Consider the following 115343-nt stretch of genomic DNA (forward strand, 5'->3'; position numbering starts at 1 on the left):
CAAGGTCTCCACCAAGGATAATCAGGAGCAATTCTACAGCCGCTATCTCATGGATGCTGAATCGGGTATCTCTTATGATGAACCGCAGCCCAACACTTTCTCATTCAACTCGCCTTATGGTGCCTGTCCGACATGTGATGGATTAGGCTATATTTTTGAAATTGATAAAAATGCGGTTATTCCAGACAAAAAACTCAGTATTCAAAAAGGGGGTTTAGCCCCTTTGGGACCTACCCGGGAGAACTGGACTTCAGAAGTCTTGAAGGCTGTCGCAAAAAAATTGGATTTTACCATTTCAACGCCGCTTGAAAAGCTCAACGAAGAACAGATTGACCAGCTTTTATTTGGCAATAAGGAAGAGCCTATCGTTGTAACAGTATCTTATGGCAGTTATGGCACACGAGAATATCGTGTTGAATTTGAAGGAATCTTTAAGATGCTGGAAGAGTTTTCCGGAAAATCTTCGGATGAAGCCCCTTCTTTAGATGATTTCAGGACGAAAGTCACCTGCCCAACCTGTGCGGGAGCGCGTTTGAAAAAAGAGTCTTTACATTTTAAAATAGCGGATAAAAACATCCATGAGCTCTCCACGATGGATATTACATCGATCAAGGAGTGGTTTGATCAGGTAGAAAGCAAACTTGATGAACGCCAGCTTATTATTGCAACAGAGATTTTAAAGGAAATCCGCGCACGCTTAGGCTTCTTGCTGGACGTAGGCTTAAATTACCTCACCTTGGATCGTACTGCTAAAACACTTTCCGGAGGGGAGGCACAACGGATCCGTCTGGCAACACAGATTGGTTCCCAACTGGTGAATGTACTTTATATTCTGGATGAGCCGAGTATCGGACTTCATCAGCGAGACAATGAACGGTTGATCAATGCCCTCAAAAACCTACGCGATATTGGCAATTCGGTCCTTGTTGTCGAACATGATAAAGACATGATCCTACATGCGGACCATGTTATTGACATGGGTCCTGCAGCAGGGGTTCACGGCGGTACAGTAGTTGCCGAAGGTACCCCAGCAGAAATCCTAAAATCAGACTCTCTGACAGCGGCATACCTCAACGGGACAAAAGAGGTTAAGATTCCGGAGAAACGTCGTGAGGGCAATGGAAAAACATTGTCATTACATGGCGCAACAGGACATAACTTAAAAAATCTGTCTGTCTCTTTTCCATTAGGTAAACTCATTGTTGTTTCGGGGGTTTCGGGTTCGGGCAAATCCAGCTTAATCACGGGAACATTATATCCGATTCTGAATAAACATTTTTTCAGAGCCAAAGCCACTCCGCTTCCTTTCAAAAAAATTGAAGGATTAGAACATATTGATAAAGTCATCGAGATCGACCAAAGTCCTATCGGCCGTACACCACGATCCAATCCGTCCACCTATACAGGCGTATTTTCGGATATCAGAACCTTGTTTGTTCAATTGCCAGAAGCTAAGATCAGGGGCTATAAACCAGGACGCTTTTCCTTCAATGTCAAAGGCGGCCGTTGTGAAACCTGTCAAGGGGCCGGATTGAAAGTCATTGAGATGAATTTCCTTCCCGATGTACAGGTTCCTTGTGAAACATGCCACGGAAAACGCTATAACCGAGAAACTTTAGAAGTACGGTATAAAGGAAAATCCATCTCCGATGTACTTGATATGAGTATCAACGATGCTGTGGATTTCTTTGAGAACGTCCCGAGTATCTATCGAAAGATCAAAACACTGCAGGATGTAGGTTTGGGATACATCACCTTAGGTCAATCCTCCACAACCTTATCGGGAGGTGAGGCTCAACGGGTAAAATTAGCTACGGAACTTTCTAAAAAAGATACTGGAAATACATTTTATATCCTTGACGAACCGACTACAGGACTACACTTTGAAGATGTCAATGTCCTTATGGACGTTATCAATCGCTTGGTCGGACGTGGAAATACCGTTTTGATCATCGAGCACAATCTTGATGTTGTTAAATCGGCAGATTGGGTCATTGATATCGGTCCCGAAGGTGGTAAAGAGGGTGGTCAGGTCCTATTTGAAGGAACACCTGAAAACTTAATTAAAAATAACAAAAGCGAAACGGCACGTTTCTTAAAACTGGAAATGTAATATCAACAAAACAGCAGCTGCGAATTATGCGGTTTCTGTTCGTAGGGTGGCTCGGTTATTGCGAAGGGAATATTTTTCCAGCTCGATATCAGCTGTGTTTTACACAGGTGTTAGACAACGCACACTGACTTTGACGTCAACTGGGAAGCGTCATATTTAATGACTAAATACGTTTACAGGTTCTTTGCGGCTGTAAACAGTTGGTCGTTGCTATTCCATTTTCATTTGTATAAATGAACGCATTACACGCTTTTGTTTTTAAAGAACATGTGGAATGTCCGATTGATTTTCGTCAGTGTTTATACGCTGCAAACATGGATATTTCTTAACTTTGTATTATATGTCGGATATTATTCAATTACTTCCAGATAATGTTGCTAATCAGATTGCGGCGGGAGAAGTGGTGCAGCGACCAGCGTCTGCAATTAAAGAATTGATTGAGAATGCTATTGATGCTGGAGCTGACAAAATAAAACTTATTGTTAAAGATGCAGGCAAGTCGTTGATTCAAGTCATTGACAATGGTTGTGGTATGAGCGTAACTGATGCTCGCCTTTGTTTTGAGCGCCACGCAACATCAAAAATCCGTAAAGCTGAAGACTTATTTGCTATTCGTACAATGGGTTTCCGTGGTGAGGCGATGGCATCCATTGCCGCAATTGCACAGGTCGAACTCAAAACACGCCGTATTGAAGATGAGCTAGGTACAGTCGTTGAAATAGAGGGATCAAAAGTTGTCAACCAATACCCCGAAGCTGTTGCTGCCGGGACAAATATTTTAGTTAAAAATCTTTTTTACAATATTCCTGCACGGAGAAACTTCCTAAAGAGCAACTCGGTAGAAATGCGTCATATCATTGATGAATTTCAACGTATTGCTTTATCGAACCCACAGATTTTCCTAACCTTACATAGCGACGGAAATGAAATCTACCATTTGCCGGCAGAGACACTAAAACAACGTATTGTCCATATTTTCGGAAACAATTACAATCAGCGCCTTGTCCCTGTGGAAGAAGATACATCCATCATCAAGGTAGAGGGCTTTGTGGGGAAACCTGAGTTTGCGAAAAAAACTCGTGGTGAACAGTTTTTCTTTGTCAACAAACGCTTTGTGCGTGATCCATACCTGCACCACGCTGTCATGAACGCCTATGAAGATATTCTGCAGGCAGAAACATTTCCTTTCTATGTCTTATTTATCGACATAGATCCTGCACGCATTGATATCAACGTGCATCCGACCAAGACTGAAATTAAGTATGAGGACGATAAAGCCATTTATGCAATTATCCGTTCAGCCGTAAAAAGATCATTGGGACGGTACAACATCATGCCATCCTTGGATTTTGAACAGGAGACTAGCTTCACCAATCTCATTACAAAAAAGGCACTGGATGAAATTATCGTTCCAACAGTTACCTTTAATCCGGACTTCAACCCCTTTGATACAGACAAATCGAAATCCAATTCGAGCTACAGCCGTTCAGAAAGTTACGCTGAAGGACTTAACAAGAAAACAGGTGGCATACCCAGCAATTGGGATTCTTTGTATCAAATCGTCGAAAAGGAGGAATCTGTTCAGTTACCATTACATGCCGAGCCGGAATTACGTACCGATGGCCCGCAGATCATCCAGGTTGAAGATAAATCATCCTCGAAGCTCTTTTTCCAGTTACATAATAAATATATTGTTTCGCAGATTCACTCCGGATTTATCCTGATCGATCAGCAAGCGGCACATGAACGCATTCTCTTTGAGCAATTTCTCTCACAGCTGGACCAACATAAAGGTCTAAGTCAGCAAAGTTTGTTTCCCCAGACTTTGGATCTGAATGCTGCGGATAATGAGTTAATGAAGGACCTCCTGGAGGACATCAACGGCTTAGGCTTTCAAATTCGTGAATTTGGAAAAAATTCCTATATTATTGACGGAATTCCTGCAGATTTAGGGACGGGATTCGACGAAATAAAGATGATTGAGAAAATATTGGAGGATTACAAAAACAATCAATCTGAGTATAAGCTCGCTAAGCGCGAAAACCTCGCAAAAAGCCTGGCCCGTAATGCGGCCATTAAACCTGGTACCGCATTGGACAATACAGCAATGGCAGAGCTTGTGGACAGACTTTTTGCTTGTCACTCACCCAATATCTCCATCTATGGAAATCCTGTAATTGTAACATTTACATTGCAAGAATTAGCGGAAAAATTTGGTAAAAATTAGAAGATAAGAATATATGTTTCCACAACTGACACCTGTTATCAAGAATTTATTGATCATCAATATCATATTTTATATTGGATCTCAACTTGTACCTGTAGCATATGATTATCTTGCAGTCTATTACCCGGACTCGCCATATTTTAAAATCTGGCAAGTGATCACGCATATGTTTATGCATGACAAAAACAATATTACCCATATCTTCTTCAATATGTTTTCCCTGGTCATGTTCGGTCCTATGATTGAGCAGGTGCTCGGGTCAAAACGTTTTTTAAATTTCTACCTGGTCTCAGGAATTGGCGCTTGGTTCCTTTATACAGCTGTGAATGGCATACAACTTTATAATGCGACGGGTTCTTTCGCTCCGCTACATGGCATGAGCGGGAACGAACTTATTTCCATGGCCAATACCGGGAACAACGAAGCATTAACCTACCTCATTCCAATGTTGGGTGCTTCGGGAGCTATTTATGGCGTACTATTGGCATTTGCCTACCTTTTTCCAAACATACCGCTTCAATTTTTGTTTATTCCTGTACCAGTCAAAGCGAAGTATATGATCGGTGGATTTATCCTCATCGAAATATACATGAGCTTATCTAGACCAGGAGATTCTGTGGCTCACCTGGCTCACGTCGGTGGTGCACTATTTGGCTATCTACTGCTTAAACTGTGGAAGATTAGAAAAGGAATTTATTAATATCGTGCGCAATGAATAACATCGGTTTAAAAGATTTTTGGAGACAAACCTATAAAACTGGCTCGCCCGTACCTTTGGTGATCAGTATCCAGGTTTGTCTATTTGTCCTCATTTATTTTTTAGACCTACTCTTCGAATTAAAAATTGTACCACAAAGCTTTTTGGAACCTACGGTGCGTCTATTAAGTTTACCGAGTAATTTCTCAAGTTTCATTGCACAACCCTGGTCATTGGTTACATCGAATTTCGTTTACGTCAAACTTTGGACCATACTTTTTGATAGTCTCTGGCTTTATTGGGTCGGTCAGATCTTTTTTACCTTCTTAAACACGCGGCAATTTCTGTTTGTCTATATTGCCTCATGGCTGCTCGGCAGCGTGCTCTATATGGGCTTTGGGTCACTTATTCCCATGCCAAGTAACTTACAGCTTATGGGAGGCTCTCTCCCCTTGGCAGCGGTATTAGCCGCGATTGTGACTTTGGTCCCCAAGTATGAGCTACGGCTTCTGCTTCTGGGTAACATCAAGCTAAAATTAGTGGCCATTGTCTATTTTGGATTAGAATTTCTTGCCCTTACGATGACGAATCGACCTGCTGCCATTTCGTATTTTGCTGTTGTCCTTTTTGGAATGGGCTTCACTTATGCGCTAAAATCGGGGATGGACTGGTCTACAATTTTTCAGAAAAAACAACAGAAGCCTGCAAAAATGAAAGTCGTTGTGGGTAACAATATACCGACAAATCGGAAACATCGTTATGACTTACCCAATCAGGATGAAATCGATGCTATCTTAGATAAAATTTCTATTTCTGGCTACGACAGTCTAACGAACCATGAAAAAGAAACGCTCTTTAGGGCAAGCAATAGTGGTGATAAGGTTGATGGATAGAAGGACATTTTTAAGGAGAAAACTGGGCTTTATCAGTAAAACAATGTTCCTGGCAAATATGCTTGCGATCGTTGCTTTACTTATGAGTTATTCGGCGACCTTCATTAATCCCAAATCCTTTTGGCCGATTGCATTTATGGGCTTAGGCTACCTTCCGATCCTCCTTATTAATATTGGATTTATCTTTTATTGGCTACTCCGCAAACGGAAAATTGCGCTTTATTCGCTCATAACGATCCTCATTGGGTGGCCTTTTTTAACTAAGCATTGGAATATTCGCAAAGAGAATGCCCCTGTATCATCGGAGGTACGTACGCTTCGCATCATGACTTTCAATGCTCATCTGTTCAAGAAGGTAAACGATGAGAAAAAGAACTTTAAAGCCGACGTTGTCCGCATTATTGACAGCATCTCTCCTGATGTGATCTGCTTTCAGGAATATATTAGCAAGATTAAGGGAAAACATGTTTTCTCTGAGGAATTCAAAGATAAATTGGGATATGACTATTTTTTCTTTGAACCGAGCTCTAAAAACGATTATGAGGCGTATGGAATGGCTGTTCTTTCGCGTTTCCCGATCTATGATTCAGGAACCATCAGAGACAACGATTACGGAATCAACCGGATTAGTTATGTTGATATCAAAAAACAGGACACCCTGATCCGCATCTACAATATACATCTACGTTCTTTTGCGCTGCAAAATGAAGACAAGGAATTTATCCAAAACCTGTCCAATAATAATGAATCGGATAATTCGAGGACCCGTAAATTGAGCCGCAAACTTAAGAATGCCTTCGAGCTACGCAGCGAACAGGCGCATTCGTTAAAGAAGCACATGAATGAATGTCAATATCCTTATATTGCCGTAGGTGATTTCAACGATACGCCAATGAGCTACTCGGTCAATTTAATCGGAGATGGTTTGTACAATGCGTTTAAGGAGAAAGGTAACGGCTGGGGAGTGACCCATCATGCCCTACTACCGATCTTTCAGATCGACTATATTTTTGCTAGCCAGAAATTTCAGGTAATGAATTATCAGATTGTCAAACAGAAATTATCGGATCATTACCCCGTATGGTCTGATCTTAGGCTTAAACCTTAGGCATCTGATAACCCAATGTTTTAAGTCCTATTTCAATAAATTTATCCCTTCGATTTTTGATTTTATAATAGGCCTCACGACCAAAATAATATCGACCGACCAAGGCTTCGATATCGGATTGAATCAAATCATGTAAGTTTTTTGCTTCTTTGGCGGTGACCGAAATCCGCTTCTGACTGTTGAGATATGAAATAAATAGATCAAATTCTGTTGTCGGTAAGTGGTAACCGCTAATAAAATTCTCTATAGAATATGCGGGCAAATGTTTCGTGAAGCGATCATAAACAAATTCTTCGATCGCATTGGAATGAAATATCTCGCGGTATTTGGCACTGGTTTCGTTGGTGTCAATCGGAATAGTAACATCCGGAAGAATACCACCACCACCAAAAACAAGTTTCCCTTTGCTGGTGGTAAACATTTCTTTTTGGCTGAATTCAGTGTCCATCGTCCATAGATCGAAGCCTGTCATGTATTTCGCAGCATCAAAATTGGCGCGTGTGTATTTTCGCTGAATGCATCTTCCAAGAGGGGTATAGTAGCGAGCTACAGTCAGATTGATTGCAGAGCCATCCGAAAAGTCAAATTGTTCTTGTACTAAACCTTTACCATAGGACCTGCGGCCGACAATCGTTGCCCGATCCAGATCCTGAAGAGCACCACTCAGGATTTCGCTTGCTGATGCCGTACTTTCATTGATTAGCACAATGACCCTGCCGTCACCAAAATCACCAGCTTTCTCCGAATAGAAATCCTGGCGTAGTTCATTGGCACCCTCGGTATACATCAACAATCTTTTTTCTTTAAAAAATTGCCCCGCCAGATCAATCGCCGTATGGACAAATCCACCACCATTGTTACGCAGATCCAAAATAAGATCCTGCGCCCCACTTTTCCGTAAATCTATGAGCGACTGTCTGAATTCGTCTGCTGTCTTATGCCCAAATCTCCGAATTTTCACATAAGCTGTTTTCGGAGCGATCATATAGGATGCATCTAAGCTGGAAACATTTACCTGATCGCGAATGACTTTTATTGGATTGGCCATTACCACTCCATTGCGCTGAATAGCAATCAATACAGCTGTTCCTTTCTTTCCACGGATCAGCCTTTCAATTTCGGACTCGGCTACCTTTCTTCCGACAAGATCCTTATTCCCGATCTTTAAAATGCGGTCGCCGATACGCATACCTGCTTTTTCAGCGGGACCAGCAGCAACCATTCCAACAACAAGTAGCGTATCTTTCAGGCGGAAATACTCCACACCGATACCATCAAATGTTCCTTCAAGCGTTTCCTGCTTTGCAAGCACTTGATTCGGTCTTAAAAAGGTGGAGAAAGGATCTAAACGGGATACGACATGTTCAATGGCTTCGTCTTGAACGGTATCTATACTGACATTATCAACGTAATTCTCAGCAATTAATTGAATGAGATATTGTAATTTATCCGAGTTGCCATTCGAGCGTAGACTCGAAAAGGTTGTTTTTTGGTTGCTTCCCTGCTCCTCGGCATAATTTTGTCCCAACAGCAAGCCAAGAAGCAATACTGCAGCATATGTAGCGGCTACAAAAATATTTCGTTTAATACTTTTCTGCATGGGAAATCTTCATGAATTATCGAAGATGAGACAAACTATTCAACAATTAATTACTTCATCAAAAATAGCAAGTTTATTCGGTTAAACGAGCACCTGAACCCATATTTTTACATTAAAAATAAAAAGTTCCCTTCCTTGTTTTCAGGCGGAAACAGCGTCTTCCCCGATTAGAAGTCCTTATAAAAAATGCAAAAATAACAACAGAACAATCGATAAGGGCACCGAACATTTAATTTCAACAGATGAAGATGATGTCTATAATTTAACTTGCAAATGCGCGTAAATTTATCTTAGTTTGAATTGAAAAAGATTCCACTTTATGCACGAAATCGAACCTTATTACAACTGGCGGGACTATTACATTGCCGCTGAAGATGAACAATCCCCATTTTATGGTACAGTCTACAGCGAATTCGATTTTGACAAGCAGATCTATAATTTTCTTTTGCACCCACAATGGGATGAATTCGGTTCGCTTACCTTATATCTAAAAATACTATTTGTGGACTATGAAAAACAATACTGTATTATCGAGCTGATTGGTGAATGGAATGATGCGATCTACAATGATATTATGTTGCTCAAGCGAGAAATTATCGATGTATTGATCAGTCAAGGCATCAAGTATTTTATTTTAATCGGGGAGAATGTACTGAATTTTCATGCTTCGGACGACTCTTACTATGAGGAATGGTTTCAGGATATCGAAGATGGCTGGATTGCTGGCGTCGGTTTCCGTGAACATGTGATCGAAGAGTTCCAGCAGCAGAATATAGATTATTACATTAATTTCGGAGGCGCTTTGAATGAGCTACCTTGGCGGGCATTAAAACCGAAACAGGTTTTCCACCATGTGAATGATTCCTTAACAAAACGTCTTGGTTTTTAGATCTGCTTATTGGGTTTTATTCTCAATCCTTATTCTTTAATCCTTGCTCTTTACTGTATTATCCTGTAACTTTGTAGTTGATGTATTAGGTGCTTCGCACATATACTTATAATTTTTACGTTTTACTTATACTTACATACTATGTCATTCAGAATTGAAAAAGACACGATGGGTGAAGTTCAAGTCCCTGCAGACAAATACTGGGGTGCACAGACAGAGCGTTCACGCAACAACTTTAAAATCGGACCGGCAGCTTCGATGCCACACGAAATCGTCGCAGGCTTTGCTTATTTGAAAAAAGCAGCTGCTTATGCTAACCACGAGTTGGGGGTATTACCTGTAGAGAAACGTGATGCAATCGCTACCGTATGTGATGAGATCTTAGCGGGCAAATTGGATGACCAATTCCCATTGGTTATCTGGCAAACGGGTTCAGGTACACAATCCAATATGAATGTAAATGAGGTTGTCGCAAACCGTGCACAAGTATTGGCTGGACATAAGATCGGTGAAGGCGAGCCCGTGTTAAAAGCAAATGATGATGTAAATAAATCGCAATCATCTAACGATACTTTCCCTACAGGAATGCATATCGCGGCGTATAAAGCTGTTGCAGAAGTTACAATTCCAGGTGTAGAAAAATTGCGTGACACATTAGCTAAAAAAGCTGAAGAGTTTAAAAATGTCGTAAAAATTGGCCGTACACACTTAATGGATGCTACTCCGTTGACTTTAGGTCAAGAGATTTCAGGTTATGTCGCACAATTGAACCATGGTCTGAAAGCTTTAAGAAATACACTTTCGCATTTATCAGAACTTGCATTGGGAGGTACTGCAGTAGGGACAGGATTAAATACTCCAAAGGGGTATGACGTTGTCGTTGCTAAATATATCGCCGAATTTACAGGCCTACCTTTCGTAACCGCTGAAAACAAATTTGAGGCATTGGCAGCTCATGACGCAATCGTTGAAACACACGGTGCATTAAAGCAATTGGCTGTAGCATTAAATAAAATTGCAAACGATATCCGTATGTTGGCTTCTGGCCCACGTTCAGGTATCGGTGAAATCCTGATCCCGGAGAACGAACCAGGATCATCGATTATGCCAGGTAAAGTTAATCCAACACAATGTGAAGCATTGACAATGGTCGCGGCACAAGTGATGGGTAATGATGTGGCTATTACGATTGGTGGAACGCAAGGTCACTATGAACTAAACGTGTTCAAACCATTAATGGCGGCAAACTTCTTGCAGTCTGCTCGCCTATTAGGTGATGCTTGTGTTTCATTTGAAGAGCACTGTGCAGCTGGTATTGAGCCGAACTACAAACGCATCAAAGAATTGGTTGACAACTCATTGATGCTGGTAACCGCTCTAAACACAAAAATTGGTTATTATAAATCGGCAGAAATCGCGCAGACAGCGCATAAAAATGGCACTACGCTTAAAGAAGAAGCAGTGCGTTTAGGTTATGTGACTCCTGAAGATTTCGATGCTTGGGTAAAACCAGAAGATATGGTTGGAAGTTTAAAATAAGCTGTGACTTTTATTTCAATAAAAAATATACGAACAAAAACATACCTATTGGCGCTTGCCATAGGTATGTTTTTCTTTTTTACAGCCTGCAAATTCAATTCGGATATGCAGAGCGAAGGTGCCCCCTTTTTACAGGGAGAATGGGTCCAAGACAGCATTCCTGGACAGCAGCAGATGATGCAATACACCTTGACCGACTTCAAGTTTACCTGTGACTCTGTTTACGCGACCATGCACGTCAACAATAAAGTACAAACCATACCAGATAGTTGTTACAAAAATGGCTCCTGGACAGAACATGCAAAAGGTATTTATGTTTTGCGCGGAGACTCCATCATTGTCGATGGTATCTATACCAAGGAGAATGGCAAACAGAAGATTTCAGGTTGCTATCTTTCCGGTCAGTATATCCCCCGCTTTAAAGTCGTTTATCATGCTGCAGATTCGGTAGTACTGGAAAGCAGGTTAGATCAACGTCAGATCATCTTAAGAAAGACTAAAAATATTACTTGTGTCCCTCAAAAAAGGTATCAATAATTTTAGTACAATCTATTTACTATCTTCGTACCATTATCGTACAACCTCAACCTTAAAATACAATGAACAAAGGAATTATCGCTTTGGCATTTGGCGGACTTGCCATCGGAATGACCGAATTCACGATGATGGGCATCCTGCCTGACATTGCCAAAGATCTTCATATCGAAATCCCTACCGCTGCCCACCTGATTGCACTCTACGCACTGGGTGTCGTTGTAGGTGCCCCAACATTAGTGCTATTTACAGGAAAATATCCTCCGAAGAAGGTATTACTCTTTTTAATGCTGCTCTTTTTTATCTTCAATGGCCTTTTCAGTATTGCACCGGGACAGTTTTTGATTAGTCTCTCCCGTTTTATGGCCGGACTTCCCCATGGAGCATTTTTTGGTGTTGGGTCTGTCGTGGCAGCAAGACTGGCTCCGAAAGGAAAAGAAGCACAGGCTATATCCATTATGTTTACCGGAATGACTATTGCCAATTTGGCTGGAGTACCACTCGGCACCTATTTAGGCCATCATTATTCATGGCGTTTAACGTATGGTATTATCAGTATATTGGGATTAATCACTTTTGCAGCAATTTATGCATGGATGCCAAAAATTGAGGCCGCCAAAGGAAATAATATCTTTAGTCAGTTAAACTTCTTCAACAAAAAAATTGCCTGGTTATTAATGGCTATTATTGCCATAGGTACCGGTGGACTTTTCGCCTGGATCAGCTACATCGCGCCTTTGGTGACCAATGTGTCGGGCATCGCTGCTGATCGTGTCCCCTTGATTATGATCCTGATCGGTGTTGGTATGTTTTTCGGAAATCTTATCGGCGGAAAACTGGCTGATACAATCTCCCCAACCAAAGCGGCAATCGCGAGTTTCTCCGCTATGGCGATATGCCTTGTGATGGTTTACTTTATATCACCACTGGGCTGGACAGCCTATCCTTTAGCCTTTATTACAGGACTGGTGTCCTTCACTATTGGTTCGCCGACACAACTGATGTTGATCCGCGCCTCAAAAGAAGCAGCAACATTGGCCGCAGCAGGTGGTCAGGCAGCCTTTAACCTCGGGAATACCTTAGGTGCATTTTTAGGTGGAATCCCAATAACCTGGGGTTTAGCTTATAATACACCTTCCCTCGTTGGTGTGGGCATGGCGAGCATTGGAGCACTCCTGACTTTGCTATATTTGAAAGTCTACGACAATAAAACTCAATAAAAACAGCATAATCAAATGGCGCGAACAAGTTATATCAGTATACTACGTATTGTTGCGATATTCCTCGTTATCTTGATTCATTCCTCTTCGGGCTACTTAAACAGCAATGAATTTGAATCATTCGACTGGAGTTATGCCAATTGGCTCAATAGCTTCTCGCGCTTTGCGGTACCCCTGTTTGTCGTTATTTCAGGTGCCCTCCTGTTACAGAAAGACGAAAGTACGGGACAATTTTATCGGAAACGTTTATTGAAAATTGTCCCGCCTTTTCTTTTTTGGAGCATCGTCTATCTTTTCTATTATTTTGTCCGTTATATCGATTTTGACTATATCGGTTTTCCACAAGTTATCAACATTGTGTTAATTCGCTTAAAGTCAGGAACGAATGCGCACCTTTGGTACCTATATATGATACTTGGGCTCTACCTTGCAGTTCCTTTCATACGCAAAATTGTGGGCAACTGCAGTAAGAGAGAGCTTGAGATCTTTTTGGGATTGTGGTTTGCAGCGTTATTTTTTACGAATAAATGGTTCAATAGTTACCTACCTAATTTTGACCTGACCTTTTTCTCGGGTTATGCAGGCTATTTGGTCTTGGGCCATTACTTACGTAATTACCCTATCCCAATGGTAAAATTGTCAAGTTTTACATTTTTTCTGATCTGCTGTTTAATTACAGCATCGGGGACATATTATCTAAGTAGCTCCCGAGGTGAATTTGATCCGACACTTTACAACTATCTTTCCCCCAACATCGCATTGAGTGCAGGCTTTTTATTCGTCTTCGTGCAAGGCCTTAAACTCCCAGAACAACTCAACGCCTTCTGGGAATTTATCGACATCCACAGCTTTGGCATTTACCTTTGCCATATTTTGCTGCTCAATTATATTCATCCTTTGCTTCCTTTATCCACTTTGTGGAAAATCCCGGCAGCAACGGTGCTCACGTTGTTGGCTAGCGCCCTACTGACCTATTTATTACGAAAAGTTCCATACGGTAAATACATCAGTGGTTAATTCCGTTATCGGAGCTTAGTTTTACAATTTCTCGCCTTCGACCTTATTATATACATAAAGATGCGCATTGGGGCCTTCAATCGCATGGCCTTCCTGATCTAGCCCAATCAGCTTGTTTTCACCCACCTTCAGTTTCATATTTGTTTCCTTCCCTGTGAGGTTAACAACGGATCCGTTGTCGTGCCACATGACTTTACCACTATCTTCGACCTTGGTATTTTTATTAATATATTCACTGACGATGGCAAAGGTATTGTCATTTTTTAAGGTGATATTTGTTTTGATGCCTTCACAATCAGCACAGGGAATAGTAGCTTCATAGGTACCGGCCCAATCCAACGAATTCTGAGATGCATGGGCAGTATCTACCGCCACAGTCTCATGTGCAGTGGAATCTGCGGTTGTATGCTGACTATCTTTTGAGGTTTGATTACATGCACTTAGCGAAATCATTGCTAAGCAAGAGAACAATACGGTTAATTTCATATCTGTTGTTTTTGATGTACGATACCATATAGCAAGCAATTTCAGCGCCAAGAAAAATCAGGCACGCCTACTGGATTCCAAAGAAAAAAGGCTTCTTGAGGAAGCCTTTCTATCGTAAATAACTGTATTGCGAACAGTTTAAATAATCTATTTGCTACCGCGTGGCGATAGGCTACACAATCCTATTCAGATTAAAATGGTAGATCGTCATCATCTGATGAACCCGCCAAATCTACAGGGGCAGGCATATCTGCGTAACCTGGAGAAGATGGAGCTGGAGCAGCATTACCTAATTTTGTAACACGCCATGCTACTAATGAATTGAAATAAGTTGTTACGCCATCTTTATTAGTCCAAGGACGACCACGAAGATTAAAAGATACTTCTACCTCTTCACCAATTGCAAGGTTATCAAAAATTGACGTTCTGTCTTGTGTTGCCTCAAAACGGATATACTCAACAAATTGTGGGTTTTCGGCATAAGCTACAATCATATCGCGTTTTTTGAATGATTCTGTCACTTGTTGTGTCGCTCCTATCTCGTGTACTTTTCCTCTAATTTCCATAATCAAAAAAATAAATATTAAAGCGTAAAATTAAGCAATTTTTGAGGAAGAGTTTAATTAACTTTGTACAAAATATGATGGAAGTTTTCAACACCCCCAATAAAGTTATTATAACGTGCAATAAGCGCTTATCACCTTATTTGCAACAGGAAGTTAAAGAGTTAGGTTTTGACATTGTCAGGGCATTCCCTACAGGCGTAGAATTAAAGGTCAGTATAAACGATACGATCAAGCTTAATCTGAACCTACGCACAGCCTCTCAGATTTTGTATTCGTTAAAGGAGTTTACAGCCAATAATCCGACGGAGCTCTATGAAGAATTGAGTAAAATTGCCTGGGAAGAACTTATTCAATTTGACGGATATTTCTCTGTCAGCTCTAATGTTGATAATGAGACAATCAGCACGCCTTTATTTGCAAACGTAAAGGTTAAGGATGCAATTGTGGACCGTATAAAGGAAAAAAAAGGTCTGCGCCCTAATTCAGGTCCGGACAATAATAAAGCGGTTGTCCACTTGTACTGGAAAGATGACCGTGCTGAAATTTTTCTCGATACCTCAGGCGAGACACTGGCAAAACATGGTTACCGTAAGATCCCTGGAAAAGCGCCAATGCTGGAAGCTCTTGCAGCCTCAACAATTATTGCTTCCAAATGGGACGGTAATTCACCTTTTGTAAATCCGATGTGTGGATCCGGAACTTTAGCCATTGAGGCGGCACTGATAGCAACAAACAGAAAACCAGGGTTGCTGCGCATGAACTATTCATTTATGCATTTCATAGGTTATGATGAAACAGTTTTCTTCCAGGAGCGCCGACTACTCAAAGATCAGATCAATAAAAAAGCGGCTCCACAAATTATTGCAAGCGATATTTCGGAGGAGGCAATCAACGTCTCAAAGATGAATGCAAGAACTGCTGGTGTGGAGCAATTAATTTCGTTTGAAGTATGCGATTTTGCCGAAACACACGTTCCTAAAGAAGGTGGTGTCATTTTATTCAATCCTGAATACGGTGAACGTCTGGGCACGCACAGCAAGTTAGAGATTACCTATAAGCGTATGGGGGATTTCATGAAACAGGAGTGCAAAGGTTATAGAGGCTATATATTTACCGGAAATCCAGATCTGGCAAAGAAAATCGGGCTACGTGCGTCCCGACGCATAGAATTTTATAATGGTAAATTAGATTGTAGATTATTAGAATACGAATTATACGAGGGTACTCGCGAAAAAACAAAAGTATTGTATGAATAACATTATTGAGCGCACAGTAGCATTTGTGCAAGATCGATTGAAATTTGCAGAAGCAGGCCACGATTGGTCGCATATTCAACGCGTATGGAACAATACGAAGTTAATTTTAGAAGATGAAGAAGCGGATGTTATGGTCTGCGAATTGGCGGCACTATTACATGACATCGCTGACAGTAAATTCCACGATGGCGATGAAACAATAGGCCCTCGTGTTGCCGGAGAGTTTTTGGCAAGTCTAGAAATTTCGCCTGAAATCATTGACCATGTGAAGAAAATCATCTTCAATATGTCTTTCAAAGCAAGTTTGGGGGAAGTGTCATTCCATTCAAAAGAGATGGAAATCGTGCAAGATGCAGATCGTTTGGATGCTATCGGTGCAATAGGCATTGCCCGTGCGTTTAGCTTTGGTGGCAATAAAGGCCGTGAGATGTATAATCCGAACATTCCTGTTCAAGAATATAAGGATAAGGAAGCGTACAAACATTCGGAAGCTCCTACAATCAATCACTTCTACGAAAAGCTATTATTGTTAAAGAATAAGATGAATACAGAGGCTGCAAAAAAAATAGCAGCACATCGTCATGACTATATGCTCAACTTTCTGGATGAGTTTATGGCTGAATGGAATGGTAAAAAATAAATTACACTTAACAATTCCTAAATATAAAAGTGGTACTTTAGATCTTGTACATCGAGATAAAAAGTACCACTTTTTTTGTTCCATGTAAAATCAGCTTTTAAACAAATTTGTAAGAAACGATCCTGTCACCAAGGTCGATTTTTACTGCTAGTATCGTAATCGGTATTATAAATACATAGAATAGGAATAAATCACCGAGTGAAACGTGCACATTATGCCGTTGAAAACAAACACTCATACATAATTATAGCATGAAAAAACATATTTTTAGCTGTCTGACACTGGCTATGGTAATCTCATCCTCCGCATTATTCGCACAAACGAAAGCCATTGCACATCGTGGCGTATGGAAAAACAGCCATCTTCCGCAAAATTCCATTGCTTCCTTAACAGCGGCCCACGAACTCAAGCTCTTCGGATCCGAGTTTGATGTACATTTGACCAAAGACAATATTCTTGTGGTCAACCATGACAATGATTTCTATGGCATTGATATCGCAACGGCAACCTACAAAGAGCTCTTAGAAAAGAAACATCCTAACGGTGAATCCATTCCCACGTTGGAAGAATATATTAATGCTGGAAAAAAATTAAAGGGTTTACGCCTTATCCTTGAGTTGAAAATCAATAAACTTGGGGTCGAGCGTACGCTTGAAGCGACCACAAAAACGGTTGAAATGGTCAAAAGCTTAAAAGCTGAGAAAATTACGGATTACATTTCCTTCAGCTTTGAAGCTTGTCAAAAGATCCACGAATTGGCTCCTAAGGCTAATATCCAATATCTTACAGGAGATAAATCTCCTTCAGATGTAAAATCTGCTGGGATTAATGGGGTGGATTATCACTTTTCCGTCTTTAAAAAGAATGCGACATGGCTGAAAGATGCGCATCAACTTGGTATGAAAGTGAATGCATGGACCGTAAACACAGAAGAAGAAATGACAAATCTAATCAATCAGAAAATTGATTTTATTACCACTGATGAACCTGAGTTGTTGCTCCGCATATTAAAGAAATAAGGACAAACCGAGTGAACAAAGGACATTTATAGCGATGAAACTAAACACTCGTGTCGTCCGAGGCAGCATGATTGCCTTTATATAAAGAATAAATGATGAACAAATAACCGAGTGAAACGAGTTCATTTAAACACATGAAGATCACTCATAAATAGCATAAATAATTCAAATAAATGAAAAAAAGTCTTTTTCTCGTTATAGCGCTGTGTTTATCCCTCCTATCGTATGGGCAGGAATTTATTGCAGGCAGTTATAATATCCGCCAAAGAAATACCGTCGATGTCGATAACATGTGGAACGACCGGAAAGTCCCGCTTACCAATCTGATCAAATACCATGGTTTTGATATCTTTGGTATCCAAGAAGGTTTTTTTGATCAGGTTCAAGATCTCAAAAAGCTCCTTCCTGGATTTGATTACGTGGGTGTAGGTCGCGACGATGGTGCACAAGAGGGCGAGCACTCGGCGATTTATTACAATACAAATCGCTTTAAAGCGATAAAGAGTGGAACTTTCTGGCTTTCAGCCACAGATACCGAACACCCGAATAAAGGCTGGGATGCAGCACTACCGCGAATCTGTACCTGGGGTATCTTTGAAGACAAGGCCAACAAAAAACGCTTTATCTTTATGAATACACATTTTGACCATATCGGTCGTACTGCACGTACCGAAAGTGCAAAATTGATTCTGACAAAAGCAAAAGAGTTTGCCAAAGACCTACCATTAATTTTAACAGGCGACTTCAACGTCGATGAAAAAGATGATGCTTACTTCACCTTGGCCAATAGCAAAGTGGTCACTGATGTACATGAATTGGCAACATTTAAATATGAGCCCAATTCTTCTTTCAATGGTTGGGGCAAAAGCATTAGACCAACAGGCCGCATAGACCATATTTTTATCACCAAACCTTTCCAAGTAAAAAAATATGGTATCCTGACCGATACATACATGAATAAATTTCCATCGGATCACTTTCCAGTAGCAACGACACTCTCCTGGAAATAATATCTTGTTAATAACAACAACCCTATAACACAAACAGCAGGTTCGCTTAGGATCTGCTGTTTTATTTTGTGGGACAGCTTTTATTTACACCGCATCAGGAATAGGGACTCAGCACGCTGTAGCGTATCTGCTACGATTCCCGACAATAGCTATGTTTCCTGGCAATTGGTTTAAACTTTCACATAAATTAACAGTCGATATGTTTAATTTTGACAGCAAAATAAAAACATGATGAAATTTCCACTATTATATTGTACACTATTTGTCTCCGGATTACTTTATTCCAATGCAAGCGAAGCACAGATTTTTAAGAAAATCAGTGAGACATTGGCAAAAGCAAATCAGGGCCAGACCGACAGTACTAAAACGACGTCGACATCAAAGACGACGACATCAAATACGACTGCAATAGCATCAAAATCGAATACCTTGGCATCTTTGTCCAATAAGGATGCATCGTTGGGGATCAAACAGGCTTTAAGCAACGGCTTAAATCTGAGTATCGAATCTCTAGCCAAGAAGGATGGTTTTTTGGGTGATGCCGCAGTAAAGATTTTGATGCCTGCCGAAGCACAGAAAGTAGAAAAAACACTTCGTGCTGTTGGGATGGGGAAATTGTGCGATCAGTTTATACAGAGCATGAACAGAGCTGCGGAGGGAGCCGTTAAAGAGGCTGCCCCAGTATTTGTAAACGCACTTTCGAAGATGACGATAACCGATGCAACCAATATTCTTTTAGGTAGTAAAGAAGACGCCGCCACAACGTTTTTTAAAACAAATACATCGACCGAATTAACAAACAAGTTTAGTCCTGTTATCAAATCTGCCATGGGTACAAACAATGTGGACCAGTACTGGACCCAATTGACAACAGCTTACAACAACCTTCCTTTAGGCAATAAAGTGGAGACAAATCTTACGGCATACGTTACGCAGAAAGCAATAGATGGTCTATTTATCAAAGTTGCCGACCAGGAGTCAAAAATTAGACACAACATAGGCGGCAGTAGAAATACCAATATCCTGCAGAAGGTATTTGGTTACGCTGATCAAAAGAAATAGAACACGATTTACATGTAAAAAAAGGACCTGTCAACAATTTGATAGGTCCTTTTTTTTATCTGAAATTGTCTGGTCTTATTGGCCAGGAAGAACCTTCAGTTTGCTTTCATTGCTGTTGGTGTCTGCGAAGTCATGAAGGTTTTAATTGATGCAGGACCATCATGATTTCTTTTTTCCTATCCATGGATAAACCAAACAGCTCAAAAGATCTCCAGCACAATTATATCTAGCGACACCTTTTCTTTAGCGGTACATTCTCTTTAGCGAAAATTAGGATTCTATCCGCTCCGATCCCTTTCTGTTATTGCCCATTTGTTACAATAGCGTCAAACGCATGTATGAAGGGTAAATTGTTTGTAAATGCAACCAAATTAAATTGCAAATAAAAAGCAATTTATCTAAGTTTGACCACCCTTATCACATTAGGGCTATTAAAAAATGAGCACATTTGAGATCAACAACATAAGTGATTTTTCGGTATCCGAAAGATTTCAACGCTATGTACAGATTGACACACAATCTGATGCAAATTCACCAACATGTCCTTCTACAGAAGAGCAAAAGAACCTAGGAAAGTTACTTGTAACGGAGTTGCTGGCATTGGGTATTTCAGACGCGGCAATGGATGAAAATGGATATATTTACGCAACTATTCCATCCAATACCACAAAGCAAGTTCCCGTTATCTGTTTCTGTTCTCATATGGATACATCTCCCGACTCTTCTGGAAAAGATGTAAAACCACTGGTTCATGCTAACTATCAGGGCCAAGATCTTGTGCTTCCTGACGACAATAGTATTATCATCAAATATGCCGAACATCCCGATCTAGCCAATCAAATTGGCCATGATATCATTACAGCGAGTGGCACTACTTTACTCGGTGCAGATGACAAAGCAGGTGTAGCCGAAATCATGGATGCTGCCCGTTTATTAATGAAACATCCTGAAATCAAACATGGTGACATCAAAATTCTTTTCACACCGGATGAAGAGATTGGTAGAGGTGTTGATAAAGCAGATTTAAAACGTTTAGCAGCAGATTTCGCTTATACCATGGATGGTGAAAGAGCCGGAACCATCGAAGATGAGACATTTTCAGCAGATGGAGCTACATTAACTATTCATGGCGTATCGGTGCATCCAGGTTTTGCTAAAGGGAAGATGCAAAGCGCCATCAAAATCGCCAGTGCAATAATTGAGGCGCTACCGAAAGATAGGCTTTCACCTGAAAGTACGAATAAAAAAGATGGTTTTGTACATCCTGTTCATATCAGTGGATCTGTGGAAAAAGCAGAAATTCAATTTATTGTACGTGATCACGTTACGGCCAATCTCAAGAAACATGAAGATGAACTGGAAGGTATAGCAAAATCAATCGTGGAGCAATATCCAAACTGTACTTATACTTTTGTTGTAAAAGAACAATACCGTAATATGAAAGAAGTGCTGGATCAGCATCCTGAAATTATGGAAATCGGGATGGAAGCCATCAACCGAGCAGGAATGGTAGCCGAAAGAAGAAGTATCCGTGGTGGAACAGATGGCTCCCGTCTTTCGTTTATGGGGCTACCTTGTCCAAATATTTTTGCCGGAGGGCATGCTTTCCATGGAAAACAAGAGTGGGTAGCTGTACAAGATATGGAAAAAGCCGTCAAAACAATTTTGCATGTTGTATCTTTATGGGAAGAAAAAGCATAAAGGAAAAATAAATTATAATGAAAAACGACGTATTAAAGGCAATACACTACAGAAGATCAGTATTTCAAGCTTCCTTCACTGAAGAAGAAGTCAGTAAAGAAGATATCTTGAGTATCTTGGAAGCGGCCAATGCTGCTCCAACACATAAAAGGACACAACCTTGGCGTTTTGTCATCTTCCGCAAAGAGGGATTGGAACGTTTGGGCACGGAGTTATCACGTATTTACAAATCGGTAACACCAGCAGAGAAGTACACTGAAGCAACAGAAATAACAATGGGCAAAAAAGCAACACAGTCAAACGTTGCGATCGCTATTGTTGTCAATTATACAGGTGAAGTTCCCGAATGGGAAGAATTGGCCTGTACAGCTGCAGCAGTTGAAAACATGTGGTTAGCTGCACACTCGCTAAACATTGGTGGATACTGGGCGACTCCCGGTTTAATCAATCATTTGGGTGGTTTCTTAAATCTCGAAGAAAATCAAAAATGTATTGGTCTATTCTACTTAGGACACCATCAATCTGAGGCACGCGAACCTATCCGCACACCAATTGCAGATAAAATTCGTTGGGAAGAATAAATCTTCTCAACTTTATAATAAACAGCGAGCGGCTTAGAGGTATCTGAGCCGCTCGCTGTTTATAGGTTAATTAATTATGCATGACGGACCATCAAAACCCATTTTTATTAAATATTTCATAATGAGATCTTAACCATTTAACAATCTTGCAGAGATAATTTCGCAACATACTTGTGACAGACGCTAATCAACTAAAAAGTGAAATTATTATGCAAAGAAACATCGTTTGGTTAATGGTATTAACCATTATTACATTTTTCCAAATTCCAACCAACAGTTGGGCTCAGGGTACCGAAGCGACGATTACAGGTCGGATCATAGACAACAATGGGCCTGTAAAAGGAACATCTGTATCGGTAAGGAATGAATCAACAGGATTTAAACAAACGACACTGACCAACCAAAATGGTGTCTATACCTTTCAGCAATTACCTTTGGGTTCGCCATACAGCATCACAATCAACCACGTTGGCTATGCAGAACAAAAAAAGACTGACTATAAATTGAGCTATGGTGACGAACTCAATGTGGATTTCACCTTATCATCAGCTGAAAATAAATTGGATGAAGTTATCGTTCAAGGCACTGCGGCTGACCTAAAAAACAAGATCAAGACATTGGGTGCATCTACCGCCATTACGGCCAATGACCTCAAAAAAATGCCTGTAAATGGACGTAATTTTTCCTCTCTGATTGATTTATCGCCTGTCAGCAGTGGTACAAATCTAGCTGGACAGCGCGCTTCATCGACCAATTTTACGGTAGACGGAATGAATTCACGCAGTACAGTGGCCGGTGGAAATAGCGGCGGAGCTTATTCAATCTCTATGGAAGCCATTCGAGAGTTCAAAGTAGTGACCAATGACTACGATGTCACATTCGGTCGCAGCGGAGGGGGCAGCATTACCACCGTAACCAAATCCGGTACAAATACGTTAACTGGAAGTGCATTTACTTTTGCCCGGGCAGGTTGGCTTTCGAGTAAGTACAACCTCAATGGAACAGCCCGAAAACAAAAATTCTCCACCTATCAATATGGATTCTCACTTGGAGGTCCAATCATAAAAGACAAAGCTCACTTCTTTGTAACTTGGGACCGTCAGATGGACACCCGTCCTCTTCAGATCGCAGACATTCAAACAACGGAGGACATTGCACGTTACAAAGTAACCCAGGCTACATTAGATGAGTTTACCCGCATTGCTGTAGGTAAATATGGTGCAAGTGCCGATCGCCTGTTTGGTTCCTTTGACAAGAAGAAAAAGACCGACGCGGCCTTCGCCCGCATTGATTGGCAATTGAACGATAAAAACTTATTGACTATTCGGAACAACTTTGTCTACGACATGGACAATCAACAAGAGGGAGACAATACAGGCATCAATGCTTTTGAATCCTACACCAACAGAAGGTATATTAACAACAGCCTCATGGCCTCCTTGCGCACGTCGATCAGTTCCAAATTGACCAACGATTTGAAGGTGCAACATTTTTATGAGCGTTCTGAAGCACAGCACAATGTAGCTGGATTTGATCAGTCACACAGTATTCCACGTGCGATCGTTGAATCTGTTCAATCGGTGGACGGCACAAATAAATATACCAATTCAATACAGCTTGGTGGTCAGCGTTATGCACCAGAATGGTTCAACGGAAATATGTTACAACTGGTCAACAACCTCTATTATAACACAGATAAAATCAAATATACCTTCGGTGCAGATGTCATGTATACGAACATGGATTTCCGCTACGGCAGCGAAATGAATGGTCGTTTCTATTTTACTGGTCTACAAAATTTCGATAACCTGACTCCTTATCGCTATGCCCGTGATGTATATATGACTGACAAAGAAAACACCTTTGTCAACAATCTAGCTGTAGGTCTCTATGGACAGATGGAAGCTAAAATCGCTAGGGGTCTTGATGTTGTCGGCGGCCTACGTCTGGACAATACGAAATACCTAAAGAAGGCTACATTCAACCAAACAGTCTATGACGAACTGGGCCTTTCAACCGATAATGGTATCAACACTTTTCAGATACAACCCCGCGTGCAGTTCAACTGGGATATCAATGAAGAAAAGAAAAATATAATCCGTTTTGGCGCTGGTATATTCGGTTCGGCCCTCAACCCCTATTCTATGTTAAACAATATGTTGTTTGATGGCTCACGCATTGCCGGTGTAGATATTACTGACCCTACTTTAATTCCCAAACCAAATTTTGCAGGATATCGCCAAGACCCCGATACAGCTCCAGGGCGCGAACTGCTGGACAACCCGAAGATCGAAAAACTTGTCACCATCAATACCAATAGCAAGGATGTAAAAGTGCCAACTGTATATAAAGCGAATATTTCCATCAATCACTTTTTCACACCTTCGCTACGCATCGGTTTAAGCGCTTACGGAACCTGGGGGCGCAACAATTATATGTATGTAGATCGCAATATGGTGGAGGATCCTTACTTTAGGCTGACCGCCGAAGGTAACCGTGGGGTGTATGTTCCGGCATCAAGCATCAATACGACAAACGGTGCCGCCAACTGGACCAATAGCCGTAAAACAAAACAAATAGGCCGCGTACTGGAAATGAACAGTGAAGGAAAAAACAATTCTTATACGGTTGTGCTGGACGGAACTTATCGTTATTATAAAGACGGGCAGATAACCGTATCTTACACCTGGAACGACACAAAAGACAATACCTCCTACAACGGCAACGTCGCAAATTCCGCTACCCTTTCGCTGATGGTGAAAGATGATCCACGCGACTTGAGTACGATGACGTATTCGGACAATCAATTCCGCCATAAAGTTGTTTTTTATGGTACTATGCCATCGCTATGGGGTGTATCTATGGGTTTACGTTTTAGCGGAATTGCAGGAACGCGCTATTCCCTAGCGGTCAATGGGAATGTCAACGGTGATTTTGTAAATTCCAACGATCTAGCCTTCGTATACGATCCAAATAACAAAAACACCCCCGATTACATCAAAACCGGCATTCAAGCTATTTTAGACGATCCAAAGGCAGAACAGAGCATTAAAAAATACATCAATGGTAACCTCGACCGCATCGCCGAAAGAAACGGCGGCATCAACGGTTTTTACGGCGTATTTGACTTACATTTGGCTAAAAATCTAAAAGTTTACAAGAAACATGGCATTGAAGCTTCGATAGACATTTTCAATGTAGCCAACCTATTGAAAAAAACTTGGGGTGTAGGACACAATCTGGGTAAGCAAAATCTATATGCCATCAAAAGCTTTGATGCAACCAGTCAACAATATATTTATAATATGAGTTCTGGTGTGGGGGTATCCAATTTAAATGGTAATCCTTATCAAGTACAATTAGGCCTGAGATATGCATTTTAAGTAATTCAGACTATATAAAAAAGCAGCGAGCCATTTCCTATTAAAGAAATGGCTCGCTGCTTTTTATCAGATCACTATTATTTTTTTTCGATTCCAAAACAATGCGGCGGTTTAATTACAGTTACTTTTGCCGAGTTCCGTTCCTCTTTGACGGGGAACACAATTTTCAGACGCCCTTTTGTTCCCTGCCATTTTGGCCCAAACTGCAGAAGTCGAACCGCTTCATCAACGAGAGCCTGATCTGGTTGTCCTTCAGCACTGATATGAGTAGGCACTCCATTTTTGTCGATTGTAAAATTGACAATAATTTCGCCTCCTCTTACAGATGTAACGGACTTCTGATTGAGGTACTGTTCAAAAATTTTCCATCCTTCACGCGGCGTTGCATCACCTCCATCCAACAATGGTTCAACAGACACCTTATTTTCAGGCTCGCTCAACTCTACATCCGTTGTACGCTCCGCTTTACCGCTAAAATGTTTAAAATAGAGCAAGGCCAATAAAGTCACAAAAAGTACCCCTGCGGTAGCGCCTATCGCCAAACGCTGCCAAGTGAAATATTGGGCATGTCTTGTCGCAACGGTATCTTCTACACGACGATTGAGACGTTGCTGCAATAGACTCAATTGTCGGGCATCCACACCATTTTGTAATCGATAACCATCGATAGCATCTTGTAAAAAGGGATCTTCCAATGCTTCTCGTTCCAGTTGAAACATGTCCTCCTTAGTCATCAAACCATGGATGTAATTATGAATCCGTGATAATTGATAATTATTTTCCATTTTCTTTCCTTTCCATACAGATTTTTAGATTGCGCTTTCCATTTTGAATAGCACTCTTGACCTTATTCAAGTCATATCCGGTCAAATCTGCAATATCTTTATAACATTTTTGCTCGAGATAGAATAAACGTACACATTCTTGTTGTTCGTGGTTTAAAGTCTGCATACATCCCTCCAGTTTCTCAAAGTCTTTTTCTTCCCATTTGACTTCACTGGTATCATTTAACTTTTGTTCACTTTCGAACAAATTGTCTTCAATATCAACCTGTGTTGTCCGCTTATCTTTACGTAACTGCATCAGGCAATAATTTTTGCTGTAAACGTGTAACCAGCTCTTAAAATTATCGACTTCATATTGCCGAAGCTTCGTGATAAGTTCTTCAAATATCTGCATCACAGCATCCTGACTACGGTCGGGGTCTTGTAAGTATTTAAAGCACACACCATAAAGCAAGGACATATAGGGCGAATATAGTTTCCCCAGCGTAGACAAGTCACCGCTTGTTTTATAGTGTTGTAAAAGCTCTTTTTCGTTCATGCGCAAATCATTCACCTTAATGATGATTTAAGATACAAATTTCCATATATAAAAAAAGGAGCTATTGAAAATTAGCGCAAAACAAAAACCGTCCCCATAACGAAATGGAGACGGTCGATAAAAATATAATATGAATTACGGATTTAATTTCCTTGTTTCCAATTGTATCGCAGTGTAACACCGTAAGTCCGCGGATCGGCAACTACCCCAGCGTACTGTCCATAGCTTCCAGGTGCTGCCAGCAATTGTTCGTAGTAATCTTTATTGGTTAGATTTCTACTCCAAACAAACACCGAAATACCATTCGATCCCCTGAATCCTAGCCGAGCGTTCAATACCGAATAGGCATCAATGTTTAGGTACTGTGATGGTGAGGAACTGGATGAGAATTTAGACCGGTGAAATAGGTCTGCGCCCAAAAAGTAAGATCCATTAATTCCGATCAGCTTCCCACTTTTATTCGCTTCGCCGCCCAAAGACCAGGACCATTTGGAAACACCAGGAAGGACACCACCAGAGACGTCTTTAAAAGCTTGCGCTCCGCCAACCTCTTCTAAGGGAACAGGTGCGTTGGTAAATTTAACATATTTGGCATCAGTATAGGCCAATGCTCCATTCAATCGGAGAAAGTGTCCGATGTTGATATTTCCATCCAATTCAACACCCTTTACACGTACCTTTTCCGCATTGGCCAGATAACCACGGTTTACCCCAGGCTCGGGTGTCTGCACTTGCGTCTGATAGTCTTTGATATCCGTTTGGTAGACGGTCAGATTGAGGAGTGTATTGCGTGTCGGATTCGTCTTCACACCAATTTCCTTATGACGGACAGCCTCCGGTTTTACTTCGGCGAGATCCAGCAGCACTGCTCCATTTGCTGTCGGCAATCCACCGACATTGATACCGACTGGCTTATAGCTAATGGAATAAGTTGCATAAGCATTTATCTTCGGATTGAAGCGATATCTTGCCGAGAGCTGGCCTGAAAAATTATCGGCATCAGCATTGACATCAAAAGTCTGGTTTGTATACACACCATTCTTTAAGGCAAGCAATGCGGGGTCTGATGTCTGCAAGCCGCCATAGGTCTGTCTATCGTAGTTTGCAACCTTTTTATCATAGTTGTAACGCAAACCAGGTAAGATGTGTAATTTTGGCGTAACAGCCCAATCGATCTGCGTATAAGCAGCTAAACTCGTACTCTTGATGCCATAAACAGTCTTGATTCCAAAATTATCGAATAAGCCCGGAGTTTGCCACAAAGCACTGGTAGAGCTTTTTTGAAAACGCCAAAAGGCAGATCCTGTTTCTTCGGTATGTACAGGGTCTGTGCCCAGATCCTGCCAAAGGCCAAATAACCCAACAACCCCGCTGACCTTTTCACTGATTTTCCCAGAGTATCTGAACTCCTGTGACCACTGGTTATGGACGGAATTACCTGCTGAAACGGTGTATACCGGAAGTCCTAAGTAATCACGGTCATTGAGCGGAACCCACGTCCATGTTCGCCAAGCAGAAGTAGAGGTCAGTGTCCCTTCTCCAATCTTGATATCGGCATTCAATGCGACCCCACCCAATTTATTATCGGCTTTGGATTGCGTATCCAGATCTATCTTACGTTCGAAAGCACTTTTATAGGGCAACTCGTAGCCAAGATCTTTAATAATTGCATCAAACTGTCTATAGTCTGCACGCTGTGTTTTTACAACTCCGGCAGCCGCCCAGCCATAACCGTCCGGTTTTTGTGATGACACGTCCCCAGAAAGTACGAGTTTGATATTTTCGGTTGGGGTAAACAGCAATTGCCCTCTAAAGCCCAGGTTGTTGATATCATTGATCTTCCTATTGGTATGTACATTAAACAAGTTTCCATCCCGCTGTGTACCAGAGAAAGAAGCTCTCGCAGCCAAGTTTTTGGCCAATGGTCCTGAGATTGAAGCCTTCGCCTGAATAAACCCCTGGTTTCCATAGCTGACTTCCACATTGGCCTCGGGTGTAAATTGAGGCAGACGTGAGGTGATATTGAAAGCTCCCGCGGTTGTATTTTTTCCAAAGAGGGTACCCTGTGGTCCCCGTAGTACTTCAATCTGATCAATATCAATGAAGTCTAGCCAAGTTGCGGCAGGACGAGCAATATATACGCCATCAAGATAAAACCCAACACCAGGATCAATCCCATCATTGGTGAGGCCATAGGTGGAACCAAGTCCGCGTATGTTAAGTGTTGTATTACGTGCGTTCGATGCATACAACTGAACAGTTGGCACCAGTTCTTTCAACCGGTTAACATTAAAAGCACCTGCATCTTCTAATGCTGCTCCACGAATAATTGATACGGGAATAGGCACGTCCTGCAATTGCTCTTTACGGCGACGTGCGGTGACGACCACTTGATCCAAAGCTTCCAATCGTGGTGTAAGTTCAATCACGGCAGGAGAATGATCTACCACGATGTGACGAGTTTGATAACCGACGATGGATACGATCAATGAAAATGGTAATTTTTGTCCAGTTACAAACTGAAAAACTCCTTTACTGTCTGTTTTTACTTGGTGCGTAACAGCTTCCAGCTGAACCGTTACCCCCTGTAATGGTTCTTTTGTTACGGCGTCAATTACGGTACCTGTTAATGAGGCATTTATAATAGGTTTAGGATTTTCTACTTGCGCATAGCTGTGGTAAGAACCCGTTAAAAGCAAGCTAAAAACGACGCTAATTCGAAAAATAGCATTTTTTTTCATAAATTTATTCAGTTTAATGGTGAATCTAAACAAGTGCCAACGCCAATCGATACTTGCTTCATTGTTAAAACTTTGTGAAAGGGAAGCCTCGGCTTCCCTTTTCTAATATAAGAGAGTGTAAGAGAGAAATTTTAACAACACATTCGTTTTTGGCAACTTTCTAGGCCAACAACAGATCCTTCTACCGAAGCAACCAATAAACTTGTTTTTGAAGAGTAATTTTGTTTCATTCTTTTTATCTTGTTATTTTCTTTTATTTCATGCTGCATAAAGCAAATCCATATATGCACTTATAGTGTGGCAATTTCAAATAACTTTAAATACATGTCTTTCTACAAAATCAATTTCATGGTTAGTTCGATTCATAGTCAAGTCAGTCCTTTTTGCCCACCTTTCTATTTACCTGAAAATCAGATAACGATACAAATATATAAATATTTTTTAAAAGACTACTAATTTGATAGATTTAATAATATTTTTTTTTTAAAACACCATTAACCATTAATTTTAAGGCACTTAAAGAGAATAAAAAGGCTAATCGCATTTCATCCGGTGTGAAAAATCATGAAAGCTACAGTCGTCTTCAAGATGATCTACTGCATGCGGCTGGCTTTGGACTTATGAAGTGAGCTGTAAAAAGCGGTGAATCCGAGAGTGTATGAGGAGCACGGAACAAAAAAGGCCGTCCTTGTTGGACAGCCATTTTTACAATCATATTTAACGATCCGCCCTCAGATCATAACACTTACCTTCTTAGCGGAATAACACCAGCGCAATCAATAAAGTAATAATAACATTAAAAGTCTGGGCAATCAGAAAGGCATATAGCGGTTTCTTGTTGTCTTGGACAAAAAGATCCTTAAAGTTCGTTTCCAAACCTATTGATGTAAATGCTAAGGTAAACCAGAGACCCTGCAGGTTTTTCAAACTTCCTTTGACGGCGTCGATCTTCTCAGGGGAGATAACGAATGAAAATAGCAACGATGCAAACACAAATCCCAGCACAAACTTCGGGAAACGCTCCCATATAATTTTCAATGTCGGTTTATCGCGCTTGGTTTCATCATCAACAGATTTAGCGTAGGTCCAATAAATGCTAATGGCAAAAGCAGCCAGCCCCAACAATACATTTTGGGAAAATTTCACAATGGTACTGATCTTCAACGCTTCTTCACCGACCAAGGAGCCAGAAGCTACTACAGCTCCGGTTGTATCAATACTTCCTCCAAGCCAAGCTCCGGTAACTTCTTGCGACAAGCCCATCCACTCCGCCATATAGGGCATGAAAATCATCATTGGAATTGCTGTAATCAGGACCAACGAAATCACATAGGAAAGTTTTTTGCTATCGCCTTTGATGGCTCCAGATGTTGCTATTGCGGCGGAGACGCCACAAATAGAAACCGCACTCGACAGCATCAGGGACATTTCCTTGTCAATCTTTAGCTTTTTACAGATCCAAAACGCGAAGTACCAAACAGACAGCACAACGGCCAGTGCTTGAATAAGCCCCAAAGATCCCGCTTTGAGAATATCTCCGAAAATCACTGTCGTTCCGAGCAAAATTAAGCCTATCTTGACATACAGTTCCGTACTGAGTGCCTCTTTAAACCAATTGGGCAGTTTAAAGCAATTGCTGATAATTAAACCGATAATCAAACTAAAAATCACAGCTTCGAGATTATATTCTTTCACCGTTGCGTTACCTGCCAAAATCAGGGCAAATACCGTAAGGATAAATACAGTCGGAAATACAACTAATAAATATTTTACAGATTTTCCCAAAAGAAACGCGCCTAATATCGCCGTAACGAATACAAAAATAAACTGCTCAAAAAGCTTCAGTAAATTGGTCGGTTCGAATATCGTTGAGACGAGTTCGGCAGAATTACTCCACGAAAAACTAGGTACCGGCGCAACAATTCCTGAGAGAGCAAGAAATATGGTAGCAATCCCCAAAATGACGACTACCCAGTCTTCTGTAAATGCAAATGATTTTGAAGATGTCATAGAATGGTTAGGGTTTAAAGGTTAAATTTAACATAATTACCGTTACTTTCTAGTATTGTAACACAAAAATGGCCGAAGATTTCTCTCCGGCCATCAACCAAAACCAATAATCTATTATCAATCAAAAACAATATTTATTCTCATCGATCAATTTTTTTGCGATTCGCTGACGTGCATCTTTCACATTAAATGGCTGTGCTTTTGTGAATCTGCGCAAACCAACTAACATCATATTCAGTTCGTCGCCTTCGCCAAAAGAATATAATGCTTCTTTGCCAGCAGCGCTAACTTTATCAATAGCACCATACAGGTAAATTTTAGCCATATCTTTCGCATAGTCTGCTTTAGCTGATCCTGTATGTAGCAATTTTTCCGCACGCAACAAGACTGACTCAGTGATATAAACATACCCGATAATATCTGCAATGTTCATGAGGATTTCCTCCTCTTTGGAAAGAGACATCATCAATTTTTGCACAGCTGCTCCGGCAATCAATAGGCCTGCTTTTTTAAGGTTTGCCACAATTTTCTTTTCTGCAGCAAAAGGTGCGTCGTCCTCTTCACCAAAATCTGGAATAGCTAGAAGCTCTCCGGCTACAGCTTGCGCTGGTCCCATCAGATCCAATTCACCTTTCATGGCCCGTTTTAACAACATGTCAACCACAAGTAATCGATTCACTTCATTGGTACCTTCAAAAATCCTGTTGATCCGTGAGTCCCGATAAGCGCGTTCCATCGGCGCATCTGCAGAATAGCCCATTCCACCATAGATTTGCACGCCCTCATCAACCACATAATCCAACATCTCCGAACACCATACCTTGATGATAGCACACTCAATTGCGAACTGCTCCACAGACTTCAATTTTGCTTTCGCTTCATCCATACCACCAGCAATCAGTGCATCATAGGCATCATCGATATTTTGACCCGCGCGATATGACGCAGATTCCACAGCAAACAAACGTGTTGCCATTTCAGCGAGCTTATAACGAATGGCACCAAATTTAGAAATCGGCAGATTAAACTGCACACGTTCATTAGCATACTGCACCGCATGATTAATCACCATACGTGCCGAACCAATTGTGGCAGCGCCTAGTTTTATACGTCCAATATTCAGGATATTTACAGCAATCTTAAATCCGTTTTCACGATCAGAAAGCATATTTTCTATGGGCACAGCACAGTCATTAAAAAAGATTTGACGTGTTGACGACCCTTTGATGCCTAATTTATGTTCTTCTGGATTCATCGTGATACCACCAAAATCCTTTTCGACAATAAATGCCGTCAGATTTTTATCATCATCGATTTTTGCAAATACGATAAAGATATCTGCAAAACCACCATTTGTAATCCACATTTTTTGACCATTGATCAAATAATGTGTTCCTTCAGCATTTAATTTTGCCGAGGTACGTCCAGAATTTGCATCCGATCCGGCATTGGGCTCTGTCAAACAATATGAAGCTTTCCATTCACCGGTAGCAAGCTTTGGAATATATTTCGCCTTTTGGGCATCATTACCATAATACAAAATAGGCAGTGTTCCGATTCCCGTATGAGCAGACAATGCGACAGCAAAAGAAAACCCACCACCTACCGCATCTGCAACAAGCATAGACGTGTTAAAATTTTTGCCGAAACCACCATATTCTTCGGGAATAGAAACTCCCAGCATCCCGAGTTCACCGGCCTTATCCATCAAACTAGGCATAAGCCCCTCCTCTTGTGCATCTATACGATCAAGTTTGTTCAATACCTCCGTATCCAAGAAATCCAAGCAAGTTTGACGAATCATTTTGGCTTCTTCATCAAATTCTTCCGGAATAAAAACTGCTGTATAGGGCGTCTCCCTAATCACGAACTCTCCGCCTTTAATTGCTTTATTTTCGCTCATTGTCTTTTTAGATTTGTATGGGCAGCAAAATCTTACTATGCGACGAATGCTGTCCACAATGTTGTTAAATACTTCTATTCGCTATGAGATCAGAGATCCATATTTTAATTATATCGCTGTTTTTAAAGACCTATTTAGTCCAATAACTCAAAAATACCAGCTGCTCCTTGGCCAGTTCCAACACACATCGTCACCATGCCGTATTTTTTGCCTCTACGCTTTAACTCATTTAGGACCTGGACTGTCAATTTCGCGCCTGTACAACCAAGTGGATGCCCTAATGCTATAGCACCACCATTGACATTCACTTTCTCTTCGTCTAATCCGAGTTCGCGAATAACGGCTAACGATTGAGACGCGAAAGCTTCATTCAGTTCAAATAGATCAATATCTTCTTTTTTAAGCCCAGCTTTCGCCAAGGCCTTTGGAATAGCGTAGATAGGCCCTATGCCCATAATGCGCGGTGGAACACCTGCCACAGCAAAACTAACAAGCTTTGCAATTGGTTTAACACCAAGTTCTTTCACTTTTGCTTCAGACATCACCAAGACAAATGCTGCTCCATCAGAAGTTTGTGAGGAATTCCCCGCCGTTACTGAACCATTCGCTGCAAAGACTGGTTTTAGTTTCCCTAAAGCCTCCAGGGAAGTATCAGCCCGAGGACCTTCATCTGTATCAACAACATATTCGCGCGTTGCAATCTTACCGTCTTTCAGATAATTTTCTTTTACAGTAATAGGCACAATCCCATCTTTCAAATGACCGTTTTGAATGGCTGCAACTGCCTTTTGATTTGATTTAAGTGCAAAAGCATCCTGATCTTCGCGTGAAACATTGTAATCTTTGGCTACGGCTTCGGCAGTCAATCCCATTCCCCAATACCAGTCAGGATGCTCTTTTGCCACAACAGGATTAGGCACAATCTTCCAACCTCCAAAAGGCATTCCGGACATCACCTCTACACCACCGGCAATGATAACATCTGCCATCCCAGTCTTAATCTTTGCTACCGCGGTTGCAATGGTTTCTAGGCCTGATGCGCAGTACCGGTTAACGGTTACACCCGGGACCTTATCCGTGTCCAATCCCATCAGTGAAATGAAACGGGCCATATTGAGTCCCTGCTCCGCTTCCGGCATGGCATTCCCAACAATGACATCATCTATATCTTCTTTATTTAAATTCGGCACAGTGGATACAAGATGTTTAATAACATCCGTGGCTAAATCATCGGCCCGCATAAAGCGAAATACTCCCCGGGGCGCTTTGCCTACTGCTGTACGAAATCCTGCTACTATATATGCTTCCATTATTTTTAATTTTTTCGTGAGTAGTGAGTTCTAGTTCCGTAAAGGCTTACCCTTGGTCAACATAAATTGAATTCTTTCAAGCGTTTTGCGTTCAGCACAAAGCTCAAGGAATGTTTTACGTTCAAGATCCAGTAAATACTGTTCAGACACTTCCGTCGGTGACGATAAATTTCCACCACACATTACCCAGCCTAGTTTCTCTGAGATCTTACGATCATAATCAGAGATGTAATTGCCTTCACGCATTGATGAAGCGCCCACATAAACGATTCCTAATCCTTGATTTCCCAAAACTTTGATATCATTGCGTGGAGCAGGCTGAACATAACCCTCATCTGCCAATTCTAATGCCTTTGCCTTGGCATCCGCCAGAAGACGGGCACGATTCATGGTGATTGCAAATTTATCTTTCTGCAAATAGCCGAGCTCATAGGCTTCATAGGCAGAAGTCGAAACTTTTGCCTGACCAATAGTCAGGAATTTATCTTTTAACGTATTTTGGACAATTTGATCATCTTTAAATTCCTCCGAGGCACGTAGCGTAAATTCTTTAGTTCCGCCACCACCAGGAATAACACCAACCCCCAGTTCAACCAAGCCCATATAGGTTTCGGCGTGAGCCTGAACAAAATCGGCATGCATGGAGAATTCACAGCCCCCACCAAGCGTCATTTGAAATGGCGCAACGACTACAGGTATTGACGAATAGCGTAAGCGCATGGATGTATTTTGAAATGCACGAACGGCCATATTCAATTCATCAAAATCCTGTTCTACAGCCATCATGAAAATCATTCCGATATTGGCTCCAGCAGAAAAGTTTTTTCCATCATTGGACACCACTAAACCGCGATACTCTTTTTCAGCAAGGTCAATGGCTTTATTCAATCCCTGGATAACATCCCCACCAATGGTATTCATCTTGGTATGAAATTCACAATTAATGATACCATCGCCCAGATCAATAATAGAAACACCCGTATTTTTCCAGATTGTCTTACTTTCTCGGATGTGATCCAATACGATCAGATCTTCGGTACCGGGAATAGCTTTATACGATTTGGTCGCAATATCATAATAGTGACGTACACCATTTTCTATTTTATAGAATGATTCACATCCGGCTTCCAACATCTCGTGTACCCAGGAAGCAACCTCCCCGTCCTGACCCGGAAGTCGTTTTTCTTCGGCCTTAATTTTAGCTAAGGTCTCGCGAACACCTAGCGCATCCCATACTTCAAATGGTCCTAACTCCCAACCAAATCCAGCACGCATGGCATCATCGATCCGGAAGAAGTCATCTGTAATTTCGGGAACACGGCGGGATACATATTCAAACAATGGATAATGCATGGCACGGAAGAGTTCCGCCGCTTTATCGGTTCCTTGTTCATATACTTTCATCCGCTTGCGGATATCCTCCACAGGCTTGGTAGCTTCCAAAGTAGTGGATTTCACTTTTTGCTGTGAACCAAATTCCAGTGTTTTTAGATTTAAAGATAAAATCTCCGAATTACCATCGGCAGCTTTTACTTTTTCATAAAACCCTTTCTTGGTTTTCTCACCCAACCATTTATTCTCGACCATCTTGCTGATGAATGCAGGAAGCTGGAAAACGCCTTTGGCTTCATCTTCTGGGGCATTCTGCGCCAGTCCATTGGCAACATTCACCAAAGTATCAAGTCCTACCACATCGGCTGTACGAAAAGTCGCCGATTTGGGATGCCCCATTGCAGGACCAGTATATTTGTCGACCTCCTCAACGGTCAATCCAAGAGGTTCCACTAAATGAGTAACCGCCAACATCGAATAAACACCGATACGATTACCAATAAACGCCGGAGTGTCTTTACATAACACAACCGATTTACCCAGCATTTTGTCACCAAAGTGAAGTATAAAGTCAACAACCTCTGGCTTGGTATGCGGTGTTGGAATAACTTCCAATAAAGGGAGATAGCGCGGCGGATTGAAGAAGTGTGTGCCGCAGAAATGATCTTTAAAATCTTCACTTCGCCCTTCTGTCATTAAATGAATAGGGATACCAGAAGTATTGGAAGTAATCAATGTCCCAGGTTTTCGAAATTGCTCAACACGCTCAAAAACAGATTTTTTAACATCGAGCCGCTCAACAACAACCTCGATAATCCAATCCACAGAAGCAATGTCTTTTAGATTATCGTCAAAATTCCCTGTTTTGATACGTCTTACAAATGACTTGCTATAAATTGGCGAAGGGTTTGTTTTTAAAGCCGTTTCTAAGGAGCTGTTGACAATTCGGTCCCGAACGATCTTACTCTCCAAAGTTAAGCCTTTGGCTTGTTCTGCCGGAAGCAGTTCGCGCGGAACAATATCCAACAGTAAAACTTCAACACCAATGTTAGCAAAATGACAAGCAATTCGCGAGCCCATAACACCCGATCCGAGAACTGCCACTTTTCTAATATTTCTGTTCATCATAACATATTTATCATGCACTTCTGTACATTTGGTTTAATTCCTAGATGATTACTTCTTCTTTGTAACTTGTTGCGAGCTCATTGAGTTTCGCTAAAGAAGCAATCAATTGATCCCGTTCATTTTCTGAAAAATTGTCCGCTAAATATTGATTGAAATTACGAACAACATCTTTAGCAATCCGTCTTTTCTCTCGCCCCAATTCGGTTAAATACACTTTTACGGACCTCTTGTCGGTCTCACTCGTTTCGCGGTATATAAATCCCAATGACTCCAAATTATTCAACACCCGAGACAAACTAGTTGTTTTAACTCCTGTCAAATTTGCAATCTGAGAAACAGGTGTACCCTCTTTATGGATGTTAATCAAAATATATCCCGCAGCCTGGGTAAAACCGTACTGCGAAGCAATTTGATTATATTTATTGGCTATTGTCTGCCAGCCTGTTTTTAAAAAATAATCGATTGTCTGATTTTGGTTCATAAGCGTACTCACAAGCTATTTATTATGCTTGCATAACAAATATACCAGTTAGCAATTAGAATAACAAGTTCGAAATTATAAATTTTGTCATATGTTCGTCAGCATAATTCGGCATACATACCTAACGATACTTGTCGTCAATTGTGAAATGTGGAAAACTTTTAAACACTGACATACAGCAAAATAAACAGAAACACAAAACTTTTATTAACAGCCCCTGTTTAATAATCAAAATTAATTCCGTTAACTTTGTCCTGAACAAACATCAACACTGTATGGCTTTAGTAAACATACCTCGCTTGGACTTGCTACATTATACACAAGGAACCCAAGAACAACGAAATCAATTTATCCAAGATATTGGCAAAGCTTTCAATGAAACAGGCTTTGTAACGATTGCAAATCATGGCTTATCAAAAGAGCTGATTGAGGAATTATATCAGGTGGTTCCTGAATTTTTTGCTTTGCCTACTGAGATCAAGGAAAAATATGAATTTCCAGAACTTGCAGGTCAACGTGGCTATACCGCAAAAGGAAGAGAAAAAGCCAAAGACGCGAAAACACCTGACTTAAAAGAATTCTGGCAACGCGGTCAAACGATTGTTGGTGAAGAATATTCCAAAGCTGATTTTCCGGACAATCCTGAAGTAGCTGAAATTCCTCGCTTTAATGGCGTAACCGCTGAGGTTTATAAAAAACTAGAAGATACAGGCCGCGACTTATTGAAAGCGATCGCGACCTACCTCGATCTGGAAGAAAATTACTTTGAACAATATGTCATCAACGGTAATTCTATTCTACGTGCTATCCATTACTTCCCAATAAACGATCCTGACGCCTTAGCCCCTGACGCAGTACGCGCAGGCGCCCACGAAGATATTAACCTCATCACCTTATTGATTGGAGCTAGTGCGGATGGTCTTGAAGTGATGACAAAAGACGGGGAATGGTTTCCTATCAAAGCCAAGGGTGAAGATATCGTCATCAATGTAGGTGATATGTTGCAACGGTTAACAAACAATAAGTTGAAATCTACTACGCATCGCGTAGTAAACCCACCACGTGAGAAGATGGGTACTTCCCGTTTTTCTATTCCTTTCTTTTTACATCCAAAATCCGCCATGAGTTTGGCTTCATTGGATTCCTGCATCGATGCGGAACACCCGAAGGCCTACGAAGATTATACCGCCGGTCAGTACCTGGATGAACGCTTAAGAGAAATCGGATTAAAAATGTAAAACTCCGCATCATTTAAATGAGCATAACAGTATAAAAAAAGAAATGGCCGATCCTAGGATCGGCCATTTCTTTTTTATGGATATTAAAGCTATTTCAATTTATAACCTATACCAACATTCATAAAGATATTATGTAACCCGAAGCTAATACTTTCAAATCCGGTTTTCATAATATTATTGAAGCCATAATCCAACTGTGCCAACGCAAAGAATCTTTTGTCGATAGCATAATGTGCGCCCAAACTCATACCAACATCAATACTTCTAACACTCTCCGAGAAATCATAATCAGCATTATCTACAACAATCTTATTTCCGGTAGGCTCTTCATGCCTAAGATAGCCATTGTAGGCCTCGCCATAGAATTCCTTTTTCACCGCAAAAGAAATATAAGGACCTGCCTGTACATTCCAACGATTTGAAAGCTGATAGGTAGCTTGAATCGGAACAGACAGATACAGGTTATGTACTTTTGTTGTGATATCGCCCGTATAATAACCTCTCAGCTCCTCTTTTGCATCATTCACCGCATTGAATGTCGTCTTGTATCCTTTAACACTCGCCTCTGTATCCATTCCCTTTCCTTCGAAGACGATTCCCAAAGATACTCCCCATTGGGAATCAATATGATAGTTTGCCCTTGCTCCGACAAAAAAGGGAACATTCGGATTATAGCTTTTAATCTTTCGAATTTCACGTGGCAATGAAAGCGGTGCTGCGCCGCCGATCTTACCGCCTACCATCACATCGAAACCCAATTTACCCTCATCCGCTGTATTTTCCTGCGCATTGGCAATAGATCCTATCAAAACCATCGCAGCCAGTGCGATTGTATATTTTATTATTTTCATTACTTCTTCGTTACAATTTTGAGATCGTCCACCGTCAACTTGCTACCGACAGCACCTATAAAATTATCACCATATTTACTCGAAGACATTACAATTGCAATGCTATAATCCAAATTGGCAACATCAGCTTCGTTTACTTTCGCCGTGTACTTAAATGGCAATGTAAACTTGACAAAATCACCAGCCTTGGTTGCGCCCCCATTTTCCAACCTGGCAATAGCCACAATACTTGGATCTTTTAAAATATTATGTCCCGTCAAATAGGAAACTTTCTTGTTGGGATCAGATTGCGAGTCCATAAGCTGCTTGCGATTATAGAAAACCGCATAGATATCACAGGAATCCTTGGTGTTAACAGGTTTCATGTTTTCATCCGTCACCGTTGCGCCAGGACTATACTTATAGTAACCTTCCAAGGCCAGCGGTATCTGATTGAAAGGAAGGCCAAACTGCGTTGCCGATAACGGGTCTGTTAATACAGGTCCTGTATCAAACGCTCCTATAAAAAGATTTCCGGCAGCAATAGGTTTCTTGAACATCGCCCCAAAAGCACCGGTCAACTTCGTTTCCAATAAAGCCGCTTTCGTTCCTGAATGTGCATCCGAACTCGTTTTAGTGGGATATGATTCGGGGTCCTTGGTACCTCCTCCTAAGCTCAATGTCAAGGAGAAACTTGGATTTCCGGAAGCCCAATTATAGAAATCCTGGCCATCAATTTTATTGTAAAATATGGTGTATTTATCATCCTTATCAATCGCCGTATCTTCAAAACCATATGCTGTTGGAACAAATCCACCATCTGTTTTCACAATTTTAATCAGGTAGTTTTTTGTAAACTGATGATCTTCGGACGTAACTTTATAATATACGCCGTTTTTTAGCAATTCATCAACAATTACTTTATTCACATCCTGAGTTCCGGCAGGCATTTTCAAAGAATCCTTCAAAAGCTCAATGGAGGCACCAGGAGTCAGGTCAAAAGTCATATTCAATTTGGTAAGATCATGAATATTGGGCTGAAGGTAAAGTGTAACTTGCGTATTTGAGATGACCGGGTTCAGCAAAAAGATATCTTCATCGGCATGAACAGCGATAATATCCGCTTCCATATTGAGCGCTTCTTCCTTTATACAACTTCCCAAACTGAAAAGAAGCATAAAACAGATTATCCACGAGTAACTTCGTGTTCGTTTCATAAAAATAATATTTAGTGTAAATTTATCGACCAATGCTTTGAGCAATGCATTGATTTTAGCAAAGCTACCAATCCTAGCCTCAAAAAAAGTCATTTAAACACCTTTTTCTGAATAGACAACTAATTCTTTACACACAAAGTCCGGTTATAGCCCTTTGACTTCCGATCTGATTTTACTGGGCAGACTTTCAACAATAAGCTGATAGCTGTGTAAAATCAATTCCTCTAGCTTTCTATCATCAATCTCTTGGTTGGCAACCACGGTATTCCAGTGCTTTTTATTCATGTGATAGCCCGGCAGTACGGTATGCTCATAGCGTTCCCGCAATTCAATGGCCCTTTCGGGGTTACACTTAACATTAAATCGTAATCCATCAACCTGATCCAGGCCTACCAACAAAAAAATCTTACCGCCTACCTTAAATACCAATGTATCTGGCCCAAAGGGAGTCTCCTCCATCACCGGCCCAATCGATAAACAATAATCTCTTAGATCCTCAATATTCATATTTTTTTAGTTTTAGTTGTCGCTCAAGCAAACTGAAAAAGCCACCATAAAAATGGTCCATAATTCATATAAAGCTAACAAAAACACTGGATCGTTTTACTTAAATTTTTTGATCTTTCGCAAAGGTGACATTAGGGTTATTTGCCCTAAAGAAATTACGTTACGCCGAAAATAGGTCCAAAATAAACTGGAACTAGACAATAGCAAGAGTCAGATAACTTCAGCCTTTACAGGGATTAGCGACGGACATAAAACGTAGCTTCAGCGGTACTTCTTCGCTTGCAACCGAAGAAGTACCGAACAAGTACCGAGGAAACACCGAACAAGCTCCGACTAATCTCCGAATATCGTATACTTATCTTACCCGGAAATAGGTTTAAATAGCTCCGGGTTTAACAGCAGTTTTTCAAACCATGCTCAGGAAAGACCAGGTCTATTCCTGAGATGATGATCCGGTTAAACTTAAAAATTGCCAGTCTATTATAAGGATGTAATTTTCTTATTTTTCGAGCAGTGCCTGGATTTCCTTTTGGATTTCGGTTCCTTTATCGGCATTGTACCACTTTTGAATCTCCTCTTTGATTTCGGAGAAATCTGCCCCTTGCGCTTTCATATGCAAAAACAGCTCCTGGCAGGCTTGAGGTCTTGGGCCCCAGACAGCCAAATCCTGCCCCTGTTCGTTACGTATCACCAGAATTGGAATAGATTTACCTCCGTTTGTTAGATAAGAATCGATCAGAAACGGAGCACTATCACGCAGTTGGATATCCACCGTAATATTGGGATTTTTTGAGGCCATCTTCGCCAACATAGGCACCGAATGCGCCGCATCCCCGCACCAAGGTTCAGTAATAATGATCCATTGTTGCTTTTCAGTAATTGACTCAACAAATTGTTCAAAAGTAGATGTTGGTTCGAAGCGTTTTAACCAACGGCCCATTCTTGTCCAGTTCATTTTCGTGTACTGATAATATTCATCATCTTGATAGGTCGGGTGATTCTCAGGATGATTTAAGATATCTTCGAATTGTTGTAAGTAATTTTCAAACGTCATAATACCAATTTTGTGCAAAGGTAAATTTTACTTCCAACTTTCTCAAACAACCTTCCGCCAACAATCTGTATTGAATGCAATAAAAAATAGGATGCTCAAAAAGTACATGTACAGCAAGAAAAATGTGATTTCCTCTACCTTATATACCAAAGATTTTACATTCAGAAGAGATGTTTTACATTTATTAACGATTAAGTAAATTATATTTGAAAGATACAACCCGTACATGAAAAGATTAGTTCAATTAATACTTTTACTATTTGTCATCTTCAATAGTGCCTACGCCCAAATAAACATCAAGGGGAGGATTCTGGACAAGGCGGATGACAAACCTCTGACCAATGCCTCAATTATTTTATTGAACCGCGACTCAGTCCTTCGTTATTTTAACAGAGCCAATGAAGAGGGAAAGTTTCAGGTAAAAAATATCAAGCCCGGAAGCTATATTATTTTAGCCACATACCCCAAGTTTGAACTCTACAGTGATACGATCCAAATTGCAGATAAAGATCTCGACTTGCATGATATCAAAATAAATTCCCAAAGAAATGTTTTGCAGGAGGTGATTGTTACACGTCGTCTTCCAATTACACTGAAAGGCGACACCATCGAATATGATGCGGCGAGTTTTGCCACGGAAAAGAATGCGAAGTTAGAGGATTTACTACGTCGTCTCCCCGGTTTTACGGTTACGGGAGACGGAAGTATCACTGCCCAAGGGAAATCTGTACAGAAGGTGTTTATCGATGGGGAGGAGTTTTTTGGTTATGACCCCAAAATAGCCATTCGAAATGTACGTGCAGATGCTGTCGATAAGGTCCAGCTCTATGAAAAGAAATCCGAGGAAGCCGAGTTATCAGGTATCGATGATGGCGTAAGGATCCAAACCGTTAACGTAGTACTTAAGGAGAAAGCAAGAAAGGGTGTCTTTGGAAACATGGAGGCGTTGGCGGGATCCAAAGGATTGTATGCTGGAAATCTGTTCGCGGCCAAATTTAATAAGACCGAGCGAATTGGGATTACGGGCAGTCACAATAACATGGGTAGTTCAAGTGGCCGTGAAGGTTCTTTACGGATGAACAACCAGATTACGGGCGAACCACTGAATACAAATCTTGGAGCAAACTATGAAAATCAGTTCTTCAAAAAGGCCTCGAAAGTAAACGCCAACTATGGGTATGACAACAACAGCAACAAAAACCACTCGGAGACTTACAATAAAAATGTGCTGCCTGATCAATCCATTCAGGAAAAAAACAGTAAAAACGATAGCGAGAGACATAGCCGAAGTAATGGTTTCAGATCAAACCTTAACATGCGACTGGATTCCACGCAAAATATGGAACTCCAATCCAATGCCAATTGGGCTACCAACGCTAATCTAACTTATACAGACAGCAAAACGGGCGATGGATCGGGCAACCCAATCAGTGACTTTAGGGAGAACAATCAATCGAACTCCTCAAGTTCCAACAATAATTTTCGCCTAAATTATAGAAAACGATTAAAAGCGGGGCGTTCTTTAAATGTGATGGTCGGCAATAATCACAAAGAGTCCGATTCAGAGAGTAAAGTCAATTCACGGACTTATTTTTACAAAACCGGGGATAGTACAATTATCAACCAAACGCGACATGGCCGGAATAAAGGCAATGACTTCAACTCTTCGATCAATTTCAACAACCGTATCAGTGACTATATCAATCTGGCTTTAGGCTACAGCTTCAATCATTCGAAGAGTACAAATACCCAAAATTCAATAAACAATATTACACAAAAGTTTGATTCACTATATTCTCAAAACCAGATCGACAATAATACCAATCAAGGTGTGAATGTACACTTTTCCTATCGCAAAGAAAAGTTGGAGATCAATTTTTCCAACCGTACGTTCTACAAGAATCAACAGTTAAATGATAGTTATAGATCAATTGATCTTGCCCGGAATTTCTGGGATAACAATTTAAATGTTGATGCCAATTATCGCCTTTCAAATAGCAAAAATATACGTTTAGCTTATCAAAGTTCGAATATCATTCCATCGTTTGATCAGTTACAACCACTGCAACCTCAGACCAATCCGTTGTTTCAACAAGTCGGTAATCCCGACCTAAAACGCGCGGTGAACAATAACATTTCGGCCAATTATAACGCGTTCAGTTTATTGAAAGGAACGAATATCAATATCAACGGGAACTTGTCATTTGTTAATAATCCTATTGTCAACAAAACAACCATACTAGACAACTCGGCTCAAATCAGTTCTTATGAAAACCTATCGGGTAAATCCAACTGGAATGGCGGCTTGAACATCAATCATATGCAGCCATTGGCCAATCGTCGCATCAATTTTAACAAGAGTGCAAACGTCAGGTTTAACAACAGCTACAGCTATACCAAATTTGAAGGCGGACAGTCCGGCGGCGAGTTTCTACTGAATAATGCAAAGAATACCAACTTTAGTTTAGGTTCAAGCTTAAATGAGCAGGACTCAGAAGGATTCGACTTTGATCTTTCGGCGAATGCTGGTTTTAATGTACAGCAAAACTCGATCAACACCCAATACAACGCAACAAGTTTTCAAGGCGGGACTTCGGCGTACATCAAATACTTTTTACCGAAGAAGTTTAATGTCATGGCAAACATTTACTATAGCTATACAGGACCTACGAAACTTTATAAAAAATCAATCAATCAATTTTATACCAATATTGAATTAGAGAAAAAAGTACTGAAAGATGAGAGTATGACACTCAGCTTAAAGGCCTTTGACCTGTTCAATACATTTAACAACACACGTCGTAATGCGAGTGACACCAACTATTCAGAGTCCGTTCAACAGGTATTGACACAATATTTTTTGGTCGGTGTAAAATGGGATTTCAACAAATATCTAGGGAAAGGAAATGATTAAAAAAATATATTTGACCGTTATCATCTGCTGCCTGTGTGGTTTATCGCTTCAGGCACAATATGCCTATTTTGGAAGTAGGGGTACGATCAGTTTTGACAAAGTCACGTACACAAAAGCACGCATGCGGCAGCTATCCAACGACATGAGCTCGAAAGGAATGGACAGAGGGATGGGCATGATGGAATATCTCGACAAGATGCCGGATTCACATACGGAAAAATTAAACTTCTACTTTGATGAGAATTCTACCGTGTTGATGCCTGAGGAAAGCGTAGTTAACGAAAAACAACGTGGTGAAGTCAAAATGGCCGCACCTACGATAACTTCGGGCACAGGCAGAGGGGGCAGATCTCAGGGTGCGGTCCGAATCGGAGGAAACCAAAGAGGGCAATTTAGGGGTGGCGCCAACAAGAACGGCAAAGTCCTCTACCAGGATCTGAAAACCGGCACAGCAGACATTCAGCTTGACATCGACGAAAAATACATTCTTTCGGAAACTTTGGACAGCATTACTTGGCGTTTCACGGAGGAATTCCGAAATATCGCCGGAGTAAACTGCCGCAGAGTCAATGGTGCTACCAAAGACTCACTCTATCTGATCGCTTACTATTCGGAAGAGATTCCAGTATCGGCAGGACCAGCATTAAGCCATGGTCTCCCGGGCATGATATTGGGCCTTGTCATCCCTGAAATGCATATTCAATATTGGGCTACAAATATCGCCTATACCAATAAACTTGTTCCTTCTGATTGGCGGGATAAAAAATCAAAAAAAATGAAACTTGCTGAATTTTCGGAAATCTTTGGCAGATATATGCCACGCAATCGCCAAAACGAGTCAGCTAAAAAAAGGATATTAGAGCAACTGGTGTATTGAAAATGTCAGTTTGGCAGTACCTAAGGACAAATTGATGACAAATAGTGTTTTTTTTACAAAACTTTTGGATTGGCATAAGGGTTGATAATAGACTGATAGAATTTATTTAAGTAAAAAATTAAAACACAAGATATGTCTAAAATTATAGGAATTGACTTAGGTACTACAAACTCATGTGTTGCCGTAATGGAAGGTAACGAGCCTGTAGTAATTACGAACAACGAAGGTAAACGTACAACTCCTTCGATCGTAGCTTTCGTAGAAGGTGGCGAGCGCAAAGTTGGGGACCCAGCAAAGCGTCAAGCAATTACTAACCCACATAAAACTATTTATTCCATCAAACGTTTTATGGGACTTTCATACGATGAAGCTGTAAAAGAAGCTGAACACGTACCTTATAAAATCGTTAAAGGTGACAACAATACACCGCGTGTAGAAATTGACGACCGCAAATATACACCACAAGAGATCTCTGCTATGATTCTTCAAAAAATGAAGAAAACCGCTGAGGATTTCTTAGGTCAAGAAATAACTGAAGCTGTCATTACAGTTCCTGCATATTTCAACGACGCACAACGTCAAGCAACAAAAGAAGCTGGTGAAATCGCTGGTTTATCTGTAAAACGTATCATTAACGAACCTACAGCAGCAGCTTTAGCTTACGGTTTGGACAAAGCACACAAAGACATGAAAATTGTTGTGTTTGACTGTGGTGGTGGTACACATGACGTTTCGGTATTGGAATTAGGTGACGGTGTATTTGAAGTTAAATCTACTGACGGTGACACACACTTAGGTGGTGATGACTTTGATAACGTAATCATCAACTGGTTGAATGAAGAATTCAAAAGTGAAAACAATGGCTTTGACTTGAAAAAAGATCCAATGGCATTGCAACGCTTAAAAGAAGCTGCTGAGAAAGCGAAAATCGAATTATCAAGCGCAACTTCTACAGAAATCAACTTGCCGTATATCACTGCAGATGCAACTGGTCCAAAACACTTAGTCCGTTCATTATCACGTGCTAAATTTGAGGCTTTGGCAGCTGACTTGATCAAGAGAACAATTGCTCCTTGTGAGTCTGCATTGAAAAATGCTGGTTTCAGCAAATCTGATATTGACGAAATTATCTTAGTAGGTGGTTCTACGCGTATCCCTGCAATCGTTGATGCTGTAAAAGCATTCTTCGGAAAAGAGCCTTCTAAAGGTGTAAACCCGGATGAAGTTGTAGCTCTAGGTGCTGCTATCCAAGGTGGTGTATTGACAGGTGAAGTAAAAGACGTTTTATTATTGGATGTTACTCCACTTTCATTGGGTATTGAAACAATGGGTGGTGTGATGACTAAATTGATCGAAGCAAATACAACAATTCCAACTAAAAAATCGGAAACGTTCTCTACTGCTTCAGACAATCAGCCATCTGTAGAAATTCACATCTTACAAGGCGAGCGTCCTATGGCAAATCAAAACCGCACTATCGGCCGTTTCCATTTGAACGATATTCCACCAGCTCCTCGTGGCGTTCCTCAAATCGAAGTTACTTTTGATATTGATGCCAATGGTATCATCAAAGTATCTGCAAAAGATAAAGCTACTGGAAAAGAACAAAATATCCGCATTGAAGCATCTTCAGGTTTGTCTGACGACGAAATCAAACGCATGAAAGAAGAAGCTGAAGCAAATGCTGATGCTGACAAAAAAATAAAAGAAGAAGCTGACAAAGTAAATGCAGCTGACGCTTTAATCTTCTCAACTGAAAAACAATTGAAAGAATATGGCGATAAAATTTCAGCAGATAAAAAAGCGCCAATTGAAGCTGGCTTAACAAAATTAAAAGCTGCTTACGAAGCGAAAAACTTTGCTGATATCGATGCTGCTTCTGAAGAATTGCAAAATGCTTGGAATGCTGCTTCTGAAGAAATGTACGCTGCTTCGCAAGGTGGTGCACAACAACCTCAAGGTGATGCAGGTCAAGCTCAAGGTGGAAACCAAGGTGGTGATGATGTAACTGACGTAGATTACGAAGAAGTGAAATAATCACTCCTCCTCATAAAAAAAGCTCCAGGATTATTCCCGGAGCTTTTTTTATGTCTATTACTTTCACTATCTCGTTTAACCTTCACCGCAATACACTTATGCATTTCCAGCTACTTCTTATCCTTATAGTGACTTAAGATTCCTTTGTCCAAAGTAGCCCAAATACCTGCTGGCATCGCCGCTCTCTTTAAGGCATTATTGGTCCAGGTATTGCACGAATAAAACATGCTATAGGCTCCTTTTGCTTCGTAAAAGGCGTCTGAGTCGCCATACTGCGCATCTGTTTTCACCAAAATAGCTTCCGCTTGATTTCGATCCAACGAATCTTCTATATATTTTATCAGATCACGGTATTGGGATTTACTGATCTGATAAGCAAAACATAATTCATCTTGCTGAACCGAATTGTAGTAGGTCACATGAATGGCAGACTCCCCTAATCCAAAGGCAGCCACAAAGGCTGTCGATGCTTTAAGATCCTTCCATTCTGGTGTATCCAAATAGAATCCTTTATCCCCCCAACCGATACCGACATACCGATATCCGCTATGTTTCCCCACCGTATTCCCATAAGGAAATAGTTGCGACCAATCCATCTCTTCGTTAACGACAGGCAATACGATATCGGTATGAACACCATTGGACTGAACAAAAACCTGAATCGTCTTCTCTTCGTCTGTATTTTTCCTTGGAGCCGAAATTCTTGACAAACTGTATTCAGCAACAATATAGAGCACACAAAAAGACAACAATCCTAAAATAAGATAACCAAACACTTTAAGAATTTTTTTCATCAAAGATTTATTTCCGCTCAATTAATCTAGCGCACAGGTCAAAAAAAAACCTGTATTGCTTGACAATACAGGTGAAAGATAAGCTATTTCTTTTAGCTCTTAAAATAACTTTTCTGGATATACTCCATCAGCCACCAATTTTGAAATTGATTCTTGTACGATAGGTTTATCTTCTTTATAAGTTACGCCAAACCATTTCGAAGAAGTTGGGATTACCTTAAAATCAGCCAATTTATGCTTCACCATATAATCTGGTACAGAAGGAATGAAAAATTCTGCTTTTAAATTTTCCTTATTTTCCTCAACAAATGCAGGGAACATCGCCTGAGCTACTTCGAAAATCTTTGGTGTAAAACCCCAGAAGTTCATCGAAACACGGGTTTTAGGATCTAGATCTGTCTCCACCCCATTTTCCTCATAAACGATTTTGCGATCGTCGCCTTCGCCTTTGTAGTATATATTTGTACGTTCAGTTACACTTTCCATATGTCCAGAAGGGGTAACCTCACATACTCCGCGTGAAACGTAGCCATAATCGGACATGGTATTTCCAACCTGGAAGCCCATCAACGACATTTGTTGATCAGAAACCTCGGTTGTTAAGAACTCGGCCATTTTCTGAAAAGAATCCGATCCGTAGAAATCGTCTGCATTGATTACACAAAATGGTTCATGCACTTTATCTTTAGCACTCATCACCGCATGGGCAGTACCCCAAGGTTTTGTTCTTTCGATAACGTGATTAACACCGAATTTTGTTAGGTCAAAATCTTGAAAAGCGTAATCTACTTCTATTTTACCTTTCAATTTTTCATCAAATACTGTTTTCATCTTTTCCAGAAATTCTTCCCGGATAATGAATACAACTTTTCCAAATCCTGCGCGAATAGCATCGTAAATTGAATAGTCAATAATTGTCTCGCCGTGTGGGCCAAAACCATCTACTTGTTTTAAAGAACCATACCGGCTAGCCATTCCTGCTGCCAAAATCAAAAGGGTTGGTTTACTCATATTTAATTGCGTTAATAGAATTTTCTTTTCGTCCGCAAACTTAGCTAAAATTGCCCTCAAAAGCAAATTTAGCTAAGTTCGGCTCCGCCTTCAAAGGTATAGTATTGAAACGAAAAGAATCCAAAAATTAGTATTATTTCTTTTTTAAGAATGCGTTTAATAAACCCGTCGCTAGTTTGCCCAAAAACTTAACTCCCTCTCTTGCTAAGGTCGTTGTTGCCGTTCGTTGGGCAGCTTCTAGAGGTGTCTGTCTTCTGGAGCTTGGCCGACTTGTTTTTTCCGCTTCTTTTTCCTGGGCCGCGCGTTGTTCTTCCTGTGCTGCAGCCTGCATTCTTTCGTCTATGATTTCAGCCGCAGAGCGATTTTCTTGTCGCTCCTGATATTTTGCCCGCAAATCAGACTGATTGATAATTTGGCTAACCGTTGCATCATCTGCAGGTCCCATAACTGCACGCGCCGGCACCAAATGTGTAGCGACAACCTCTGTAGGAATACCTTTATCATTCAATACTGTGATTAATGCCTGTCCAGTACCCAAAGAAGTCAGGACCTGATCAATTTCATAAAAATCGGATTTTGGATAGGTTTTTACAGTCTTCTTTAAATTTTCAGCATCGTTGGGTGTAAAGGCACGCAATGCATGTTGCACACGGTTACCCAGCTGGGCCAATACAGATTCAGGTACATCGGTTGGAGACTGTGTACAAAAGAAAACGCCGATCCCCTTCGAACGGATAAGGCGAATGATTTGATCCACTTGAGTCAAAAAGGCTTTAGGAGCCCCATTGAACAGCAGGTGGGCTTCATCAAAGAAGAAGACCAACTTGGGTTTGTCCAAGTCACCCACCTCAGGCATATTTTTAAATAGCTGGGCCAATAAGCTCAATAAGAATGTAGAATAAAGCACCGGCTGATCTTGCACATCGGAAATATTCAATAGGCTAATCACACCCCTACCATCTACCTTCTGAAATAGATCGTTAATATCAAATTCTTTCTCACCAAAGATATGCGCTAGCCCCTGCTGTTCCAATGCGACGATCTTACGCAGGATGGTTCCCGAGCTTGCCGAACTAATCTTACCATAATCACCTTTGATTTCTTCGCTGCCGGGTCCTTCAGAAAGGTAAGTAAGCAGTTTCTTCGTATCTGAGAAATCAATCAACGGCATTTGGTGATCCTGTGCATATTTGAACATCGCAGCCAATACGCCGGTCTGTGTTTCATTAAGTTCGAGTATCCGGCCCAACAAGACGGGCCCAAAATCTTCTACAGTAATCCGCATCGGAATCCCCTTATTGCCGGACAGTGAATACAGTTCTACCGGAAACGACGATGGCTCAAACGGCACCCCCACAGCATTTCCCCGATCAATAAGGGCTTGGTTGGTCACCCCTGGCACTGCTAGGCCCGATAGGTCACCTTTAACATCCAGCATAAATACTGGTACAGAGGCATCCGACAATTGTTCAGCGATCAATTGTAGCGTACGTGTTTTACCGGTTCCGGTAGCCCCTGCAATAAGTCCGTGACGGTTCATCATTTTCAAGGCTAAATTCACTTTTGCCTCTGCCAGAATTTCGCCATTAAGCATTCCCGCTCCCAGATAGATAAACGCTCCTTTGGGATTATAGGAAGCTTGAACCTTCTCTATAAATTGTTCTTTATTTGCCATACAAAAGGCTTAATATTTATAAATCAATAAAAATTGAAAACTTTTCAAAAAATAATCTCTTCGTCACAATTTCGTGCCAAATTTTATTTTTAGTGCACTATTAATTTGAATTTAACATAGAATTACTATTTTTACGATGTAAACAGTAAGATTAAAGGTAATAAAAAATGTTAAATAAGCAGTTTAGATTTGTGGCAGCATTCCTTTGTGCTATCATCTTTTTCACAAAGATGGCCATCTCTATTTCGCCTATTTTTTCAAACAGCTTAGATCAAAGTACCATCTTACAGGTCGTTTTACAACTGGAAATCGAAAACAATAACGGCGCAAGTAATGATACACTTGAAACTGCCTCAAAATTTTTCAATACAAAAACAGAAGAACCTATTGTATTTGAAACCATTCTCGTTGAGAACCAAGGAAAACAGAAGAATTATCTTAAAAATGAGAAAAGCATTTTAGCTTTCCATCCTACGGTTCCAACACCGCCTCCTAACTATTCATAAAGGCATCCCTAGGGATGTATCCCGTCAACCCGCATGCTAAAGGTAAAGTATGTGCGGTAATCTTTGATTTTTCTGAAGTAATCGGCTTTGGCTCTGTTGATGTTATCGTTGATTTGGCTCGGCACTAACGCTTTGTTATGCTGTTGAACGCCAAACGGTATACATGATACAACGCCAGTTAAAGGTCGCCTGATGAAAATTTTTTACAGATAAACACAAATTTTATGTTTGGAACTCGTACGTCGGCTTTTCTGAAACTATCGAAAAGAGACTTAAAATATGACTTCCCTGCTAGTGTTGTGGTGTTTTTGGTGGCACTTCCATTATGTTTGGGAATTGCAATGGCCTCTGGTGCGCCATTGTTTGCAGGATTATTGACTGGTGTAATTGGTGGAATCGTTGTCGCTTCAATCAGTAAATCACCACTCAGTGTAAGTGGGCCAGCTGCTGGTCTTACAGTTATTGTCTTAGGTGCTATTCAGAGCCTAGGGGCATATGAAACCTTTCTACTTGCCGTCGTGATTGCCGGTGTAGTACAAGTTATTCTCGGTATATTAAAAGCAGGGATGATCGGAAACTATTTCCCTTCAGCAGTCATTGTCGGTATGCTTGCTGCGATCGGTATCACAATTATCATGAAGCAGATTCCTTTGGCATTGGGCTTAGTGGAAACACATGCCTTCGAAATGGACAATGGTCATGGTATCGGTGCCTATTTTGACACGATAGCCTCTGCGATCAACTTTGGCGCATTGATCATTTGCGCCTTGTCATTGGCGATCCTAATCTTTTGGCCATCTATTCCAAAGCTCAACAAGGTGCCAGCCCCATTGGTTGTCGTGATGCTAGGCGTAAGTTTAGCTTATCTTTTCAACGGCTCAGCATTCCAGTTGCATGACAAGCAATTTGTATTAGTCCCTATTGTCGGTTCTTTTGCTGAATTCACAGGATTATTTACCCTCCCGGACTTTACACAGATTGTCAACAAAGATGTGTGGATAGCTGCATTTACGATTGCAATTATTGCAAGTTTAGAGACTTTATTGAGCATCGAGGCCGTTGATAAAATAGATCCCTACAAAAGAAATACGCCAACCAACCGCGAACTTGTTGCACAAGGCATCGGAAATATGACCAGTGGACTTCTGGGAGGTCTGCCGTTGACCTCCGTAATTGTACGCTCATCAGCAAACGTCAATGCAGGCGGAAAAACAAGGCAATCTGCCATCATGCATGGTATATGGCTATTGGTCGCTATGCTCGCTATCCCAACAATGCTGAACATGATTCCTTTGGCCTGTCTGGCGGCCATCCTTCTCCATACAGGATATAAATTGGCTAAACCAAGTCTATTCACCTCAATGTACAAAAAAGGCTTAGATCAATTTATCCCATTTTTTGTCACCATTGTAGCGATTGTGTTTACCGATCTCCTTATGGGGGTAGGGATAGGTATTGTCGTGGCGACATTCTATATCTTAAGAGCCAATATGAAAAATGCTTTTAAATATAATATTGAAAAAGACAATGAAGAAGATAAGGCTGTCATTACATTAGCGGAGGAAGTATCATTTTTGAACAAGGTTCCTATCCAACAAAAATTGTACAGCTTACCAAAATCGATCAGTAAGATCCGAATCGATGGGACATTCAGTAAATTTATAGACAAGGATGTCATCGAAGTCATCAAAGATTTTGAACAGAATGCCAGAAGTAAAGGCAAAGACATCGAACTTTTGCAGGTGGTCTATAAGAAACCTTCATAGGATACGGACCTTTGACGTATCTCGTAGGCCATTCCCTTCCATTGGTCGGCTAGCAAGCTGGATTGAAATGGGGGGGAGACGGTTATTGAATAGCAAGAACAGCTATTCAATAAAAATAAGTTGTTTGAAGTAAACAATGAATTTAGACATTTGTATTATTATAATAAAATTGAAACGATGCCTTCGGGCAAGAGTGAAATAAGAAGAATATGGAAAATAAAGATTTAAAAATAGGATTTGACAATATCATTAAGGGAAATAAAGAGTGGATGGAGTTTGTAAAGAATGATGCTACAGGGCGGTTCCAACAGCTTTCTAAAGGTCAAAATCCAGAAATTCTTTGGATCGGTTGTGCCGATAGCCGAGTACCTGCAAATGAATTGACAGGTACAAAGCCTGGAGAGGTATTCGTTCATCGTAATATTGCCAACATGGTCATTCACTCCGATATGAGTATGCTTTCCGTCTTAGACTATGCGGTCAATGTTTTGAAAGTAAAACATGTCATTATCGCAGGTCACTATGGCTGTGGTGGTGTAGCAGCCTCTTTAAGCCGCAAGCAGTACGGTATTATTGACAACTGGTTGGGTCATATCAAAGATGTATATCGCTTACACAGTGCAGAGATTGATGCGATCCAAGAGCATGATAAAAAAGTAGATCGTTTAATCGAGCTCAATGTACAAGAGCAAGTTTTCAATCTGTGCGCGACGTCAATCATTCAAAATGCATGGAAAGAGCGTGATGATCTTGCCGTACACGGCATGATTATCAATATCGGCACTGGAGAATTGATCGATCAACACTGTACGTTTACCAATAATGACGAGCTAGGTGAAGTCTTCGCTTATAAATAGCGTAGTAATAAAAATCGGTAAAAAGGGGCGAAATTTCGTCCCTTTTTTATTGTGGGTCCAAACCTTATTACGTCTTCCCATTCTTACCGATACAGCCAGCACATTCAATCACTCATACTAAGGCGAATATCTACGATCTCCTAGCTAATATCTCGCTACGAATAATTAACTTTGTATTATGAGTGAAGAAAAATCATTAAATTTTATCGAGGAAATTGTCGAAGAGGATCTTCGAACAGGAAAGCATGGCGGACGTGTATTGACACGTTTTCCTCCTGAGCCAAATGGTTACCTCCACATTGGTCACGCCAAATCCATCTGCTTGAATTTTGGATTAGCACAGCAGTATAATGGCAAGACTAATCTACGTTTTGATGACACTAACCCTGTCACTGAGGATACCGAGTATGTTGAAAGCATCAAGAAAGATATTCAATGGCTTGGATTCCAGTGGGCAGAGGAATTATATACTTCAGATTATTTTGAGACACTATATCGTTATGCCGTTGAGCTAATAAAAAAAGGTCTAGCTTATGTGGACGACAGCACTGCTGAAGAAATTGCAGCAGCAAAAGGTACCCCAACAGAACCCGGTGTTCCGACACCATATCGCGACAGGTCTATTGATGAAAATTTGACCTTATTCGCAAATATGCGCGCCGGTAAATACCAAGATGGCGAAAAAGTACTTCGGGCAAGGATTGATTTGGCTAGCCCAAATATGCACTTGCGCGACCCTTTATTATACCGCATCAAGCACGCGCATCACCACAGAACGGGGAATCAATGGTGTATCTATCCGATGTATGATTTTGCACATGGCCAATCAGACGCCATTGAGAAAATTACACACTCCATCTGTACATTGGAATTTATTCCACATCGCCCACTTTATGATTGGTGTATAGATAAATTGGAGATTTTCCCTTCCAAACAATACGAATTTGCACGTTTGAATATGACCTATACTGTCATGAGTAAACGTAAATTACTGCAACTGGTCAATGATAAGTTTGTTGAAAGCTGGGACGACCCGCGCATGCCTACGATCTCAGGATTGCGCAGAAGGGGGTATACACCGGCGAGTATCCGCAACTTCTGTGAAAAAATCGGTGTTCAAAAACGTGAAAACATGATCGATGTCAGTCTTTTGGAATTCTGTATCCGTGAGGATCTCAACAAAACGGCATGGCGCAGAATGGCTGTACTTGATCCAATCAAATTGGTGATCACAAACTATCCTGATGGTCAGGTAGAGGATCTTATTGGTGAGAATAACCCTGAAGTCGAAGGCGGTGAAGGTTCACGCTCCATTCCATTTTCAAAAGAGCTCTGGATAGAGCGCGATGATTTTATGGAAGATGCACCAAAAAAATTCTTCCGCTTGGGCCCTGGGCTTTCCGTACGTTTGAAACATGCTTACATCGTTACCTGTCATGATTTTGTGAAAGATGAAAACGGAAACGTGACGGAAGTTCATTGTACCTATGTTCCAAACTCAAAATCAGGAGAAGATACTTCAGGATTAAAAGTTAAAGGAACAATCCATTGGATCTCGGTTCCACATGCGAAAGAAGCCGAAGTAAGGTTGTACGACAGATTGTTCAATGATGAAAATCCTGCCGCTGCAGAAGATTTTAAAGCATCGATCAACCCTGAAAGTTTACATATTATCCAACGTGCTTACATTGAACCGGATCTGGCTAACGCTACGCCTGGAAAGGGATATCAATTTATACGATTGGGTTATTTTACATTAGACACACAGTCAACGCCAGACCATCTAGTCTTTAACCGTACGGTTACATTAAAAGACTCTTGGGGTAAGGAAGTGAAGAAAAACGCGTAAAACCGTAACTCCTAAAATAGAACAGGTCGGATTCATTCCGACCTGTTCTATTTTAGGAGCGTTCCTATTCCATTCAATATGCATTGACATACCGGATTTGTATCCCCATTAGCCCCGCTAAACGAAACTCCAGTCCTCCCTCTTGCCCTCAACGCTCATAGGAGGTATTTCGTACACAATCCGCAGTTGCGCGAATGACATACTTTCATAACGTTTGCTCGTGCTCAGGCGAGACAAATGCGTGTAATAGGCCTATTATCCCAATTTGGCTTGAAAAACTATTACAGCGGATTTACACCTACCCATACTTTCCCATTTTTTACAACAGTAATTTATAAAGGTACATCATCTGCAATAGGAAAAACATCGTATCATTCATTTTTCAACCTGATTATCGTCACTCTTTTGCCCTGATTTTAGCAATAGTTTTACAGCAAACAAAATACCCTTAATGATATGAAAAAGCTACTTTTAATTGCACTAACACTTACCCTAGGCGCACTAAGTTTACAGGCACAAACAATCCCTAATCAACGCTGGCAAATGAGACTCAGAGGTGTGACAGTCATGCCAAACGAATCGGCCAAGATTAATACCATAGGCGGAGACGTCGACATCAATACGAAATTTATCCCTGAACTTGACTTCACCTATTTCTTCACAAAAAACATTGCGGCGGAATTGATCCTTGGGACTACAAAACATAAAGTTAATACAACAGGTTCGAATTTAACTGCCATTGGTGGCAGTCCATCCAGCAATGTGGATCTTGGGAGTGTATGGCTCCTCCCTCCCACACTGACAGCGCAATATCACTTCCTCCCCGACGGTGCCATTAAACCCTATGTAGGAGCGGGAATAAATTACACCATATTCTATAGCGTCAATGCGGGGCAAACGGTTAAAAATGTAAAATATGATAATGCTTTCGGCTTTGCGACTCAACTGGGAATTGATTTTAAGCTATCTGAAAAATATTTCGTGAATTTAGATGCTAAGTATATTCTTTTAAAGACCGATGTCAATGTGGATGCATCAAACCTCGCCCCCAACCTATCCATACCGGCAAAAGTTGACATCAACCCATTCCTGCTCGGCTTTGGAGTCGGCATGAAATTTTAATAACTCGGCTCATTCCCTATCCTATATGTATCGAGGCCTCTTCCAATATTTTAGAAGAGGCCTCATCTGGTTTCTTATCTCAAATACGTTAATCCAATGCCCCATTAGGCGTGCCTGGTAATTTGGTTCAGTTCATCATCAAAATTATTCTACGCCGTACCAATTTTGATATTGCTGTCTCAACTGCTCAACACGTGCCAATCGTTTGGTATCCTTTGCTTCAAATAAAATAGCCTTATACCGGTCTACAGAGTCCAAGCCGGTCTGAATATCATTCCACTCAAAGCTCAGGTTTTTCTTATCCATTACCAATTGATGTAGGTATTCCATATTTTCAGCGACATAATCAAGGTTCCGGTCCATCATCCTGTTGGCCAGCTGAGGTTGCCCCGAGCGATACAGACTATCGATAATATCGGCATAATTGATGGCGTCCGACATCGCATATACGCGATCGGGCAATTGATCGTATGCTTTTTTTGCCACCTCCCCAGCTTGTTTGACCTGGCCATTGGCTAAAAGCATTCGGGCAGCTTTTCCAAATATATCACGGGCGTACATGCTTGCAAAGCGGAACGAATCTGTATCCAAGTATTGTGCATTTTTAACATTACCCCAATGATACGTATGCATAATATTGCTATATAACGCCTCCATATTAACTAGCCCACCCTGCTCACTTCGTTTTCCTGTCGACTGATCTGTAGCAGTGACAGGCATCAATCGAGAAGTAAAGCCCTCATTGACCAGGTATTTATCCAGTCCCAACTTAATATCACTTGGCAGCATATTCGAAAAATATATCGGTCTGTCCCAATGATTATTTTCAAGCACGGATAACAGGGTTAAATCCGACCTGGTCAGATGATCATTCGGAATTTCCCATTCCATTGCAGAAACTATAGCTCCCTGAAAATACGCCGGAACCGCATTTTTCTTAACCACCTCGTCTTTATCAATGCGCAATTGGACTTTCTTGGAAGGGAAATAGTTTTCCATATCACCGGAATTCAGCTGAACTTTATACTCCGGATCATCCGATGTGACAAACTGCAATAACTGCTGTATATCTACCGCATTGTCAAGTTGTCTATCTACGAAAGGGATATAATCACGAACGCCTTTTTTCGTCTTTTCAGCGGGAATCGTCACGGGGAGCCCTGCCGCTTGATACGTGGGTTGTTTGGCCTGTTGCATATACCAATCGCCTGTGAGATAGCTTAACACGACAACCCGAACATCCGGACGTACGCCCTCTACTTCTTGCAAATACCATACAGGAAATGTATCATGATCGCCATAGGTAAATAGAATAGCATTTGGAGCACAGGATTCCAAATAATTGCGTGCCATATCCCTTGCCAACGATTTCTCGGACCGATTATGATCATCCCAGTTTTGATGAGCCAAAATAATAGGGCCTCCCAACAGCGCAAAAGAAATACCTGTCGCTAAAGCGTAACGTGTTTGTACAAAACGGTTGAAAAACCGAACAAATGCTATTACTCCCAGCCCAATCCAGATCGCAAAAGCATAGAAAGACCCCACGTAAGCATAATCTCGTTCCCGGGGTTGCATAGGAGTTTGGTTGAGATAAACTACGATCGCTACCCCCGTAAACACAAACAGCAAGGTCAGTACCAAGGTATAAGGTTTATTGTTTCGGTACAGCCAGATCGCACCAGCTATTCCGAGTAGCAATGGAAGAAAAAAATAAGTGTTCCGGCTCGGGTCATGCTCCTGCGATCGAGATATTTTATCTTGCCCCCCTAAACGCCAATTATCCAATGGTCTGATCCCCGACAACCAGTTGCCGTCACTATAGGTCCCATATCCTTGCCTGTCATTCTGTCTACCCACAAAATTCCATAAGAAATATCGGGTATACATATCTCCCAGTTGAAAATTAAAAAAGAACTTAAAATTATCGGAAAACGTTGGCTGTTGCCCTTCTTTCAAATTGAGGTAACTTCTGTAATAAGCTTGATGGCTTCCATCTTGGCTATAGATACGCGGGAAAAAGGTTTCCTTATCAAATTGATATTTGTCTACCTGTGTGAAGGGAACATACTCCGACTTATCTTTCCGATAGCTCGTCTTACTATCGACGCCAACCACTTGCGAGTCATAATAAGGTCCTTTGAGTAACGGTTCCCGTATATATTGTTCACGGCTCAAATATCCTAAAAAAGAAAATACATTATCCGGCGCATTATTGTTCAAGGATGGATTTGCTTTCCCACGGATCATGACCATGGTGTAGGAACTGTATCCAAATAAAACAAAACAAAGAACCAGCAAGGCTGTATTGAGTGTATATTTCTGCTTTTTATAGGAATAATATAGACCGTAAATTATCAATCCCCCCAATAATAGGCACGAGAAAAAAATTCCGGTACCAAATCCCATTCCCAATGAGTTCACAAATACGAGATCCACTTTAGCCGCTAGACCGACTAACCATTGAATAATTCCCCACAAAACGGCCCCCAAGATCAGCACTCCGACGAGGAAAGCTTTTATTGTCCCTTTCGCATTAACCTGTCGCGCTCTTCGGAAATAAACAACCATCGCGATAGCCGGGATTGCTAAAAGATTTAATAGATGCACTCCGATCGAAAGCCCCATAACAAAAGCAATAAAAACCAGCCAACGATCGCTACCGTCTTCATCTGCACGGACTTCCCACTTTAAAATTGCCCAAAATACAACTGCTGTACATAAGGAAGACATTGCATAAACTTCAGATTCTACTGCCGAATACCAAAATGAATCGCTGAAACTAAATGCCATTGCACCGACAACTCCTGCGCCGAAGATCTGCAGGTAGGTTGACAAAGAAGCTTGTTTGTCTTTGTTGAGTAGCTTTTTAGCAATGGCGGTTATTGTCCAAAATAAAAAGGTAACAGTAATTCCACTGCAAACTGCAGAACCTATATTCATCCAATAGGCGATCTGCCCCTTATTCCCTAAAGCGAGATTAGAAAATATATTCTGAATAAGAAGAAACAATGGTGCTCCCGGTTGATGTGCCACCTCCAATTTATAGGCACAGGCTATAAATTCACCGCAATCCCACCAGCTTACCGTCTTTTCAACTGTAGCGATATATACACAGGTGGCAATTAGTCCGCAAGCAAAACCGAGTAGAGAATTTAATCTATTGTACGTCATAAGGTCAATTGGTCTATTGTTAAAATCCTTTTTAGCACTTTAAGTTAAAAAGTTATCCTGACTCCGACACACGAATTAACACTATTTAACACCAGTACCTGACTGTAAACAGGCTATTCAACACTGAATATAGAGATCGACCTAAACCACGCTGCCGAGACTTTCAACCTATTTCAGGCTTTCACAATGAATTATCATAAAAAAGGGAGCTTATCTGCTCCCTTTTTTATCATTTTATGAGTTAGGCTAGTTTTTCAACAATCTTCTTTGTTGGACCAGGATTACTCATCGTATAAAAATGTAATACCGGAGCGCCAAATTTAATCAGCTCCTGACACTGTTGTACCAACCACTCTTCACCTACCTGTCTGACGTCGGCATTCGTTTTACATGCCGCGACAGCGTCACTCAGTTCCTCTGGAATATCTAAATGAAAAATTCTTGGCAAGGTCACCAATTGCTTTTTTGTTGTCAGTGGTTTTAATCCCGGAATAATGGGCACATGGATTCCATTGTCCCTACATTTTGTTACAAATTCCTTGTATTTTTCAACATTAAAGAACATCTGAGTCACAATAAACTCTGCTCCCATATCGACTTTTTGTTTCAGATATTTAAAGTCAGTATTGAAATTTGGAGATTCAAAATGCTTTTCGGGATACCCGGCTACTCCGATGCAAAAATCAGTCTTTTCCGACGTGATAATGTCTTCATGCAGATACTTTCCTTTATTCATATCGGTTACCTGTTCCAATAGGTCTGTTGCAAAAGCATGTCCACCATCGGTTGGTATAAAATCGGCATCGCCCTTACGTGCATCACCCCGCAACACCAAAACGTTATCTATCCCCAGGAAGTTCAAATCGATCAATGCATTTTCAGTTTCCTCTTTTGTAAAACCCCCACATATCAAATGTGGCACCGCATCCACTTTATATTTATTCATGATGGCCGCACATATCGCCACTGTCCCAGGACGTTTACGATAGGAAACACGTTCCAGTAATCCACTCGCATGCTCTTTATAGATATAATCTTCCCGATGGTAGGTGACGTCGATAAAAGGAGGTTTAAACTCCATCAGTTCATCCATGGTTTTAAAAATACTTTGGATGCCCTGCCCTTTCGCCGGTGGCAATAGCTCAAAAGAAAACAATGTTTTTCCTTTGGCATTCTGGATATGATCGATAATCTTCATTAAAAAACTGTTTTTAGTTTGGTTGGCTTACATCGAAACGCACACGTCGAGGAATCGTTTATCTACATGTAACTTATCTTTCCCACATGGAGTAGGGTAGAATTTAGCACCTTGAACAATACAGGTTGCTAAGGCTTCAACGGGTCTAGTCCCTCGGCCTTTCTCTATAAGCGTTGCTAATATCGTTTTAAAAAATCAAAAGACAAAAATTATTTTTCGAAAAGGCAAAAATAGCAGCAAAAAGACTTCAATAAACGATGTTTCAACGTCACTTTAGCTTTGTATCCATGCAACGACAGGATTCTTCACCATACCAATAGTTAAAGACCTAGAAAAACCAGTAGAATTAACGATCGAGGATCATAGACAGCGAAGAGATTGACTATGCCACAAGAACATTGGCTAAAGATTAGCTGCCAAAGAATTTCGTAAATTTTTGAGATAAAATGTGACCAATAAGAGTCCTTTAACATGGTACTCCTCTTTCGATCCATATTTAAATCCGTCAAATAAATAGTGATAGGCGACTAATGCCTCTTTTTCGTTGTAAAATAATTCCTTCCAAGAATCAGGAACATCTGCCCATGCCTTGAGCACAATGCCATTCTCGGCATAAATAATTGGTGATTCGACACCATCCATTCGATAATCGTGATGGGTGCCAGAGCTTGATATGTGTTGGAAATAAGCGATAGAATAATCTACGAAATTCAAGGCCCTCGCTTTTATCTCCTTTTCACTTTCTGATTTTACCGGAGCATTTCGCCATAAATTCACTTGGCTATCAAATTTACTGGGCGTTTCCCGGATAAGGGTTTTATCTAACACAAAGTTGATATAAAGTCTTTCACTAGTGGGTATACGTGCTGAGCTAAACTGTGAAAAATCACCTCTCAGCTGAACAAAATCTTTTTTTATTTTAACAATATCCAAAGCGACACTACCTTTTTTCTCATCCGTCAATTCTAATCTATCACCGTCAAATTTGTACTTACCAAAGAGTAAGATATCATCAATCGCCATGACAAACTGGTCCTTATCATGAAGCGAAAGAAAGGATCGGTATAGAATAGGATCATTACCATAGGTATCTGCCTCCACATTTTGGGGAGATTCTCTTTTTAATTTATGATACTCATCATTTGGATAGCCCAATATCATTTGGTAGTTACCTTCAGGAAACTCCTTTTTCTTCCCAAAGAAAGTACACGAAGACAATGAGAGTGTGAATAACAGCAGTAATAACGGTTTCAAAATCAATTAATAATTATGGCCAATAGTAATATTAATATATAAGGACCAAGATAAGAAATTACTGCAATAGTAAGTATAGGATATTCAATTGAATAAGCTTGGGGATATGTCTATTCCTTATACAGATCGACCAATCCCTCAGGCAATTCAACTTCAATGATCTCCTCTTCGCCATCAATTCCTAAGATCAAATCGTCGGACAGCGGAAACATCAGTTCTTTGCCATCCATATCTACTGTGGCGACAAATTGTTGTGGGAATTCCTGAACATCTGTTATTTGCCCCAGTTCGCCATGGTTTTCATCGATCACTAAAAATCCGATTAAATCAGTATATCTAAAATCATCCGGGTCTCGCTCGGGCATTTTATCATTGGAAAGATATAGCTTTTTACGAACGAGTACCTGAGCCTTATCGATATGATCCACATCCTCAAATGTTACATAAGCAGTGCTATTTTTTTGAAATTTAATGGCATCAACAAAATAAGGAACAAGCTTTTTGTCCACTTCTACAAAGACAACATCGATATCCAAACTCTCGTATTCTTCGAATTCAAAAAACAGTTGTACTTCTCCTTTAAGACCTCTTGTTTTACTGATGTAACCGATGTAAAAGCATTGATCAATAGTCATATTTTTCTTATTTGGCGATTAGCTGTGAGACATGATTTGGCAAACGATTAGCCTATTGGCTGTTTCAAAAAAAGCCGGCTCAAGATTGAGTCGGCTTTCTCGAATACTTTATGAAAGAATTAACCTTCAGTTTCTTCTGATGCAGGAGCTTCAGTCTCTTCAGCAGCAGTTTCTTCTGCTACAGGAGCATTTTTAGCAGCTACAGCAGCAGCTTTTTCTTCTTTTTTCTTAGCTTCAGCCACTAAAGCAGCTTTTTTAGCTTCAGCTTTAGTTTGTGCTAAACCATCTTTTTTACCAGAGATTCTAGCTTCTTGAGCGTCAGTCCAAGCTGTAAATTTAGCTTCAGCAGCAGCTTCATCAAAAGCACCTTTTTTCACACCACCTTGCAAGTGTTTTTTGTAAAGAACACCTTTGTAAGAAAGGATAGCGCGAGCAGTGTCAGTTGGTTGAGCACCTTTATTCATCCAATCCAAAGCTTTTTCAAAATCCAAAACGATAGTTGCTGGATTTGTGTTTGGGTTGTAAGAACCAATACGTTCGATGAATTTACCGTCACGTGGAGCGCGAGAATCCGCTACGACTACGTGGTAAAAAGGACGTCCTTTTTTACCGTGTCTTTGCAATCTGATTTTAGTTGCCATTTTTTAATTTTATTTTATGTATTCAACATATCCCCCGAGCTTCATACTAGAGGGGATGCAAAGATAGTTATTTTTTTTTAATCAGCGTTATAATTTAATAAAACTTCACTGAAAACGACAGGGTTAGCTTCTTTCAGTAACCACTTTCAGGTTAAACACGTCCTACGCACGTTAAGATTTTGCTCTTACCATACTGTAGGTGAAACAAGTCTTTCAAAAAATCAGTGTACAAAATAGCCCTTTTCTTCAAAACTTTCATGACTTCGCAGATACCAACAGCAATGATAGCAAACTGAAGGTTCTTTCTGGCCAATAAAATAAGACACTTTCAAAAAAAAGCTATTTTACCAAATGTAAAAGGATGAATTGTTTGCGTCCTATGTCTTCGAAATAGTCACTGACATTTTTGCCAATTCACTTTTTACTTTCTACCTTCATTCTATGAAATCTGTTGCGCCATTAAAAATACTCAAAGCTTCGGCCGGTTCAGGAAAAACCTTTAGCTTAACTTTACACTATCTCACACTCCTACTATCCAACGAGAATAGCTATAAGGAGATTTTGGCGGTCACATTTACCAATAAGGCAACCGCTGAGATGAAGGAACGTATCCTTTCGGTACTCCATGGCTTGGCAACAGGCGATCGTAGCCCTAAAATTGAAGATTTCAGAAAGCTTCTTCTCGAGCAACAGCCAGATTGGAACCCGCATCTAATACAAGAGAAAGCTTACCGTGTCTACCGTCGTATCCTACATGACTATAGTCATTTTACCATAAGTACAATTGATGGTTTTTCCCAAAAAGTCATTCGTGCATTTACTTATGAACTCAATCTTGATGCAGCTTATAAGATTGAAATGAATGTCAATAAAGTGAAAAATGACTTAACAGTCATGCTTAATCAATTGCTGGATGAACGCCCCGACTTACTTGACTGGATTATAGCGTATGCGGAAAAGAAAATAGCAAAAAATGAAAATTGGAACTACCGCCAACAATTAATGAGTTTGGCAAGCCTTATTTTCTCTGAAAACTTCCAGGAATTTGACGGCTATATCAACTCTGCTAATCCCAAGGAGGTTTTTAATCTCCTGAATCAGGAGGTTGAACAGAAGATAAACTCCTTTACCGAAGCGCTCTCCATGACGATTGAAGCGTTTAGTGAAACGTTCAAAAATTTTAACATCTCCGAAAATGACCTGAAAGGCAAATCGCGCAACAAAATAATCTCCGCTAGCAAAACCAACAAAAAAACGGAAAAACTGAGCGCTTCTGAAATCGCCAAAGTATTGGAAAAATACCTCCAATTGATCGATAATGAGGATGCTTTTACAGATAGTGACAAAAATATACGTTATGATCTTATCGCCGCACTAAGCCCCATCCTGGCATCTTTCCAGAAGCTACATGATAATCTATCCGCTTACATTGCGTATCAAGCGGTACAAAATAATCTCTATTACCTACGCCTGCTCAAGGAAATGAGCGACTTACTGACGCAATGGCGACGGGACAATGGCGCTCAATTAATTTCCGATTCACAAATTCTATTAAACAAACTCGGATTGAATGAAAATAGCGATCCAACATTTATCTGGGAGAAGATTGGCAATCGTTTTAACTACTTTTTGTTTGACGAATTTCAGGACACTTCGCGTATCCAATGGAAAAACTATAGTCCGCTTTTGATTAATGCGTTGGCCGATGCCAAAGGCACAGTGAGCGAACACCTGATCGTTGGTGATGTCAAACAAAGTATCTATCGCTGGCGAAATGGTGATTGGCGAATTTTACTCCAACAGGTAGAACAACAGATTGGTCATACCTTTCACCTGGACGAGGATAGCAAAACAACCTTTATCGAAAACGGGAGCCTCGAAACCAACTTTAGAAGTCTTCCAAATATCATCCATTTAAACAACTACCTCTTTAGTAGTATTCCCCAACATCTACAGCAGGTACTGAATGAAAAAGTATCCGAAAACCTCGATGAAGAAGGTAAACAGTGGTGGATTTCTGCCGGCAATGACAACATGTTGGTCAAAGCTTATGAAAACAGTCAACAAGAGGTCCCTGAGCATAAAAAAGGAAAACTTGACCAGTTAGGATCTATTGAAATCTCCTACATTCCTGTCACTGATGGACGCTATCGAAGAAATCAGGTTGTTGAAGAATCGCTCCTGCAGCTATGTCAAAAAATAGGCGACTGGATCGGCAGCGGTCGTTATCAGGCTCAACAGATCGGTATCCTGGTACGGAGTAATGCGCAGGCTAAATTGGTGATCCAAAAGCTCATGGATTTCAAAAAAGAGCAACAGCTTACATTTGAAGTGATATCAGGCGATGCATTATCCCTAGCGAGCAATGATGCTGTAGGATTATTGATCGAAACGTTGAAGGCTTTAGTCTATAATTCGGACAAACATACCATCCATAAAGCAAAGATGGTCTATCTCTACCAGCATATTCAAAATAAGACAATCGATCAAAATGCATGGTTAAAATTTGCTAGCAATGACATCCGTACCCTGAAAGATTATCTCCCTGAGGCGCTGATTGACTCCTGGGAAATGGCACAGAAGCAGCCTTTAGTCCATTTAATTGAGAAACTTATTGAAATCTACGGTTTTACAACCAAAGACAATATCCACCTCCCCTACCTCCTAGCTTTCAAGGATATGATCTCAGCTTTCTCCACCAATGGCGAACGTGGCATTATACAGTTCCTGGAATTTTGGGAAGAGGATGGCAATCGGGCTGTGCTCCCTTCCAACGGAGAAATTGATGCGATCGAGGTAACGACAATCCACAAATCAAAGGGCCTGGCTTATGATGTTGTGATGATTCCATTCTGTTCGTGGGATCTTGACGGCATGATTAATGGCGATTTTTGGATCGAGACATCAGATACCCCTTTTGCCCAATTGGGAAAAATTCCAATAAAATATACTTCCACGGTCGGCAAATCAGTATTTTTCAAGCAATATTTTGAAGAGATGCTGTTCAACTACATGGATGCCCTCAATACATTGTATGTAGCAACAACACGTGCTGTTGAACACCTCTATATTACGGCACCTTCCTTCAAAGAATCTGTTGACAAGAAGACGGGCGAAATTACTGGTTATGATATCAAAGATGAATATATCAGCGATGTACTCTATCAGGTCTTAGAGACTTCAACATCCCCGTTTACACTGGAAGAAAGAGGCATATATATCGATCAGATAATCGAACGAAAAAAAAGTCAGGCTCAAAAAAACAATATTATTTCCCTTCGCCATTATCCCATTTCCAAAGAATTGGAAATGGCCTTAGAAAAATCCAGTACGCGCAACATCAACGATATTATGATGCTGGAGAAAGCCGCGCAGTACGGCATATTGGCCCACGATATTATGGCCCAAATTTCAAAGGAAGAAGATATCCACAAACTGGTACGCCAGCTGATTCAGGAAGGCATCCTCTCCAAGGAAGAAGAGCCTTTTCTCATGCAGGAAATCAATCAGATCTGGCAGCACCCCATGATCAATAAATGGCTCACAGGAAACTATAAAATCTGGAACGAAGCGAGCATCATTACCGCCAAAGGAGAGACCATTCGTCCTGATAAAGTCTTCACTTCCAAAGAGGAAACAATTGTACTGGATTTTAAATTCACACAGACAGATTATATCGGACACAAATATCAAGTCGACAATTATAAAAAGAATTTGGAGAACCTGGGCTACAGCAACGTTAAAGCCTATCTCTACTATGCGAAATCAAATCAATTAACTGAAGTAAAATAACAGCACGATGCAAACAGCCTTTCTAAAATTAGTAGCAGCAGACATTCAAAAGCGTTTTGGAAACGACCTGAGTGAAATAGCCATCGTGTTTAATAATAAACGGCCAATTACCTATCTCAAAAAACATCTTTCTGAAGTGTACGGACAGGCCATTTGGTCCCCACAGTTCTTTACGATCCAAGAGTTTCTTAGGCTTTCGACCGATGATACCGAAGCCAGTCCTTTAACCCAATTTTTCCACCTGTTTAATATTCATAATGAGTTATTGGTCGCTGAAGGCAAACTGCCAGAAACGTTGGAAGAATTTTATCCGATTGCCGAAATTATATTGAGCGACTTCGGCCAACTGGATTACGACCTCGTCCCCATCGAGCAGATTTATTTAGAACTTTATGACAATACCAAAATCGACATCGCTTTCCAACATCTCACACAAGAGCAGCAAGGATTTATCCGTCAATTTTGGCAGTCTTTTTCTATTGCGGGGCATAGTGGAGTACAAGAGCGTTTTCTTCAACTTTGGAAAAGACTGCCCGTATTATATGATCGATTCAAAGAAAAGCTTAAAACAGAGGGCCAAACAAACTATCCGACAGTCTACCGTGATCTGGTTGAAGGTAAGGCTACGCATCAGCAGTTTGCATCTTCCTTCCAGCACATCCTTTTTGTCGGTTTCAATGCACTGAACAAGGCCGAAACAAAATTATTTAAACAATGGCAGGATGAAGGCCGTGCATTATTCTACTTTGATGCCGATGCCTATTACCTCGAAGACACGATGCAAGAGGCCGGCCTTTTTATTCGACGTAATATTTTTCAAACAGGTTTGGTCAACGCTTTAGGCGATAGCCCGAATATTATTGGCAATAGGACCTCAACCGTAAATCTATATGCCAGCACCGGAAAGATCAGCCAAACAAAATTGCTGTATGACATTCTCGAACGCAATAATAAAATGGAACAAACATCCGCCATTCTCCTAGCGGATGAAAACCTACTTGTCCCTTTGCTGCAAAGTCTACCCGAGGTCAAACCCAATATCACAACAGGATATCCCTTGACACAGTCTCCTATTTACGGAATACTAGACCTATGGCTGGAAGTCCATTTGGAGATATCCCAGCTCAAGAAACGGAAGATTCCTTATCAGATAATAGAAACCTTCATCAACCATCCGCTCAGTATGGTTTCTTTAGCCGACAAACTTCAGATTCAGAAGGAGATTGCCGATAAACAGCTCTTTGAGATCGCATTGGAGGAACTTCATATCAAAAGCTCTTTGCCTCAATTTTTTGTACCGATTGACAATTCAGCCTATTTGATACCCTCGCTCATCCTGCTCGTTGATGATCTGTTGCACAGTATTTCTTCTCAGGAGCGTATCCGCCAAATTGACAACAACCTCCTGATTGAAACAAAGAAAACATTGAATCAGCTGCTATTGGGCTTTGAAACTGTTGCTCCATTAAGTATCAGCTTCCAAATCGGCTTGATTAAAAAAGCCATCGCCCCAATAAATTCGGCCATAGAAGGTGATCCCCTAGAAGGTATTCAGATAATGGGGCTCTTGGAAAGTCGTTGTTTAAATTTTGACAACGTCTATATTCTAGGAGCAAATGAAGGCATTCTACCCAAAACGTCAAATTCACCTACTTTTATTCCTAACAGCCTAAGAAGTGCTTATGGGCTTCCCATATTAGAAAATCAGGATGCCTTGTCGGCCTATTTATTTTATCGCCATTTTCAATACAGTGAAGGAATACATATTTTCTACAATGGCTTGGTTGACGAAAGCTCTACTGGCGAAGAAAGTCGCTTTATCAAACAGCTGGAGTTTGAAAGTAAATTTAGATTTGACCGAAAAATTCAGCAACAGACCATTCAATTTGCGGATAAAGCCCAAGAAATTGTTATTGAGAAGCGTGGCGAGGTTTGGGAAAAGATGTACCAGGACTTTATCGTCAACCAGAAACGGATATCTGCAACGGCACTGACGACTTATCTGCAGTCCCCGTTGCAATTTTTTCTAAAACATATTGCCGGCATTAAAGAGCCCCCTTCCATCTCTCAGGAATTTGAGATGAATAAACTGGGAACTGTCATCCACAATGTGATGGAGAAGATATTCCTACCGTTCAAAGGACAACAGGACTTTACGCCCACAAGTGTCTTGCAGAAGCAGTTCGACAAGGTAGAGGCACAGGTGATCCGTGAAATAGGCCTGCAATATCAGATCGAATTAAAGGCAACAAATGATTTAAACAGCTTGCAGCGGATCATGCTGAAAATTGCCTGCGAGTATGTCAAGATGTATCTCGAATACGACATCAACAACTACAAAGCATTTCGGATTATTGAACTCGAGAATGACAACGATTATGTACTGCCCTTTCCTATTCAGATCAATGGAGAAGAACAACAGGTCACACTTTACGGTATTATTGACCGGGTAGACGAGGTCGTAACACACGACGATCGTATTATCAGTAGAATTGTCGATTACAAAACAGGTGGAGATTCGATCATGTTTAAAGGAATTGATCAGGTATTTGCGCCAAACACCGAAAATAAGGCGATGGTCCAAACCCTATTTTATGCCTATGTATTCGAACAGAAGACAGGAAGAAAACAACTTGAACCCCATCTCTATGTTGCGCGTAAAATGCGGGAAGAGGGCACATTATTCAGTGGTAAAGAAGGGGTATTGACCGATGAATTCCTTGCTTTCCAGAAAGAGAATTTTGTCGAATTCTTGCGGGATACTCTTCAGGAAATCTTTAATCCGGCTATTCCATTTCGACATAATCCGGACACGGTAGTTTATCCAAGCGACCCTTATACACTATTCTACCGGGAAGCGAGTAAATGGGCTGATGCAGAAGAATAAGTACAACAAAGGCTTTTTAATTAGGAGAGATAAAACTAAATGCGGTACATCAGTGGTACATAAATTGTATTTAAAAACAAAAGGGGAATTTACATTCCCCTTTCTATTTTAACGTTTGTTTCTTTTGATTGCATTATTGGCTCGGCGTTTCGCCGTTTTGATTTTGTAGTGGAACCAATGGTCTTTGAAGATCTTTCGCATGGTATTGTCAAAATGTCTCGTGATAAACAGATTACGCGCCCCCTTCAACTTTTCACTGATCGAATTTGCTAATGCCCTAACAGAAATCGAATAGCCCTCTGTCTCATATTGAATGTAATGCCACCAGCCTGCTGGCATATATAAGGTTTCGCCAGGATGAATGACCGCTTCATAACCTTCTAGGTACTTAATCCCGGGATATTCCTCTTCACTACTATATTTTGGGTTGGCAATACTATGAAAATTGTAGGGCAATTTGTACATCAAATCAGATTGATCATTCGGAAAAAGCCAAATACGTTTTAATCCTTGAAATTGAGAGATAAATACGTGTGACATATCAATATCGAAATGATTACGGGTACTTGACCCCTCTCCACCAAAGAACATAAATGGCAACCATTGCAAGACCTTACCTCCTGTGACATCATTATAAATAACATCGTTTTTCAGTTCAGGACGTATTTTGAGCAGATTGAACAAAAACAACCGTAACTCAGTAGGTTCTTTTGTGATCAGATCCAAATACTCTGCAAATGTCATATGGCCAACAGGAGCACTGGCAGCACGGTCCATTGATTCCTCCTCTTTTCCATAGACATCTATTTTTATATCTCCTGCGATTTCCTTAAAGTAATCATAACTCCATTTCTTCCATGCTGGACTTTCTGCACTGATAAAATCTGATATAATTACAGGAAAACCTGGTTTCAGATAATTCTTTAAGAAGTCCTCTGATTGAATGCCCGAAATTTTATCAACTTGCTTTAACTTCACGACTGACTAATTTTGCTTAATTACAAACATAAAAAAAATATTTCTATCAAATTTTAAAAATATTGCCTATGCTTTATTTTTAATTGGAACAAATTACTCCTAGCAATTTAATAGAAATATATTTAAAATCTCCATGACCTTCGTCACTTTTATTACATTTTAACATCATCGATTCGACTCGCAACCATTTCTACCCCCTTAAGATAAACATACTATTCATCTATCTTTTACAAGAGGAACATACCACAGCTATTGATCATCTGCCGATACGTAAAATTGTCGTCGTACCGACATCGATTCGGAATGATAAAACGCCCTTCCCCATAGAAGTCTTTAGCGATCTTGTGGTCCTTAAAATTGCATAAATAACAAAAAAAGGGTCTTAAGAACCCTTTTTTTGTTATTTACCTTATGTTAGGCTACTACTTATTTACCTTTTTGATATATTCTTCGACAGCCATCGTCATACTTGGCGCTTTTGGTGTTGGAGCAGGGATATCTAAAATTAATCCGTGATCTAAAAGAGCCTGTTGCGTAGAAGCGCCAAATGCTGCAATCCTTGTATTATTCTGCTTAAAATCAGGGAAGTTATCATATAAGGACTGTACACTTGAAGGACTAAAGAACACGATAACATCGTAGAAAACATCTTTCAAATCCGTCAAATCGCTTACCACAGTTCTAAAAAGCACAGCTGGTGTAAATTTATAGCCGTTTTGTAGTAACCAATTACTTGTTTCCTCATTAGCAACATCCGAACAAGGGAACAAAAAATTCTCCCCTTTGTGTTTTTTCAATACCTCTTCAAGGTCTTTCGCGGTCTGTTTACCAAAGAAAATCTTCCGTTTTCTATATTGAATATACTTTTGAAGATAAAGGGCAATCGTCTCTGAAATACAGAAATATTTCATTTCTGCAGACACTTCAAACCGCATCTCTTCGCAAATTCTAAAATAATGATCTACAGCATTTCTACTCGTAAATATTACGGCAGAATAATCTGCTAGATTAACCTTATCCCTACGCACATCTTTGGCAGGAACTCCTTCTACGTGTATAAAACCTCGAAAATCTAATTTTAACCCGTATTTCTTTGCTAAATCATAATAAGGGGACTTATCGTTTTCAGGTTTTGGTAAAGTCACCAGTACACTTTTTACCTTCTTTGCTCTTTCTACGTCTGAAGTTTGCATATTAACCAGTTTTAGCTCAATAATCTTAACAGTATTAATATTGGTGCTATTTCTAGGCAACAAAGGTACAAAATTAAATAGGAAATTGAAAATTTATACATGGACATAATATGAGTCGCTGTCTTAAGAAATCGATAGAAAAAGAGTAAGGCCGCTCCAACGATGGCCAAATGCAGCACCACACCCACCGATGTCAACGGCACAAGACTCAAAATTAATAATACAGGAAGCATTAAAAAAAGTGTATTGAAATAAATCAGATACAGCACGGTCACATATTCTTTTACCAACTTTCTGATTTGAAACACAAAGGATAAGAACCGAATAAACCCTATTTTTAGTGCAAACAAAGCGCCAACCATTCCCACAGTCTTCATATAATTGGGAAAAGTAATAAAATCAAATCTATTTAATTCATACGCATAAAATAGACTTACAAATAAGCCTATTGCCCCAGAGAATAATATAAACAGAAAAATAAATGGCCAAGATGTCAGGATCGTATCCTCCTTACTTACTGATAGTAAGACCCGATCGTCCCAATAGCCCTGAAAAACCAATTTGATATCTGACGGGAAGAATACCCGAATCATCCCAACACCAAAAATTAATGCGAGAACTGTAAATAAAATCCAATTTTCACGATGAGCCTTGAGCGTGCCATATTGCCGATCCAAATTGCTACTTCTTAATTCACCCTGAAAATATTGCTGTACATCAAAATTATAAATGTTATGAACCTTCAGCCCTTCCCCGTTTACGGTTACGATCCGATATTGATTCTGTAACGCAGGGTTCAAAGATGCCAAGACTTTCTGGTTTGGCGATTCAACAGAATCTTTTGCTACATTTAGACTATCAGCCTTAACTGTGCTGCTGTTTTGTACAACCGCCCGAAAAGTTCGCCGCTGCGCATTCAATCCCGTAATTGAAAATAGCAGAAGCACTACAAATAGAAGATGATATTTGAAGATAGTTACGCTCATTAAAATGAATTCTCTTAACGGCAATGAAATACTCATGAACCGTCTCTATTCGAAACTCTTTAATTTTGGTCGTAAAGTTAGGATAAAAAGTTATATTGCATTCAAAAAATCTTCAGAGAACATGTACAAAGAAATCATACGTTGTCAATGGTGCGGTTCTGATCCGCAATATGTAGACTATCACGATAAAGAATGGGGGCGACAAGTCCGCGATGACAAAACTTTATTTGAATTTTTGATCCTGGAGTCTGCACAAGCTGGCTTAAGCTGGATCACAATTCTTCGTCGAAGAGCAGCATACCAAGAAGCTTTTGCCAACTTTGATGTTGATCAAGTCGCGGCCTATACCAACGAACATGTTGCGAGGCTTTTGAGCGATTCGGGAATCATCAAACACAGGAATAAAATTGAATCCACCATTACCAATGCGCAACATTTCAAGAAAATCCAAGCAGAATATGGTAGCTTCTATGACTACTTATACAGCTTTTTGCCCGAAAAACAACCGATTGTAAACCACTGGAGCAGTTTGCAACAGGTACCTGCAACGACAGTTATTTCTGATAAGATAGCAAAAGACATGAAGAAAAGGGGGTTCAAATTTTTCGGCTCTACCATTTGTTATGCGTATATGCAGGCCGTTGGAATGGTGAACGACCATATCGAAACCTGTTCGTTTAAATAGGCTAGCCAGTAAAATGCGCATCGATTTCGCAAATCAATTTGAAAGAATCAAAACAAGTGCTCTACCCCATAAAAAACGAACCTTTAAGAACAGAAATGCCAGCTATGAATCAAATCGACCTAACACAAAACCAATTGGTATTAAAAGAAAAAAAGGGACCGCTAGTTGCCAGAATATTCATCTATTTACTGACCATAATGACGATAATTCTCCCATTAGGCGGCTTCATTGCCAATGTTCTCAATGACGGGGTAACACTTATGAGTGTTATCTTCTATGGTATATTCGGATTAATAGCATGGTATATGATCCGGGTTTCACTATGGAATACCTATGGCACTGAAGTTATTCATTTTCAAAAAAACAAATTTAATTACGCAGCTAACTACCAATGGTTTAAAGGAAGTCTAAAAGAATTTGATTTTGAAAATATAGACTTTACAATACAAAAAGCGGGCTATGAAGAAGATCATAAAGGTGTATTGGTCATTAAATTTGATGAAAAGGAAATGTTTGAAACTGTCTCTAAATTCCCCTTGTCTGATCTGGAAATTTTGCTCATCAATCTGAAAGCATTATACAGCGATCAAACGCTTGAATAGAGCGAAATTCTACCATTAAAATCTAACGATCACTTGATAGCACATTAGATTGCTACGTTTTTATAAATATCGGGGAGATTCCGACAAAGACCATTAAAGTCCATACCGTACCCAACTACAAATTCCTTACTTATTTCAAAGCCAACATAAGTTAATTCCTCGAAATGATACTGCAGTGCCTCAGGTTTCACCAGAAGTGCACAGGCAATCACACTGGCTGGATTTAATTTTTTTACTGCATCCAAGGTGTATTTGAGTGAATGCCCGGAGTCGACAATATCTTCTACAATAATCACATCACGGCCTTCAAGGTCGATACCAAGGCCTAAAAGCTCGTTTAATTCAGATTGTCCCGTTCCAATATAAGATGCCAACTTAATAAAGGACATCTCACAAGGAACATCAATTTGCTTAAGCAAATCTGCCATAAACATAAAACATCCATTCAAGACGCCTATAAAAACAGGCAGTTTGTGTTCATAACGCCGGCTTATATCAATCCCCATTAGGCGCACTCGCTTCTGAATTTGTTCTTCTTCAAATAAAGGTTCGAAAAGCAATCCGTCAATTTCTATCTTTTTCATGTTAATGTCCTTCTTTCGCCACAAACACTATTTGTGTGCGTCGTTTTGTTTTTCTTCTTTTTTACGTCCCAATATCTTGTCAAATAGCGATCGTTTTGGTTTCTCTGGTTCAGTCGCCTCCTCATCTTTCTTTTCCGTTAGATCCATTTGTTTTAGCTTCTTTGGAACAGATACACTTTCAATATTATCGGCAGGAGAGCTACTTTCGAGACGATCGAACAACAATGGATCATCTCCCATATCAAATACATCAACCGAATCTACCACAGCTGGTCGAGCTGCCCGCAGATGCGGTTGCAGAACAACTTCATAAAAACCATAATTTGAACTTGTTGAATCCACACTAATCTGCCCTGTTTTGGTCATAATATGACCATAGGTATTAAAATAGCGCAACATATTCCCTTTCAGGTGCCCTGTCCAATCAAAAAAGTTGAGTCCTTTTTTAGGTCGTGGAACGATACTGGACAAAAATATACTCTCTCCAAGCCCCAACTGTGCCGGTGTTTTTCCAAAATAATAACGCGCAGCTTCGGTGATACCATATACATTATTCCCCCATTCGATGACATTCAGGTAAACCTCGTACATGCGTTGTTTGCTGACTTGCTGTGAACGCTCCATCAGCCATACCAGCAAAATTTCTTCCAGCTTCCGCACAACGGTCTTATTCCGATTTAGAAAAACATTTTTTACCAGTTGCATAGATATCGTACTCGCCCCGCGCTTAAACCCTTTTTCCTTGATATTTGTAGCAATGGAGAGCTTAAAAGCCTTCTCCTCAAAGCCCTTGTGTTTAAAGAAAAAGGGGTCTTCTGTATTGATCAAACTAATCTGCATATAACGGGATATTTGATCTAGCGGTGTAAAATTAGGGTTTTGAGGCCCCACCACAATCTCCCGCATCGGCTTACCATCTTCGTAAGCTGTATACGTGAAAGGCGTATTTAGCATCGCAATATCAGCCTCTCCCCATTTAACGACTTTTAAATCCCTATCATCCATTTTGGAAGAGAAAAGAAGCTTTTCGGGCTTTTTTATTTCGAGCGCAAAGTTTAGATCGTATTGAATATGCCCCTCCACCTGAATACCGTCTAAACCTGGAAATAGTCCAACTGGCATGGCATCAAAAAAGTGCTGAGCCTCGATCTTATCTGTGTGAATAGCGAAGAAGAGCTCTTTCTCCGGCTTGTGCACATACTTGACATAAGGGGAAAACACAAAATCTTTGACCTGTACGGTACTTTCTTTACTCACTTCAATCGATGATGCTCCAATATTCAATGCCCCCTGCATGATGGCTTCAGGAAAGATGACATCTTTACTAGAAATACGCCAGTGATTTACTTTCAAATTTTTAAAGCCCCATTGCCCATGCAATTCCAGCAATTCCTTATTCCTCCTGTGCGCCTTGTCCAGTCGGAAGGATATTTCATCAAAACTTACTGCAAGACCAAATTTGCGTTGCAACAAGGGAAGATTGACCTCCTTTTTATCAGAAAAAAGGCGAAGGTCACATTCTTGATTATCCGAATCTATTGTTCCAGTCAGATTCCAGGCCGCTTCATGGTCGTTTAGCAGGAACTTCGTTTCCATATCTCCACCGTCGATCACCGCAGAGGGAATGACAATGCGCTGTGAAGTGCTGTCATCGCGATAGGAAAGCTCAAGGTTCTTGAGATCAAGATCATTTGGAACCTTAAAAAACACATTTTTCAACAATCGATCTGCTAAAGCTGCCAGATTCTGTTTTGGATTATCATTTTCTACGGTATCTTTTTTCTGTTTCTTGAATAAGAAATCGTAGTTACTGACCGAGTCTTTTTTAACAAGAGAAACGGTCCCATTATCCAAAATAACCTGCCCCAATTTTACGTCTCCGAATAGCAAAGGCCACAATTTTACAGATACCGTAAGATCATTGATTTGTGCCAATTGATCGCGATGTCTGGGCAACAATTGTATATTCTTAAACTGTACTGCACTAATTCCCTGGAAGGCATAATATTGGATCTTCAATTCCATATCATACTTTTCAAGCAACTTTGCTTTCGCTTTGTTGATTGCTCCCATGAGCATGGCATCTCTTTTCTGATAAGCATAGGTACCAACTGCAATAGCCAAAACCAGCATAGCAGCTAGCGCAATATAAAGCCATCGCCACTTGCGGGACTTAAAAGATGTTATAAATCGATTGGACATAATTATTACTTAATGCAAATTCGTGCATATCAACAGTCAAACTTAGATAAATTAGCTTTTATATGCAATTTAATTGCGTGGCATATATACGTAATTTATCGATCTCTCCTCTGCCTATTGAGGAATTTATTTATTGAGGAAATATACATGAAGTTTTTCTAAGCACACATAGACGGATAAAAATGATAAAAGCCATTCCGACCAATGGCATGACAACTTTCCAATAAGCTTATTTTCTAGCAGGAATTTACAACTTATTTTATAGGGATTTAAAACGGGTTTTATAGGGGTTCATCCGAATGAAGTCCGAATGAGGTCCCTATCAGGTCCCTATTAGGTCCCTATTAGGTTCGTTTAAAGAATAGGAATACTCACTTCATGTTTTGAACCTGAACTATGGAAGATTAATGTCCCATCCCTTTTAGTGTAATACAGCTTTCTAAATCCCATTAAAAACAAAGAAATGACATGAAATTGATCTGCAATGAGTAGTTTTGTAATCCGTGATTACAAATGAATAACAGATGGTTACCAAAGAACAAGTATTAAATGCATTATCCTATGTTGAAGAGCCTGATTTGAAAAAGGATCTTGTAACATTGAATATGATTCAAAATATCGAAATCGAAGGCCAAAAAATTTCTTTCGATGTCATTTTAACTACGCCAGCTTGCCCGCTTAAAGACCATATTGAGCATGCTTGTCGAAACGCTATAGCCCATTTCATCGACAAGAATCTCGAAGTTCAGATCAATATGACTTCCAATGTGATTGGGAAGCAAGGCGCACAAGTGTCGGGTATTAAAAATATCATTTTGGTATCTTCAGGCAAAGGTGGAGTTGGTAAATCTACGGTTGCCGCCAATCTAGCTCTTGCTCTCCATGCTAAAGGTGCTAAAACAGGACTTTTAGATGCCGATATCTATGGACCATCGCTTCCGATTATGTTTGGATTGGAAGGCGCTAAGCCAGGTTCGGTAGAAATGCCAGACGGACAGGTTAAAATTGAACCGCTTGAAAAATTTGGGCTGAAATTACTTTCAATAGGATTTTTCACCGATCCAAACCAGCCTATTCCATGGCGTGGTCCAATGACCACTTCAGCAATCAAGCAGCTTTTTAACGATGCGCATTGGGGCGAACTGGATTACTTGGTCGTTGATATGCCTCCAGGCACTGGTGACATCCATATCACCGTATCGCAGACATTCCCTATTGCCGGAGCTGTGATTGTCACTACGCCGCAGCACGTTGCCCTGGCCGACGCCGTCAAAGGAATTGGAATGTTCTTAATGGATAGCATCAATATTCCATTATTGGGCGTCGTAGAAAATATGGCCTATTTTACCCCGGCTGAGCTGCCAGAGAATAAATACTATATTTTTGGTAAAGACGGTGGAAAACGTTTAGCAGAAGAATATAAAGTTCCTTTCCTTGGTGAAATCCCTTTATTAAAAGGCATTTCTGATGCTGGAGACAATGGTTTCCCAGTTGCCATAGATACCGAAGATCCTGTAACGAAATCATTTTTAACGATTGCAGAGAAAGTTGCCCAGCAACTTTCCATTATCCATAGCCAGGGGAAATAATTAGTTAATAATGTCCCTCGTGCTTCACAAAAAAAGGCTTTCATGCATATGAAAGCCTTTTTTTGTGAGATGCCATCTAATTAGACGGCAAGCTCCAACAATACCGGGCAATGATCGGAATGGACAGCATCTGGCATTATGCTGGACGATTTGATTTTCTCTGCCAGAGGTTTTGAAACCATATTATAATCAATACGCCAACCTAGGTTTTTCGCACGTGCTCCAGCACGGTAACTCCACCAACTGTAATGGTGCGGATCCGGATTTAAATGGCGAAAAGAGTCGATATAGCCCGAATTAATAAAATTCTCCATCCATTCGCGCTCCTCTGGAAGAAATCCCGAAGAATTTGCATTTGATTTTGGATTGTGAATATCAATAGCACGGTGACAAATATTATAATCACCACAAACGACCAAATTCGGTTTTTCGACCAAAAGCTTATCGCTATATAACTGAAAATCCGCCAGAAAACGGTATTTAAAATCCTGTCGCACGTCTCCTGTCGTACCTGATGGAAAATAAGTACTCATCACGGAAACCTGATCAAAATCAGCACGGATAATACGTCCTTCAAAATCATAATCTTCATGGCCGCAACCATACTCAATATGCTTAGGTGTGATACGCGTAAACAAGGCGACTCCGCTATAGCCTTTTTTTTGAGCGGGATACCAGTAATGCTCATAGCCCATCTGTTCCAACAAAGCAATTTCAGGAATTTGATCCGGTGTAGCTTTAATCTCCTGAAGACAGATGACATCTGCATTTACAGTTTTCAACCAGCCTAACCAATCTTTCTTCAAGGCTGCACGTAAACCATTCACATTATAGGTTACTATTTTCATTTTTTGAATATTGAGATGCTAAATAATAAGGGAAAAAGCTCTTCAACCCCTGATTTGCGAATCATAACGACATTAATAATCCTTGGAAGAGAACAGATCACCAATTTTAGAAAAGATACCCGTCTGAGGTTTTAGACCTTTTAGTTCTCGCTCCAGGTTTAACGCTTCTCGTCTTGTGAGCACGTGCATGCTCATTTTTTGGTCGACTTCTGGCCTATCGTGCTTATCGGTTTTCACAGCTGCAATCTGATCGATGACATCAACGCCTTTGACCAGCTCACCAAATACGGTATAATTCCAATCCAAATGCGGAGCTCCACCAATAGTCGTATACGCCTGACGTTGCACTTCCGAAAATTTCTTACCATTCATTCGTGTTTGCTCCAAACGATCGAGGTCTTCAGGGGTGAATACCTTTCCCTGAACGAGATAAAATTGAGAACCCGAAGAAGCCTTTGCGGGATTATTATCTCGAGCCGCTCCGATAGTACCTTTTTTATGGAATAAACCATCCTGAATCTCTGCAGGAATTGTATACCCTGGTCCTCCATTACCCAATTGAGCGCCGCCAACGGCATTTCTTGAATCAGGATCACCACCCTGAATCATAAAATTCTGGATGACACGATGGAACAAAGTCCCGTCGTAATATTTACTTTTTGCCAATTTGACAAAGTTATCCCGATGTTTAGGTGTCTCATTATACAACCGCAGCACACAGGTCCCCTTGTCAGTAACGATCTGTACATATTTAAACTCGGGTTTAGCCGCAAATGCCAAAACCTGCAAAAAGCAGAATACTGCTATTAAACTAGCCTTTAAAAATTTCATCTGTTAATAATTATATGCTCCCAATTAGAACTTCCAATTTTTTCAATTGTGCTATCTTCTAGATAACGTTTAATTCCTCAAAATAATTTATGATCAAGGACTTCATAATCAGTTCTTGTTCCAAAAGCGTATAGTTAGGAATAGGTTTTACCAATTCCCAATGTGGCCACCCCTCTTCATCAAGACCTTTCAGATTATAAAATCCCATTGCACTGAAAAGACGACAGGTCGCAATGTGCATCAATTCTTCTTTTTCCCGTTTTGAGAACTTTTGAGCACCTTTACCCAATTCCTGAACACCAATGAGGAATAAACAGACTTTGATGTCCGGCTTTTCCATATCGAATAGTGAAGCAATTTCATCCTGTAGAATGCTCCACTTCTTATTTACTTCTGCTGCCTTCATTTTTTTGTTTTAAACAAACTAAGATAAATAAATACACTTATGCCGTTAGATTCCCTCCTTTTGCAATAACCTCTGCACAGCGCTGATCAATCATCTGAAAAACTGGATCGAACAAATTATCGTCAAAATACGGATCGGGAACAACATCATCTCCTAAAAACAATTTCACTTTGTTCAGGTCTTCCTTATCAATCACCTGAGCGCATACATCTTCATAATTTTGTCTATCCATCACAAATATTAGATCATATTCGGCAAAAAAATGCGGCTTGAAATGTCGGGCCCGCTGACCGGAAATATCGACACCATACTTCTTTGCAATGGCTATCGCCCTACGGTCGGGTGCTTCACCAATGTGCCAGTCACCTGTACCCGCCGATTCAACGACCCAATTTAATTGATTATCCGCAACTTTTTGTTTTAATATACCATGTGCAAGGGGCGAACGACAGATATTGCCCAAACAAACCATTAAAATCTTCATCTCTATAATTTTAAAAAACTATCAAGCAATCGCGATACCGTTGACTGATCCAACTAAAGGACGCAAAGAACGCCTTTAGCCCATATAATCAGGCTCTCATTCTTGTCGATAGCAAAATATATAATAAATCATCAGGCCAGAAAAACGCAGCTTAACAAGTACTGGCGCTGTTCGGCACTTCATTCCGCAAAATAGCTAAACTAAAATTATTAAGGAAACAACCAGCTTAAAATTGACCTACATGTTACCAAGTGACATAGCATTTCCACCAAATTTTCCTGATTTCGCATACAAAAACAGCGGAAAAACCCGCCTAAAAATCATTCTGACCAATAACTGAGTTCATTAAAGCCAATGAAATTAAACAATGCTTAGTAAACCAAGCATAGCGAGTTCATTACTCCCTTAATGAAAAAACGTGATCATAATACAAAGGATAAAACCTTCATGACTTCGCAGCCACCAATAGCAATGAAAGCAAACTGAAGGTTTTTTCTGGCCAATAAGATCAGACACTTTCAGAAAAAAAAGGTGGCCTAACCTTACGGCTAGAACCACCTAAACTATATTAATCAACCAATTCTTAATTCAACGCTTAATATTCTACTGGGAAGCTCAATTGAACAGCACCACCTTGAGGAGATACCCCTTTCAATCGCACAATATTACGTTGTGTTGCGCCAAGCGCAGTTTCAACATCGTCTACTGTATTTACAGCTTTTCCATTAACCTCAGTAATGACCAATCCACGCTCTACACCGAAGTAATCAAAGATGCCACCACGATTCACTTGGGTCACAACAACTCCAGAGTTGACACCCAGCTCTTTTTTCTTCTGAGCTGAAGCAGGTATAAAGCTTGCACCCAATTTATTGTAAATCTCCGTTGCACTTTTAGAAGCTTTACCGCCGGTATTTGCGGTCTTCAAGGATTCTTCCCCTTTCAATGTCATGGTTACTTGTTTTTCCTTACCATCACGTTTGTAGGTGACATTGACCTTATCTCCAGGACGCGCACGACCTATAGTTTCACTTAAGACAGGTGAACCTGTGATCACTTTTCCATTAATCTTGGTCAGGATATCTCCTTTTTTAACACCTGCAGCCTCTGCGGCACCACCAGCTACAACGTCTTGAACATACAAGCCATCAACATCTGTAAAACCTTTCTCTTTAGCAAGTTCAGGTGTTATTTCGGTATAGGTAACACCGATATAACCGCGTTTTACATTACCGTATTCGACAAAGTCATCGACAATCTTTTTCACCAAATTGACCGGAATCGCAAAACCATAACCCGCATATGTTCCTGTCGGAGAAGCGATAGCAGAGTTAATACCAATCAATTCTCCCGAAGCATTCGTCAACGCACCACCACTATTTCCTTTATTGATAACAGCATCTGTTTGAATAAAGGATTCTATCGCTGAACTCACCGGGATTTGATCCTGTCCACCACCAAATGGATTACCACGTTGTTGCTGACCTTCACTCAGAATACCGATCTGACGACCCTTTGCACTAATGATACCTGCGGTAACTGTAGATTGAAGCCCTAGCGGGTATCCAAAAGCCAACACCCATTCACCGACATTGACATTATCTGAGTTACCTAACTTGACCACAGGAAGCCCCTTGCCTGACACTTTCAACAAGGCTAAATCTGTATTCGGATCACGTCCGATCAATTTGGCTTCAAACGTACGTTTGTCTGTTAATACGACTTCAATTTTATCTGCATCTTCTACGACGTGGTTATTCGTTACAATATAACCATCATCCGAGATAATTACACCTGATCCGGATGCCTGCACAGGTTGCGCCTGCATTTGACGACGTCCACCACCTTGTGGCATGCCAAAAAACTCTTCAAACATATCGAACGGAGAACCTTGCGATTGCTGTGATCCTTTACGGCTATAGGTTGTCTTAATATGCACTACACCTGGCGACACTATTGCGGCAGCCTGGGTGAAATCAGGATTGCCTGTTGAAGACATAACTCCTGTAGGATTGTTTGCAAAATAAACTTTTTGTTTGTCTTCGAAAGACATACCATCCAACTTCTTATTCTCAATAAGCTTGTAACCACCTAATGCTACCGCTCCACCGAAAACAGCCGTTAATAGCGTTAAACCGACCTTATTCATAAACTTATTTCTATTTTAAAATGTCCTAATATATGCTGATAACTTTTGCTCCTAAAATTACCGATTTTATTCGGATATGTTCAAATGTAATACCATTTCAAGGCCTTCGGAAAATCCGACACGTTAAAAAATGTTAATTGCTAGACAAATGCAATCATTTTAACAAATCTTAACTTTTACCCGGTTTTTTGTAACAAAAAAACGTATTTTTGTTACTACAAATCAACGTAATGGTATCAAAAGTAAGATTTTCAAAATATCAGGGCGCAGGAAATGACTTCATTTTAGTAGACAACCGCGACAGTGCATTTGACCGCGCAGATGAAGCATTGGTAGAAAAACTCTGTAACCGTCGATTTGGCATTGGTGCCGATGGCTTAATGCTGCTTCAAAACAAGGAAAATTACGATTTTGAGATGATTTATTATAATGCCGACGGCAGAGAAGGCAGCATGTGTGGTAACGGGGGCCGTTGTATCGTCGCTTTTGCACGCGACTTAGGCATCATTACTGACAAAACTGTCTTTTTGGCAGTAGACGGCATACACCATGCCTCGCTAGCAGCAGACCTTGTCAACCTGCAAATGATCGATGTACAAGATTATACACGTGATGGTGAAGCTTATGTATTACAAACGGGGTCTCCACATTATGTTGAGTTTGTAAAAAATCTGCAGGATAAAAATGTCTTCCAAGATGGCTACGCAATTCGCAACAATGCTACTTATGAAAAAGAAGGCATCAATGTAAATTTCATTGAAGCGGAAGGAGATGGTTATTTCCTCCGTACTTTTGAGCGCGGTGTTGAAGATGAAACCTATGCCTGCGGCACTGGAGCAACTGCAGCAGCGATGGCTGTTGCCCTGCAGCAAAATTTAGAAGGTGATATCACTATTCCTATCCGCGTATTAGGAGGGCAGCTTTATATTTCATTCCATAAGAAGGGCTCCCATTTCTCAGAGGTATTCTTAAAAGGTCCAGCACAATTTGTCTTTGAAGGAAACTATTAGATTTTTACTCCTATAGCGAGTCAAGCTAATTACAACTCAAATTTTCAACTCAGGTAAATCAAGCCGTGAAGGACGACCTGTTATCTTTGGCATTTAACGATACCTGTGAACAACTTCATAATGAAGGTTAGTACAGGATCTTAACGAGGCTATCCCTTGGAATCGATTTTTAAAATTTCAACGTGCAAATTGCAATTAATGGTATATTTTATTGTATATTAGAAACCTTTATTTATAAGGTCCGCTATTTTTAATGCAACAGTCAAAGTCATTTCCAGTATATAAAATCGTTTATTCTATATGTGAGCATCCCTATCTTGGCTATCTTATTGAGCCACACATGGTCAAACTCAATCCCAACGGGACTTACTCACTACGTTATCAGCGTATATTTAGCAATACTGTCGATGCTTACGCCGCGGAATTGGATGAAGTAGATTACAAACTGATTCGATTGCTCGATGAAATCGAACAAACGAATCTCATCAAAAAATACTATAAAAAAGCAATTAGACCTGTCGATTTCTTTTCCAAAGTTTTCGATAAAAAGTTGTATGAACTTCTTCGGCCTAAAATAGATGAAAAAATGATCCAATTTTTTGAAGCTATTGGAGACAAACCACTTTTCATGATGAGCAAAGATGGTTATCCAGCAGATCAAGAAATTAAATTGGCAACCTCTGCGGCATCGATTCTATTTCATTTTCGACGAAACGAAGAAGAAACACGTTATTTCCCGACAATCAAATACGAAAATCAGCGTCTGGAGTTTATGTTCAAAAATGCCATTGTCTTGACCAATGTACAAGCATGGTTACTTTTAAACAATACCCTGTATTATTTCGATCAGGCCCTTGAGGGCAAGAAGCTCAGCCCTTTCCTGAATAAACGTTACATTTCTGTCGGTAGAAGCACTGAAAAAAAATATTTCGAAACCTTTGTATGTGGACTGATTGAACGTTATCATGTCTATGCCGAAGGATTTGAAATTCAGACCCACCAGCACCAAGCAATTCCACTCCTCCATTTGATTTATGTCGAGGATGGAGCCTCGCAATTACAACTGCAATTCAAGTACGGACCGCATACCTTTACCGCGGGAGCCGAGAATAAGGTTACTGTTCGTATGGAATATAATGCGCAAGATGATCAATATATATTCCACCGTGTCAAACGATCGTTGCAATGGGAAGAACAACAACATGAAAGCTTAAAAAAATTGGGACTACAGGATGTTGATCTCCAACTCGGCTTATTAACGCCAGCAAACCAAACTGGAAAACGGCTTTCAGTATTTGACTGGATGAACAACCATCAAGAACAACTGGAGGCTCTTGGATTCCACATTATACAAAATAGTGAAGAAAAACGCTTCTTCATAGGGCACACCTCCTTAGATATCTCCATTGATGAAGACAATGATTGGTTTGATATAAGTGCTATCGCAAAATTTGGGCCCTATGAGATTCCATTTATTCAGCTGCGCAACCATATCCTTAATAATATTAAGGAATTCACCTTACCAAATGGAGAAATTGCCATGATTCCGGAAGAATGGTTTGCAAAATACAACCATCTCTTCCAATTTTCTGCAGACCGACATGAGCTCAAACTAAATAAGGTACATATTGGTCTACTCTTTGAAATTAGTGAGCATACAAAACTGGTATTTACACGAAAACTACAGAATCTAGCCAACTTTGAAGAGATTGCTGATATTCCCGAACCAAAACATTTCAAGGGAAATCTTCGCCCATACCAAAAAGCAGGATACAATTGGTTTAATTTTTTGAAGCAGTATAAATTTGGCGGCTGTCTTGCAGATGATATGGGTTTAGGTAAAACCATACAGACTTTAGCGTTATTGCAACAGCAAAAAGAACAACTCCAAGACGAACAGGATGTCCGTACCTCACTTTTGGTCTTGCCAACATCATTGGTATACAACTGGCAAAAAGAAGCACAGCAATTTGCGCCACAGCTTAATATTCACCTTCATACCGGAAACAACCGCATTAAAGATGCCTCGCTTTTCGCTAAATATGATTTGGTCATTACTACCTACGGGATTGCCCGCATTGATGAAGAAACCTTGAGTGGCTTTTATTTTAATTACATTATCCTCGATGAGAGCCAGAATATCAAAAACCCAACTTCCAAATCGTTTAAAGCCATCAAAAGCCTAAAAAGCAAAAACAAATTGGCCTTGAGTGGAACTCCTGTAGAAAATTCCGTTTCGGATCTTTGGGCACAGATGCACTTCACCAATCCAGGATTACTAGGAAGCTATACCTATTTTCAGAAGGAATTTGTACAGCCCATAGAAAAGAAAAAAGATGAAGAAAAGGCGCAGCGTCTTCAAGCGATTGTCAAACCTTTTATATTAAGACGTACAAAAGATCAGGTGGCAACAGAATTACCGCCAAAAACTGAACAGGTACTTTATTGTGAAATGACTGAAAAACAATCCGAGTTGTACGAAAAAGTCAAATCTGAATATCGCAATGCCATTCTTGACGGACAATTGGACAGCAAGCCAAAATCTACCCAAATTGCGCTGTTGCAGGGCTTGACAAAGCTCCGACAATTAGCCAATCATCCCCGAATGGTGGATGAGAAGTTCTCGGGTGCTTCCGGCAAGTTCGACGCTGTCATTGAAACGCTTGAGATGGTCATGCAAAGGGGCAACAAAGTACTGATTTTCTCCCAGTTCGTAAAACAGCTCAATATCTTCCGTCAGTATTTCGATAATAAAGGAATAAATTATGCCTACCTAGATGGCGGCACAAAGAACCGGGATGAAGCCGTTAGCCAATTTCGTAAAAACAACGATACTAAGTTATTTCTTATATCGATAAAAGCAGGTGGGGTGGGACTCAATCTGATTGAAGCGGACTATGTTTTTATTCTGGATCCGTGGTGGAATCCAGCTGTGGAACAACAGGCCGTAGACCGTTCACACCGCATCGGTCAAACGCGCAATGTGTTTATCTATAAATTTATCAGTAAAGATACCGTCGAAGAAAAGATACTGGCTTTACAGAATAAAAAGAAATCGATTGCACAAAGCCTGATCACGACAGAAGAAAGCTTTATCAAGTCACTATCTCAGGAAGATCTGCAGGAACTTTTGGCCTAATAAAATATTACTGTTTATATTCATTAATCTTCGCCATATATATCGATGGACGGATACCCGTTACACGCGTAAAAATATTACTAAAAGAAGACAGCTCGTTGTATCCCACGCGCATGGCTATTTCTAGAATGGAATAGCTATTCTCTGACATCAGCTCCAAAGCTTTTGCAATTCGTATGGCTCTTAAAAACCGAATATAACTGATGCCCATATCGTCTTTGAAAAGTCTGGACAACGAGCGGCTACTCATTCCAAAGCGAGCCGCAATCTGTTCTATGGTAAAGGCCTGATCAATGTTGCTGTTCAGATATCTAGCCACACTCCTGAGTTTCTCACTTTTAGGATAGGGATGCTGCATCGGGAAAGCATCTATTGGTGAACTTGTATCCGGAATGATAGCCATCATCGCGCGCAAGAGACAGTATTTTGAATAATCGGCCGTTTTACTGACCCCTCCGCTCCAATCCTGAGCAAATAAAAACATTTCACGCACCAGATCATTGCTAAGAAATATATTCGGTACTGAAAGTACGGACGGCATCTGCTGCCGCTCTTTGAAATAAAAACTATATAGCGGGATACGGGAGCTTGTGCTTTCCAGATGATAGGTTGTATTTGCCGGAATCCACATGTAAAATCTTGCCGGTAAGTACCAGTGCTTTGTTGCTGTAAACACATGAACAATTCCACCTTCGGCATAGAGCAACCGTGCCTTTTTATGTTTATACTCCCGAGAATCGATACGATCGACATACATGTGGTCTACATAAAAATCATATTGATCAGCATCAATAGCTGCCAGTTTTTCCTCTTCCATAACTTAAAATTACACTTTTCCTACAACATGGCGCAAATGAACATATATTCGTCCGACTATACAAAACAAAACGTTTCTATCTCACAGTATCTTTGTACAGCCATATGCTCATGTGCTCAGAGGAAATTTGCTCGTATTCCGAGTACTCCTGTTTAAGTCAAATACAAAACCAGAAAAATTGCTACTTCGAGTACAGCATAGCTGAACTGGATGAATGGCTCCGAGACTTTTTGAGCTGGAAGCTTTGATGATTTTAAGGTAAAGGATACGTCAAGCACATACAAAGGAATAAGCACAGGCAAAGCAAACAATTGAAAAACGCGCAATTAAACAACAATGAATAAAGAAGATAAAAAAGACAAAACAAAAGGATTTAATAAAGTGCTCGTCATATTTGCCAGCCTATTATTATTGACCGGTATTGGCGTCTTAGTCAGACACCTCATTTTTACTAATCAGTATGTCACGACAAATGACGCTCAAATTGATCAATATGTTACACCCATTGCCAGTAGAATCGCTGGTTTTATTAAAGAGGTACGATTTGAGGAAAATCAATATGTTCATCGAGGCGACACGCTGCTTATTATAGACGCGAGCGAGTATCAAACCAAGGTGGATATGGCGAATGCCGAACTCCAAAGTAGTGAGAGAAATGCCGAGGTTCTCAGCAAAACAGCCGATGCGGCAGCTAATAGTATTTCGGTTCAAAAGGCAAGATTAGAGGCTGCAAAAGTAAGTGTATGGCAGACCCAACAGGATTACAATCGGTTCAAGAATTTATTTGAAGCTGAGGCTGCCACCAAACAGCAGTACGATAATGCCAAAGCAGCATACGATATCGCATTGGCGCAATTGCACGCCATTACGGAAGAATATAATTCAGCTCAACTGAACAGCAGCAAAGAAAAAGCAAACGAATTGCCGGCAAGAGCTAATATCAATATCAAAAAGGCTGCGAAAACAAATGCACAGCTTTTTCTCTCCTATACCGTAGTAACCGCACCCTACGATGGCTTTGTTGGCAAACGAACGATCCAACCAGGACAATTTGTAAAGGAAGGCCAGACACTAGCCAACGTCATTAGCGAGGAAAAATGGATCAACGCTAATTTTAGAGAGACTCAACTCGAAAACCTTTCAGAAGGTACTGTAGTCACGATACAGGTTGATGCCTTTCCCAAACTTAGTTTTAAAGGAAAAATTCACTCTTTTTCCCCAGCATCAGGTTCCAAATTTTCCGTGATACCTCAAGACAATGCAACCGGAAATTTCGTAAAGATTGAACAACGGATTCCTATTAAAATTGTATTTGATCCAAAACAGGATCTTAAGAAATTGCGTGCCGGTATGAATGTGGTTATCCATGCTACCCATCAATCCTAATCATCATGCGTATGAATAAATCTTTATACTATAGTTGGGTGCCCGAATGGATAAAACTTCCGTTAATGATATTAGCGATGTTCCCACATCTCATGTTAATGTCTCTCTTCCATTCCAATACGGCATTTACCGCTTCGGTACTGGACATTGAAGCCGAGGATATTCAGTATTTTCTATCCCTGATGTATGGCGCCATTGTCGTTGCTTTACTTCTATTTCAGCGGCTATTTTCCTTCTTCAGAGTAAGAACATATATTCTTTTGACCTGCAGTCTTTCCATTTTGATCCTACTAGGCATTTCGCTGACAAGAGATCCATTTCTTATTGGCATTCTGCGCGTGGTAGAAGGTATTTTCTGTGTATTGGAAGGAGCTTGCTTTCTTCCCTTGCTTATGATGCAAATTAGGCATGCCAAAAGCCGTACGATTGCTTATTTTTTCCTGTACACCTTTATGCTTACGGGATCAACTTTAACGACCTCCTTACTCAAAGAAAGTATTATGGATTACGGATGGCAAGATATGATCCACGTCGTCCTCTATTGGCATTTGATTGTGATTGCAATAGCTTTGCTGTTACTTAACAATAATCGCTTGGGTAAAAAATTCCCCCTCTATCAATTAGATCTGGCAAGTTGCTTGTTTTTATTGATATCATTGAGCTGTGGAGCTTATGTCTTAATTTATGGTCGCAAATACTATTGGTTTGAACACGCCAATATCACCATAAACTTCGCCCTTTCCCTTATTTTCGGCGCACTCTTTATGATTAAACAAAAGACGGTCAAAAGACCCCTTTTTCATTTTGAGATCTTGAGATACAAAAATGTGATCTTTGGTGTTACCCTGTTTTTTCTGTTTTATATTATTCGTAGCTGCCTCAATAATGTTTATACTGTAATGGCTACAGTTTGGAAGTGGCCCTGGCATTATATTATTGATGTACAGTACATCAACGTGTTTGGCACAATACTGGGTGTCGGTAGTTCAGGTTTTTTACTCCTGCGCGATGTATCTCCTAAATATATCTTTGGTTTCGGCTTTTTGATTTTGGCGACCTCATGTTTTCTATTTGTACCCACATTTTACCCTGACACCACAATTTGGGCAATCGGTCTTCCTTTGTTTATTCAAGGAATAGGTCAGGGATGGCTCTTTACACCGCTTGTTATCTATATCTTGACTGGTGTCGAATCCCATCACGTTGGCAATGCAGGTCTTATGGGCACAACAGCTCGGTTCTGGAGTACGAATGTCGGATTTTCTCTTATCCAAAACGTCAGTTATGTACTAAATCAAAAACATTATATTCAACTCGAACAAACATTGAATACAAGCAGTCCCCTAACAATAAACTATTGGGATACATTAATGGAGAAATATGCCGGAATATATGGCGATCAGATAGCAAGCCGTATTGCCAGCAAAAGTATTTCGGGAACCCTAAGTCAGCAAGCAACGTTAATCAGTAACATGGAGATATTTACTTATCTAGGGATACTAGGAATACTAATAACGGGGCTAATATTTTTATTCGGCCCAGCCAAAACACTTTTCATGCGCCTAAGGATACCATACTTGTAAATGAGGCCGCTCCCCCCCTATAGACAAGCTCCATGATTTCGCGAGCAACAACAGTTAAGAAACCGAACGGAAGATTCTTTTTGGCTAATCAACCGCGTATCGCGCGCGCATTGATGACTTAATCGCGCATTGATGACTTGATAAAAACAACAGCAATCAATAAACAACCGCTTTCAGAAAAAAGGGGCTGTTTGCATAGCAATGCAGACAACCCCTTTTCGGTATCTCGTACTTAAAGCTATTTAAGCATCGAATTCTTTAAGTGCTTTTTTCACACGCGCTATGACCTCTTGTTGACCAAGTAATTCAACAATCTGAAATACATCTGGTCCAAACTTACCCCCTACCAGCATAATCCGGAATGGCATCATAAGCTCACCCATCTTCATCCCTGATGCCTGAATCGCATCTTTGAAGAAGGTTTCCAATTCAGCAGCCTTCCAGGTATTAAATCCTTCGAATGATTGGTTAATATGCTCAAAAAATGCTGTTTTCTCAGCAGACCATTTAGGTTTTACGGCGCTCAAATCATATTCCGCAGGTTGCGAGAAGAAGAAGGACGCCTGGCTCCAAAAGTCTTCAACAAAGGTTAAACGTTCTTTCACGGCATCCAATACCCGGCTCACATAAGCGGCATCGGCTTCGACTTGATGATGCTCCAAAACTGTATTGATCTGTGGCAACAGAGATTCTGTCGATGTGCGTTTAATCCATTCATGGTTGAACCATTTTGCTTTTTCAAAATCAAATTTTGCCCCAGCTTTACTGATACGGTCAACACCAAATTTCTGGATCAATTCATCTAAGGAGAAAATCTCCTGTTCAGTTCCATCATTCCAGCCCAACACCCCAAGCATATTGACAAAAGCTTCTGGCAAGAAGCCCATCTCACGGAATCCTTTTGTTGTATCACCAGATTTCGCATCAGTCCAGTTCATTGCATAAACAGGGAAGCCCAAGCGATCGCCATCACGCTTACTTAATTTACCATTTCCATCTGGTTTCAGAATTAATGGAAGGTGTGCCCAGTCGGGCATGCTATCACCCCAGCCGAGGTATTCCCACAATAAAATATGGATAGGCGCCGAAGGCAACCACTCTTCACCACGGAAAACATGCGATATTTCCATAGCTTTATCATCGACAACAACTGCCAGATGATAAGTCGGCATGCCATCTGCTTTAAGCAACACCTTGTCATCGACAAGATTTGTATCAAAAGCAACCTTTCCACGGATCATATCAGTGAATGTTACCGTTTCATCGGTAGGAATCTTTATACGAATGGTATGCGGAGTCCCCGCATCCAATAATTGTTGAGTTTCAGTCTCAGACAGACTCAATGAATTACGCAATTGAAGTCTATTTTCGTGGCTATAGCGAAAATTAGGCTGCAACTTACGTTGCTCATCCAATTCCTCTGCAGTATCAAATGCATAATAAGCATAACCATTCTCGATCAACTGCTCAGCATATTTCCGGTAAGATGGTTTTCGCTCACTTTGACGGTAAGGTCCGTACTCGCCCCCTTTTAACGGGCTTTCATCTGGAGACAGACCACACCATGCTAAACATTCGTTGATATACTCCTCAGCACCTGGGACAAAACGAGTTTGGTCCGTATCCTCGACACGTAAAATAAAATCTCCCTGATGCTGACGCGCATAGAGAAAATTAAACAAAGCTGTACGTACCCCACCAAGGTGAAGACCACCTGTCGGGCTCGGTGCAAAACGCACTCTTACTTTTCTTTCTGAACTCATGCCGCAAAATTACCACAAAATTTTTGATTTGGATGGTACGTTAACTTCTTCAATGAAATAAAAGTGCAGAAAACAGACATTTATTCAGTAATTTGCAAATGAAGGACACGAATACGTAATCATGAAACCCTATCAGATTAGCCAGCAACGCTGGAAATTTATCTTGCTTATCTTTGCAGCAGTCATTGCTGTCGCCTCTTTGGTTTATACCAACTACCTCGTTCGAAATCTTGCGCATGCCGAACGTTCAAAGGCTGAGGTATGGGCTATGAGTACCAAAAATATCATGACCATGCCCGACGTTGATGATGAATTCATTACGTTTATTTACGCCGTAAGAGACAGTCTCAATTTACCAGCAATTATTACTGACGATAAGGAAGACATTATTTTCTGGCGTAACCTCGATTCCACAAAGACAAATATTAAACCCGGACACAACGACAGTGTTACAAAACATCTCGATTATGATCCGGCATATTTTCAAAAGCAGCTCGCGTTTATGAAGAAGAGCCATCCTCCGATTACATTGGAATTGGAAAATGGTCAAAAATGGCATGTTTATTATAAGGATTCTTGGTTTTTGCAACAGTTAAGGGTGTTTCCTTATGTACAATTATCATTGATTGCCCTCTTTCTCATTATTGCCTATACGGTTTTCAACTCCATCCGAAAATCTGAACAAAATCTAGTTTGGGTCGGATTAACCAAAGAAGCGGCTCATCAGTTAGGCACCCCTATTTCGTCGCTGATGGGCTGGTTAGAATTGATTCGCATAAAATTTGATGCCGAAGACGATGACACGCTAAATGAAATGGAAAATGACATTAAACGACTTGAAATCGTCGCTGACCGCTTCTCCAAAATAGGATCTACCCCCGTACTGACCAACCATAACCTCTATGATGTCATCAAAAATTACATGGATTATTTTCGCATACGAACCAGTAATAAAATTGCTTTCGAATTAAAAGGAGACACACATCTTGAAGCACAACTCAATATTCCACTCTTTGATTGGATTATCGAAAATTTATTGAAAAACGGAGTAAATGCCATTGGCACAGAAGGAAAGATAACTGTTAATATTTCAGAAAATATTGCGAAAGAAGAAATTTTTATAGACATTAGTGATACGGGCAAAGGAATTCCGAGATCTAATTTTGAATCTGTTTTCCAGCCGGGTTTCACAACACGGAAAAGAGGTTGGGGGCTTGGCCTTAGTCTGACAAAAAGAATGGTGCGGTACCACCAGGGACAAATTTTTGTAAAAGAATCTGAAGTAGGTAAAGGAACAACATTTCGAATAATCTTAAAAAGCAATTTAAAATATGAAGCCACTCAAATCTGACGAATATCCAGCAGTCTACGCACCTTATATTGAGACTGTCGTCGATAACGTGTTTGATGCACTAGAAGAACAAACGCTCTCCTTTCCAGCATTTCTGGACACGATTCCTGAGGAAAGAGGTAATTTTAAATACGCCGAAGATAAGTGGACCATCAAAGAAGTTGTTGGCCACGTCATCGATAATGAGCGTATCATGGCTTACCGGGCATTGCGTTTTTCACGTAATGACCTTAAAGAGCTTGCCGGGTATGACCAAGACTATCTCATTCAATATTCCCGTTACAACGACCGTACATTAGAAAGTTTAAGCAAAGAATTCACCTTTCTTCGCAAAGCTAACATGATGCTTTTCAATAGTTTTAACGATGTGGAACTAGAACGTAAGGGCATGGCATCTGAACGGCTGACAAGTGTAAAAGCGCTTTTGTATGTCATTGCGGGCCATCTCAATCATCACCGCATTATTATCCAAGAACGTTATTTAAACTCAGACGATGTCAAAAATTTGGTTTCAGCATTACAGCATTGAGGAAATTAACGTATTCTTCAATAAATATCTGTCAGGTCTGCTCGAAATTCAAGCAACAGAAATAGATGACAACTCCATCACGGCGACCATGCCTGTAACAGATAAAGTCAAACAGCCGCACGGCATTTTACATGGCGGTGCTTCTGTCGTTCTGGCGGAATCTTTGGGAAGTATCGCATCCAATCTCGTGGTTGACCCTGACAAATACCGCGGTGTGGGACTTGAAGTAAATGCCAATCACATACGCCCGGTCAGTAGCGGTGTAATCACCGCGAAATGTAGTCCAATACACATTGGTCGGTCCACACATATTTGGGAAATAAAAATGTACGACCGTTTCAACAAATTAAATTGTATCTCAAGGCTTACAGTAGCAATCGTTCCAAAATGAAGAGGACTGTCTGGCTCCTGCTAACTCGATTTATCAACTTGGTCTAATTAAAATTCGACAACGTTTATAAGCAAAGGAGGATAAATTTCACAATTTATCCTCCTTTTTTTTGCCAATTAATTATCAAAATACTCCAAAAATATGCCTTTATTTATTTCCAATATTCAATAAATTTAAGTAGTCTTGTAGGATGGATATTTTAAAAATCAACAAAAATTGCATGCAATCGTTTGTCTAAAGCTATTTTTTTGACTGATTTCCAATCTGTGAACGATAACTTAACTAAATATAATTAAAAAAAATGACCACTAATCCTAATTCGGGTAAAACAGCGATAGTTCCTATGCTTATTTGCTGTGCATTATTTTTTATTCTGGGGTATATCACCTGGGCCAATGGGGCATTGATTCCATTTGTACGATTGGCATTTAATTTGGAGACAGATACACAAGCGTTTTTAATCCTTTTTGCCTCGTATATAGCCTATTTTTTCCTGGCATTGCCGAGTTCATGGATTTTAGGTAAAATAGGTTTTAAAAATGGCCTAGTTGCCAGTTTGGTCTTAATTATTATTGGTGCAGTTATTATTATTCCAGCCGCATCTAACCTAAGCTATCAACTCTTCCTTGTTGCAATCTTTGTCCAAGCTTCAGGTATGGCGCTATTACAGACTGCGATCAATCCATACCTCAGTATCATCGGGCCAATAGAAAGTGCTGCCCAGCGGATCTCTATTGTAGGGATTTTCAATAAAACAGCCGGTATGATAGTACCAGTGGTTTTAGGAAGTATTTTATTAAAAGATTACGACAGTATTTCCAGCAAAATTAAAGAACTGAAAGCGGGGGCAGAGCATGATGCTTTGCTCGCTGAATTATCGGAAAGACTTCACGGTCCTTATATTGGCGTAGCCATTGGTGTTGCGATTCTAGCTATTGTCGTATTCGCGGTAAAAATGCCAGAGGTTGATGTCAATAAGGAAGAAGAAACAACAGATGAAGCTACTGTATCTGGTACTAAAAAGACAAGTATCTTCCAGTTTCCACATCTATTTTTAGGATTTCTCGCTATCTTCTTCTGCGTAGCAGTGGAAGTAATGGCAGGTGATATCATTGGCACTTATGGAAGATTATTATCTCTACCTCCATTTTTTGTCAAATATGGTACTACTTTCACCCTTGTCTGCATGCTTGTTGGTTATTTTATTGGTATTATTTCTATTCCAAAATTCGTATCACAACAGACAGCGTTGCGTATCTGTACAATTGTCGGAATTACCTTCACTGCAATTTCCGCATTTTCTACAGGTCTAACGTCCTATATCTTTGTTGCCTTATTAGGTGTCGCAAATGCATTGATGTGGCCAGCTATTTTCCCTCTGGGAATCAAAGGGCTGGGACGATTTACAAAAACAGGATCTGGCATTATGATTATGGGTATTGCCGGAGGAGCAATTTGGCCTTTAATCTATGGTTACCTGAAGGACACTTTACATGTTGATTTTCAACATGCATTTCTCTTTGCAATGGTTCCAGCATACTTATATATCTTGTTTTTTGCCACGAAAGGGCACAAAATCGGAAAAGAAAATTAATATCAAAACAAAATATTGGTATAACGAAAGGGCGTCTAAAAATAGATGCCCTTTTTTGTGAAATTCTTCCTATTTTTAAGTGATGAATCTTCGTTCGATTGCAACAGGGTTCATTTCAAATGCCATGATGTAGAGTGCCTCAACCGAAATAAATGAGCCTCAACCATTAAGTCGCAAAATTCTATATTCATAAATAATCGAGCAAACAAGCTCACAATGTAATTATCGAACAAATGAAAAAGAAATTCTTTGCCATTGCTTTTGCAGCAGCCCTGATGTTTACTGCAAACGAATCCTTTGCTCAGTTAAAACTACCTGCAGCAAGTAGTGCTCAAACAATCACACAGGGATTAGGGATTGAAAATGTGACGCTAAACTATAGTCGTCCAAGCATGAACGGCCGTAAGATTTTTGGTGATCTTGTTCCTTACAACGAAGTATGGCGCACAGGTGCAAATACAAATACCACATTAACCTTTGAAGGTGATGTTGAGTTGAATGGACATAAGCTTTCTGCCGGAACCTATGCGCTTTTCACGATCCCGAACAAATCAGAGTGGACCATTATTATTAGTAAAAACACAAAACAATGGGGCGCCTATACTTATAAACAAACCGAAGATGCCTTACGATTCAATGTTAAACCACAGGCCTTAACAAATCCAGTGGAGACATTTACCGTCTCTTTTGACAATGTTACACCTACAGGTGCTGTATTGAGTCTGGCTTGGGAAAAAACAGCAGTAAAGGTCGACCTCAAAGTCAATCAACAAGCTAAAATATTAGCTGCTATTGACGAGGCGATGAAAGGAGAGAAAAAGCCTTATTTTGCCGCAGCCCAATATTACTTCAGCAATAACTTAGATCTAAATAAAGCACTAAACTGGTTTGACGAAGCAGCCAAAGCTCAACCCAAAGCTGCCCACGTCCTTTATTGGAAAGCAAAAGCTCAATTAAAAGCTGGTGATAAAAAAGGTGCAATAGAAACAGCAACCAAAGGTCTTGAAGTTGCCACAGCAGATAAAAATGGCGAATACATCAAATTAAATACACAAGTGATCAACGCTGCAAAGAAATAGGTATCTCTATCTAAAAATGCCCCCAGAAAGTGTCTAACTTTTTGGGGGCATTGGCATTTAAAACCTTTTTTATAGCTCAGCTTTTTATTTTATAACTCGTCTTTTAGCAATTGCTCAAGTTCTTCTGGTGAAACGTTCATATTGACGTTTCCATCCTTCGCAAAAGATATCTCACCAGTCTCTTCAGAGACGATAACGGCAATCGCATCCGAGATTTCCGTCACTCCAATTGCAGCGCGATGCCGTAGTCCGAATTGCAGCGGTAAATCCTCACTATCCGACAATGGTAGCACACAAGATGCTGTCATAATCTTAAAATCAACAATAACCACCGCACCATCATGTAATGGGCTATTTTTATGAAAGATACTTTCAATCAAGCGCTTGGAGATATGGGCATCAATATACTCACCGCTGCTTTGATAATATTCCTCGTCAAAATACTTTGAGAAAACTAATAGGGCTCCCGTCCGTGTACGCGACATGCTTCTACAGGCTTCAATAACGGGTTTTAGATCCTCCGTCAAATCTTTTTGTATTGCCTTTTTATTCCCGATAAACGACCAAAAAACTTTTTTTCGTTTCATGGATATATTCTTTCCCACGTGTAGTAAGAACCGCCTGATTTCCTGCTGGAATACAACAATCAAAGCAATTGATCCTACGGATATAAAACCGCCAAATATCTCAGTCAGCAAGCGCATATGCATCTGTTTGACGACAATATAAACGCCATAAAACAGTGCTACGCCAATCAGGATATTAACGGCAATGGTCCCCCTAATCAAACTATAGATATAGTAGATAATAATCGCTACCAATATGATATCAATAACGTCCAATAGGCGAAAGCCGCTAAACAGGCTATAGTCGATTCCATCCATATATGCAAGTTAAAAAAAAATAGATATTATTTGTATTTTTACATCATAACATACAGGAAAATGACTAGACTTTCAGTAAATATCAATAAAATCGCAACGCTCAGAAATTCTAGAGGTGGCAATAACCCCAATCTAGTATCTGCGGCACTAGCCTGTGAACGTTTTGGCGCTCAAGGTATCACTGTGCATCCACGACCTGATGAAAGACATATTCGATATCAGGATGTTTTTGATCTAAAAGCAGAAATCCAGACCGAACTCAATATTGAAGGGAATTGCCAAGAACAGAAGTTTATTGACCTTGTATTGGCCAATAAACCAGCACAGGTAACCTTAGTGCCCGATACCGAAGGACAATTAACCTCTAACCATGGCTGGGATACCATTAAAAACAAAGCCTATCTACAAGATATGTGTAAATTGTTCAAAGATGCAGGTATACGTGTTTCTATCTTTGTTGATCCCGTCGAAGAAATGGTAGAGGCCGCGGCCGAAACAGGAACAGATCGCATTGAGCTCTATACAGAAGGATTTGCTACAGAGTATGGCTTCGATAAAGAACTTGCAATAAAACCCTATTTCAAAGCTGCATTAAAAGCACGTGAAGTTGGATTAGGTCTAAATGCAGGCCATGACCTGGACCTCAACAACCTGCAATATTTCAACCAGCACATTCCTGAGCTGCTGGAAGTAAGCATAGGCCATGCGCTTATATCCGATGCACTATACTTAGGGTTAGAGGAAACGATCAAACGTTACCTCGCTTGTTTGAAGTAGTGCAACATTCAGGGAATAGCGTTCATCAGGCAGCACCCTTGTGGTTGAGAAACTGCAAAAATATTCATTAAAACCTTCGTAATTTCGCTGTCACCAGCAGCTCCAAACGAGATCACAAAGGTTTTCTCTTGCTGAGAGAAAACACAGATTCATAAAAAAGGGCTTTCACAACGAAAGCCCTTTTTTATTGCACCCCAAATAGCGGTGTTATTGCTCAAATGGCAGTTGCTAATGAATTCCTTTAAAGATACGGTTCCAGCGAATTTTCGAAAGTCCTGTACCAATCTCATCCCAGCTCATCCAAGTAAATAAAGCCTTTCCGACAACATGATCTTCGGGAACAAATCCCCAACCTCTTGAATCCAAGGAATTATGGCGATTATCACCCATCATCCAAAAATAATCCATTTTAAACGTATAATGGTCTACTTTCACATCATTGATATAGATCCCATCCGAACGTTTTTCTAACTTATTGTTTTCGTAAACGCGGATCGCTCTTTCATAAATGGGCAGAGTCTGTGCATTTAATGCCACCGTCCATCCTTTCTTCGGGATTAAAATCGGCCCAAAATTGTCAAAATTCCATTTGTATTGTGGATCGTACGGATAAGCACCTTCACCACCAGGATTTCTTCTGATTTCTTTGACATTCGACCACGATTTTACTATAGCTAATTCATCTTTTGTCATGAACAACTGATAAACACCAGGCTGCTGATCTCCACCAGCCGCTTCTATTCTCAACTCCCGTAATCTATCCATATTTAATGGGGTACCATCCGTTAAGACGAGATAGTCCAATTGGCTTTCTGGAGGATCAAAACCCGGTTGATCGTTCACAAAGAGTTTAGCATCCTTCATGAAAATTTTATCGCCCGGCAATCCGACACAGCGTTTAATATAGTTCTCCCTTTTATCAATAGGTCTTGCCTGGATCGTAAATTGGGAATTGACAGTCTGCCAGCCATAAGCCCGAACAAGATCGTAATAACTTGCATTTTGGTTCTCGAGCGCGACAGTGTCACCTGCAGGAAAATTGAAAACAACGACATCATTACGCTCAATCTTTTGAAATCCTGGCAAACGCTTATAAGGTAGTTCAATCAATTCAGAATATGCTTTCCCACCAGTGATGGGCATCGTATGATGCGCAAAAGGAAAGGCAATCGGTGTGTTAGGAACCCGTGGTCCATAATTTAACTTGCTTACAAATAAGAAATCCCCGATCAACAAGGTACGCTCCATCGATCCTGTAGGAATCATATAAGCCTCGATCAGAAAACCACGAATAAGTGACGCTGCTACAGTTGCAAATACAATGGCATCTGCCCATTCGCGTACCATGGATTTCTTGTACGGATATTTAATTTTATAATCTTTGTAAGATTCAAGTGCAATTTCGGCACGTTTCTCCTCGGTCAGTTCAATACCTTCCTGAGTAGCTGCCTTTAAATTCTTTGCATATAAACCATTCAAAAAACGCACATTGTTGTCCTTTGCCCACATGGGCAGAACGATAAAAGGCACTAAAACAGCAGCAGCATTCTCCCAAAACCGGCGTTTTCCAAAACAATGGATAAAATCAAGGTAAAGATTATAGAAAACAAAGACATTGACAATTGGCACGAGCAATAAAATTACCCACCATGTAGGTCTTCCCGTCAATTTTGCCTGAATATACTGGCTATAAAAAGGCACGATCGCTTCCCAGCCATTTCTGCCAGCTTTAACAAACAATTGCCACAAACCATATCCCGATATTGCTGTTAAAACCGCAAATATAATTAATCCCATAATCTACTAATTAGTACTATTTATTAAAATCAAAAATTTCAGTAACCTGATAGAAACCTTTTTTGCCATTCAACCATTCAGCAGCAACTACAGCTCCTAAAGCAAATCCATCACGGCTATGTGCGGTATGTTTAAATTCTATTTGGTCAACCTCAGAACTATAAAGTACCGTATGTGTTCCCGGAACCTCTTCAATTCGATGACTTTCTATTAAAAGTTCCTGTGGTTTTGGAATAAGCTCATCCTGTTCACCAACAACAGTATTTACCCAATTGGTTTTCACATCGCTATTATCCAATATCCCCTCTGCAATCGTAATTGCTGTACCACTTGGTGCATCCAATTTGTGAATGTGGTGTATTTCCTCTACCTGAACATCATATTGTTTATAAGGCTGCAATGCCTTCGCCAACATTCTATTGATATGGAAGAATACATTCACTCCGATAGAGAAGTTGGAGCCATACAAAATAGAACCATCAGCATCCAAACACTTCGCCTTAACATCCTCCAGTTGATCATACCAACCGGTTGTTCCGACGACAATAGGTACACCTGCCTCAAGACAAAGATTCATATTATCCAATGCTGCAGAAGGTACACTAAAGTCTATTGCGACATCAGCACCTTTAATATCATCAGCAGTCAGGTTAGGACGATTATGTTCATCGACAACTAAAAAAATTTGATGGCCTCTTTTCAGCGCGTATCTTTCGATAATCTGCCCCATTTTGCCATATCCCAAGAGAATGATGTTCATATATTTAGAAAAAAGTATAGTTTATTTTTAAAATTAAAAAATTTCAATGAAATACCCATGTTTAAAACCATAAACCCGTATGAAAATAAAACTGTTCAGTCCTTATTGTCTTAAATTTGCTTGGGCTATATGAATCCCTTAATAAAGAAATAAACTCATGGATAAACAAAAGGAATCAAAATATAACCTTTAAAACAGGAGATTTTAATTGAATTTCATGGTCAATTTAAGTCCGACCGTAGGTTTAAACGAATAAGTTCCCGACGCGAGACTAGCATCCATTAAAGTAGGTCCTATTAAGAAAGCCGTTTTTTTGGGTTTATCATCACCGATACTCCAGCGATATTTAAGCATCGAGTCGATATAAGCTTCTGCGACATTCAGGCCATAAACACCTAACGTAAGTAGCACCATGAGATCTCGATTTCGCCGCGCATTATCTTTTGCCCGGATGATAGATTGGTCGGAGATTCCGATGTAATAAGGATCAATCGGCTTACCAAGAGCTTTGTCTTGTAATACCCCCAGTAATTCCTTATAATAACGGTTATTAAAATCGAAAACAAGTACGGTTGTTATTAAGCCACCATAGATTGCAGGTACTTTTATCCACCAAACGCCGCCATTTGTATATTGTCCCCAGCCTGGAAGTACTAAAGAGCGCTTCCAAGCTTGTTTATTTTTTGCTTCGATAGCCAAACGGGTTGAATCTTTAAACACAACCTTCTCTTTCGCCTTCGCCTCCTCCTTCTCCCGTTTTTTACGTTCCTTCCGAGATTCCTTCTTTACGGTATCCTGTACCGATTTTTGCTTTATGCTATCTATTTTGACGGGTGCCAACTGTTTCTTAGGAATTGTATCCACAGTCTGTCCATGTACTACCGACAGTGCAAACACCGCAAATATCAAGCTTATTAACTTGGCCATATTACCAATCTAACAATTCAAGAATGCGACTTAAATCATCTTCCGACTCAAAAGGTATCTCAATAGCACCCTTTCCTTTCGTGCTCTTCAGATTCAATTTGACCCGAGAAGAAAATTTCGACGCCAGATCATCTTCAATTTTCTGCAATTGAAAAGACATCGGAGCTTTATCTTTTCCAGCTTTTTTCTTACCGCCTTTTTGTAACTCACGAACCAACTCCTCCGCCTTACGGACGGATAAACCTTGATCAATAATCAACTTAAAGATATAAAGCTGCTTATCAACCTCTGGAATATTAATCAGGGCACGAGCATGTCCCATAGTCAAGGCTCCATCGCGTATTGCCGCTTGAATGACAGGTGGAAGTTTTAATAAACGGAGATAATTTGTAACAGTAGAACGGTTTTTACTAACACGTTCACCCAATTCTTCCTGTTTTAAATTACACTCCTCAATCATACGCTGAAAGCTTAAGGCTACTTCAATAGCATTTAAGTTCTCCCGTTGAATATTCTCAATCAGGGCCATCTCCAGCATCTGCTGGTCGTTGGCGGTACGGATATACGCTGGAATTTCGGTGATACCGGCCAAGCGCGAAGCGCGGAGACGCCGCTCTCCGGAAATCAACTGATAATTTCCGTCCGAAATTTTACGTACGGTAATCGGCTGAATTAAACCCTGTAAAATAATCGATTCCGATAACTCCTGTAAGGCAACCGGATCAAATTCTGTACGCGGCTGAAAAGGGTTGACAGATATTTCTTCTACACGGACATGGCTGATACTGCCATTCTCTTTTGTTGTTTTTACTGCAGTTGGTGTAACTAGAGGAGCTTCTTCCACTTGCTGATTACCTTTAGCAGGAACTTCTACACTATCGTTTAATAGCGCACCTAAGCCTCTTCCCAGTCCTGTTTTACGCTGATGTGCTGCCATATTATGCGGTTACTGTTTTATTCATTTCATTAAGATGCCCGTTTTTCTGTAAAATCTCGCGTGCCAAATTCAAATAATTTATTGCCCCTTTGCAGGACGCATCATGCATGATAACAGAAATTCCAAAGCTTGGAGCTTCGCTCAAACGGGTATTTCGCTGAATAATCGTATCAAAAACTAAATCTGTGAAATGTGTTTTCACTTCCTCGACCACCTGATTTGACAATCTTAAACGAACATCATACATGGTCAACAAAATTCCTTCGATCTCCAAACTTGTATTTAAACGGTTTTGAACGATTTTAATTGTGTTCAACAACTTACCAAGTCCTTCTAGGGCAAAGTATTCGCACTGTACCGGAATGATAACTGAGTCCGAAGCAGATAGTGCATTGATTGTAATTAAGCCTAAGGAAGGCGAACAATCGATGATAATAAAATCATAATCCTGTTTCACCTGATCCAAGATTTTTTTCATCTTGTACTCCCTTTCGTGCATATTGATCATCTCAATTTCTGCCCCAACCAAATCAATATGAGCCGGTAAAAGATCCAAATTTGGCGTTTCTGTTGATTGAATAGCCTCACGAGGATCCAAATCATTCACTAAACATTCGTATACACTTGCGCTGATTGTACGAGGGTCAAAGCCAATCCCAGAAGTAGAGTTTGCTTGGGGATCTGCATCGACCAACAATGTTTTATATTCTAAAACCGCCAAACTAGCCGCCAAATTAATTGACGTTGTGGTTTTTCCGACCCCACCCTTTTGATTTGCGATTGCAATTACTTTTCCCATCTTGAATGAAAACCTTTCTTAATTAAAATGTCATTTTATACTACATTTCACGTTTCTGAAGATCAATTTGCCCAAATTTTAATCTGCGATTCAAATTAACAAAACTAATTCAGCATATTTCGTACTTTTGATTGATCGAAAGCACATATCCTCAGGATGCTAAGATACAAAAAATCAAGATATGTATCCACTTTGAAAATGCGCTTTTTATAAGTATCAACAACACAATGATTTTAATAATATCCGGAACAAACCGTCCCAATAGTAAGACGTTAAAAATAGCAAAATGCTACCAGCAATTACTTGATCGTAAGTCAATTGAAAGTAACATCTTTTCGTTGGAAGATCTACCAGCAAACATTTTAGAAACAGATCTTTACGGAAAAAGAAGCACCGCATTTGAACCCATCCAAGAAATGGTCAGTAAAGCTGAGCTATTTATTTTCATCGCTCCCGAATACAATGGAAGTATTCCAGGAGCACTGAAACTGTTCATTGACTGCTGTACATTTCCGATTAGTTTTTATCACAAGAAAGTTGCATTGGTTGGGTTATCCTCAGGTCGCTATGGCAACCTCCGCGGCATAGATCACCTGACGGGCATATGCCACTACTTAAGAATGCACGTGCTTCCCCTTAAGATCTTTCTACCCAATGTTCAGAACGAACTGAATGATGAAGGGCAGTTATTCAAAGAAGATACGCTGCAATTTATCAACGAACAGATTGAGGAGATTATCAGGTTTTAATACGCTAGTTTTAGTAGCCATGATAGCGAATTCACCTTAAAACTAATCCTACTCGCGAACAGTGAAACAAGGATTCCGTAGCGTGAAACAAGAATAAAAAACAAAGGGCATCACAAAACCTGATACGAAAGAAGCCTCCGGCAAACACCGGAGGCTTCTTTCGTATCATACGCTAATCTAATTCTTAAGACAAGCAATCCGGGATCTAATAGCCGAAGATCTCTTTAAGATCCAGCTTTTTAACCTCGCCCAGTTTCGCAAGATCCTCTGGCTTAAGACTTTCTTCCTTCGCTACAATACAATAAACGTACGGCTTTTGACTCATCTCTTTCTTATGGAAAGTGCTTAGGTCACCATAAGTTAATTTTGGCGCTTGCTCATAGACAACTTTACGAATATCAGTTGCATTTCCCAAACGTTGTGCAGCTAGATAACTACCTAATATAGACGCATTCAACACACGTTCACTGGCAATTGATTTTTCCAGACTTACTTTCGCAATATCCAACCCTTTAGCGCTTTCAGGCAATACATCCAGCAGCTCATTCATGCCTTTAATCGCATCGTTAAACTTATCAGCCTGCGTCCCAACATAGGCCCCAACGGTGTAATGGTTTTCTTTTTTATAAGGCTGTCCATAATAGGCATAAGTTGAATAAGCCAATGCTTTCGATTCACGGATAGTCTGGAAGACAATACTTCCCATGCCGCCACCAAAGTAATTATTAAACAGAGAAACAGTCGGTGTCAAGGCACTACTGTATACTCCTGAGCTTCTATACCAAAATACTTCAGCCTGCTTCATTTCGAAATTAGCAAAAAGAACCTGGTTCTTGCTTGTTGGCAATTCTGCGAACACGACCGCCTTTTTCGCCGGAACATACTCTCCAGCCCCTTGTTTCAAAGGCTTCGCTTTCGCTACAAATTCCGCGGCAGTTAACGGGCCAAAATAAAGCATCGTATGTTTCATATTAGCCAAATCGTGCAATGCCTTCACCAAATCCTCCGCTTTTAAAGCATCCAATTCCGCGTCTGTAAACACATTATTAAATGGATTTTTAGCGCCGTATTTAGCATAAGATTTTAGGCCTTCCATGATCGCTCCCTTGTTTTCTTTCGCATTTGCTCTCGCTTTTTTAAGACGGGCAATATACATTTTGAAAGCCTCCTGATCAGCAACACAATTACGCAATAAATCCTGAATCAAGTTCTGTGTAGCTATAAAGTTTGAATTCAAGCCTGAAATCGACACCATAGTTTCTTCATTTCCTGCAGACACTGAAAAATCAGACGCCAATTGATAAAAATCCTTGCTAAACTGCTCACTGGATTTATCTTTTGTACCTAAAAATTCTAGATAACCCGCAGCCAATGAAAGCAATTTATTGCTCCATTTTCCACCATCAAAACGATAAGACAGCGAAAACAGTTCATTATCTGAGTTCTTTACAGCAAGTACTGGCAAACCGTTTGCAGTAACCTTCTGAATATCTTTGTTGTAATCTACCCATACAGGCTGAATTTTATCCTCTGGCAATGCTTCTACTTTCTTCAAGAAATCAGACTGGTCATCACGATTGACCGTTACGGGAGTAATCTCAGGTTTAACAACTTTAACGACATTATTATCAACTCCCTTACGCTTATAAACAACAACATAATTATTGTCATTCAAATATTTGTTAGCAAAATCAACCACATCTTGCTTGGTGATTTTATTCAACTCATCCGAATAGCCCACGACAGACGCCCAATCCTGACCCGAAGTAAAGGCATCCATCAATGATTCAGCACGATCACCATAACTTTCATTTTGCTTGATTTCGTCTTTCTTAGCGTTGTTCACAATCGCCGTGATCAGCTCATCCGAAAACTCTCCTTTTCTCAATTTTGCCAATTCTTGTAACAGCAGCTGTTGCACCTGTTCCAAGCTCTGTCCCTGACTAGGATTACCCTGCAACAGAAGCAGAGAATAGTCTTTTAACACATACGGAAAAGCACCTGCACCTAATAATTTTTGATTCTTCACCAAATCCAGATCAATCAGACCGGCAGAACCATTTGTCAAGATCTGACTCATCAGATTGAGCATACGGGCATCCTTTGTTGCAGCGCCAGGAAAACGGAATCCCATTAACATAAATTCAGCATCCGGACCTTTAACCTCGCGGACAACAGGAGTTAAAATTGGTTTCTCTGCATCAAACGTGTAGGCCGGAATTTCTTTCGCCTGCATAAAAGCAAAGGCCTTATCCACCTTTTTCACCACCTCTGTAGGATCAAAATCACCCGACATAATAACCCCCATATTGTTAGGGACATAGTAGGTGTGAAAATATTCACGAATCGCTTTCAAAGATGGGTTTTTAAGGTGCTCTACAGTACCAATTGTCGTCTGCTTTCCATAATTATTATTAGGAAAAGCAGCTGAAAACATCGATTCTACAGCCTTACGATTATCTTTATCCAGACTGATATTTTTCTCTTCATACACAGCTTCCAGCTCAGTATGGAACAGACGCAATACCGGATATCTAAACCGTTCTGCCTGTACAGCGAGATACTTATCCATTACATTACTAGGAATTTGCTCCTGATAGACTGTCTGCTCAAATGAGGTGAATGCATTAGTACCTTCCGCCCCCATTGATGCCATCAATTTATCGTATTCATTCGCAATAGCATATTTCGCAGCCTCTCCAGATACTTTATCGATTTCCTTATAGATTGCTTTCCGTTCGGTTTCATCTGTTGTACCATTGTATTTCTCATAGAGCGCATCAATCTGATCTAACAAAGGTTTTTCCTTTGCCCAGTCTTTAGAACCAAATTTATCGGTTCCTTTAAACAGCATATGCTCCAGATAATGGGCCAAACCGGTGTGATCTTTCGGGTCTGTTTTGCTCCCCGCTTTTGTCGCAATGTAAGTTTGGATACGTGGTTCTTTTTTGGTCGGGCTCAAAATCACCGTTAAGCCATTTTTTAACTTGTAAAACCGTGAATGTGTAGGGTCATTCGTGACGTACTTGTAGGTGTACCCCCCCTCAGATGCTTCTTTCCAATCAAATTTGGCGTTTTGAGCAAACAAAGCACACCCTGCTGTTGTTAGTGCAAACGTAACAGCAGTAATTCTAAATAGGTTTTTAATCATATTTCCTTTTTCTTTTCACCTCAAACTTAGATAAATTGCTTTTTATATGCAATATAATTACAGACATAAACAATAATTATTTACCCATTTGACAGCCTGATAGTTAAGCTGCCTAATTTCTCTCACCACTAACCGACATGGTGTGGCTGAAAAATGGCATTTTTTATAACTTGATTTCGCTACTGTTTAAATACTGTTGTTACAATGATATATCATTCTTATTTTTGCAAAAATTTTAAAAAACGCTAACGTTTTATTTCATGAGATCAAGAATACTTGCTTTTGTGGCCCTGACACTGCTCTCCTTTCGTGCCACAGCACAGGTCACACCCCGAATAGAAAATCCGAATGACACTTTACAAAGCCGTACCCCAGCTAAGACGAGACTTATATTCCAACTTGAACATGAAAGCGGGGGCGAACTCAAATTCAATGAGCGCTCCAAAGAAACCCTTGCTGACTCATACTATAGTGGGTTAAATTTTAGAGTCGGTTTTCAGACCCAGTTTCAAGACTCATTAAAGAGTATTTACAATGAAATATACAACTATCCAATATACGGCATAGGCATCTACAGCAGTACTTTTGGTCAGGAGCACCTCGGACGACCTTTCGCCGCCTATGGCTTTGTCGCCATTCCTATTCGGCCAAAAGTAAATTCAAGATGGAATTTCAACTACCGCATTGCGCTCGGTCTTTCCGGGAGATTCAACCCCTATAATGAGGAGGACAATCCGTTCAACCTACTTATTGGGAGCAAAAACAATGTATTTATTGATCTTGGACTTCAGGTCAACTACCGCCTAAATAAAAACTTTCAGGTAGGGGCTGGTGCAGCCTTCCACCACTTCAGCAATGGCGCCCTGGCATTACCGAACACAGGGATAAACCTCGTCCCCTTGAGCCTATCGGTTTCGTATACACCAACAAACAAGCCTTTTGATTATAGAAAAAGTAGTATTCCACAAATGGAGAAAACAGAGGAACTCCATTTCAACTATGCCTTTGGCTTCAAACAGATTGATCGCGAACACGATGGCCAATATTTTAAATCTATGCTAGGTGCATACTACAGCAAGCATTTCGGCTACAAATGGCGGCTTGGCGCTGGGTTTGATGCATTTTATTCAGCCAGTGGAAACGACGAGAAGGTTGCCGGCGACAAAGCCGGAAAATTCTCCGCTTTATTTTCTTACGGCCCCGCATTCTACATTGATCATGTGTTAAATTCACGCCTTTATATCAACGGAAATGTAGGAGTCTATCTTCATCGCAACGAATTCAATGGCGAGAGCATGCCCGTGTATTTAAGAGCAGGAGTACGTTATAAAGTTTACAAAGATTTCTTTGCCGGTGTTTCCATTAAAGCCCATGGCGGTAAAGCTGATTTTATTGAATGGACAACAGGTTACGGAATTAAACTAGGGAAGAAACGGAAATAGTTAGAAAATAAATGCGAAAGATTCCCGAGATAGATTGAATACCGGATCGGGGACTTTCAAATTTACAGCGAATTCAGCCCATAAAAAAAGCGTTCATGAAGAACGCTTTTTTTATCGTGGGGATTACTGGGTTCGAACCAGTGACCCCTACCTTGTCGAGGTAGTGCTCTAAACCAGCTGAGCTAAACCCCCTAACGAAAAAAAAGCACCAATTGATGATGCTTTTGTGGAGGCTACAGGATTCGAACCTGTGACCCTCTGCTTGTAAGGCAGATGCTCTGAACCAGCTGAGCTAAGCCTCCGTTTTGGATTGGTGGAGAATACTGGATTCGAACCAGTGACCCTCTGCTTGTAAGGCAGATGCTCTGAACCAGCTGAGCTAATTCTCCGACTTTGTATGGTGGAGGCTACAGGATTCGAACCTGTGACCCTCTGCTTGTAAGGCAGATGCTCTGAACCAGCTGAGCTAAGCCTCCATACTTTTTTAAAGAACGCCGTTCCCTAATTGCGTGTGCAAATATAGCTTAAAAATTCTATTCTCAAAATTATTTTATAAGATTTTATGCCTTTAATATCACAACAAGCTAAGAAACACCGAAATAATTTTTAATCATAGAACTTCCAAGAAATACCAAATCTAAAATTAGCACTATTCATCGGATAACGTCTGACCGTATAGTAACCATGCGGATAGAAGTTCTGATTTAAAAAATTATAACTCAAAAACATATTTACCCGTTGTATATTCGCTGTAATCCATACATCCATGATTGGATAGGTCGAAAACTCAATCTGTTTGTAAGCATTGTAAAACTGTCCCGTCCCAATTGAATAATTCGGATTGGCATAAGGTGTATTGAACTTTGCGTCCAGACCGATACTATAATCAATAACTTTATAAAACAGGTTACTGTAATACAAACTATGCCAGGTATACAGCTCCGGAACAGCCAGTGTGTTCTGTTGATCTGTCTTTTGATAGACCACGAGATTATCAAACGTAAAATGGTTTAGTTTAAATTTTTGTCCAACGGTTACCTTCAGCAAATTAGCTTTATCCAATTGTGTCGGAACAATCCATTTATCCTTCTTAGGATCGTTCTGTGGATTGGACAACTCTTCGAAATAGGTATAATTGTTCATCAAAAAATACTCCACCTTACCATGGAAACCAAGCATCGGATTGGCATATTGAAAACCCAGATTCTGAATTTTCATCTTTTTAAGATCTAAATCATTCCATTTTCCGTAGGTATAGTTTAAATTCTCGAAAACCATCTCTGGCGATTTATTCTGTGAATAAGCCGACAGGGTCACCTTTCCAATTTTATCCCCCATGGAGATATCCGCTTTAGCTTCATACAAGAAATCCCCAAAGTTGTGACCAAATACAATCTGATTCGCTTTTAAACTAAAATCAAGACGATCTGAAAACTTATACCCTAATTCACCTTTCACGATTCCATTTTGATAAAAGCGATCAAATGTGGTGCTATCCGGCAATTTCTTCAGCGGCTGTGGATAGGCTGAAGTGTTGTTATAATAGCGCATGGAGTCCAACTGATGCTGCTCCACCCAGTTCATGTCGTGCTGAAAAGCCAAATTTAGTTTCGCCTCATTCCTAAAGACCGACTTTCCTCTGAGAAAAAAGTTATATTCAAATTCATTGGAAACATTCGTGATCAGCGTCTTATCACTGTTCAGCGCCAATGCCTTATTATTGTAAGGCAATGCCGCATTTTGGTCATCCATGTTCTTGAAGAAATTATAGGTCTGTCTTCTTATGCGCGTATTATGCGCCATGCTATTGGTCGGATGGATCTGCATGGTCGGCTTTCCTTTATCGATTGTATCCAATCGTCCCAAATAAAGTGACTGTCTCAGGAAGAATGAATTATCCCACCACTTAGATCGAGGTACCCTTGTGTTACCGGCATCATAGAATTTCGGTATAAATCGATCAGGAGACTGTCTATTTCCAGGCGCAAATGGAAGATCTTCTGTAATAGAGCCATTCTCCATGGCATCCAAACGATTAAATACGCCATTGATCAACAAATTATACCGGTTATTTTTCGATTCATACCAAGAAGCAACTGAAGCCTTTAAATCCGAATAATTCTGTCCAAGGTAAAATCCATCCGTTTTAGTAGAATGGAAATCGACATTCATATTCCATTGGGAATTGATATTCTGCGCCACCCGGGCCCTAAAAACCTGGTCATTAAAAAAGAATCCTACCGCGGACAATTCGGAGTACCTCGCCCGGGCCCTAAAATATTGGACCGAATCGGGGTTCAATAAATAACGTTCCAACGCTGTAAAACCAGACTGAAAGCCAATGGTCTTTTTAGGCTGGAACAATAGATCCCGTGTGGCAAGGCCATAAGCCCCAAGGTTCACACTGGGATTCCAAGGTAAATTCTGCGGATTATAATATTGATAATTATGATGTGATGTATCGATCTGCCGTGTATAAGTTCCTTTTTTTAACATATCCAGTGTGGCATATCGGATATACTTCGCAGAAAGGATGACAGAATCTTTCTTCCCGTCCTCTTTGGCTCTGGCCGAATCCAATGCGCTACTCCAATCCTCTTTGCTCTGCGCAATGACATCCACGGAATAAATAAATAAAACACACCATGCGGCAAGTATGCGTACGATCAACTTCATCTAAAATTATATAAAAACCAAAAAAGCTAAATTCACCTCAATGAACCAATTACCCTTCACCGCACACAAATCCAACAACCTTCTCCTTCAACAGAGATACATGAAGAGGTAATTTATTGCAAAGCTATTAATTCTTTCAAAATTAATGTCATTTTAGGTTCCGCTTTCTCCGCAACAGTAACAATTTCCTGTAATGATACGGGTTTAAGCTCCTCGTGAAAGCCTTCATCCGTAACAACAGAAATCGCAAATACCGGCAGTGCCATATGATTAGCAACAATCACTTCTGGAACGGTACTCATACCGACCACATCCCCACCGATCAGGCGCATATAACGATATTCAGCTTTTGTTTCCAAATTTGGACCTGCGGAAGAAACATAAACAACTTTTCGCGCAGCAATAGCATGTTTGGCTGCAATTTCAAGAGCCTGTCCAATCATCTTTCGGTTATAAGGCTCGCTCATATCCGGAAATCGTGGACCAAACTCGGCCAAATTCTGTCCGCGTAGCGGATTATCCGGCAACAAATTGATATGATCTTCAATAATTCCAAGGTCACCTTTTTTCACATCAGGATTCAGGGAGCCCGCAGCGTTGGAAACAAACAATTTTTGTACCCCCAAAACTTTCATGATACGGATCGGAAAGGTAATTTGTT

General features: G+C 40.4%; 88 protein-coding genes, 4 tRNA genes and 1 riboswitch (2 of these 93 running past the window's edge). Of the genes, 44 read left to right on the top strand and 48 right to left on the bottom strand.

Annotated elements, in window-relative coordinates:
* The 5 genes from uvrA to BGP15_RS07405 all read left to right on the top strand — a co-directional run.
* Positions 1-2113, top strand: partial view of an excinuclease ABC subunit UvrA gene (gene uvrA, locus BGP15_RS07385; RefSeq protein ID WP_286769122.1) — the 3' portion only. It extends 728 nt beyond the left edge of the window; the window shows 2113 of its 2841 coding nt (coding positions 729-2841); its start codon lies beyond the left edge, outside the window; it ends in the stop codon at positions 2111-2113.
* Positions 2114-2453: 340 nt separating this feature from the next.
* Positions 2454-4340, top strand: a complete 1887-nt coding sequence (mutL, locus tag BGP15_RS07390) for a DNA mismatch repair endonuclease MutL (protein WP_286769123.1) — start codon at positions 2454-2456, stop codon at positions 4338-4340.
* 13 nt (positions 4341-4353) lie between these two features.
* Positions 4354-5040, top strand: a complete 687-nt coding sequence (locus BGP15_RS07395; RefSeq protein WP_112375007.1) for a rhomboid family intramembrane serine protease — start codon at positions 4354-4356, stop codon at positions 5038-5040.
* An 11-nt stretch (positions 5041-5051) separates the two neighbouring features.
* Entirely contained in the window at positions 5052-5930 is an 879-nt protein-coding gene (locus BGP15_RS07400) for a rhomboid family intramembrane serine protease (RefSeq protein ID WP_286769124.1), read from the top strand.
* Entirely contained in the window at positions 5875-7038 is a 1164-nt protein-coding gene (locus BGP15_RS07405) for an endonuclease/exonuclease/phosphatase family protein (protein ID WP_286769125.1), read from the top strand. The genes BGP15_RS07400 and BGP15_RS07405 overlap by 56 nt, the downstream gene beginning before the upstream one ends.
* Here the strand turns inward: BGP15_RS07405 and BGP15_RS07410 are convergent.
* Positions 7028-8638 (bottom strand): S41 family peptidase, encoded by a 1611-nt coding sequence (locus BGP15_RS07410; protein WP_286752707.1) that lies wholly within the window; start codon positions 8636-8638, stop codon positions 7028-7030. The genes BGP15_RS07405 and BGP15_RS07410 overlap by 11 nt on opposite strands.
* 319 nt (positions 8639-8957) lie before the next feature.
* On the opposite strand from BGP15_RS07410, the gene BGP15_RS07415 reads away from it, so the two are divergent.
* From BGP15_RS07415 to BGP15_RS07435, 5 genes are all read left to right on the top strand, one after another.
* Positions 8958-9527 (top strand): hypothetical protein, encoded by a 570-nt coding sequence (locus BGP15_RS07415; RefSeq protein WP_286769126.1) that lies wholly within the window; start codon positions 8958-8960, stop codon positions 9525-9527.
* A gap of 141 nt (positions 9528-9668) precedes the next feature.
* Entirely contained in the window at positions 9669-11066 is a 1398-nt protein-coding gene (gene fumC / locus BGP15_RS07420; protein WP_070570264.1) for a class II fumarate hydratase, read from the top strand.
* A gap of 48 nt (positions 11067-11114) precedes the next feature.
* Positions 11115-11603 carry a fumarate hydratase gene (locus BGP15_RS07425; protein WP_231585252.1) on the top strand — a complete coding sequence of 163 codons (489 nt, stop codon included), beginning with the start codon at positions 11115-11117 and terminating at the stop codon, positions 11601-11603.
* A gap of 62 nt (positions 11604-11665) precedes the next feature.
* Positions 11666-12820: an MFS transporter gene (locus tag BGP15_RS07430; protein WP_070570268.1), complete on the top strand. Its 1155-nt coding sequence runs from the start codon at positions 11666-11668 to the stop codon at positions 12818-12820.
* Positions 12821-12835: 15 nt separating this feature from the next.
* Positions 12836-13837, top strand: coding sequence for an acyltransferase (locus tag BGP15_RS07435; protein WP_070570270.1), 1002 nt, complete (start codon positions 12836-12838; stop codon positions 13835-13837).
* Positions 13838-13858: 21 nt separating this feature from the next.
* Here BGP15_RS07435 and BGP15_RS07440 read toward each other — a convergent pair whose 3' ends face one another.
* Both BGP15_RS07440 and BGP15_RS07445 read right to left on the bottom strand, forming a co-directional pair.
* Positions 13859-14323 carry a copper resistance protein NlpE gene (locus tag BGP15_RS07440; RefSeq protein ID WP_286769127.1) on the bottom strand — a complete coding sequence of 155 codons (465 nt, stop codon included), beginning with the start codon at positions 14321-14323 and terminating at the stop codon, positions 13859-13861.
* Positions 14324-14514: 191 nt separating this feature from the next.
* Positions 14515-14889: a DUF3127 domain-containing protein gene (locus tag BGP15_RS07445; RefSeq protein ID WP_070570272.1), complete on the bottom strand. Its 375-nt coding sequence runs from the start codon at positions 14887-14889 to the stop codon at positions 14515-14517.
* Between the two features lie 77 nt (positions 14890-14966).
* Between BGP15_RS07445 and BGP15_RS07450 the strand changes: the two genes are divergently transcribed.
* The 8 genes from BGP15_RS07450 (at position 14967) to BGP15_RS07485 (ending at position 25541) form a co-directional block, all read left to right on the top strand.
* The gene (locus tag BGP15_RS07450) at positions 14967-16145 is read left to right on the top strand and encodes a THUMP domain-containing class I SAM-dependent RNA methyltransferase (protein WP_046673747.1); all 1179 of its coding nucleotides are present in this window, start codon (positions 14967-14969) and stop codon (positions 16143-16145) included.
* Positions 16138-16785: an HD domain-containing protein gene (locus BGP15_RS07455; protein WP_046673674.1), complete on the top strand. Its 648-nt coding sequence runs from the start codon at positions 16138-16140 to the stop codon at positions 16783-16785. Before BGP15_RS07450 ends, BGP15_RS07455 begins: the two co-directional genes overlap by 8 nt.
* A 251-nt stretch (positions 16786-17036) precedes the next feature.
* The gene (locus tag BGP15_RS07460; protein ID WP_286752711.1) at positions 17037-17804 is read left to right on the top strand and encodes a glycerophosphodiester phosphodiesterase; all 768 of its coding nucleotides are present in this window, start codon (positions 17037-17039) and stop codon (positions 17802-17804) included.
* Positions 17805-17977: 173 nt separating this feature from the next.
* The gene (locus BGP15_RS07465; protein ID WP_286752712.1) at positions 17978-18814 is read left to right on the top strand and encodes an endonuclease/exonuclease/phosphatase family protein; all 837 of its coding nucleotides are present in this window, start codon (positions 17978-17980) and stop codon (positions 18812-18814) included.
* 228 nt (positions 18815-19042) lie between these two features.
* On the top strand, positions 19043-19876 hold the full coding sequence (locus BGP15_RS07470; protein ID WP_286769128.1) for a DUF4197 domain-containing protein: 834 nt from the start codon (positions 19043-19045) through the stop codon (positions 19874-19876).
* Positions 19877-20314: 438 nt separating this feature from the next.
* Positions 20315-21577: a peptidase T gene (gene pepT, locus BGP15_RS07475; protein ID WP_286769129.1), complete on the top strand. Its 1263-nt coding sequence runs from the start codon at positions 20315-20317 to the stop codon at positions 21575-21577.
* A 17-nt stretch (positions 21578-21594) separates the two neighbouring features.
* Entirely contained in the window at positions 21595-22158 is a 564-nt protein-coding gene (locus BGP15_RS07480) for a nitroreductase family protein (protein ID WP_236560304.1), read from the top strand.
* A 209-nt stretch (positions 22159-22367) separates the two neighbouring features.
* Positions 22368-25541, top strand: coding sequence for a TonB-dependent receptor (locus BGP15_RS07485; RefSeq protein ID WP_286769130.1), 3174 nt, complete (start codon positions 22368-22370; stop codon positions 25539-25541).
* A gap of 77 nt (positions 25542-25618) precedes the next feature.
* On the opposite strand, the gene BGP15_RS07490 is transcribed toward BGP15_RS07485, so the two are convergent.
* From BGP15_RS07490 to BGP15_RS07525, 8 genes are all read right to left on the bottom strand, one after another.
* The gene (locus BGP15_RS07490; RefSeq protein ID WP_286752715.1) at positions 25619-26326 is read right to left on the bottom strand and encodes an energy transducer TonB; all 708 of its coding nucleotides are present in this window, start codon (positions 26324-26326) and stop codon (positions 25619-25621) included.
* Entirely contained in the window at positions 26316-26864 is a 549-nt protein-coding gene (locus BGP15_RS07495) for an RNA polymerase sigma factor (protein ID WP_070570290.1), read from the bottom strand. Before BGP15_RS07495 ends, BGP15_RS07490 begins: the two co-directional genes overlap by 11 nt.
* A gap of 143 nt (positions 26865-27007) precedes the next feature.
* Positions 27008-29605: a TonB-dependent receptor gene (locus BGP15_RS07500; RefSeq protein WP_286769131.1), complete on the bottom strand. Its 2598-nt coding sequence runs from the start codon at positions 29603-29605 to the stop codon at positions 27008-27010.
* Positions 29606-30358: 753 nt separating this feature from the next.
* Positions 30359-31615: a YeiH family protein gene (locus BGP15_RS07505; protein ID WP_286752718.1), complete on the bottom strand. Its 1257-nt coding sequence runs from the start codon at positions 31613-31615 to the stop codon at positions 30359-30361.
* 121 nt (positions 31616-31736) lie between these two features.
* Positions 31737-33518: an acyl-CoA dehydrogenase FadE gene (locus BGP15_RS07510; protein ID WP_286769132.1), complete on the bottom strand. Its 1782-nt coding sequence runs from the start codon at positions 33516-33518 to the stop codon at positions 31737-31739.
* Positions 33519-33652: 134 nt separating this feature from the next.
* The gene (locus tag BGP15_RS07515; protein ID WP_070570298.1) at positions 33653-34828 is read right to left on the bottom strand and encodes an acetyl-CoA C-acyltransferase; all 1176 of its coding nucleotides are present in this window, start codon (positions 34826-34828) and stop codon (positions 33653-33655) included.
* A 30-nt stretch (positions 34829-34858) separates the two neighbouring features.
* Positions 34859-37288 (bottom strand): 3-hydroxyacyl-CoA dehydrogenase/enoyl-CoA hydratase family protein, encoded by a 2430-nt coding sequence (locus tag BGP15_RS07520; RefSeq protein WP_286752720.1) that lies wholly within the window; start codon positions 37286-37288, stop codon positions 34859-34861.
* A 40-nt stretch (positions 37289-37328) separates the two neighbouring features.
* On the bottom strand, positions 37329-37769 hold the full coding sequence (locus BGP15_RS07525) for a MarR family winged helix-turn-helix transcriptional regulator (protein WP_046673745.1): 441 nt from the start codon (positions 37767-37769) through the stop codon (positions 37329-37331).
* A gap of 275 nt (positions 37770-38044) precedes the next feature.
* Between BGP15_RS07525 and BGP15_RS07530 the strand changes: the two genes are divergently transcribed.
* Positions 38045-39007, top strand: a complete 963-nt coding sequence (locus BGP15_RS07530) for an isopenicillin N synthase family dioxygenase (protein WP_070570303.1) — start codon at positions 38045-38047, stop codon at positions 39005-39007.
* A gap of 89 nt (positions 39008-39096) precedes the next feature.
* Here BGP15_RS07530 and BGP15_RS07535 read toward each other — a convergent pair whose 3' ends face one another.
* The 4 genes from BGP15_RS07535 to BGP15_RS07550 all read right to left on the bottom strand — a co-directional run bounded on the left by BGP15_RS07535 (position 39097) and on the right by BGP15_RS07550 (position 42615).
* Positions 39097-39858, bottom strand: coding sequence for a porin family protein (locus tag BGP15_RS07535; RefSeq protein WP_286769133.1), 762 nt, complete (start codon positions 39856-39858; stop codon positions 39097-39099).
* Entirely contained in the window at positions 39858-41054 is a 1197-nt protein-coding gene (locus BGP15_RS07540; RefSeq protein ID WP_286769134.1) for a PCMD domain-containing protein, read from the bottom strand. The genes BGP15_RS07535 and BGP15_RS07540 overlap by 1 nt, the downstream gene beginning before the upstream one ends.
* Positions 41055-41198: 144 nt before the next feature.
* A complete protein-coding gene (locus BGP15_RS07545; protein ID WP_046673659.1) occupies positions 41199-41561 on the bottom strand; it encodes an MmcQ/YjbR family DNA-binding protein in 363 nt (120 codons plus the stop codon).
* 499 nt (positions 41562-42060) lie between these two features.
* A complete protein-coding gene (locus tag BGP15_RS07550; protein ID WP_046673658.1) occupies positions 42061-42615 on the bottom strand; it encodes a thioredoxin family protein in 555 nt (184 codons plus the stop codon).
* Positions 42616-42841: 226 nt separating this feature from the next.
* Between BGP15_RS07550 and BGP15_RS07555 the strand changes: the two genes are divergently transcribed.
* The 3 genes from BGP15_RS07555 (at position 42842) to dnaK (ending at position 48443) form a co-directional block, all read left to right on the top strand.
* The gene (locus tag BGP15_RS07555) at positions 42842-45529 is read left to right on the top strand and encodes a TonB-dependent receptor (protein WP_286769135.1); all 2688 of its coding nucleotides are present in this window, start codon (positions 42842-42844) and stop codon (positions 45527-45529) included.
* Positions 45522-46406, top strand: a complete 885-nt coding sequence (locus tag BGP15_RS07560; RefSeq protein WP_286769136.1) for a GLPGLI family protein — start codon at positions 45522-45524, stop codon at positions 46404-46406. Before BGP15_RS07555 ends, BGP15_RS07560 begins: the two co-directional genes overlap by 8 nt.
* A gap of 132 nt (positions 46407-46538) precedes the next feature.
* Positions 46539-48443, top strand: coding sequence for a molecular chaperone DnaK (gene dnaK / locus BGP15_RS07565; protein WP_286769137.1), 1905 nt, complete (start codon positions 46539-46541; stop codon positions 48441-48443).
* A 110-nt stretch (positions 48444-48553) separates the two neighbouring features.
* Here dnaK and BGP15_RS07570 read toward each other — a convergent pair whose 3' ends face one another.
* The 3 genes from BGP15_RS07570 to BGP15_RS07580 all read right to left on the bottom strand — a co-directional run bounded on the left by BGP15_RS07570 (position 48554) and on the right by BGP15_RS07580 (position 51923).
* Complete coding sequence (locus BGP15_RS07570) at positions 48554-49237, bottom strand: TIGR02117 family protein (RefSeq protein WP_286769138.1); 684 nt, start codon at positions 49235-49237, stop codon at positions 48554-48556.
* 99 nt (positions 49238-49336) lie between these two features.
* Positions 49337-50248, bottom strand: a complete 912-nt coding sequence (locus BGP15_RS07575; RefSeq protein WP_046673742.1) for a sugar phosphate nucleotidyltransferase — start codon at positions 50246-50248, stop codon at positions 49337-49339.
* Positions 50249-50381: 133 nt separating this feature from the next.
* Positions 50382-51923, bottom strand: a complete 1542-nt coding sequence (locus BGP15_RS07580; RefSeq protein WP_286769139.1) for a helicase HerA-like domain-containing protein — start codon at positions 51921-51923, stop codon at positions 50382-50384.
* Between the two features lie 167 nt (positions 51924-52090).
* Here BGP15_RS07580 and BGP15_RS07585 point away from each other — a divergent pair, with 167 nt between their 5' ends.
* From BGP15_RS07585 to BGP15_RS07605, 5 genes are all read left to right on the top strand, one after another.
* The gene (locus BGP15_RS07585) at positions 52091-52429 is read left to right on the top strand and encodes a hypothetical protein (protein WP_053003623.1); all 339 of its coding nucleotides are present in this window, start codon (positions 52091-52093) and stop codon (positions 52427-52429) included.
* Positions 52430-52653: 224 nt separating this feature from the next.
* On the top strand, positions 52654-54195 hold the full coding sequence (locus tag BGP15_RS07590; RefSeq protein WP_046673653.1) for a SulP family inorganic anion transporter: 1542 nt from the start codon (positions 52654-52656) through the stop codon (positions 54193-54195).
* A 209-nt stretch (positions 54196-54404) separates the two neighbouring features.
* Positions 54405-55052, top strand: coding sequence for a carbonic anhydrase (locus BGP15_RS07595; protein ID WP_046673652.1), 648 nt, complete (start codon positions 54405-54407; stop codon positions 55050-55052).
* A 178-nt stretch (positions 55053-55230) separates the two neighbouring features.
* Positions 55231-56901, top strand: a complete 1671-nt coding sequence (locus BGP15_RS07600; RefSeq protein ID WP_286769140.1) for a glutamine--tRNA ligase/YqeY domain fusion protein — start codon at positions 55231-55233, stop codon at positions 56899-56901.
* Positions 56902-57357: 456 nt separating this feature from the next.
* Positions 57358-58023 (top strand): OmpW/AlkL family protein, encoded by a 666-nt coding sequence (locus BGP15_RS07605; RefSeq protein ID WP_070570317.1) that lies wholly within the window; start codon positions 57358-57360, stop codon positions 58021-58023.
* A gap of 144 nt (positions 58024-58167) precedes the next feature.
* Here the strand turns inward: BGP15_RS07605 and BGP15_RS07610 are convergent, their stop codons facing one another.
* The 5 genes from BGP15_RS07610 to BGP15_RS07630 form a co-directional block, all read right to left on the bottom strand.
* Positions 58168-61197 (bottom strand): glycosyltransferase family 117 protein, encoded by a 3030-nt coding sequence (locus tag BGP15_RS07610; protein WP_286769141.1) that lies wholly within the window; start codon positions 61195-61197, stop codon positions 58168-58170.
* A gap of 241 nt (positions 61198-61438) precedes the next feature.
* Positions 61439-62395 (bottom strand): methylenetetrahydrofolate reductase, encoded by a 957-nt coding sequence (locus tag BGP15_RS07615; RefSeq protein ID WP_046673648.1) that lies wholly within the window; start codon positions 62393-62395, stop codon positions 61439-61441.
* Positions 62396-62465: 70 nt separating this feature from the next.
* A riboswitch (SAM riboswitch) is annotated at positions 62466-62568 on the bottom strand.
* 229 nt (positions 62569-62797) lie between these two features.
* Positions 62798-63649, bottom strand: a complete 852-nt coding sequence (locus BGP15_RS07620; RefSeq protein ID WP_286769142.1) for a hypothetical protein — start codon at positions 63647-63649, stop codon at positions 62798-62800.
* 110 nt (positions 63650-63759) lie between these two features.
* Positions 63760-64284, bottom strand: coding sequence for a ribosome maturation factor RimM (gene rimM, locus BGP15_RS07625; RefSeq protein WP_286769143.1), 525 nt, complete (start codon positions 64282-64284; stop codon positions 63760-63762).
* A gap of 119 nt (positions 64285-64403) precedes the next feature.
* Positions 64404-64925: a 30S ribosomal protein S16 gene (locus tag BGP15_RS07630; protein ID WP_070570321.1), complete on the bottom strand. Its 522-nt coding sequence runs from the start codon at positions 64923-64925 to the stop codon at positions 64404-64406.
* A 441-nt stretch (positions 64926-65366) separates the two neighbouring features.
* Here BGP15_RS07630 and BGP15_RS07635 point away from each other — a divergent pair, with 441 nt between their 5' ends.
* Together BGP15_RS07635 and BGP15_RS07640 are read left to right on the top strand one after the other, a co-directional pair.
* The gene (locus tag BGP15_RS07635; protein WP_286769144.1) at positions 65367-68717 is read left to right on the top strand and encodes a UvrD-helicase domain-containing protein; all 3351 of its coding nucleotides are present in this window, start codon (positions 65367-65369) and stop codon (positions 68715-68717) included.
* Between the two features lie 7 nt (positions 68718-68724).
* Positions 68725-71604, top strand: a complete 2880-nt coding sequence (locus BGP15_RS07640; RefSeq protein ID WP_286769145.1) for a PD-(D/E)XK nuclease family protein — start codon at positions 68725-68727, stop codon at positions 71602-71604.
* Between the two features lie 108 nt (positions 71605-71712).
* Here the strand turns inward: BGP15_RS07640 and BGP15_RS07645 are convergent, their stop codons facing one another.
* The 3 genes from BGP15_RS07645 to BGP15_RS07655 all read right to left on the bottom strand — a co-directional run bounded on the left by BGP15_RS07645 (position 71713) and on the right by BGP15_RS07655 (position 74761).
* Positions 71713-72582, bottom strand: a complete 870-nt coding sequence (locus BGP15_RS07645) for a cupin-like domain-containing protein (RefSeq protein WP_046673643.1) — start codon at positions 72580-72582, stop codon at positions 71713-71715.
* 422 nt (positions 72583-73004) lie between these two features.
* Positions 73005-73775 (bottom strand): uroporphyrinogen-III synthase, encoded by a 771-nt coding sequence (locus BGP15_RS07650; RefSeq protein WP_046673642.1) that lies wholly within the window; start codon positions 73773-73775, stop codon positions 73005-73007.
* A gap of 11 nt (positions 73776-73786) precedes the next feature.
* Positions 73787-74761 (bottom strand): DUF4271 domain-containing protein, encoded by a 975-nt coding sequence (locus BGP15_RS07655; protein ID WP_286769146.1) that lies wholly within the window; start codon positions 74759-74761, stop codon positions 73787-73789.
* A 121-nt stretch (positions 74762-74882) separates the two neighbouring features.
* On the opposite strand from BGP15_RS07655, the gene BGP15_RS07660 reads away from it, so the two are divergent.
* The gene (locus BGP15_RS07660) at positions 74883-75446 is read left to right on the top strand and encodes a DNA-3-methyladenine glycosylase I (RefSeq protein ID WP_046673739.1); all 564 of its coding nucleotides are present in this window, start codon (positions 74883-74885) and stop codon (positions 75444-75446) included.
* 104 nt (positions 75447-75550) lie between these two features.
* Positions 75551-76048 (top strand): hypothetical protein, encoded by a 498-nt coding sequence (locus BGP15_RS07665; RefSeq protein ID WP_286769147.1) that lies wholly within the window; start codon positions 75551-75553, stop codon positions 76046-76048.
* A 44-nt stretch (positions 76049-76092) separates the two neighbouring features.
* On the opposite strand, the gene hpt is transcribed toward BGP15_RS07665, so the two are convergent.
* Positions 76093-76632, bottom strand: coding sequence for a hypoxanthine phosphoribosyltransferase (gene hpt, locus BGP15_RS07670; protein ID WP_046673639.1), 540 nt, complete (start codon positions 76630-76632; stop codon positions 76093-76095).
* A 27-nt stretch (positions 76633-76659) separates the two neighbouring features.
* On the bottom strand, positions 76660-78834 hold the full coding sequence (locus BGP15_RS07675) for a transglycosylase domain-containing protein (RefSeq protein WP_286769148.1): 2175 nt from the start codon (positions 78832-78834) through the stop codon (positions 76660-76662).
* A gap of 524 nt (positions 78835-79358) precedes the next feature.
* Here BGP15_RS07675 and BGP15_RS07680 point away from each other — a divergent pair.
* The gene (locus BGP15_RS07680) at positions 79359-80423 is read left to right on the top strand and encodes an Mrp/NBP35 family ATP-binding protein (RefSeq protein ID WP_046673637.1); all 1065 of its coding nucleotides are present in this window, start codon (positions 79359-79361) and stop codon (positions 80421-80423) included.
* Positions 80424-80503: 80 nt separating this feature from the next.
* Here the strand turns inward: BGP15_RS07680 and BGP15_RS07685 are convergent, their stop codons facing one another.
* The 5 genes from BGP15_RS07685 to BGP15_RS07705 form a co-directional block, all read right to left on the bottom strand.
* Positions 80504-81271: an exodeoxyribonuclease III gene (locus BGP15_RS07685; RefSeq protein WP_070561278.1), complete on the bottom strand. Its 768-nt coding sequence runs from the start codon at positions 81269-81271 to the stop codon at positions 80504-80506.
* Between the two features lie 72 nt (positions 81272-81343).
* Positions 81344-82102, bottom strand: coding sequence for a peptidylprolyl isomerase (locus tag BGP15_RS07690; RefSeq protein ID WP_046673635.1), 759 nt, complete (start codon positions 82100-82102; stop codon positions 81344-81346).
* 58 nt (positions 82103-82160) lie between these two features.
* Positions 82161-82508 (bottom strand): hypothetical protein, encoded by a 348-nt coding sequence (locus BGP15_RS07695; protein ID WP_046673634.1) that lies wholly within the window; start codon positions 82506-82508, stop codon positions 82161-82163.
* Between the two features lie 37 nt (positions 82509-82545).
* Positions 82546-82992: a low molecular weight protein-tyrosine-phosphatase gene (locus BGP15_RS07700; protein ID WP_070561279.1), complete on the bottom strand. Its 447-nt coding sequence runs from the start codon at positions 82990-82992 to the stop codon at positions 82546-82548.
* Positions 82993-83587: 595 nt separating this feature from the next.
* Positions 83588-85141 (bottom strand): Do family serine endopeptidase, encoded by a 1554-nt coding sequence (locus tag BGP15_RS07705; protein WP_046673632.1) that lies wholly within the window; start codon positions 85139-85141, stop codon positions 83588-83590.
* Between the two features lie 230 nt (positions 85142-85371).
* Here BGP15_RS07705 and dapF point away from each other — a divergent pair, with 230 nt between their 5' ends.
* Entirely contained in the window at positions 85372-86151 is a 780-nt protein-coding gene (dapF, locus tag BGP15_RS07710) for a diaminopimelate epimerase (protein ID WP_286769149.1), read from the top strand.
* Between the two features lie 253 nt (positions 86152-86404).
* Positions 86405-89290: a DEAD/DEAH box helicase gene (locus tag BGP15_RS07715; protein WP_286769150.1), complete on the top strand. Its 2886-nt coding sequence runs from the start codon at positions 86405-86407 to the stop codon at positions 89288-89290.
* Positions 89291-89297: 7 nt separating this feature from the next.
* Here BGP15_RS07715 and BGP15_RS07720 read toward each other — a convergent pair whose 3' ends face one another.
* Positions 89298-90107, bottom strand: coding sequence for an AraC family transcriptional regulator (locus BGP15_RS07720; RefSeq protein ID WP_286769151.1), 810 nt, complete (start codon positions 90105-90107; stop codon positions 89298-89300).
* 336 nt (positions 90108-90443) lie between these two features.
* Between BGP15_RS07720 and BGP15_RS07725 the strand changes: the two genes are divergently transcribed.
* Positions 90444-91493 (top strand): HlyD family secretion protein, encoded by a 1050-nt coding sequence (locus tag BGP15_RS07725; RefSeq protein WP_286769152.1) that lies wholly within the window; start codon positions 90444-90446, stop codon positions 91491-91493.
* An 11-nt stretch (positions 91494-91504) separates the two neighbouring features.
* Complete coding sequence (locus tag BGP15_RS07730) at positions 91505-93076, top strand: MFS transporter (protein ID WP_286769153.1); 1572 nt, start codon at positions 91505-91507, stop codon at positions 93074-93076.
* A 242-nt stretch (positions 93077-93318) separates the two neighbouring features.
* Here BGP15_RS07730 and gltX read toward each other — a convergent pair whose 3' ends face one another.
* Positions 93319-94839: a glutamate--tRNA ligase gene (gene gltX / locus BGP15_RS07735; protein ID WP_286769154.1), complete on the bottom strand. Its 1521-nt coding sequence runs from the start codon at positions 94837-94839 to the stop codon at positions 93319-93321.
* Positions 94840-94960: 121 nt separating this feature from the next.
* Between gltX and BGP15_RS07740 the strand changes: the two genes are divergently transcribed.
* From BGP15_RS07740 to BGP15_RS07760, 5 genes are all read left to right on the top strand, one after another.
* Positions 94961-96190 carry a sensor histidine kinase gene (locus BGP15_RS07740; protein WP_286769155.1) on the top strand — a complete coding sequence of 410 codons (1230 nt, stop codon included), beginning with the start codon at positions 94961-94963 and terminating at the stop codon, positions 96188-96190.
* A complete protein-coding gene (locus BGP15_RS07745) occupies positions 96171-96719 on the top strand; it encodes a DinB family protein (protein ID WP_046673623.1) in 549 nt (182 codons plus the stop codon). Before BGP15_RS07740 ends, BGP15_RS07745 begins: the two co-directional genes overlap by 20 nt.
* Positions 96685-97110, top strand: coding sequence for a hotdog fold thioesterase (locus tag BGP15_RS07750; protein ID WP_112375037.1), 426 nt, complete (start codon positions 96685-96687; stop codon positions 97108-97110). Before BGP15_RS07745 ends, BGP15_RS07750 begins: the two co-directional genes overlap by 35 nt.
* A gap of 301 nt (positions 97111-97411) precedes the next feature.
* Complete coding sequence (gene gluP, locus BGP15_RS07755; protein WP_236586154.1) at positions 97412-98704, top strand: glucose/galactose MFS transporter; 1293 nt, start codon at positions 97412-97414, stop codon at positions 98702-98704.
* Between the two features lie 233 nt (positions 98705-98937).
* Positions 98938-99783 carry a DUF2911 domain-containing protein gene (locus tag BGP15_RS07760; protein WP_286769156.1) on the top strand — a complete coding sequence of 282 codons (846 nt, stop codon included), beginning with the start codon at positions 98938-98940 and terminating at the stop codon, positions 99781-99783.
* An 89-nt stretch (positions 99784-99872) separates the two neighbouring features.
* Here the strand turns inward: BGP15_RS07760 and cdaA are convergent, their stop codons facing one another.
* Positions 99873-100667 (bottom strand): diadenylate cyclase CdaA, encoded by a 795-nt coding sequence (gene cdaA / locus BGP15_RS07765; RefSeq protein WP_046672648.1) that lies wholly within the window; start codon positions 100665-100667, stop codon positions 99873-99875.
* Between the two features lie 60 nt (positions 100668-100727).
* On the opposite strand from cdaA, the gene BGP15_RS07770 reads away from it, so the two are divergent.
* Positions 100728-101444, top strand: a complete 717-nt coding sequence (locus BGP15_RS07770) for a pyridoxine 5'-phosphate synthase (RefSeq protein WP_046672649.1) — start codon at positions 100728-100730, stop codon at positions 101442-101444.
* A gap of 228 nt (positions 101445-101672) precedes the next feature.
* Here the strand turns inward: BGP15_RS07770 and lepB are convergent, their stop codons facing one another.
* From lepB to BGP15_RS07795, 5 genes are all read right to left on the bottom strand, one after another.
* Entirely contained in the window at positions 101673-103241 is a 1569-nt protein-coding gene (gene lepB / locus BGP15_RS07775; RefSeq protein WP_112375039.1) for a signal peptidase I, read from the bottom strand.
* A 16-nt stretch (positions 103242-103257) separates the two neighbouring features.
* Complete coding sequence (dapB, locus tag BGP15_RS07780; protein ID WP_070561291.1) at positions 103258-104001, bottom strand: 4-hydroxy-tetrahydrodipicolinate reductase; 744 nt, start codon at positions 103999-104001, stop codon at positions 103258-103260.
* 204 nt (positions 104002-104205) lie between these two features.
* A complete protein-coding gene (locus BGP15_RS07785; RefSeq protein WP_201640035.1) occupies positions 104206-104928 on the bottom strand; it encodes a DUF5683 domain-containing protein in 723 nt (240 codons plus the stop codon).
* Between the two features lies 1 nt (position 104929).
* Positions 104930-105865 (bottom strand): ParB/RepB/Spo0J family partition protein, encoded by a 936-nt coding sequence (locus tag BGP15_RS07790; protein ID WP_112375041.1) that lies wholly within the window; start codon positions 105863-105865, stop codon positions 104930-104932.
* Position 105866: 1 nt separating this feature from the next.
* On the bottom strand, positions 105867-106664 hold the full coding sequence (locus BGP15_RS07795) for a ParA family protein (RefSeq protein ID WP_070561294.1): 798 nt from the start codon (positions 106662-106664) through the stop codon (positions 105867-105869).
* Between the two features lie 227 nt (positions 106665-106891).
* On the opposite strand from BGP15_RS07795, the gene BGP15_RS07800 reads away from it, so the two are divergent.
* Positions 106892-107413 (top strand): NADPH-dependent FMN reductase, encoded by a 522-nt coding sequence (locus tag BGP15_RS07800; RefSeq protein WP_286710244.1) that lies wholly within the window; start codon positions 106892-106894, stop codon positions 107411-107413.
* A gap of 205 nt (positions 107414-107618) precedes the next feature.
* Here the strand turns inward: BGP15_RS07800 and BGP15_RS07805 are convergent, their stop codons facing one another.
* Complete coding sequence (locus BGP15_RS07805) at positions 107619-110564, bottom strand: M16 family metallopeptidase (protein WP_286769157.1); 2946 nt, start codon at positions 110562-110564, stop codon at positions 107619-107621.
* Between the two features lie 260 nt (positions 110565-110824).
* On the opposite strand from BGP15_RS07805, the gene BGP15_RS07810 reads away from it, so the two are divergent.
* Positions 110825-112006, top strand: coding sequence for an acyloxyacyl hydrolase (locus BGP15_RS07810; RefSeq protein ID WP_286769158.1), 1182 nt, complete (start codon positions 110825-110827; stop codon positions 112004-112006).
* Positions 112007-112123: 117 nt separating this feature from the next.
* On the opposite strand, the gene BGP15_RS07815 is transcribed toward BGP15_RS07810, so the two are convergent.
* From BGP15_RS07815 to BGP15_RS07840, 6 genes are all read right to left on the bottom strand, one after another.
* Positions 112124-112198, bottom strand: a tRNA-Val gene (locus tag BGP15_RS07815).
* 35 nt (positions 112199-112233) lie between these two features.
* Positions 112234-112308 (bottom strand) — tRNA-Val (locus BGP15_RS07820).
* Positions 112309-112317: 9 nt separating this feature from the next.
* Positions 112318-112395: transfer RNA gene (locus BGP15_RS07825), tRNA-Val, on the bottom strand.
* Positions 112396-112404: 9 nt separating this feature from the next.
* Positions 112405-112482 (bottom strand) — tRNA-Val (locus BGP15_RS07830).
* A gap of 130 nt (positions 112483-112612) precedes the next feature.
* The gene (locus tag BGP15_RS07835) at positions 112613-114682 is read right to left on the bottom strand and encodes a putative porin (protein WP_286769159.1); all 2070 of its coding nucleotides are present in this window, start codon (positions 114680-114682) and stop codon (positions 112613-112615) included.
* A 113-nt stretch (positions 114683-114795) separates the two neighbouring features.
* Positions 114796-115343: the 3' portion of a purine-nucleoside phosphorylase gene (locus BGP15_RS07840; RefSeq protein ID WP_286769160.1), read on the bottom strand. The gene runs 268 nt beyond the window's last position; 548 of the gene's 816 nt are visible here — the last part of the coding sequence; its start codon lies beyond the right edge, outside the window; it ends in the stop codon at positions 114796-114798.

Source organism: Sphingobacterium sp. 40-24 (genome assembly GCF_001899705.1).
GTDB classification, from domain to species: domain Bacteria; phylum Bacteroidota; class Bacteroidia; order Sphingobacteriales; family Sphingobacteriaceae; genus Sphingobacterium; species Sphingobacterium multivorum.

What these genes read in the sequence shown, in the direction of transcription:
- mutL (WP_286769123.1), top strand. Translation starts at nt 2,454, where the DNA reads ATGTCGGATATTATTCAATTACTTCCAGATAATGTTGCTAATCAGATT.
- BGP15_RS07395 (WP_112375007.1), top strand. Translation starts at nt 4,354, where the DNA reads ATGTTTCCACAACTGACACCTGTTATCAAGAATTTATTGATCATCAAT.
- BGP15_RS07400 (WP_286769124.1), top strand. Translation starts at nt 5,052, where the DNA reads ATGAATAACATCGGTTTAAAAGATTTTTGGAGACAAACCTATAAAACT.
- BGP15_RS07405 (WP_286769125.1), top strand. Translation starts at nt 5,875, where the DNA reads ATGAAAAAGAAACGCTCTTTAGGGCAAGCAATAGTGGTGATAAGGTTG.
- BGP15_RS07410 (WP_286752707.1), bottom strand. Translation starts at nt 8,638, where the DNA reads ATGCAGAAAAGTATTAAACGAAATATTTTTGTAGCCGCTACATATGCT.
- BGP15_RS07415 (WP_286769126.1), top strand. Translation starts at nt 8,958, where the DNA reads ATGCACGAAATCGAACCTTATTACAACTGGCGGGACTATTACATTGCC.
- fumC (WP_070570264.1), top strand. Translation starts at nt 9,669, where the DNA reads ATGTCATTCAGAATTGAAAAAGACACGATGGGTGAAGTTCAAGTCCCT.
- BGP15_RS07430 (WP_070570268.1), top strand. Translation starts at nt 11,666, where the DNA reads ATGAACAAAGGAATTATCGCTTTGGCATTTGGCGGACTTGCCATCGGA.
- BGP15_RS07435 (WP_070570270.1), top strand. Translation starts at nt 12,836, where the DNA reads ATGGCGCGAACAAGTTATATCAGTATACTACGTATTGTTGCGATATTC.
- BGP15_RS07440 (WP_286769127.1), bottom strand. Translation starts at nt 14,323, where the DNA reads ATGAAATTAACCGTATTGTTCTCTTGCTTAGCAATGATTTCGCTAAGT.
- BGP15_RS07445 (WP_070570272.1), bottom strand. Translation starts at nt 14,889, where the DNA reads ATGGAAATTAGAGGAAAAGTACACGAGATAGGAGCGACACAACAAGTG.
- BGP15_RS07450 (WP_046673747.1), top strand. Translation starts at nt 14,967, where the DNA reads ATGGAAGTTTTCAACACCCCCAATAAAGTTATTATAACGTGCAATAAG.
- BGP15_RS07455 (WP_046673674.1), top strand. Translation starts at nt 16,138, where the DNA reads ATGAATAACATTATTGAGCGCACAGTAGCATTTGTGCAAGATCGATTG.
- BGP15_RS07460 (WP_286752711.1), top strand. Translation starts at nt 17,037, where the DNA reads ATGAAAAAACATATTTTTAGCTGTCTGACACTGGCTATGGTAATCTCA.
- BGP15_RS07465 (WP_286752712.1), top strand. Translation starts at nt 17,978, where the DNA reads ATGAAAAAAAGTCTTTTTCTCGTTATAGCGCTGTGTTTATCCCTCCTA.
- BGP15_RS07470 (WP_286769128.1), top strand. Translation starts at nt 19,043, where the DNA reads ATGATGAAATTTCCACTATTATATTGTACACTATTTGTCTCCGGATTA.
- pepT (WP_286769129.1), top strand. Translation starts at nt 20,315, where the DNA reads ATGAGCACATTTGAGATCAACAACATAAGTGATTTTTCGGTATCCGAA.
- BGP15_RS07480 (WP_236560304.1), top strand. Translation starts at nt 21,595, where the DNA reads ATGAAAAACGACGTATTAAAGGCAATACACTACAGAAGATCAGTATTT.
- BGP15_RS07485 (WP_286769130.1), top strand. Translation starts at nt 22,368, where the DNA reads ATGCAAAGAAACATCGTTTGGTTAATGGTATTAACCATTATTACATTT.
- BGP15_RS07490 (WP_286752715.1), bottom strand. Translation starts at nt 26,326, where the DNA reads ATGGAAAATAATTATCAATTATCACGGATTCATAATTACATCCATGGT.
- BGP15_RS07495 (WP_070570290.1), bottom strand. Translation starts at nt 26,864, where the DNA reads ATGAACGAAAAAGAGCTTTTACAACACTATAAAACAAGCGGTGACTTG.
- BGP15_RS07500 (WP_286769131.1), bottom strand. Translation starts at nt 29,605, where the DNA reads ATGAAAAAAAATGCTATTTTTCGAATTAGCGTCGTTTTTAGCTTGCTT.
- BGP15_RS07505 (WP_286752718.1), bottom strand. Translation starts at nt 31,615, where the DNA reads ATGACATCTTCAAAATCATTTGCATTTACAGAAGACTGGGTAGTCGTC.
- BGP15_RS07510 (WP_286769132.1), bottom strand. Translation starts at nt 33,518, where the DNA reads ATGAGCGAAAATAAAGCAATTAAAGGCGGAGAGTTCGTGATTAGGGAG.
- BGP15_RS07515 (WP_070570298.1), bottom strand. Translation starts at nt 34,828, where the DNA reads ATGGAAGCATATATAGTAGCAGGATTTCGTACAGCAGTAGGCAAAGCG.
- BGP15_RS07520 (WP_286752720.1), bottom strand. Translation starts at nt 37,288, where the DNA reads ATGATGAACAGAAATATTAGAAAAGTGGCAGTTCTCGGATCGGGTGTT.
- BGP15_RS07525 (WP_046673745.1), bottom strand. Translation starts at nt 37,769, where the DNA reads ATGAACCAAAATCAGACAATCGATTATTTTTTAAAAACAGGCTGGCAG.
- BGP15_RS07530 (WP_070570303.1), top strand. Translation starts at nt 38,045, where the DNA reads ATGGCTTTAGTAAACATACCTCGCTTGGACTTGCTACATTATACACAA.
- BGP15_RS07535 (WP_286769133.1), bottom strand. Translation starts at nt 39,858, where the DNA reads ATGAAAATAATAAAATATACAATCGCACTGGCTGCGATGGTTTTGATA.
- BGP15_RS07540 (WP_286769134.1), bottom strand. Translation starts at nt 41,054, where the DNA reads ATGAAACGAACACGAAGTTACTCGTGGATAATCTGTTTTATGCTTCTT.
- BGP15_RS07545 (WP_046673659.1), bottom strand. Translation starts at nt 41,561, where the DNA reads ATGAATATTGAGGATCTAAGAGATTATTGTTTATCGATTGGGCCGGTG.
- BGP15_RS07550 (WP_046673658.1), bottom strand. Translation starts at nt 42,615, where the DNA reads ATGACGTTTGAAAATTACTTACAACAATTCGAAGATATCTTAAATCAT.
- BGP15_RS07555 (WP_286769135.1), top strand. Translation starts at nt 42,842, where the DNA reads ATGAAAAGATTAGTTCAATTAATACTTTTACTATTTGTCATCTTCAAT.
- BGP15_RS07560 (WP_286769136.1), top strand. Translation starts at nt 45,522, where the DNA reads ATGATTAAAAAAATATATTTGACCGTTATCATCTGCTGCCTGTGTGGT.
- dnaK (WP_286769137.1), top strand. Translation starts at nt 46,539, where the DNA reads ATGTCTAAAATTATAGGAATTGACTTAGGTACTACAAACTCATGTGTT.
- BGP15_RS07570 (WP_286769138.1), bottom strand. Translation starts at nt 49,237, where the DNA reads ATGAAAAAAATTCTTAAAGTGTTTGGTTATCTTATTTTAGGATTGTTG.
- BGP15_RS07575 (WP_046673742.1), bottom strand. Translation starts at nt 50,248, where the DNA reads ATGAGTAAACCAACCCTTTTGATTTTGGCAGCAGGAATGGCTAGCCGG.
- BGP15_RS07580 (WP_286769139.1), bottom strand. Translation starts at nt 51,923, where the DNA reads ATGGCAAATAAAGAACAATTTATAGAGAAGGTTCAAGCTTCCTATAAT.
- BGP15_RS07585 (WP_053003623.1), top strand. Translation starts at nt 52,091, where the DNA reads ATGTTAAATAAGCAGTTTAGATTTGTGGCAGCATTCCTTTGTGCTATC.
- BGP15_RS07590 (WP_046673653.1), top strand. Translation starts at nt 52,654, where the DNA reads ATGTTTGGAACTCGTACGTCGGCTTTTCTGAAACTATCGAAAAGAGAC.
- BGP15_RS07595 (WP_046673652.1), top strand. Translation starts at nt 54,405, where the DNA reads ATGGAAAATAAAGATTTAAAAATAGGATTTGACAATATCATTAAGGGA.
- BGP15_RS07600 (WP_286769140.1), top strand. Translation starts at nt 55,231, where the DNA reads ATGAGTGAAGAAAAATCATTAAATTTTATCGAGGAAATTGTCGAAGAG.
- BGP15_RS07605 (WP_070570317.1), top strand. Translation starts at nt 57,358, where the DNA reads ATGAAAAAGCTACTTTTAATTGCACTAACACTTACCCTAGGCGCACTA.
- BGP15_RS07610 (WP_286769141.1), bottom strand. Translation starts at nt 61,197, where the DNA reads ATGACGTACAATAGATTAAATTCTCTACTCGGTTTTGCTTGCGGACTA.
- BGP15_RS07615 (WP_046673648.1), bottom strand. Translation starts at nt 62,395, where the DNA reads ATGAAGATTATCGATCATATCCAGAATGCCAAAGGAAAAACATTGTTT.
- rimM (WP_286769143.1), bottom strand. Translation starts at nt 64,284, where the DNA reads ATGACTATTGATCAATGCTTTTACATCGGTTACATCAGTAAAACAAGA.
- BGP15_RS07630 (WP_070570321.1), bottom strand. Translation starts at nt 64,925, where the DNA reads ATGGCAACTAAAATCAGATTGCAAAGACACGGTAAAAAAGGACGTCCT.
- BGP15_RS07635 (WP_286769144.1), top strand. Translation starts at nt 65,367, where the DNA reads ATGAAATCTGTTGCGCCATTAAAAATACTCAAAGCTTCGGCCGGTTCA.
- BGP15_RS07640 (WP_286769145.1), top strand. Translation starts at nt 68,725, where the DNA reads ATGCAAACAGCCTTTCTAAAATTAGTAGCAGCAGACATTCAAAAGCGT.
- BGP15_RS07650 (WP_046673642.1), bottom strand. Translation starts at nt 73,775, where the DNA reads ATGCAAACTTCAGACGTAGAAAGAGCAAAGAAGGTAAAAAGTGTACTG.
- BGP15_RS07655 (WP_286769146.1), bottom strand. Translation starts at nt 74,761, where the DNA reads ATGAGCGTAACTATCTTCAAATATCATCTTCTATTTGTAGTGCTTCTG.
- BGP15_RS07660 (WP_046673739.1), top strand. Translation starts at nt 74,883, where the DNA reads ATGTACAAAGAAATCATACGTTGTCAATGGTGCGGTTCTGATCCGCAA.
- BGP15_RS07665 (WP_286769147.1), top strand. Translation starts at nt 75,551, where the DNA reads ATGAATCAAATCGACCTAACACAAAACCAATTGGTATTAAAAGAAAAA.
- hpt (WP_046673639.1), bottom strand. Translation starts at nt 76,632, where the DNA reads ATGAAAAAGATAGAAATTGACGGATTGCTTTTCGAACCTTTATTTGAA.
- BGP15_RS07675 (WP_286769148.1), bottom strand. Translation starts at nt 78,834, where the DNA reads ATGTCCAATCGATTTATAACATCTTTTAAGTCCCGCAAGTGGCGATGG.
- BGP15_RS07680 (WP_046673637.1), top strand. Translation starts at nt 79,359, where the DNA reads ATGGTTACCAAAGAACAAGTATTAAATGCATTATCCTATGTTGAAGAG.
- BGP15_RS07685 (WP_070561278.1), bottom strand. Translation starts at nt 81,271, where the DNA reads ATGAAAATAGTAACCTATAATGTGAATGGTTTACGTGCAGCCTTGAAG.
- BGP15_RS07690 (WP_046673635.1), bottom strand. Translation starts at nt 82,102, where the DNA reads ATGAAATTTTTAAAGGCTAGTTTAATAGCAGTATTCTGCTTTTTGCAG.
- BGP15_RS07695 (WP_046673634.1), bottom strand. Translation starts at nt 82,508, where the DNA reads ATGAAGGCAGCAGAAGTAAATAAGAAGTGGAGCATTCTACAGGATGAA.
- BGP15_RS07700 (WP_070561279.1), bottom strand. Translation starts at nt 82,992, where the DNA reads ATGAAGATTTTAATGGTTTGTTTGGGCAATATCTGTCGTTCGCCCCTT.
- BGP15_RS07705 (WP_046673632.1), bottom strand. Translation starts at nt 85,141, where the DNA reads ATGAATAAGGTCGGTTTAACGCTATTAACGGCTGTTTTCGGTGGAGCG.
- dapF (WP_286769149.1), top strand. Translation starts at nt 85,372, where the DNA reads ATGGTATCAAAAGTAAGATTTTCAAAATATCAGGGCGCAGGAAATGAC.
- BGP15_RS07715 (WP_286769150.1), top strand. Translation starts at nt 86,405, where the DNA reads ATGCAACAGTCAAAGTCATTTCCAGTATATAAAATCGTTTATTCTATA.
- BGP15_RS07720 (WP_286769151.1), bottom strand. Translation starts at nt 90,107, where the DNA reads ATGGAAGAGGAAAAACTGGCAGCTATTGATGCTGATCAATATGATTTT.
- BGP15_RS07725 (WP_286769152.1), top strand. Translation starts at nt 90,444, where the DNA reads ATGAATAAAGAAGATAAAAAAGACAAAACAAAAGGATTTAATAAAGTG.
- BGP15_RS07730 (WP_286769153.1), top strand. Translation starts at nt 91,505, where the DNA reads ATGAATAAATCTTTATACTATAGTTGGGTGCCCGAATGGATAAAACTT.
- gltX (WP_286769154.1), bottom strand. Translation starts at nt 94,839, where the DNA reads ATGAGTTCAGAAAGAAAAGTAAGAGTGCGTTTTGCACCGAGCCCGACA.
- BGP15_RS07740 (WP_286769155.1), top strand. Translation starts at nt 94,961, where the DNA reads ATGAAACCCTATCAGATTAGCCAGCAACGCTGGAAATTTATCTTGCTT.
- BGP15_RS07745 (WP_046673623.1), top strand. Translation starts at nt 96,171, where the DNA reads ATGAAGCCACTCAAATCTGACGAATATCCAGCAGTCTACGCACCTTAT.
- BGP15_RS07750 (WP_112375037.1), top strand. Translation starts at nt 96,685, where the DNA reads ATGTCAAAAATTTGGTTTCAGCATTACAGCATTGAGGAAATTAACGTA.
- gluP (WP_236586154.1), top strand. Translation starts at nt 97,412, where the DNA reads ATGACCACTAATCCTAATTCGGGTAAAACAGCGATAGTTCCTATGCTT.
- BGP15_RS07760 (WP_286769156.1), top strand. Translation starts at nt 98,938, where the DNA reads ATGAAAAAGAAATTCTTTGCCATTGCTTTTGCAGCAGCCCTGATGTTT.
- cdaA (WP_046672648.1), bottom strand. Translation starts at nt 100,667, where the DNA reads ATGGATGGAATCGACTATAGCCTGTTTAGCGGCTTTCGCCTATTGGAC.
- BGP15_RS07770 (WP_046672649.1), top strand. Translation starts at nt 100,728, where the DNA reads ATGACTAGACTTTCAGTAAATATCAATAAAATCGCAACGCTCAGAAAT.
- lepB (WP_112375039.1), bottom strand. Translation starts at nt 103,241, where the DNA reads ATGGGATTAATTATATTTGCGGTTTTAACAGCAATATCGGGATATGGT.
- dapB (WP_070561291.1), bottom strand. Translation starts at nt 104,001, where the DNA reads ATGAACATCATTCTCTTGGGATATGGCAAAATGGGGCAGATTATCGAA.
- BGP15_RS07785 (WP_201640035.1), bottom strand. Translation starts at nt 104,928, where the DNA reads ATGGCCAAGTTAATAAGCTTGATATTTGCGGTGTTTGCACTGTCGGTA.
- BGP15_RS07790 (WP_112375041.1), bottom strand. Translation starts at nt 105,865, where the DNA reads ATGGCAGCACATCAGCGTAAAACAGGACTGGGAAGAGGCTTAGGTGCG.
- BGP15_RS07795 (WP_070561294.1), bottom strand. Translation starts at nt 106,664, where the DNA reads ATGGGAAAAGTAATTGCAATCGCAAATCAAAAGGGTGGGGTCGGAAAA.
- BGP15_RS07800 (WP_286710244.1), top strand. Translation starts at nt 106,892, where the DNA reads ATGATTTTAATAATATCCGGAACAAACCGTCCCAATAGTAAGACGTTA.
- BGP15_RS07805 (WP_286769157.1), bottom strand. Translation starts at nt 110,564, where the DNA reads ATGATTAAAAACCTATTTAGAATTACTGCTGTTACGTTTGCACTAACA.
- BGP15_RS07810 (WP_286769158.1), top strand. Translation starts at nt 110,825, where the DNA reads ATGAGATCAAGAATACTTGCTTTTGTGGCCCTGACACTGCTCTCCTTT.
- BGP15_RS07835 (WP_286769159.1), bottom strand. Translation starts at nt 114,682, where the DNA reads ATGAAGTTGATCGTACGCATACTTGCCGCATGGTGTGTTTTATTTATT.